Annotated in this window: 82 protein-coding genes and 1 tRNA gene (1 of these 83 running past the window's edge); 66 read left to right on the plus strand and 17 right to left on the minus strand. The window is 43.4% G+C overall.

All coding sequences use genetic code 11. From position 1 onward, the window contains the following. Positions 1 to 109: 109 nt before the first annotated feature. From QVC79_RS05090 to QVC79_RS05170, 17 genes are all read left to right on the plus strand, one after another. A complete protein-coding gene (locus QVC79_RS05090; RefSeq protein WP_270594460.1) occupies positions 110 to 3,631 on the plus strand; it encodes a SusC/RagA family TonB-linked outer membrane protein in 3,522 nt (1,173 codons plus the stop codon). 27 nt (positions 3,632 to 3,658) lie between these two features. After that, a complete protein-coding gene (locus QVC79_RS05095; RefSeq protein ID WP_270594459.1) occupies positions 3,659 to 5,098 on the plus strand; it encodes a RagB/SusD family nutrient uptake outer membrane protein in 1,440 nt (479 codons plus the stop codon). A 28-nt stretch (positions 5,099 to 5,126) separates the two neighbouring features. After that, positions 5,127 to 6,005: a hypothetical protein gene (locus QVC79_RS05100; RefSeq protein WP_270594458.1), complete on the plus strand. Its 879-nt coding sequence runs from the start codon at positions 5,127 to 5,129 to the stop codon at positions 6,003 to 6,005. Between the two features lie 152 nt (positions 6,006 to 6,157). Next, positions 6,158 to 7,096, plus strand: coding sequence for an ABC transporter ATP-binding protein (locus QVC79_RS05105; RefSeq protein WP_270594457.1), 939 nt, complete (start codon positions 6,158 to 6,160; stop codon positions 7,094 to 7,096). A 29-nt stretch (positions 7,097 to 7,125) separates the two neighbouring features. Continuing rightward, on the plus strand, positions 7,126 to 9,435 hold the full coding sequence (locus QVC79_RS05110; protein ID WP_270594456.1) for a Gldg family protein: 2,310 nt from the start codon (positions 7,126 to 7,128) through the stop codon (positions 9,433 to 9,435). Positions 9,436 to 9,606: 171 nt separating this feature from the next. Next, entirely contained in the window at positions 9,607 to 10,167 is a 561-nt protein-coding gene (locus QVC79_RS05115; RefSeq protein ID WP_241241575.1) for an RNA polymerase sigma-70 factor, read from the plus strand. Between the two features lie 96 nt (positions 10,168 to 10,263). After that, complete coding sequence (locus QVC79_RS05120) at positions 10,264 to 11,436, plus strand: FecR family protein (RefSeq protein ID WP_270594455.1); 1,173 nt, start codon at positions 10,264 to 10,266, stop codon at positions 11,434 to 11,436. A gap of 165 nt (positions 11,437 to 11,601) precedes the next feature. Next, positions 11,602 to 14,970: a SusC/RagA family TonB-linked outer membrane protein gene (locus QVC79_RS05125; protein WP_270594453.1), complete on the plus strand. Its 3,369-nt coding sequence runs from the start codon at positions 11,602 to 11,604 to the stop codon at positions 14,968 to 14,970. A gap of 29 nt (positions 14,971 to 14,999) precedes the next feature. Next, positions 15,000 to 16,529, plus strand: coding sequence for a RagB/SusD family nutrient uptake outer membrane protein (locus QVC79_RS05130; protein WP_164719579.1), 1,530 nt, complete (start codon positions 15,000 to 15,002; stop codon positions 16,527 to 16,529). Between the two features lie 17 nt (positions 16,530 to 16,546). After that, positions 16,547 to 17,266, plus strand: a complete 720-nt coding sequence (locus tag QVC79_RS05135; RefSeq protein WP_124316216.1) for a DUF4843 domain-containing protein — start codon at positions 16,547 to 16,549, stop codon at positions 17,264 to 17,266. A gap of 20 nt (positions 17,267 to 17,286) precedes the next feature. Further along, positions 17,287 to 18,882 (plus strand): PKD-like family lipoprotein, encoded by a 1,596-nt coding sequence (locus tag QVC79_RS05140; RefSeq protein WP_270594451.1) that lies wholly within the window; start codon positions 17,287 to 17,289, stop codon positions 18,880 to 18,882. Between the two features lie 76 nt (positions 18,883 to 18,958). Continuing rightward, a complete protein-coding gene (locus tag QVC79_RS05145; RefSeq protein WP_124316218.1) occupies positions 18,959 to 19,885 on the plus strand; it encodes an ABC transporter ATP-binding protein in 927 nt (308 codons plus the stop codon). A 7-nt stretch (positions 19,886 to 19,892) separates the two neighbouring features. Beyond that, the gene (locus tag QVC79_RS05150; RefSeq protein ID WP_270594447.1) at positions 19,893 to 22,208 is read left to right on the plus strand and encodes an ABC transporter permease subunit; all 2,316 of its coding nucleotides are present in this window, start codon (positions 19,893 to 19,895) and stop codon (positions 22,206 to 22,208) included. 39 nt (positions 22,209 to 22,247) lie between these two features. After that, a complete protein-coding gene (locus QVC79_RS05155) occupies positions 22,248 to 23,174 on the plus strand; it encodes an ABC transporter ATP-binding protein (protein ID WP_270594444.1) in 927 nt (308 codons plus the stop codon). A 43-nt stretch (positions 23,175 to 23,217) separates the two neighbouring features. Then, positions 23,218 to 25,515 (plus strand): Gldg family protein, encoded by a 2,298-nt coding sequence (locus QVC79_RS05160; protein ID WP_270594442.1) that lies wholly within the window; start codon positions 23,218 to 23,220, stop codon positions 25,513 to 25,515. A gap of 317 nt (positions 25,516 to 25,832) precedes the next feature. Next, positions 25,833 to 27,533 carry a TldD/PmbA family protein gene (locus tag QVC79_RS05165; RefSeq protein WP_270594440.1) on the plus strand — a complete coding sequence of 567 codons (1,701 nt, stop codon included), beginning with the start codon at positions 25,833 to 25,835 and terminating at the stop codon, positions 27,531 to 27,533. An 87-nt stretch (positions 27,534 to 27,620) separates the two neighbouring features. Further along, positions 27,621 to 29,270: a metallopeptidase TldD-related protein gene (locus QVC79_RS05170; RefSeq protein WP_270594438.1), complete on the plus strand. Its 1,650-nt coding sequence runs from the start codon at positions 27,621 to 27,623 to the stop codon at positions 29,268 to 29,270. A gap of 83 nt (positions 29,271 to 29,353) precedes the next feature. Here the strand turns inward: QVC79_RS05170 and QVC79_RS05175 are convergent, their stop codons facing one another. Next, entirely contained in the window at positions 29,354 to 29,782 is a 429-nt protein-coding gene (locus QVC79_RS05175; protein WP_151412066.1) for an Hsp20/alpha crystallin family protein, read from the minus strand. A gap of 271 nt (positions 29,783 to 30,053) precedes the next feature. Here QVC79_RS05175 and QVC79_RS05180 point away from each other — a divergent pair, with 271 nt between their 5' ends. The 5 genes from QVC79_RS05180 to QVC79_RS05200 all read left to right on the plus strand — a co-directional run bounded on the left by QVC79_RS05180 (position 30,054) and on the right by QVC79_RS05200 (position 34,399). Further along, the gene (locus QVC79_RS05180) at positions 30,054 to 30,932 is read left to right on the plus strand and encodes an energy transducer TonB (RefSeq protein WP_270594436.1); all 879 of its coding nucleotides are present in this window, start codon (positions 30,054 to 30,056) and stop codon (positions 30,930 to 30,932) included. A 157-nt stretch (positions 30,933 to 31,089) separates the two neighbouring features. Next, complete coding sequence (locus QVC79_RS05185; protein ID WP_124316280.1) at positions 31,090 to 32,001, plus strand: DnaJ C-terminal domain-containing protein; 912 nt, start codon at positions 31,090 to 31,092, stop codon at positions 31,999 to 32,001. Positions 32,002 to 32,012: 11 nt separating this feature from the next. After that, positions 32,013 to 32,324: a chaperone modulator CbpM gene (locus QVC79_RS05190; protein ID WP_087419485.1), complete on the plus strand. Its 312-nt coding sequence runs from the start codon at positions 32,013 to 32,015 to the stop codon at positions 32,322 to 32,324. Positions 32,325 to 32,527: 203 nt separating this feature from the next. Further along, positions 32,528 to 33,457 (plus strand): energy transducer TonB, encoded by a 930-nt coding sequence (locus QVC79_RS05195; RefSeq protein WP_270594434.1) that lies wholly within the window; start codon positions 32,528 to 32,530, stop codon positions 33,455 to 33,457. Positions 33,458 to 33,499: 42 nt separating this feature from the next. Further along, positions 33,500 to 34,399 (plus strand): energy transducer TonB, encoded by a 900-nt coding sequence (locus QVC79_RS05200; protein ID WP_270594433.1) that lies wholly within the window; start codon positions 33,500 to 33,502, stop codon positions 34,397 to 34,399. 13 nt (positions 34,400 to 34,412) lie between these two features. Here QVC79_RS05200 and QVC79_RS05205 read toward each other — a convergent pair whose 3' ends face one another. After that, the gene (locus QVC79_RS05205; protein ID WP_270594432.1) at positions 34,413 to 35,333 is read right to left on the minus strand and encodes a DMT family transporter; all 921 of its coding nucleotides are present in this window, start codon (positions 35,331 to 35,333) and stop codon (positions 34,413 to 34,415) included. A 64-nt stretch (positions 35,334 to 35,397) separates the two neighbouring features. Between QVC79_RS05205 and QVC79_RS05210 the strand changes: the two genes are divergently transcribed. The 22 genes from QVC79_RS05210 (at position 35,398) to QVC79_RS05315 (ending at position 69,826) form a co-directional block, all read left to right on the plus strand. Next, a complete protein-coding gene (locus QVC79_RS05210; protein ID WP_124316284.1) occupies positions 35,398 to 36,609 on the plus strand; it encodes a dicarboxylate/amino acid:cation symporter in 1,212 nt (403 codons plus the stop codon). A 433-nt stretch (positions 36,610 to 37,042) separates the two neighbouring features. Then, a complete protein-coding gene (locus tag QVC79_RS05215; RefSeq protein ID WP_124316285.1) occupies positions 37,043 to 37,846 on the plus strand; it encodes a KilA-N domain-containing protein in 804 nt (267 codons plus the stop codon). 41 nt (positions 37,847 to 37,887) lie between these two features. Continuing rightward, the gene (locus tag QVC79_RS05220; RefSeq protein ID WP_270594430.1) at positions 37,888 to 38,487 is read left to right on the plus strand and encodes a TetR/AcrR family transcriptional regulator; all 600 of its coding nucleotides are present in this window, start codon (positions 37,888 to 37,890) and stop codon (positions 38,485 to 38,487) included. Beyond that, the gene (locus tag QVC79_RS05225; protein ID WP_270594429.1) at positions 38,484 to 39,086 is read left to right on the plus strand and encodes a TetR/AcrR family transcriptional regulator; all 603 of its coding nucleotides are present in this window, start codon (positions 38,484 to 38,486) and stop codon (positions 39,084 to 39,086) included. The genes QVC79_RS05220 and QVC79_RS05225 overlap by 4 nt, the downstream gene beginning before the upstream one ends. Before the next feature lie 75 nt (positions 39,087 to 39,161). Next, positions 39,162 to 40,613 carry a TolC family protein gene (locus QVC79_RS05230; protein ID WP_270594426.1) on the plus strand — a complete coding sequence of 484 codons (1,452 nt, stop codon included), beginning with the start codon at positions 39,162 to 39,164 and terminating at the stop codon, positions 40,611 to 40,613. 108 nt (positions 40,614 to 40,721) lie between these two features. Then, positions 40,722 to 41,714: an HlyD family secretion protein gene (locus tag QVC79_RS05235; protein ID WP_270594425.1), complete on the plus strand. Its 993-nt coding sequence runs from the start codon at positions 40,722 to 40,724 to the stop codon at positions 41,712 to 41,714. 99 nt (positions 41,715 to 41,813) lie between these two features. Then, complete coding sequence (locus QVC79_RS05240) at positions 41,814 to 42,986, plus strand: ABC transporter permease (RefSeq protein WP_124316290.1); 1,173 nt, start codon at positions 41,814 to 41,816, stop codon at positions 42,984 to 42,986. A gap of 231 nt (positions 42,987 to 43,217) precedes the next feature. Continuing rightward, on the plus strand, positions 43,218 to 44,393 hold the full coding sequence (locus QVC79_RS05245) for an ABC transporter permease (RefSeq protein ID WP_270594423.1): 1,176 nt from the start codon (positions 43,218 to 43,220) through the stop codon (positions 44,391 to 44,393). An 18-nt stretch (positions 44,394 to 44,411) separates the two neighbouring features. Beyond that, complete coding sequence (locus tag QVC79_RS05250; RefSeq protein WP_270594422.1) at positions 44,412 to 45,476, plus strand: efflux RND transporter periplasmic adaptor subunit; 1,065 nt, start codon at positions 44,412 to 44,414, stop codon at positions 45,474 to 45,476. 2 nt (positions 45,477 to 45,478) lie between these two features. Beyond that, positions 45,479 to 48,607, plus strand: coding sequence for an efflux RND transporter permease subunit (locus QVC79_RS05255; RefSeq protein ID WP_124317467.1), 3,129 nt, complete (start codon positions 45,479 to 45,481; stop codon positions 48,605 to 48,607). Between the two features lie 9 nt (positions 48,608 to 48,616). After that, complete coding sequence (locus QVC79_RS05260; RefSeq protein WP_151412067.1) at positions 48,617 to 50,026, plus strand: TolC family protein; 1,410 nt, start codon at positions 48,617 to 48,619, stop codon at positions 50,024 to 50,026. A 79-nt stretch (positions 50,027 to 50,105) separates the two neighbouring features. After that, positions 50,106 to 50,762 (plus strand): RNA polymerase sigma factor, encoded by a 657-nt coding sequence (locus QVC79_RS05265; protein WP_229782999.1) that lies wholly within the window; start codon positions 50,106 to 50,108, stop codon positions 50,760 to 50,762. Between the two features lie 71 nt (positions 50,763 to 50,833). Then, positions 50,834 to 52,033 (plus strand): FecR domain-containing protein, encoded by a 1,200-nt coding sequence (locus tag QVC79_RS05270; RefSeq protein ID WP_270594420.1) that lies wholly within the window; start codon positions 50,834 to 50,836, stop codon positions 52,031 to 52,033. A gap of 39 nt (positions 52,034 to 52,072) precedes the next feature. Then, positions 52,073 to 55,471 carry a SusC/RagA family TonB-linked outer membrane protein gene (locus tag QVC79_RS05275; protein WP_270594419.1) on the plus strand — a complete coding sequence of 1,133 codons (3,399 nt, stop codon included), beginning with the start codon at positions 52,073 to 52,075 and terminating at the stop codon, positions 55,469 to 55,471. A gap of 19 nt (positions 55,472 to 55,490) precedes the next feature. Beyond that, a complete protein-coding gene (locus QVC79_RS05280; RefSeq protein WP_270594418.1) occupies positions 55,491 to 56,897 on the plus strand; it encodes a RagB/SusD family nutrient uptake outer membrane protein in 1,407 nt (468 codons plus the stop codon). Between the two features lie 30 nt (positions 56,898 to 56,927). Beyond that, positions 56,928 to 57,707: a DUF4843 domain-containing protein gene (locus tag QVC79_RS05285; RefSeq protein WP_270594417.1), complete on the plus strand. Its 780-nt coding sequence runs from the start codon at positions 56,928 to 56,930 to the stop codon at positions 57,705 to 57,707. 11 nt (positions 57,708 to 57,718) lie between these two features. After that, positions 57,719 to 59,278, plus strand: coding sequence for a PKD-like family lipoprotein (locus tag QVC79_RS05290; RefSeq protein WP_270594416.1), 1,560 nt, complete (start codon positions 57,719 to 57,721; stop codon positions 59,276 to 59,278). A gap of 164 nt (positions 59,279 to 59,442) precedes the next feature. Further along, positions 59,443 to 62,934 (plus strand): ABC transporter permease/M1 family aminopeptidase, encoded by a 3,492-nt coding sequence (locus QVC79_RS05295; protein WP_270594415.1) that lies wholly within the window; start codon positions 59,443 to 59,445, stop codon positions 62,932 to 62,934. Between the two features lie 61 nt (positions 62,935 to 62,995). Next, positions 62,996 to 64,075: an efflux RND transporter periplasmic adaptor subunit gene (locus tag QVC79_RS05300; protein ID WP_270594414.1), complete on the plus strand. Its 1,080-nt coding sequence runs from the start codon at positions 62,996 to 62,998 to the stop codon at positions 64,073 to 64,075. A gap of 70 nt (positions 64,076 to 64,145) precedes the next feature. Then, positions 64,146 to 67,268 carry an efflux RND transporter permease subunit gene (locus QVC79_RS05305; RefSeq protein WP_270594412.1) on the plus strand — a complete coding sequence of 1,041 codons (3,123 nt, stop codon included), beginning with the start codon at positions 64,146 to 64,148 and terminating at the stop codon, positions 67,266 to 67,268. Between the two features lie 118 nt (positions 67,269 to 67,386). After that, on the plus strand, positions 67,387 to 68,799 hold the full coding sequence (locus tag QVC79_RS05310; RefSeq protein ID WP_270594409.1) for a TolC family protein: 1,413 nt from the start codon (positions 67,387 to 67,389) through the stop codon (positions 68,797 to 68,799). Positions 68,800 to 69,106: 307 nt separating this feature from the next. Then, positions 69,107 to 69,826: a head GIN domain-containing protein gene (locus QVC79_RS05315; protein WP_270594408.1), complete on the plus strand. Its 720-nt coding sequence runs from the start codon at positions 69,107 to 69,109 to the stop codon at positions 69,824 to 69,826. Between the two features lie 430 nt (positions 69,827 to 70,256). Here QVC79_RS05315 and QVC79_RS05320 read toward each other — a convergent pair whose 3' ends face one another. From QVC79_RS05320 to QVC79_RS05330, 3 genes are all read right to left on the minus strand, one after another. Beyond that, entirely contained in the window at positions 70,257 to 71,621 is a 1,365-nt protein-coding gene (locus tag QVC79_RS05320; RefSeq protein WP_270594407.1) for a S41 family peptidase, read from the minus strand. A 168-nt stretch (positions 71,622 to 71,789) separates the two neighbouring features. Next, the gene (locus QVC79_RS05325; RefSeq protein ID WP_270594405.1) at positions 71,790 to 73,418 is read right to left on the minus strand and encodes a BSAP5a family pore-forming toxin; all 1,629 of its coding nucleotides are present in this window, start codon (positions 73,416 to 73,418) and stop codon (positions 71,790 to 71,792) included. Between the two features lie 5 nt (positions 73,419 to 73,423). Then, positions 73,424 to 73,864 carry a hypothetical protein gene (locus QVC79_RS05330; protein WP_270594404.1) on the minus strand — a complete coding sequence of 147 codons (441 nt, stop codon included), beginning with the start codon at positions 73,862 to 73,864 and terminating at the stop codon, positions 73,424 to 73,426. 306 nt (positions 73,865 to 74,170) lie between these two features. Here QVC79_RS05330 and QVC79_RS05335 point away from each other — a divergent pair, with 306 nt between their 5' ends. The 8 genes from QVC79_RS05335 to QVC79_RS05370 all read left to right on the plus strand — a co-directional run bounded on the left by QVC79_RS05335 (position 74,171) and on the right by QVC79_RS05370 (position 83,438). After that, positions 74,171 to 74,848, plus strand: a complete 678-nt coding sequence (locus QVC79_RS05335) for a GNAT family N-acetyltransferase (RefSeq protein WP_317193312.1) — start codon at positions 74,171 to 74,173, stop codon at positions 74,846 to 74,848. A gap of 16 nt (positions 74,849 to 74,864) precedes the next feature. Further along, positions 74,865 to 76,067 (plus strand): argininosuccinate synthase, encoded by a 1,203-nt coding sequence (locus tag QVC79_RS05340; protein ID WP_270594403.1) that lies wholly within the window; start codon positions 74,865 to 74,867, stop codon positions 76,065 to 76,067. Continuing rightward, positions 76,064 to 77,026, plus strand: coding sequence for an N-acetyl-gamma-glutamyl-phosphate reductase (argC, locus tag QVC79_RS05345; RefSeq protein WP_124317602.1), 963 nt, complete (start codon positions 76,064 to 76,066; stop codon positions 77,024 to 77,026). The genes QVC79_RS05340 and argC overlap by 4 nt, the downstream gene beginning before the upstream one ends. Positions 77,027 to 77,037: 11 nt before the next feature. Next, on the plus strand, positions 77,038 to 78,156 hold the full coding sequence (locus QVC79_RS05350; RefSeq protein ID WP_124317601.1) for an aspartate aminotransferase family protein: 1,119 nt from the start codon (positions 77,038 to 77,040) through the stop codon (positions 78,154 to 78,156). A 3-nt stretch (positions 78,157 to 78,159) separates the two neighbouring features. After that, positions 78,160 to 78,957: an acetylglutamate kinase gene (gene argB, locus QVC79_RS05355; protein ID WP_124317600.1), complete on the plus strand. Its 798-nt coding sequence runs from the start codon at positions 78,160 to 78,162 to the stop codon at positions 78,955 to 78,957. Continuing rightward, positions 78,936 to 79,985, plus strand: coding sequence for a M20 family metallo-hydrolase (locus QVC79_RS05360; protein ID WP_124317599.1), 1,050 nt, complete (start codon positions 78,936 to 78,938; stop codon positions 79,983 to 79,985). Before argB ends, QVC79_RS05360 begins: the two co-directional genes overlap by 22 nt. 289 nt (positions 79,986 to 80,274) lie before the next feature. Beyond that, complete coding sequence (argH, locus tag QVC79_RS05365; protein ID WP_270594401.1) at positions 80,275 to 81,618, plus strand: argininosuccinate lyase; 1,344 nt, start codon at positions 80,275 to 80,277, stop codon at positions 81,616 to 81,618. 485 nt (positions 81,619 to 82,103) lie between these two features. Then, positions 82,104 to 83,438, plus strand: coding sequence for a sigma-54-dependent transcriptional regulator (locus QVC79_RS05370; RefSeq protein ID WP_270546781.1), 1,335 nt, complete (start codon positions 82,104 to 82,106; stop codon positions 83,436 to 83,438). Between the two features lie 14 nt (positions 83,439 to 83,452). Here the strand turns inward: QVC79_RS05370 and QVC79_RS05375 are convergent, their stop codons facing one another. The 12 genes from QVC79_RS05375 to QVC79_RS05430 all read right to left on the minus strand — a co-directional run bounded on the left by QVC79_RS05375 (position 83,453) and on the right by QVC79_RS05430 (position 93,101). Further along, a complete protein-coding gene (locus QVC79_RS05375; protein ID WP_270594400.1) occupies positions 83,453 to 85,933 on the minus strand; it encodes an ATP-binding protein in 2,481 nt (826 codons plus the stop codon). A gap of 86 nt (positions 85,934 to 86,019) precedes the next feature. Next, positions 86,020 to 86,610: a type 1 glutamine amidotransferase family protein gene (locus tag QVC79_RS05380; protein WP_270594399.1), complete on the minus strand. Its 591-nt coding sequence runs from the start codon at positions 86,608 to 86,610 to the stop codon at positions 86,020 to 86,022. Positions 86,611 to 86,614: 4 nt separating this feature from the next. Continuing rightward, positions 86,615 to 87,217 carry an ORF6N domain-containing protein gene (locus QVC79_RS05385; RefSeq protein WP_270594398.1) on the minus strand — a complete coding sequence of 201 codons (603 nt, stop codon included), beginning with the start codon at positions 87,215 to 87,217 and terminating at the stop codon, positions 86,615 to 86,617. A gap of 17 nt (positions 87,218 to 87,234) precedes the next feature. Then, on the minus strand, positions 87,235 to 87,825 hold the full coding sequence (locus QVC79_RS05390) for an ORF6N domain-containing protein (RefSeq protein ID WP_270594397.1): 591 nt from the start codon (positions 87,823 to 87,825) through the stop codon (positions 87,235 to 87,237). Between the two features lie 17 nt (positions 87,826 to 87,842). Next, positions 87,843 to 88,430, minus strand: a complete 588-nt coding sequence (locus QVC79_RS05395) for an ORF6N domain-containing protein (protein WP_270594396.1) — start codon at positions 88,428 to 88,430, stop codon at positions 87,843 to 87,845. Between the two features lie 130 nt (positions 88,431 to 88,560). Next, positions 88,561 to 88,635, minus strand: a tRNA-Arg gene (locus tag QVC79_RS05400). An 80-nt stretch (positions 88,636 to 88,715) separates the two neighbouring features. Next, positions 88,716 to 89,183 carry an ExbD/TolR family protein gene (locus tag QVC79_RS05405; RefSeq protein ID WP_118303269.1) on the minus strand — a complete coding sequence of 156 codons (468 nt, stop codon included), beginning with the start codon at positions 89,181 to 89,183 and terminating at the stop codon, positions 88,716 to 88,718. Next, positions 89,183 to 89,767, minus strand: a complete 585-nt coding sequence (locus QVC79_RS05410) for an ExbD/TolR family protein (protein WP_124316861.1) — start codon at positions 89,765 to 89,767, stop codon at positions 89,183 to 89,185. The genes QVC79_RS05405 and QVC79_RS05410 overlap by 1 nt, the downstream gene beginning before the upstream one ends. A gap of 26 nt (positions 89,768 to 89,793) precedes the next feature. Continuing rightward, positions 89,794 to 90,210, minus strand: a complete 417-nt coding sequence (locus QVC79_RS05415) for a hypothetical protein (RefSeq protein WP_229782998.1) — start codon at positions 90,208 to 90,210, stop codon at positions 89,794 to 89,796. 33 nt (positions 90,211 to 90,243) lie between these two features. Continuing rightward, the gene (locus QVC79_RS05420; RefSeq protein WP_124316862.1) at positions 90,244 to 91,062 is read right to left on the minus strand and encodes a MotA/TolQ/ExbB proton channel family protein; all 819 of its coding nucleotides are present in this window, start codon (positions 91,060 to 91,062) and stop codon (positions 90,244 to 90,246) included. Between the two features lie 128 nt (positions 91,063 to 91,190). Then, positions 91,191 to 92,231, minus strand: coding sequence for an asparaginase (locus QVC79_RS05425; protein ID WP_124316863.1), 1,041 nt, complete (start codon positions 92,229 to 92,231; stop codon positions 91,191 to 91,193). 84 nt (positions 92,232 to 92,315) lie between these two features. Then, on the minus strand, positions 92,316 to 93,101 hold the full coding sequence (locus QVC79_RS05430; protein ID WP_270594394.1) for a TatD family hydrolase: 786 nt from the start codon (positions 93,099 to 93,101) through the stop codon (positions 92,316 to 92,318). A gap of 516 nt (positions 93,102 to 93,617) precedes the next feature. Between QVC79_RS05430 and QVC79_RS05435 the strand changes: the two genes are divergently transcribed. The 14 genes from QVC79_RS05435 to QVC79_RS05500 all read left to right on the plus strand — a co-directional run. Further along, the gene (locus tag QVC79_RS05435) at positions 93,618 to 94,160 is read left to right on the plus strand and encodes an RNA polymerase sigma factor (RefSeq protein WP_270594393.1); all 543 of its coding nucleotides are present in this window, start codon (positions 93,618 to 93,620) and stop codon (positions 94,158 to 94,160) included. A gap of 175 nt (positions 94,161 to 94,335) precedes the next feature. Beyond that, entirely contained in the window at positions 94,336 to 95,544 is a 1,209-nt protein-coding gene (locus tag QVC79_RS05440) for a FecR family protein (protein WP_270594392.1), read from the plus strand. Positions 95,545 to 95,691: 147 nt separating this feature from the next. Further along, positions 95,692 to 99,021, plus strand: a complete 3,330-nt coding sequence (locus QVC79_RS05445; RefSeq protein ID WP_270594391.1) for a SusC/RagA family TonB-linked outer membrane protein — start codon at positions 95,692 to 95,694, stop codon at positions 99,019 to 99,021. A 13-nt stretch (positions 99,022 to 99,034) separates the two neighbouring features. Beyond that, on the plus strand, positions 99,035 to 100,585 hold the full coding sequence (locus tag QVC79_RS05450; protein ID WP_270594390.1) for a RagB/SusD family nutrient uptake outer membrane protein: 1,551 nt from the start codon (positions 99,035 to 99,037) through the stop codon (positions 100,583 to 100,585). Between the two features lie 29 nt (positions 100,586 to 100,614). Beyond that, positions 100,615 to 101,382: a DUF4843 domain-containing protein gene (locus tag QVC79_RS05455; RefSeq protein ID WP_270594389.1), complete on the plus strand. Its 768-nt coding sequence runs from the start codon at positions 100,615 to 100,617 to the stop codon at positions 101,380 to 101,382. Positions 101,383 to 101,401: 19 nt separating this feature from the next. Next, positions 101,402 to 103,060: a PKD-like family lipoprotein gene (locus QVC79_RS05460; RefSeq protein ID WP_270594387.1), complete on the plus strand. Its 1,659-nt coding sequence runs from the start codon at positions 101,402 to 101,404 to the stop codon at positions 103,058 to 103,060. A gap of 23 nt (positions 103,061 to 103,083) precedes the next feature. Then, entirely contained in the window at positions 103,084 to 104,004 is a 921-nt protein-coding gene (locus QVC79_RS05465; protein WP_270594386.1) for an ABC transporter ATP-binding protein, read from the plus strand. 24 nt (positions 104,005 to 104,028) lie between these two features. Beyond that, positions 104,029 to 106,389: a Gldg family protein gene (locus QVC79_RS05470; protein ID WP_270594385.1), complete on the plus strand. Its 2,361-nt coding sequence runs from the start codon at positions 104,029 to 104,031 to the stop codon at positions 106,387 to 106,389. Positions 106,390 to 106,518: 129 nt separating this feature from the next. Next, entirely contained in the window at positions 106,519 to 107,091 is a 573-nt protein-coding gene (locus QVC79_RS05475; protein WP_270594384.1) for an RNA polymerase sigma-70 factor, read from the plus strand. An 80-nt stretch (positions 107,092 to 107,171) separates the two neighbouring features. After that, on the plus strand, positions 107,172 to 108,353 hold the full coding sequence (locus QVC79_RS05480; protein ID WP_270594383.1) for a FecR family protein: 1,182 nt from the start codon (positions 107,172 to 107,174) through the stop codon (positions 108,351 to 108,353). Positions 108,354 to 108,514: 161 nt separating this feature from the next. Beyond that, positions 108,515 to 112,054, plus strand: a complete 3,540-nt coding sequence (locus QVC79_RS05485; RefSeq protein WP_287642443.1) for a SusC/RagA family TonB-linked outer membrane protein — start codon at positions 108,515 to 108,517, stop codon at positions 112,052 to 112,054. Positions 112,055 to 112,077: 23 nt separating this feature from the next. After that, positions 112,078 to 113,547, plus strand: a complete 1,470-nt coding sequence (locus QVC79_RS05490) for a RagB/SusD family nutrient uptake outer membrane protein (protein ID WP_270594381.1) — start codon at positions 112,078 to 112,080, stop codon at positions 113,545 to 113,547. A 17-nt stretch (positions 113,548 to 113,564) separates the two neighbouring features. Beyond that, positions 113,565 to 114,473, plus strand: a complete 909-nt coding sequence (locus QVC79_RS05495) for a hypothetical protein (RefSeq protein WP_270594380.1) — start codon at positions 113,565 to 113,567, stop codon at positions 114,471 to 114,473. Between the two features lie 32 nt (positions 114,474 to 114,505). Then, on the plus strand, positions 114,506 to 115,343 hold the 5' end (the start) of the coding sequence (locus QVC79_RS05500) for a TlpA family protein disulfide reductase (protein WP_270594379.1). The gene runs 1,175 nt beyond the window's last position; 838 of the gene's 2,013 nt are visible here — the first part of the coding sequence; it begins with the start codon at positions 114,506 to 114,508; its stop codon lies beyond the right edge, outside the window.

Below are 115,343 nucleotides of genomic sequence, written 5' to 3' on the forward strand. Positions count from 1 at the left end.
TTCCAAAGTCCTTTGTATAAGGCACAAACGAAAGTTTTCCAGAATTACGAAAAAAAATCCACCTAATGTGTGGGTACGACCACATTGTGTCAAAAAAATGTTACAAGTCATGAAACTAGCTTTACTTTTTGTGGTGTTGTTTTTCACCTCAGCGAGTGCGTTTACCCAACGGGTGAGCCTTTCGGTGAAAGCGGAAACGACGTTGAACGAGGTGCTAAAACAGGTGAAGGATCAAACGGGTGTTCGAATCTTGTACGATGCCGGGAAGATGAAACGTGTGCCGTGTCGGGAGATGAAGATTACCGATATGGAGATTGCGGAGGCATTGAAGCAAATTTTGAAAGATACCCGTTTTGAGTTTTTCGAGGAAGGTGGGGTGTTTATCGTGCGAGAGGCTTCATTACAACAGGCGAAAGTGATTCGTCTTGTAGGAAAGGTGACGGACGAGAAGAAACAACCGTTACCGGGGGTGACTGTTCAGTTGAAAGGATTTTCAGTTGGAACAGCGACAAACGGGGAGGGAAGGTATCAATTGTCTATTCCGAATGCCCCGGAGAAGTTTTCTTTAGTTTTTTCTTTTGTTGGGATGGTTTCACAAGAGATCGTTTATGCTGGGAAAGACACGATCGACGTGGTGATGAAGGAGGACGTGGAGACGTTGGACGACGTGGTTGTCACCGGTTACATGACCTTGGACAAGAGTAAGTACGTGGGAGCGATTAACAAGGTGTATGCAAGGGATATTATGATTCCGGGCGAGAGTACGATTGACCAGATGTTGCAGGGGGTGATTCCGGGAATGGCGGTACGGATAACTTCCGGAATGGTCGGTTCGACTCCTAAGATCAGAATCCGGGGAACATCAACGTTGTTAGGTAGTCAGGACCCGGTATGGGTGGTGGATGGGGTCATCCAGCGAGACCCGCTTCCGATCAGCGAGACGGATGCCTCTCTTTCCAGTGATTTGGATAACCTACGGGATATTGCCGCTAACGCAATTTCTTGGTTGAATCCCTCGGATATAGAGTCGTTGACCGTGTTGAAGGATGCGTCGGCAACTGCCATCTACGGTTCGAAGGCGGCGAACGGTGTGATCGTGATTAACACGAAGAAGGCGCAGTCGGGTTCCGCATCTCTTTCTTATTCGGGGAGTTTTAGTATTGGCCAGCGTCCGCGCTACGGGTTATACAACCAGATGAATTCACGGGAATTGATGGAGTTTTCCAAGGAGATGTACGAGGACCGGGTGCGCTATCCCAGTGCCATATTGCCTATCGGGTATGCCGGGTTGGTTCAGAAGCTGACGAACAAGGAGATTACTCACGAGCAGTTGGAGACGGAGTATAACAAGATGGCAAACAATAACACGGATTGGTTTGATCTTTTGTTTCGTAATTCTTTTAATCACAAGCATAATTTGAGTATTACCGGGGGATCGGAGAAAATAGCCAGTCGAGCTTCTATCGGTATTACCGAGGAAAAAGGCGAGGCCAAGGGAAATGAAGGGAAGACGTTTACCGGTAGTTCGAACACGGTGTTGCAGTTGATCCCGAATTTGAGGATTAGTTTGAACCTGAACGGTAGTTACCGGGAGATGTTCGGTTTTGCTTACGGCGTGAGCCCGTTTAGTTACGCGTATAACACGGCGCGGACGATCCCGCTACGTAACGAGGATGGCACGTTGTACTATCACGAGAAATGGGGAGGTTCCAGTACGGCTATTTCTGGGAAGAGCTGGTACGGGTATAATATCTTGAATGAGATAAATAACACGGGGAACGAGAACCGGTCGAAGATGGTGTCTTCGAGTCTTGATGTTTCGTGGAAGATTTTGCCTTATTTGGAGTATCAAGGGTTGGTTTCTTACACGGTGAGTTCCTCGGAGGTCAAGTCGTATGCCACGGAGTATTCCAACTACATTACCTCTCTTCGGGGATATGAGGTAGGTGAGGTGCCAGCGAATAGTAATGAAGAGAAGATGACGCAGTTACCTTTTGGTGGTTTACTGGTGACAGAAAATGCCACGACGAATACGTGGTCTGTTCGGAATAGTCTGGTATTTAATAAATTATTCAAGGATGTGCATAGCGTGACGTTACAGGTAGGATTTGAAGTTTCTTCCAACACGTCCACGGGTTCGAGAAATACACGTTACGGTTACTTGCGTTACCGGGGAGAGGCTTTCGCGTCGGTCCCGACGACCTATACCACGGTGTATAATGCCGTGGCACAACAGAATCCTCTTTTGAATACCATGAGGACCGCGTCATCCGTGACGAACCGGGAGAATAATTATGTCAGCGAGTTTCTGACGGCGGTATATTCTTTTGATAATCGGTATGTCGTGAATTTTAATGCCCGTTTGGATGCGTCCAATCGTTTCGGACAGGATAAGAACGATCGGTTTGAACCGACTTGGTCTATCGGGGCGAAGTGGAGAGTGGGTAGCGAGTCGTTTGCCCGGAACTGGAATTGGATGGAATCTTTGGATATATCCGGGTCTTACGGTTATCAAGGGAATTCGGTGGAGGAGGTGTCTCCTTACTTGATTGCCAGTGACGGTGGATTGAGTCAATTTTATAACCAGTACACGTTGAATATAAAGTATTTGCCTTACGAGAAATTAGGGTGGGAGAAAACGAAATCTTGGAATGCCAGCGTGGATCTTTCTTTTTTGAAGGGGCGGATGAACGTGGTGTTCAATGCTTACGGGAAAAAGAGTGACGTTATCGCTTCCCGGCAGGTTCCGGGGGAGAACGGGATGTTGAATTCCAGAATTTTCGGAACGGAAATGGATAACAAGGGATACGAGGTGACGGTTAATTTTATTCCAGTTCGCACACAAGATTGGACTTGGTCATTCTCCGTGAACACGGGAAAAGTGACGAATGAGATTTCGGATAATGAACGAGTGAACAAGTTGGAAGATTTCTTGGATGGTTCGGCGGTCTTGAATGGAAAGTCGTATAATTCATTCTATTCTTTCCGATATAAGGAGTTGAGTCAGGAGAATGGTGAACCTTTGTTCCATAACATGGATATTGAGAAGACGAATGATTTCACGGAGTTCTTGGTGCGTAGCGGGAATTTTGATTCCGATTTCACGGGAGGTTTCAACACGCAGGTGAGGTATAAACGCTTGTCGTTTACCATGCAGTTCGCGATGCAGTTCGGCGGGCAGGATCGCTTGCCAGAGTTGTACTCCGGCACGTTGAAAGGTGTTCCGGGGCCGCAGGAGAATGTTTCGCGCCAGTTGAAGAAACGTTGGCGGAAGGCGGGAGATCAGACGAATATCCCGGCGGTGCCGAATTATAATAGTGCAAGTTCGTTTGGCTATGTTATGTTACCCGTGTTGTCGGGAACGAGTTCGATGACTCCTTATGCCATGTACAGCCAGTCGGATTTGCGAGTGGCCGACACGGATTTGATCCGTTGCCGTCAAATATCGCTTACGTATAGCGTGGGTGAAAGTATTTTAAGAGCTCTTCACTTGAAGTACGCGAGTATCAGTTGGAGCATGAGTAACCCGTTTATGATTGCTTTTGATAAAGCATGGAAAGGGTTGGACCCGGAGACGAAGGATTGGCCTGCACGACGGACGACGTCTCTTTCTTTGAACGTGACCTTTTAACGAGTGAAACCGATAAACGATATGAAAATGAAAGAAAGAATTTTATTGATAATATGTGTGTTGGGAATCTTGATGGCGTCTTGTTCCGATTTTTTGGATTCCAAATCGCAGGATGAGGTGATACCTAAAACGACGAAAGATTTTCGTGAATTGTTGTTGGGATCGGGTTATCCTTCTCCCATTAATTCCCATCCCTTGGCTTTGACTGGTTACATGGATGATGATGTTGACACGGATTTGAGAAATAGTATGGCCGGTAGCGATTTGGCTAAAGGGGTTTTTCCGGTTTTCACGTGGCAGAGTGATGCGGAAAGGTACGAGGGATCGATTATGAGCCCGGAACTGGCGTCTACTCCTTATTATTTGATGTATGAGCGGATCAAGGGGTGTAATGCCGTGTTGGATTATATCGACGAGGCTATCGGGACGCAACAGGAGATAAATCATATAAAAGCGGAGGCTTTGTCGGTGAGGGCGTTGTTTTATTTCTGGTTGGTGAATCTTTATGGAGAGCCTTACACGGAGAACCCACAGGCGGCAGGTGTTCCTTTGAAACTCTCTTCTTCGGTGGAAGAGGTTAGCGTGCCCCGTGTAACGGTGGAGCGAGTGTACGAGCGGATTTTAGACGATTTAACGGAAGCGGCGGATTTGTTCGGGACGGAGAGTCGTGTGACCACGGATTTCAGAATTAACCGACCGACGGTGGAGATACTTCTTTCACGGGTGTATCTTTACACGGGAAAATGGAAAGAGGCGGTTGAATCGGCCACGGAAGCGATCCGGATTGGTGGAAAGTTGGCAGATTTGACGGCGATCGAGAAGAATGGTGCTTTTGCTTGTGTCAGGTATTCTTCGCCGGAGGTGACTTGGATGTATGGTGGAGAGGGTATGGGTTTTTATGTTGAGAATGGTTTGAATATGGCAAAAGAGTTGGAGGAAGGTTATGGTGCTAACGATCGACGGGTGGATCTTTATTATGCATATGATGAACTTAGAGGGCATTATTATCTTCAAAAAACGGGGACTTCTGCATCGGGGGACCTTGGGGATGCTCCAAAACAGGCGATACGTCTTTCGGAGGCTTACTTGAACCGGGCAGAGGCTTACGTGTTGTGGGACAATAAGGTGACGGAGGCATTGAAGGATTTGAACGAGTTGCGTCGGAATCGTATCGAGGGGTATTCGGATGTATCGATTAGTGACCCCGTGTTGTTGTTGGAGGAAATTCGCAAGGAACGTCGTTTGGAGTTGGCTAGAGAAGGCCATCGTTGGTTGGATTTGCGTCGTTACGGGATGCCTTCTATTAAGCATACGTGGTTGCCGGGAGAAGGGCTGACTTTGCAGACTTTCGTGTTGAAGGCGAAGGACCCGATGTACACGCTACCATTGCCGGAATCCGTATTGGGTGTGAACCCGGCTTTGACTCAGAATGCTTCGGCGAATACCCCGGAGCGTAAAGCAGAATGATGTATAGGAACGATTAAAAGAATTCATGATGAAAAAAAGATATGTAATAGGTATGTTTATCGGGAGTGTTCTCTTTTGCTCGTGTGCAAAGGACTCGGCACTGGGACCGGATGTTGCACTTGAACGGGATTACGTGTTACCCCAAGGGAAATCCCCGCAGGCAGATGGCCGGATCGTGGATTTGTACGAGAAGTATGGTTCTTATTTCTTGTATGATTTTACCCTGTTGGATTTGAATTGGAATCAGGTGGCTAATTCGACTAGCTATAAGTTGGCGTTGGGTGATCCGGCTTATGCCGGGGATATGCTGGATTTGTTGGATGAGGTGTGGTTGCAGTTTTACCCGGAAGAGTTCCTGAAAAAGAATTTGCCGTACCGGGTTTTTATGGCAGACACGATTTATCAGGTGTTGAGCTATATGGATCGCCCGATGGAGTGCGTGAAAACGGGTGATAATTCGTTGGCTTTCGGTTATATGAATGCGGACACGAAGAAGAAGACGGCTGCCGAGAAGTTGGCGTTGAAGAACACGGTGCAGATGTTGTTTTTTGATTTGTTGCAGGTGCGGAAGGCTGTATCGATACCGGAGGAGTTTTACAAAATCAGCGATTATTCAACGAAAGCAAGCTCTGATCCCAATGATGATGATTACGCACGTAAACGAGGATTCGTGGCAAACCCTCAATACGGGAATGAATGGTGTACCTACGTTAATTGGCAGACAAAGACGTTGTTGCAGTCGGATGATTTGACGTATTTTTTGGCAAGTATTCTTTGCCGGACGTCCACCCAGTGGGCCAGTGATTTGACTTACCCGTTGGTGAAGGAGAAGTATGATATTTTGGTGAATCATTTCAAGAAAGAGTATAATATTGATCTGGCGAAGATAGGTAACAAGACTTACTAGTATCAAGAGTTTATAAAGTCCATAAAGTTTGTAAAGTTTATCAAGTGACGGGAACCCTGTAAACGAGGTTTTTGGAGCTTGTAAACTTTATAAACAGGGGGAGTGTTGTCTTTACATTAAGGGAATAGATGTTTGAATTATAAAATTATTGTATGGAAAAATCAGTTGTAAGAGTAGAAAATCTGTCTCATCGTTACAATGTGCAGTGGGCTATCCGGGATATTAATTTCGAGATAGATCAGCGGGGGGTTGTGGGATTGCTGGGATCGAACGGGGCTGGGAAGTCCACCACGATGAATATTATTTGCGGGGTGTTGAAACAAACGCAGGGGGAGGTTTACGTTGACGGTATCAATTTCCGGGAGAATCCGGTGGAGGCTAAAAGGAATATTGGTTTCTTGCCCCAGAAGCCTCCTTTATATATGGATTTTACCGTGGACGAGTATCTCACGTATTGTGCGGATTTGCGAATGGTGGATAAGATGGATGTGAAAAAGGCGGTTGACGAGGCGAAGGCTCGGTGTGGGATTACTCATTTCAGTAGTCGCTTGGTTCGGAATTTATCGGGAGGGTATCAACAGCGTGTGGGAATCGCGCAGGCGATCGTGCATAATCCCAAGTTCGTGGTGCTGGACGAGCCGACGAATGGACTGGACCCGAACCAGATCGTGGAGGTGCGGCATTTGATTAAAGAGATTGCCGAGGAGCGTTCCGTGCTTTTGTCCACGCATATCCTTTCAGAGGTACAGGCTACCTGTGAAGAAATTAAGATGATAGAACAAGGTCAGCTGGTCTTTTCGGGTACGTTGGATCAGTTTGATAATTATATACAGCCGAACACGATCATGGTAACGTTGGCAAATCCCCCCGCTGAGGCAAGCCTTATTTGGGAGGGAGTGAGTAACGTGGAGAGGGTTACGGATCACCGGTTCCGTTTGCGTTATGACGGATGCCGGGAGACGGCGAGAAGGGTGGCGGAGCAAAGCGTGAACCGGGGCTGGGGATTGGAAGAGTTGGTGGTGGAGAAGAGTTCCATGGACGAGGTGTTTGCTAAATTATCCGGCAAGGCGAATGGTGAAGGGAAAAGATAAGATATAGGTCAAAAGAAATTAAGTATATTATGAGAAGAATATTGAAAATAGCGAAAGCAGAGTTATTTACTTTGTTTTATTCCCCGGTAGCTTGGCTGATCCTTGTGGCCTTTACCGTTCAAGTCGGATTGAAGTTCACGGGGTTGATGGCGGATTTCGTTTACCGGGAAGATATGGGGTTCGGGAATGGATTTTTGACGGCGAATTTGTTGGGGGGTATGTTCGGGTTGTATAACACGGTACAGCAGTATTTGTACCTTTATATGCCTTTACTGACCATGGGGTTGATGAGCCGGGAGTTTAGTAGCGGGTCGATCAAGTTGCTGTATTCTTCACCGGTGACCTCGTCTCAGATTGTCATGGGTAAGTTCTTGGCGATGATGGCTTACGGGTTGGTGTTGTTGGGAACGTTAATCCTGTATATCGGTTATGCGGCTTGCGTGGTGGATAATTTTGCTTTTGCTGAGGCGTTATCCGGTTTGCTGGGGTTGTATTTGTTGTTATGTGCTTACGCGGCTATCGGACTTTTTGTTTCGTGCCTAACTTCCTATCAGGTGGTTGCGGCTATCGGGACGTTGATTATTCTGGCCGTACTGAATTACATGAATCAAGTGTGGCAGGATATAGCGTTTGTTCGGGACATCACGTATTGGTTGTGTCTTTCCGGGCGTACGAACGAGATGATCAGCGGTTTGTTGTGTAGTGAAGATATTTTGTATTTCGTGATCGTGATTTCCATGTTCCTGTTGTTGAGTATCTTGAAATTGCAGTCCACGAGACAGCGGGTTTCTTTTTCCATGGTTTGGGGAAAGTATCTTGGCGTGGTGGTGATTGCGATGTTGTTGGGATTCGTGACGTCTCGTCCCGTGATGATGTGCTATTATGATGCGACGGAGACGAAACGGAATACCTTGACGCCTAACAGTCAGGAGGTCATGAGCAAGTTGGAAGGAGGAATGACGATTACCACGTATGTCAATTTTTTGGATCGGGATTATTATATCGGGATGCCCAATATGGTAAATTCGGATTTGGAGAGGTTTAAGCAGTATTTGCGGTTTAAGCCGGAGATCAAGATGAAGTACGTGTATTATTACGATTCGGTTTCTAATAATCCTTGGTTGGACGTGCGATTTCCGAATACGACGGCAAAGGAGAAAGCAGAGCAATTGGCGGATATGCGTGATTTGAATTTTAAGATGTTTATGGCACCCGAAGAGTTGAAGAAGAAGGTGGATTTGTCGGACGAGGGGAATCGTTTTGTGCGAATCGTAGAACGGGAGAATGGGCAAAAGGCTTTCCTGCGTCTGTTTGATGATATGATGAAGTTCCCGAGTGAGGCGGAGATGGCCGTGACATTTAAACGGTTTACCATGAAATTACCGAAAGTCGGGTTCTTGACCGGACATGGAGAACGTTCGATTGATTCGGACCGGGCGAAGGATTATCTTTTCTTTTCGCAATTGAAGAATTTCCGTTATTCTTTGATTAATCAAGGGTTTGACGTGGAGAATGTTTCTCTTGCCGGAAGTTCGGATATTCCGGATGATATTGAGATCGTGGTGATTGCCGATCTGACAAAGCCTTTGGAGCCGGGGGAACAGGAAAAGTTAGATAGGTATATCGCCCGTGGAGGGAATTTGGTGATTGCCGGAGAGGTGGGAAGACAGGATGTTATGAATCTTCTCGTGGAGCAGTTCGGGGTTCGTTTCTTGCCGGGAGTTTTGGTACAGGTGAAACAGGATATTCAACCGGATTTGATGATCGTGAATGCCACGCCGGAGGCGGGAGAGATGTCTTATTTCTTTCAGGAGATGTTGATCGGCCGGAATGCGAAGATCGTGATGAACGGGGCTGCGGGATTGGCCTACACGGAAGATCGGGGATTTAAGGTGACGGAGATTTTACGGACAGATACGACCGGATGCTGGAACGAGATGGAGACGAGGGATTTCGTGAATGATAGCGTGATTCTTAATACGGTGGCCGGAGAGGTAGAGGCGATGTACCCGGTGGCTTTGGCTCTTTCCCGGAAGGTGGGAGATCGTGAGCAAAGGATTATGATTCTTGGAGATGCGGATTGTATCAGTAATGAAGAGTTTTCTATCCGGAGGAATTTGCGGGTGATGACGGCCAATTATACTTTGGTTACAGGTACGTTCTATTGGCTCTCTGATGAAGAGGCGCCTATTGATGTCCGTCGCCCTATGGGAACGGATAATAAGATACACTTGAGCCGGAAAGCGATGCCTTATTTGAAGACAGCGTGTATGGGAATTGTACCCGCTATATTGCTGATTTGGGGCGTGGTGTTGTGGATGAGGAGAAAGCGGAAATAAGTAGTATGGAATTGTCAAGATGTTGTGTGAACCCCCAAAAGTTCGATAAGAGCTTTTGGGGGTGTTTTGTGTTTCTTTGAATTTATGATATATTTTTTGTTTTTTTTGATTGAAAAATCATAGCTTTGTCATAAAGTAATGTGGGCAAACAATTATTAGAGATACATGGGTATGCAACCAGAAGAGTTTATAGACCAGATAAATAGAAAGCAAATGCCGGCTTTCCGTGAGTTGTTTGGTTCATTCTATCGCTATCTGGTATTATATGCTATGCGTTATGTGAGACAGCAGGAAGTGTCGGAAGATATTGTGCAGGAGGTTTTTATTGCTATTTGGGAGAGTGATAAAAAGTATAATTCATATCATGGATTCCGGGCATTTTTGTATGATTCGGTCAAAAATCGTTGCTTGAATTATTTAAAGCACCAAGAGGTTGAACGGCGGCATGCAGAGATTTTATTGCAGGAGCAGGATGAAGAGGACGAAGATTATCGGTTAATGCGTGAGGAGATGTACCGGGCGTTGCATCGGGCCGTGGATGAATTGCCGGAGCGTTGTCGGCAGGTGTTCAAATTGCATTTGGAAGGTAAGAAAAATGAGGAAATTGCTCAAGTATTGGAACTTTCCGTGGAAACGGTGAAAACACAGAAAAAGAAAGCGATGTATTTTCTGCGTGAACGATTAGGTAAGTCGTATTGTTTGTTAATTGTATTGAATATCATATCTTTATAAGATGTCGTGCATCTTTTTTGATTATTTTTCAAAAAAAGATGAATTTAGGATACCTCGTTTTTGTGTCATGGTTGTATATGATGCAAAAATTATGAAATGAAGAATCATTGTCCCGATAGAATTGTTCACTTGTTACAGTTGTACTTGCTTGGAGATATAACCAAGGAGGAACGGCAGGAATTAGAGAAATGGAGTGAAGAGAAGGCTCGAAATAGAAGATTTTTTGAACAAGTTTGCCAAGAGGATTTATTTTCAAAGGAACGGGTTGTTTATGAAAAGATAGATGATAAAAAGGCATTGTATGCTTTTGAAAAACGTGTGGGAAAAGTTTCTCCGAGAGGTATTGGTCGTTGGTGGAAATATGCGGCCGTGTTATTGTTTCCTATTTTAGTTGTCGGATCATGGAGGTTGATCCATGAAACGGAGCAAGCTCCTGTAGTGACATCGTCTGTTACACGAATTCAACCGGGGTGTTCACAAGCAGTACTTGTTTTGGATGATGGGCGTAAGGTGTTTTTGAAAGAAGAGGAAGAGGGCGTGATTTCGGAAGATAAGGAGATAACGGTTACCGGAGAAAAAGATCGTTTAGTATATACTTCTTCCGTGGAAAAAGGTATGGATGAGCTTCGTTTTAATGAACTTGAAGTTCCTCGTGGCGGGGAATATAAGGTGAAGTTGGCAGATGGAACATTGGTATATCTGAATTCAGCTACTCGAATTAAGTATCCTGTTAAATTTGATGGAAAAGAGCGTAAGGTATATTTATCGGGGGAAGCTTATTTTGAGGTAACGAAAGATGCTGAACGTCCATTTTTGGTAGAAATGGAAGGCGTGGAGGTTCGGGTGTATGGGACTTCTTTTAACGTTAACACTCATCAAGAGGGGAACATTCAAACCGTATTGGTTAAGGGGAGTGTGGGGGTCAAGATTTTGGCATCAGGAGAGGAGAGTATGATAAAGCCTGGACAGATGGCCGAGTTTAAGCAAGGAAGTCGAAAGATTGATGTGAAAGAGGTAAATGTAGCAGTTTATACGGATTGGAAGGACGGTATTTTCCGGTTTGAAAATCAGAGGTTGGAAGATATTCTCACTGTTTTGTCGAACTGGTATGATGTGGATGTTTTTTATCAAACTGTTTCCGTGAAAGAGCTACATTTTTCGGGGTATATGGAACGGTATAAAGATGTCAGTGTAATTTTGGAGGCGATTACCTTATCAACAGGGGTAACGTTTTCTGTTCAAGGAAAGACGATTATTGTATCAAAATAAAAACGGAAAGTATTTGGCGTACTTCCCGTTTGTAATTAAGTACAACAAAAACTATTTGGCGTAGTTTCTTGTTGAGGTATTAATAACTTTAAGTACAAATGTATGAAAAAAAAACGATTGTGCCAGTCTTTTTTTAAAAGACCATGGCGTAAAATTTTAGTAATTATGAAACTGTTTTTTTTACTCACTTGTTGCTTTACGCTTTCGTTGTCAGCCAATAGTTTGGCTCAACAGGAACGCGTGAGCTTGAAAATGAAGAACGTGGGTGTGGAGAAGTTATTTGATGAAGTTCAACGTCAGACGAAGCTTTATTTCTTGTTTAATATAGAGCAAGTAAAGCAATTGGGAAAGATTTCTTTGGACGTGAACAATGAAACTGTGGAATCGGTGTTGATATCTGTTTTTAAGAATTCAGATTTGACATACGTTTTTAACGGAAATATGATTGTTGTGCGACCTAGGGATGTCCAAGAGGATAAGGAAATAAAGAAGATCGTTATAACGGGAAAGGTTTCTGACGAGAAAAAACATCCTCTTCCCGGGGTTACCGTGCAGATGAAGGGCGTTGCTATCGGAACGGCAACGGACCACGACGGGAAATACTCGTTGACGATTCCGAATGCTCCAAAGAAGTTTACGTTGGTGTATTCTTTCGTGGGTATGGTTACCCAAGAGATTACGTATGCCGGGAAGGATACTATTAATGTCGTGATGAAGGAGGATGTGGAGACATTGGAAGATGTGGTGGTGACGGGTTTTAGTAATATCCGTTCATCTAGTTTTACGGGAAATGCCGTTACGGTAAAAAAGGAGGATCTGCTTAAGGTGTCAAAGACGAACGTGATCAAGGCTCTTCAATCATTCGATCCCTCGTTCCGAATTAAGGAGAATAATCGTTGGGGATCAGATCCGAATGCGTTGCCCGAGGTGTATATCCGTGGTGAATCCGGTATTGGAGTGAAGCAGTTGGAAAGTGATGCATTGGCGAAATCCAACTTGGTGGACAATCCGAATTTGCCGACTTTTATTATGGATGGTTTTGAGGTGAATGTTTCCAAATTATATGATATGGATCCGAATCGGATTGAATCAATCACAATCTTGAAAGATGCGTCAGCAACAGCTCTTTATGGTTCTCGTGCAGCTAATGGCGTGGTGGTGATCACGACGGTAACTCCAAAAGCCGGTAAATTGAATGTTGATTATAATTTTGTGGGAGATGTGATTGTTCCGGATTTAACTGATTACAATTTGTTGAATGCTAGAGAGAAATTGGAAGTAGAGCGTTTGGCAGGTTGCTTTGTGGTGGATGAGAACGATTCGTATACGGACCCTTACAATTTGAAAAAGGAGTACAATGAGAAATTGGCGAACGTGACAAAAGGCGTGAATACTTATTGGCTGTCGAAGCCGTTACAAACCGTGTTTAACCACAAGCATAGTGTGTACGTTGACGGTGGTGGTGAGAATGTACGTTTTGGTATAGAGCTGCTATACGCTAATCAAGACGGTGTGATGAAAGGATCTTTGCGTGACCGTGTAAGTGCCGGGTTCTCACTTCAATATACTTACAAGACGTTTATGTTGAAAAACCAACTATCCTACCAGCGGGTTCGGTCGGAGGAATCACCTTATGGCGATTTTTCTGATTATGCAAAGCAGTTGCCTTACGACGAGTATAAGGATGAGAACGGGCAATATGTCAAAACGATGAGATATTGGGGGACAGGCGGTGATATGAATCGCCCGAATCCGTTGTACGAAGCTGGGTTGAAGAATTTCAACAAATCGGATACAGATGAATTTATTAATAATTTTTCGTTGAATTGGAGCATTGTTAGCGGGTTGTTGTTGAAAGGGCAGTTGAGCTTGACGAAAACGATGGGAGAATCCAAGCGTTTTTATGACCCTCTTTCCCAGCAGCCGGAAAATTTGAATCACTTGTCTGTAGGTAATTTGGCTTCTGGAGCTTTGTATTTGACTCACGATGATGGGTTAACTTGGGATTTGAATGCGACTTTGTCGTACAATAAGGTTTTGAATAATCACATGATTAATGCTTTGGCTGGTGTTAACATGCAAGAGACTAAGTCTGATTCTGATAATGCAACTTACTTGGGATTCCCTTCCGGTGATTTGTCATCTCCGGAGTACGCCAAGGAAATGTACAATAAGACGGATTTTTCTGAGAGCACTAGGAGATTACTTGGTTTTATTTTCTCTGCAAATTACTCATTCAAAGATATTTATTTAGCTGACATATCGTTGAGAATTGATGGATCCTCTGCTTTTGGTGCGGATAAACGATTCGCTCCTTTCTGGTCATTGGGTTTAGGTGTGAATCTACACAAATATAAATTCTTCCAAGATCTTGGTTTTATAGACCAATTGAAGATACGTGGTTCTTATGGGCAAACGGGTAAAGCGAATTTCCCGGCTTATGCGGCACGCACAATGTACTTGATCTCGACCGATAATTGGTACAAAACGGGAATCAGTACAAAATTACAGGCTCTAGGAAATAAGAATTTGACATGGGAAACGACTAACTCGTTGGATGTTGGAGGAGAAGTGACGCTTTTTAAAGGATTGTTGTATGTTAAGGGGAGCTACTACAACAAGCGGACAATAGATTTGATTAATGATGTGACTGTGCCGACTTCTACCGGTTTTACTTCTTATCGCGATAATATTGGAGAGATTTCTAATAAAGGCTATGAATTCGATTTGAGGGTGTCCGCATTCAGTCGGAATGATTTGTCGGTTGTGTTTAATGCGAATTTAGCTCACAATGTCAATCGAATCGAGAAGATTTCAGAGAGTTTGAAAGCGTATAATGAACGAGTGAAAAAAATGTTTGAGGAGTCTTATGCTTGGGATGACCCGGAAAAGGCCTTGCAATCACAACCTTTCCTTCAATATGAAGAGGGTGGCTCGTTAAGCTCCATCTGGGGCGTACGTTCTTTGGGTATTAATCCTGCTGATGGACAAGAAGTTTTCTTGAATCGAGAGGGACGTCAGACGAAAAGTTGGAGTGCATCCGATCAGGTGGTGCTGGGTACGTCAGAACCGACTGTACAGGGAATGTTCGGTTTTAACGTGGTTTACAAACAATTCAGTTTATTCGCGAACTTTATGTACGAGGCTGGCGGACAGCGTTATAACCAAACGTTAGTGGATAAGGTTGAGAATGTGAATGTTTATACGGATAACGTGGACGAACGAGTACTTACTGGTAGATGGAAAAAAGCGGGTGATCACGCGAAGTATAAAGCGTTGACTTCTGGGCGTGATGGCATAGAGAGTACTAAGCCGACTTCTAGGTTCGTACAGGATTACAATATGTTGTCGTGGAATTCGTTGGAATTAGGATATGATATGCCTGCCGATTTGACGAAAAAACTGAACTTGAGTATGTGTCGGTTCACGTTGGGTATGACGGATTTGTTGCATCTTTCCAGCGTGAAGCAAGAACGAGGTACCAGCTATCCTTTTGCTCGTACGGTTTCGTTCTCTGTTAAAATTTCATTATGATATGACGCATGACTAAAATTAGATTTGTTATGAATAAAAAGATATTATTTATACTGGTTATGTGGGGAATGCTTTTTTCTTCATGTACCGATTGGTTGGATGTAACTCCCGAAAATTCTATTGAAGAGGCAGACCTTTTCAAGGAGGCTACTGGGTTTCAAAATGCTTTGAATGGTGTGTATGAGCAGATGGCCAGTACTAAATTGTATGGAAAGGAATTATCGTTTGGTATGTTGGATGCTATGGGACGGGTATGGTGTTTGCAGGGTGAGAATTTTTATAATATCAAAAATTACCATTATTATTATCAAGCTGGAACGTTTGCTTACGATGCAAACGATGATATAAAGGAGGCAATTGATGGAGTATGGAGTACGGCTTATACTGCGATTGCCAATTGTAATAACATCATTAGCAATATTGATAAGTTGACGGGAGAGGATTTTCGCACGGGAGAGCCCGAGCGATTGATGATCAAAGGGGAGGCACTGGCTGCTCGTGCTTGGTTGCACTTTGACTTGTTACGGATGTTCGCACCTGCGCCAAGTTCTAATCCCTCAGGATTGTATATTCCTTATGTTAAAGAGTTTCCGTATTATGGAGGGCAGACACCCTTGACGGTGGAGGAGACTATGGAGGCTATTGAGGTGGATTTGAAAGCAGCACAAGAGATGATTATGGCGTATGACACGTTGGATTTGGCACACAGAGCGATGTTAAGTGGCTATAATCGTTTTAAAGGGGATTTTTCAACTGCCGTGTCCGGAAATGATGGTTCTACCGTGGAGATGTTGCCGTTCTATTATTATCGCGGTTATCGAATTAATGCTTTGGCTGTGACCGGATTGATGGCACGTTTTTATAGCTATTGGGGTGGAGACAAACATTCTCTTGCTGCGGCAAATGCACAAAAGGTTGTGGATTTCCTAGTGTATCCCGAGGAGAAAAGACCGGCTTTGGAGTATGTGAGTATTGACGCCCGTTGGAATCCGGATTTCAAATTTTCCGAAGACTTAATTTTTTGCTTGTCTTACCCGACACTGATGACGGATTACACGGAGTTTGCAACTTCTTCTAGTAATGCTTGTTTGACGATCAGTAAATATGATGAAATTTGGAATGATGATTTTGCTGATGCCGGGGACTATCGATTGGTGATGATTTATGATGATCAAGGAGACTATATGCCATTGAAGAATGTACCTTCTAAAACAGGTGATGCGGAGGTACTTGCGAAAATTGAGGATATGGTTCCTATGATTCGTATGAGTGAGATGCACTTTGTGTTGGCAGAGTATTACGCTTCTATCGGTCAATGGGCAAAAGCTGCCGAGTTTATCACTAAGGTACGTGTAGGACGGAATTGTGACGGTTCCGTGGATTTGGGTATCACGGATATGGAAACGTTCAAGGCTCGTTTGTTGGGAGAGGTTCGCCGGGAGTTCTTCGCCGAGGGACAAACTTTCTTTTATTACAAGAAATATGGAGAAAAGCTGATTAAGGATATGAATCTAGATTCATTTGTAGTTCCCACGCCAGATAGTGAAAATATTCATTAATTATTGTAGCAGAAATTATGAAAAATAAAGATATAATGTATACTTTGTTGCTGGGGCTGCTTGCGGCATTGAGTTTAGTGAGTTGCGACAAGCAGGAGATAGAAACATATCATGCGAATCGTTCGTTATTTTTTGAACGTTGGAAACAAACGTCGGCCACTGCTCGGGAACGGATCGATACTGTGGGGTACTCTTTTTCACATTACGTGGGAGAGACAGAGTTGACGCACGAGTTTCAGATCAAGTTGATCGGTGCATTGTTGGAGGAGGACACGGAATACCGGGTGAGCGTGGTGGACTCGTTGACAACTGCTACTGGGGATCAGTATTCGCTTCCGGAAAAACTGATGTTTCATAAGGGGATGGCTTCGGATGTGTTGCCTGTAACGTTGAAAAAAGCTCCGTCGTTGAAAGATAAACAAGTGTACCTAACGTTGCGGTTAGTGGCAAACGAGAATTTTGGTTTGGGTTACACGGGATATTCGGACGTGAAGATTCGATTTAACGATCAAGAAGTAATACCGTTGTGGTGGACACAAGAAGTTACGGATGCATATCTTGGCAAGTATTCTTTCAAGAAGTTGGAGACCATAATTGCTGCTAATGAGGGATTCTCGACATTTGAGGGCCTTAGTGATACCGAAAAACGAAAAATTGCATTGAAAACGAAAGCGTACATCCTCGCCAATAATATCAAAGAAGAAAATGGAGACCCGATGGAGATCCCGATGTATTAATTTGTAAATGGAAAGATGGTATGAAGAAGATATATATAACTTTTTTATTGTTTGTGGTAGCTGTGATGTCCGGTTGCTATGAAGATAAGGGAAATTATGATTACAAAAACATCAATGAATTGGAAATTACTTTCGAAAAACCAACTTATTCGGTGACTTTTGGGGAATCATTGAGTATTACGCCCGATTTCAATCTTGAACTTCCGGAGGAGTCAGACCGCTACACGTATAACTGGTACGTGAACGGGAATACGCGACCGGAGTGGAATCAACGTGATTTTAATTGGGCGGTGGACACTATTTTTAAAGACGGTAAGGTGGTATTGGAGGTGACGGATACCAAATATGGCATCACGTACATGAATCGTGCATCACTTGACGTGGTGGGGATTTTTGAGAATAATTATTCGTGGATGATTTTGTCGGATGTGGAAGGCGAATCACGCTTGTCTTACTTTTCGAATTTGGAGTATGATAGTGATGCTGAAGAGTTTAAAAAAGTGAAGTTCTATGACGATGTTTACGTCATGGCAAATGATGGAAAATTGGGAACAGGTCCTATTGCACTACAGGAGCATTTTCGGGCGCAGGTAGATTATGAGACGATAATCGGTAATGTTTGCGTGTTCCAAGAGAGTGGTGCTGTGGATTTAAGTGGAGAATCATTCGAGAAACAGATTGACATGGTGGAATCGTTTGATGGGGGCGTCTACCCAGCGGGAGCAATTATTTATCCCGGTACGTTCATGGACCGGGTGGATGTACTGGCCGATCAGAAGGGACAGTTGTACTCCCGTTTTCGGGCAGTAGCGACTGTATACAATTCCGAGTATTTCTTGCAGACCCCGCTTTCTTTTGAAGGAGAGACGTTGGAGCAATGTCGGGTGGCCCGTGGATTTTATCGGGCAAATCGTACGGGATATGCCGTAGTGTATGATGGAAAGAACAAGCGGATGCTTTACACGGTGAATAGCGATTATTGGGATGATATTGCTGGAGCCGGCAGATTTGTAGCATTGCCAGCCCGGGGGATTGAGAACACAGAGGAGGATGTGATTGTTCCACTAGATAATATGGAAGGTTACGAGTTGATTAAGATGGGGATGTTTGGATATGGGGCGCTTGAAGATTGGACAAATCAATATGGAATTTATCTATTGTTGAGAGAGGAAAGTACTGATAAGGTATTTTTGGAATTGATTCGTTTGAAGGGATCTTCTGCTCGTCCGGTGCTACAAGAGGTGTTATTACACGAGATAAAAGGGTTGCCAGAGGTGCCGTCAACAGTGACTGTGCCGTTGGATAAGCCGGAGTATGCGTTCTTTGGGGCGGGCAATAATGTCTACTTCCTAGATCTTAAAAACCCGAAGAATTCGGTAGTCTTGTATAAGAGTTTTGGGGCAAAGGTGACAGCAATTAATGCTGAATCAATGTACAACAAACATATGGCTGTGGGGCTTGAGAATGGGGAATTCTACATATTGTTTATTCGTGAAGCCAAAAATGTGGCAGAGGAGAAAAAAGTGCTTTACCCGAAAGGAGCCTATCCGGCAGACCAGAGAGTGGGTCGGATAGTGGATATCCAATATAAGCAATTAGATCATTGGAATTATTAATCAGGGATAAATTAGGATGGGATACTTTTCTTGCAGGTCGTATGTGCCTGCAAGAAATCCCTAATAAAGAGTAAATATGGGAAGTTCGATTGTATCAGTAAAAAATCTGTCTCATCGCTATAGTGTGCAATGGGCGATAAAAGATATTAGTTTTGATATCACTAAGAAGGGGGTGATGGGCTTACTGGGATCTAATGGAGCCGGCAAGTCAACTACAATGAATATTATTTGTGGAGTTTTGAATCAGACAGAAGGGGAAGTTTTTATTAATGGCATTAATTTACGAGAAAATCCTGTAGAGGCTAAAAAGTATATTGGTTTTTTGCCTCAGCAGCCTCCTCTGTATACGGATTTGACAGTGGAGGAGTATTTGCAGAATGCAGCTTTTTTGCGTTTGATGGATAAGTCAGAAGTGAATAAGGCTGTTGATATCGCTTTGGAACGTTGTTCGATTGCGCATTTTCGTAATCGTTTGATCAAGAATCTTTCTGGAGGATATCAACAGCGGGTGGGGATTGCACAGGCCATTGTTCATAATCCAAGTTTTGTGGTGCTGGATGAGCCAACAAATGGACTGGATCCGAATCAAATTGTGGATATTCGTAACCTGATTCGAGAGATTGCGGAAGAACACTCCGTGTTATTGTCTACCCATATATTGTCTGAAGTGCAAGCGATATGTAATGATATAAAAATGATTGATAATGGTCATTTAGTGTTTTCTGGGTCTATGGAAGATTTTGATAATTATATCGCTCCTGATAGTTTTATTATTGAGTTGAATAATTCTCCGGGAAAGGAGGTGCTTGTCCGGTTGGCTCCAAACAAGGGAGTGGAGGCGTTGTCGGAAAACCGTTTTAGAATATTTTTTAACGAGGATAATACGGTTACGGAGAAATATGTTGAAGCGAGCGTAATGAATGATTGGAATTTGAAAGAGCTTGTGGTTGAAAGGTGTAGTTTGGATCAGATTTTTGCACAATTATCCGGAAAAGTAAAATAGCGTGAATATGAAATTAAATAGTAATATAAGACAGACGTTTAGAGTGGCTAAAATAGAACTGAGTTCTATGTTCTATTCTCCTGTAGCTTGGTTGGTGTTGATTATTTTTGCCTTGTTGATAGGGTATGATTATGCAAATGTTTTTGATAGTCAGTTGAGAGCTCAATCTCTGGGTAGCGGATTATGGAATGTGTCGTCTGCGATTTATAATAGTTGGATGACGGGTATTTTAAAACCGATTTTACGTAACCTTTATTTATATATCCCGTTGATCACAATGGGGTTGATGAGCCGTGAGTATCAATCGGGTTCGATCAAGTTGTTATATTCCTCTCCGGTGAAGAACTCTTCAATTATATTTGGAAAGTATTTAGCCATGATGTGTTATGGTGCAGCTTTGATGAGTATTATCGGGTTGAACGTGCTTTTCTCTTGGTTGACAATTGAAAATTTCCAGATTTCCATGCTTTTGGTCGGAATGTTGGGAATCTATCTTTTGATTTTGGCTTATTCAGCGATCGGGTTGTTTATGTCGACACTTACGGCCTATCAAGTGGTAGCGGCAGTGGGTACGCTGGCGGTTTTAGCTGTATTGAATTTTATCGGAGATGTTGGTCAAGGAATTGATTTCGTCCGAGATATTACTTTTTGGTTGTCAATTTATGGACGTTCGATTTCTTTTATTGAGGGATTACTGCCTAGTGCGGATGTGATGTATTTTTTGATTGTAATCGGATTGTTTCTTTCGCTCTCTGTACTGAAATTAAACACGGAGAAGAAGATCATGTCTTTGCGTACGAAAATTCTAAAATATAGTACGATTATCGTAACGGCGTTGTTGTTGGGTTATTTGACTTCTTTGCCAGAGGCAAAGTTGTATTATGACGGGACTTACACGAAGAGTAACACGTTGTCTCCGGAGAGCCAAGAGGTGATGGAGAAATTAACTCAACCACTCACCATTACAACATATGTGAATATTTTAGCTCCAGATTATTTCGCTGGATTACCTTTTAACCGGAATTGGGATTTTGAACGTTTTGAACGTTATGTGCGTTTCAAACCGGATATCAAGATGAAATATGTATATTATTACCATCATGCAAGTAATCCAGATCTTGATGCACAATATCCGAATATGACTGATGAAGAGCGTGCTAAGGCTCTTTGTAAGATTAGTGATTTGAATTTTAAAATGTTTAAATCTCCGGAGGAGATTGATAAGGTTGTTGATTTAAGTGGCGAAGGCTATCAGTTTGTTCGTATTGCAGAACAAAAAGATGGTAAAAAAGCGTTTTTGCGGTTGTTTAATGATAACCAGCGTCATCCGCGAGAGACTGAAATTACGGCTATGTTGAAACGTTTCGTGGCTAAAGCTCCGATGGTAGCCTTTTCTACGGGATACGGTTCACGGAGTATTAATAATTATGGAGGACGTGGTTTCTATTTATTTGCGAAAGATTTATGGTTCCGTTATTCATTGTTAAATCAAGGTTTTGACACGCGAGAGATTGATTTGGATCACGAGAAGGTTTCAGATGATATTTCAGTGCTTGTTATTTCAGATTTGCGAGAACCTTTATCGGAAAAAGCACTGGCTAACGTGAAGGATTTTATGGCAAGAGGAGGGGATATGGTGATTTTAGGGGAGTATGGAAGAAGTGAAAACATGAATGAATTGACGGCTTCTTTAGGAGTTCGTTTCTCGGATGGAGTATTGGCTTGTCCGAACGAGTTAGGTTCTCCTGTTGTTTTGAGAACGACTTACACGGAGGAGGCTGTTGAGAAACATTCAACATTTGCCCGTATGCGTGATTTTGGATATGGTGTATCGGTGCCTTCATCTTTGGCATTGGATTATTCGGATGTGAAGGATTTTGAGGTTTATCCCGTGTTGGAAACGGGTGATAAGGCTTGGGTCGAATATGAAACGAAAGATCTTGTAGATGGTGATTTCATTTGCAATGCTGAAGCCGGAGAGAAGGAAGGTGTTTATGCAACATTGATATATTTGAGACGTAAAGTTGGTGATAAGGAACAACGTATCGTGATTTCTGGTGATAGTGATTTTATCACGAATGAAGAATTTGGATTGTCACGTCCAGGGATGGAGGTGAATAATATTGAGATTATTTCTGGTTCATTCCGTTGGCTTTCAGATGATGTATTCCCGATAGATACGGAACGCATTGCGGCAATAGATAATCATATTGATCTGTCTCCCGGCTGGAGATTTTGGATTAAATTATTTTTTATGGTACTCTTCCCTCTTTCTCTCGCTATTTCGGGTATTTCTATTATATATAGGAGACAACGTAAGTAGAGCTATAGAAGGTATGTTTTCACATTAAAATTTGAATGTATGTTAAATAAAATAGTGGAGGTTAAACATCTATCTCATAAATATAGTGTAGATTGGGCTATTCGAGATATCAATTTTGCGATAAAGGAGAATGGCGTGTTTGGGTTATTGGGTTCTAATGGAGCGGGTAAATCCACAACAATGAATATTATCTGCAACGTGTTAACACAAACGGAGGGGGATGTTTTTATTAATGGTATAAATTTAAGGGAGCGTCCGATTGAGGCGAAGAAGTTTATCGGTTTTTTACCTCAAAAAGCTCCTCTTCACACGGAGATGACGGTAGACGAATATTTATATCATTGTGCGGATATCCGGTTGATGCCTAAAAAGGAGATTCCTGAGGCGATGGAGAGGGCTAAAGCAAAGTGTGGAATAACACATTTTAGCAAACGACAGATTCGAAATCTTTCCGGGGGATACCAACAACGTGTAGGGATTGCGCAGGCGATTATTCATAACCCTTTGTTTGTGATTCTTGATGAACCGACCAATGGGCTTGATCCGAATCAAATTATGGAGGTTAGACGTTTGATCCAAGAAATCGCAGAGGATCGGGCTGTTTTGATTTCAACTCATATATTACCCGAGGTGCAAGCCGTTTGTGACTATATTATGATGATTGAACATGGACAGAAAGTGTTTGAAGGTACGATTAATGCTTTTAACACATATATGTCTCCTAGCGCTTTACTTACGATTATGCACAACGCTCCCTCTTCGGAAGAGTTGATGAAGATAGAGGGCGTCGTGCGGGTGGAGCGGTTGACGAATACCCGTATCCGTTTACATTTTAAGGGGGATGATTCGATTATTAGACGGGTGGTAGAACAGGCGGTTTCGAATCAATGGCATTTACGGGAGATTTCTTTGGAGAAGGAGTCCTTGGATAAGGTGTTTGCCAAATTGTCCGGAAAGGATGCGTGACGGGTGTTAATATAATAATACGTTATTTTAAAAGATTATAAGAATGAGAACGATTATACGGATTACAAAATCAGAGCTTCGAGTTCTGTTTTTCTCTCCTATTGCATGGCTTATCTTGATAGTTTTTAGTTTTCAGGTAGGTATGGCTTACAGTGATACTCTCGCTTTACAACTTAAAAATCAAGAATTGGGTTATCGGATGTTTGCGGTGACTTCCTCTTTGTTTAGTGGATACACGGGAATTCTTTCCAATTTGTTGGAGAATTTATATCTCTATATTCCGTTGTTCACGATGGGGCTGATGAGTCGTGAATTGAGCAGTGGATCTATAAAATTATTGTATTCGTCACCGGTGTCGAATTTGCAGATTATTTTGGGTAAATTCTTAGCCGTCGTAGTTTATGCTTTGCTGTTGTGTGTGATTTTGATGGGGCCGGTTATCAGTACGTGTATTTCTGTGCAGGCTCCGGATGTCCCGTTGATGTTAACCGGAGTGTTGGGTGTTTTCTTGACGGTTTTGGCATATGGAGCTATCGGGTTGTTTATGTCGACAATCACGAAATATCAGGTTGTTGCTGTAGTGGGGACACTTGCTATTCTTGCCATATTGAATTTCATTGGTGGTGTCGGGCAAGAATATGATTTTGTACGGGATATCACCTACTGGTTGGCTATATCTGGGCGCTCGAAAGTATTTATTGACGGGATGATCAGTTCCAAGGATACGTTGTATTTCGTTTTGGTGATTTTCATGTTCTTAGGACTTTCTGTAATTAAGTTACAAGGAGAAAGATTGCGATTAGCCAAGTGGAAAACTTCGTTGAAATACAGTTTCGTGCTGTTGATAGCGTTGGCCTTAGGATACATCTCGTCTTTACCGAAGTTCAGTATTTATTATGATTCAACGGCAACTAAGATGAACACGTTAACCGAGGAAAGCCAGCAGATTCTTGAACAATTGAAAGGAGACTTGACGATTACCACTTACGTGAACTATTTGGATGAGACCTATGATCGAGGTGCTCCAAGAAATAGAATTGATGATATAGCTCAATTTGAGCAATATTTGCGATTCAAACCAGAAACAAAACTTGAATATGTTTATTATTACGCTAAAGGGTATATGCCCTATGCGAAGGCTGCTTATGATACGATGACCCTAGAACAGATCGTGGAGGATAAATGTAGGTATTCTGGATACAATCCTAAACGTTTTCTACCTTTGGATGAGGTATTAAAGAAAGATGATATTTCTGGAGAAAATGGTCGGTTTACCCGGGTGATTACTGCTGCGAATGGGAAAAAGGCAATTTTGCGTATTTATCAAGATAATAGTGTTTATCCTTATGAAGCACAGATCTCTACAGCGTTGAAGACTTTACTTCAGGAAGCTCCCGTGGTTGGTTTTGTTACCGGGCATAAAGAGAGAAGTGGCATGGATTTGGGCGAAAAAGGGTACGGGGCTTTTGCGTCGAATAAGACATTCCGTTATTCATTAATAAATAGTGGATTCGGGATACGTGAAATATCATTAGGGCAACCAGTGCCAGAGGATATTGATATTGTGGTACTAGCAGATATGAGAAGTGATCTAACGGAGGAGGAATCTCGTAATTTTGATACTTATTTGGCACGAGGAGGAAATTTATTTATATTAGGAGAACCTAAGCGTCAGAAATTTATGAATCCAGTTGTTGAAAAATTAGGATTACGTTTTGCGGATGGTATTATAGTGTCTCCTTCAGAGATTCATTTGGATGATATTATTGCTGCGGATATAAAAGAAGGTGCTGCTATCGTTTCAGAAAACTATATCAAGTATTTTCGTCGAGGTTATTCTATCATAACTCCTTCAGCTTGCGCAATCGAAATTGTTGATACGACGAAAGGATTTAAAATAACAGAAGTCTTGGCTAGTGCAAGTAAAGGATCTTGGATCGAGAAGGAAACGACTGATTTTATTAATGAAAAGTCTGTGTTAAACCCAGATGCTGGAGAGGTGGAACGTTCTAATTCAATCATGTTGTATCTAACTCGTTTAGTGAAGAATAAGGAGCAGCGTATTTTTGTGATTGGAGATGCTGATTGTATTAGTACGTTGGAGCTTTCGCAGAATAGGGCCGGTTTTAGAAGTTCGAATTTTACCTTGATAACGGAAACATTCCGTAATATGTCTTACGAAGAATTTCCTGTTGATGCTAATCGAGTAAATCCCCCTGATGATCAAGTTGTGGTTTCTCAAGATGGAGTCTCTACCATAAAAATAGTTATAATGTGGATTGTTCCACTATTACTTGTGGTTGGTTGTGTTATATTATTGTTTAGAAGAAAAAGAAGATAGAGTTTTAATATTATATCAACGTTCGGAAGAATAGGATGTTTTAAGGATTCATTTGTTGATTTGTAAAAATGAACAAATGAATCCTTATGATTTTTTATATTGTTTGAGAGTTGTGGATATATTTTGGTTTGTGAGAGTTTTTTTTAGAGCCGTTTTTTAGAAACTAAATTAACAAAGTTAACAGCTGAAAAGGGAAGAATTAACAAAGAATTAATGTAGATTCATTTTGAATAACAAAATGAGAACTATAATTTTGTTGATGGAAATAGTGCGTGATCTTCAGAGATCAAAAAATTAAATGATTAAAACAATTAGAGATGAAAAAATTAGGATTGATTATTGTTAGTTGTATCTTCTCGCTGTTATCGGTGCATACAACGTATGCGCAGGAACAGGATAAGTTGTTGCAACTATTGAAACAGGAGTTGGCAGCTGATATGCAAGAGCTGCAGAAACAGGAGAATCCTCCCTATCACATGAACTTTAGGGTGATGGATGATCGGACGGTGAATATTTCGAGTTCTTTCGGGGCCACGATGATGTCCGTGGAACAACATTCTCGTTCAATGGTTCCACAAATTCGGGTGGGAGATACTATTTTAGATAATTTTAAATATAATGCAATGGGTGCCCCGGCAGATCAACGTGGTAATGTACGGGTGGCTTATTTGGGATTGGATGATGAAAAAGGTGCTGATGCAACTCGTCAGGCAATCTGGGCTGAAGTAATGAAACGTTATGATTTTGCCGTGGAGGCTTACCAGAGAGCGAAAACTCAAAGTCAGGTGAGTGTTGCTGATGAGGATAAAGCTCCTTCATTCTCTGCGGCTCCGGTGGAGAAATATTACGAGGCACCTCTTCCTGCTGAGAAGTTGACGGTTGACCAAGCTGCTTGGGAAAAACGTTTGAATGAAGTTTCTGCGGTATTTAAAGCATATCCGTTATTACAATCGGGTGATGTTAGTTTGACGTTCCGAGTGCTTCGGAATTATTTTGTAAATACGGAAGGAACTGAAGTTGTGCAGAATAGAACATATGCACGAATCATGATTAGTGCTTCCATGAAGGCAGAAGACGGTATGGAGTTACCGTTGAATATGTCATACTTTGCATACGATCCGAAGGACCTTCCGTCTAATGACCGGATGATTGCTGACGCTAAGGATATGGTAAAAAGATTGACCGTGTTGCGTGATGCTCCGGTTGTTGATCCTTACACGGGACCCGCTATTTTGTCCGGTCCGGCTAGTGGGGTGTTCTTCCACGAGATTTTCGGTCATCGTATTGAAGGTCACCGTTTGAAAGGTGGTGGTGAAACTTTTAAGAAGAAAGTAGGCGAGTTGGTTTTGCCTGCAGACTTTCAAGTGTATTGCGATCCGACTTTGCGTAGTTATGCCGGGGAAGAGTTGAATGGTTTTTATTTGTATGATGATCAGGGAGTGAAAGCTCGCCGGGTTGATGTCGTGAAAGACGGTATTTTGAGAGAGTTCTTGATGAGCCGCGTGCCGTTGGATGGATTCCCGCATAGTAATGGGCATGGACGTACTGCCGGAGGTGGTGATCCTGTATCCCGTCAATCTAATTTGGTGGTGGAGACAACAGCACCTCACACGGAGGCTGAATTGCGTTCCATGTTGATTGAAGAGGCTAAAAAACAAGGAAAAGAATACGGGTACTATTTTAAAGAAGTAACCAGTGGTTTCACGTTGACCGGGGAAGGTGGTAGTTTGAATTCATTTAACGTGACTCCCTTGGAAGTGTACCGAATCTATGTAGACGGACGTCCGGACCAGTTGGTTCGTGGGGTGGATTTGATTGGAACCCCGTTATCCATGTTCTCTAATATTGTATGTGGAGGTGATGCTCCCAGCGTGTTCACGGGAGAGTGTGGTGCGGAATCCGGTTGGGTGCCTGTAACGGCTAGTTCCCCAATGATTCTGGTAAATAAGATCGAGACTCAACGTAGACAGAAGTCAAGAGATTTACCCCCGATCTTACCGGCTCCGCAGAACAAATGAAATGGAGAATTGAAAACTGAAAATGAATAGATCGAAATCATTGAGGCTTGGAGTTCTTCGGTCGTAAATTTTAAATTTAGAATAAAAATGAAATATATATTATCGATTATATTGTTTTTCCTGTTGGCAGGATCATTATCCGCACAGAATGAGCAGGATCAGGTGATCTTTAAGGCTATGCAGGATGAGATGCAACGTAGTAAGGAGCAATTGATGTTGCCGGGTATGCAGAAACCATATTACTTGTCTTATACTTTGGGACGTACACATCAGTTTGAGGTTGTGGGTGCGTTAGGTGGTGTTACTAATTTTTACGAGTCCCCTTGGAGTGCCGTTGGTGGGGTGCAGATGTTTTTGGGAGATTACGATCATAATAATGATATTAATTATGTATGTGCTTCTGTTCAGGCCGGAATGCCGGAACAGGCTGATTATGATGTAATCCGGAGAAATTTCTGGTTAGGATCAGATGCCATGTATAAATGGTCTTTGCAGGCAGGAGCGATGAAGGACGCTTATTTGAAGGCGAACCCGAAGACTGCCGAAGAAACTGCCGTGAAGGATCAACAGAAGGTGGATGCCGTTACCCGGATCGAGGAACCGAAAAATGCTTACACGATTGATAGAGCAAAATTAGAGAATATTGTAGAAGAATTATCTGCTATTTTCAAGGACTATAAGGATATTTATGATTCATCCGTGGCTATTACCGGACAGGAAATGGAAGTGTACAAGTCTACCACGGATGGGGTTGTGCTGAAAGAACCGTTACGTTATGCAAGCTTGGTTGCCTCTGCTTACGTGATGACAGAAGATGGCGTTCGGATTGATGATGCATATTCCGTGCTTGTTGCTCGTCCGGATGATTTGCCTTCTTTGGATGAATTAAAGAAAGGGGTTAAGGCTTTTGCCGATAACTTGATCAAGTTGAAGAATGCGCCAGCAATTACAGAATATTATGCAGGTCCGGTGTTGCTTGAGGATGGTGCTTGTTCATCTGTTTTTATAAGTAACTTCTTGAAACGAGGAGCTCTCTTCGCTTATCGTAAACCCGATACCGACCGGGCTCAACCGATGAAAACGTTAGATGCTCGTTTGGGAATGAAGATTGTAGACAATCGAGTTTCTATCAAAAATTACAGCTCTTTGGATAAGTATAATGGAGTTTCTTTGTTAGGAGCTTATAATATTGATGCAGAGGGTATCGTGCCTGCCAAAGAGATGACATTGGTTGAAAATGGTATTTTCAAAAGCATGTTGAATGGGTGTACCCCGACTTTGTACGCTCCTCAATCAACGGGTAGTTCTCGTTTCTTGTTGTCCAGTAGAAATGGAATGTTTTCCACGGCTCCGGGTACCATTCATATTGAAGTGGAGAAAGGAACGAAACCGGAAAAGATGAAGAGCGCATTGATTAAAGCTGCTAAAGAAGAAGGTTTGAAGTATGCTTATATCGTGCGGAGTTTAGCGGGTAAAGCTTCTCGTATCTATCGGGTAGATTTGGATGGTAAGGAAACTCAAGTCCGTTTCGGTGATGTGAGTGGATTGACATTGATAAATCTGAAACGTATGTTGAATATTTCCAGCAAGGAAAATGTAAGCAATTATATTTTGAACGGTCAATTACTATCTTCTTTAATATACCCGTCTTCAATCTTGGTTGAGAACATCGAGATTAATAAATCAGACGTGAAGAAAGACAAAGAGCAAGTATTGACTTTCCCATTACAACGGTAAGATTATTTTAAGGTATTAGAACACAGGGAATAAAAAAGAAGCGATCGAATTGTTCGATCGCTTCTTTCATTGGTTACCTGTCTTTATTTAATTTCAATGGTTCTCTCTGCTTTTTTAATCTCTTCCTGAGATAGTTTCGGCAAGTCGATGGTTAGAACTCCGTGTTCAACCCCGGCAGCGATTTTCTCTTTATCCACGTCATCCGGTAAGATCATGGTTTGTTGGAATTTCGAGTATGAGAACTCCCGGCGTAAGTAGCGATGTTCTTTTTGCTCCTCTTTACTCTCGCTCTTTTTCTCCATGGAGATTACTAGATTGTTATCCTCGTCTATGCGAACGTTGAAATCTTCTTTTGTCATACCCGGAGCTGCAACTTCAACTTTATAATCTTTTTCGGATTCGATTACGTTGATCGCTGGTGCGGTTGCGTTTGCTCTTGTCATCCACTCGTTATCAAAGAAATCATTAAAGATACTTGGTAACCAATTTTGAGTTCTTCTTACAGGCATCATAATTTTAGTCTCCTATCTTTAAATTCAACATTATCATTTAATTGGATTCAGGTTCTTTGTGAACCTGCATTCGATTATAGTTAATGCAAAGCATGTGCCAATGGATTTTGAGGACTTTTTGTCACTGATATTATGTCAAATTTTCAGTGTTTATGTCAATTAATGACGAGAAAAAAAGCAAGATTAAATATTCAAATTTCTAATAATAATTGTAGCTTTATACCTTATTTTAGCAAGAGGATAGAGTAACTTAATGACAAATAAACATCGTATGAAGAAAAACTACAATTGGGCTAAGGCAACGCTTGTTATGGGTTGTATGCTTGGTTTGGGGTGGCTGGCTACCCCGGTAATGGCACTGGACAGGGACGTGCGGTTAATGGATGAAGATACGACAATTATGGTAGTTGCCGAAGTTCAGCCGGAATTTAACGGGAATTTGAATCAATGGATAGGGGAAAACGTGCAATACCCGGAAGAGGCGTATGCCAACCAAATTGACGGGCGGGTGTTCGTGACTTTTGTGATTGAGAAAGATGGGGTCGTGTCTCACGTGCGAGTGGTTCGTTCTGCCCATCCGCTTTTGGATGCGGAAGCACTTCGGGTGATCTCCGGAATGCCGAAATGGAAACCGGCTATGTCGGGGGGAAAGGCTGTACGTTTTGAAAAGACTTTACCGATCACGTTCAAATATACGCCACAAGAGACCGAGTTGACTTATGAGCAATATTTGAAAAACTTGGAGGAAGAACAGGAAATGCTGAAGAAAGGGGAGAAAATGAGTTTGGAAGATATGGCTCGCCGGGTGAATGCTTTCAAGGAGCAATTGGGAGATGATGCCACGTTGCGTAAATTATTGTTGGAAAAGAGTCAGACGATTAAGGGTGAAATTGATAGTACGGTAAAGGCTCAAACAAAAGTGTTGAAGCTGAAAAAGAATGACGTGAAGGAGTTGACAAAAATCTACGAGGACGAGATTAACACGAAGATTCAACTGATTGAAAGTTTGGGAACAGATCAGTTTATCAGTCATTTTGTTGAATCCGAACTTGAGATGAGAAAGATCGAGATGGACAAGATGCTAAAGATTAAAGACCTTTTGAAAGATCGGTTCAAATTGTATTTTGAGAATTATATCTTACGGCATTGATAATATTTTTATTGTATACTAAAGGGGCTGAATTCAGCCCCTTTTTTTGTTGCCACATTGTCAGTTCGGTCGTAACAATGCGTCAGTTCAGAACGTATATCAAAGGTTGGTACGTAGTTTGTATTGACATATTATAGAATGTATAAATTATAAAAGTATGGCCTATATAGATTACTATAAGATTTTAGGAGTTGATAAAAGTGCTTCGCAGGATGATATCAAGAAGGCTTTTAAGAAACTGGCCAGAAAGTATCATCCGGACTTGAATCCGGACGACCCGAATGCCAAGCAACGTTTTCAAGAGATTAACGAGGCGAACGAGGTATTGGGTGATCCGGAGAAACGGAAGAAGTATGACCAATATGGAGAGAACTGGAAACATGCCGACGAGTTTGAGGCCCAGAAACAGCGTTACCAACAGCAAGGCGGTGGAGGTTTCGGGAGTGGAGTTCATTGGTCATCGGAAGGCGGGTTCTCCGGCATGGGCGGGGATGGCGAGTTTTCGGACTTCTTCGAGTCGTTATTCGGTTCCCGTCGGGGTGGAGGAAGGTCTGCCGCATTCCGAGGACAGGACTACAATGCTGAATTGCATTTGTCATTCCATGATGCCGCACAGACACACAAACAGGTGTTGGCTGTAAATGGTAAAAATATACGTATTACCGTTCCGGCCGGGGTGGCTGACGGGCAAACGATTAAATTGAAAGGACAAGGCGGACCCGGTGTAAACGGGGGACCTGCGGGAGACTTGTATATCACATTCGTGATCGCGGAAGACCCCGTGTTCAAGCGTTTAGGAAACGATCTGTACGTGACGGCTCCTTTAAACCTGTACTCGGCTGTTTTAGGAGGAGAACAGGTGGTGGATACAATGAATGGTAAAGTAAAATTGAAGGTAAAACCCGGAACCCAGAACGGGGCGAAAGTAAGGTTGAAGGGAAAAGGTTTTCCCGTTTACAAGGAAGAAGGAAAGTTCGGTGATCTAATCGTGACTTATTCTGTGGAGATTCCGACAAATTTGACGGAAAAACAGAAGGAGTTATTCCAAGAATTACAAAAACTTAGCTAAAGGGAAGAGTTATGGAAACAGATTTAATTATAGTCAGGGAATACTGTCAGAAAAGTCACGTGGATCCGTTGTTTATCGTGTCTTTGGAAGAAGATGGACTAATTGATATTCAGGTTGTCGATGGTGAACGCTACTTGCTTGGTTCGCAATTACAGGACTTGGAACGATTTGTCCGGTGGCATGAAGATTTGTCTGTCAACACGGAAGGAATCGGTGTTATCCACGAGTTGATGGGACGTATGCACGAAATGCAGCAGGAACTGAAGCAACTGCGTCGAGAAGTCCGATTACTTCGAACGAACTATTTGGAAGAAATACTGTAATGTTTCATGAAACATTACAGTATTTTTTAGTTTACTACTTTTGCGTCTGTTCCCAATAAGAAGAACCAAGAAAATAAGCGATATTTTTCAAGATAATTGTATACGGGTGAAAATGCTGTGTTTTTATTATTTGGAGGAATTATTGTGATTATTCCATTTTATTTGTACTTTTATACAGATTGTATGTTCAAATTGTGCTAGAAATGGAAATAATTGAGATTGCCTCTAAGGTGTGGTATAAATTGTACGTGATTCTATTTTGTTGTATTTTGAATGCAGGGATCTTGAATGCGTCGGGGCGGTCGGATGGCAACACGACGGTTTATGCCGTGGCTGAACCTTATTCGTATGATGAGTTTATTGCCATGTTAGACCGGGAAGGAAAGGTCCCATTGGAAAATATTCAGGAAGAGACGGATCCGGCAATCATACAGATGTACGTGGCACAGAAACAACAATTCCTGAGGGGTGGGGGAAGAGCTTTGAAATTGGCACTTGATAGGATGAGTCCGTCGTATAATGTGAGAGCGTCTGCGGGTTTTGTTCGGGAGTACAAGTTGAATAAAGGACAACAGAAAAAATTGGAGGCCGTGTACAAATGGAAAAGCCTTGAGCAAGATAAACTGATAAAGAGAATGGGTAAGAAGGATCTGATGAAAAGATATGCGGAATTATCACCGTTATTCGCTCATTTGAATATCTTGGAAGAGGCGAAAATAAGGGAATGTATGAATCCCGAACAACACGCGTTGTATTTCCGTGATTTGATGGAAGAAATGAGAATCTCCCACCAGCCCGACGATAACGAGCCTTGTTCCTGTAAATGTTTTTATCATCTGAATGTTTCTTTACTGGGAATCGGGGGGATACAGAACTGGATTGTAAGAGAAGTGAAGTACCCGATAATGGCACAGGAGCGTAATATTCAGGGGAAGGTGGTCGTGGGTTTCCTGATCAATACGGATGGGAGTATCTCCGATGTTCACGTGGTTCGAAGTGTGGACCCGAGCTTGGATGCGGAATCTGTGCGGGTCATGCGCCGGTTGCCCTCTTTCGCTTCGGTGATATGTCCGATCCATAAACGGAAAGTAGCTGTTTATTATACAGCTCCGATAAATTTCCAACTTCAATAGTTTTTTGTAAAATAAAGATAATACTGAATTAAATTGTGTTCTATGGCGTTTGTTATTAGTTGTTTAAGGAAGAAAGGTTTTATGCTTTCGTTATGTTTCTGGGTGCTGTCCGCTAGTGCTTTTGCCCAAGTGTCAATTAGTCGGACGAATTCACTATCGTATGAAAACTATCTTCAAATGCTGGATGAGGAAGCAAAGATTCCTTTGTCGGAGATTCAGGAGGAGGAGAATCCGGAACATTTGAAGGAACGGATGGCATTATATCGTAAAGGCGATAGGGGAACCTATAACTGGCGGTGTATGGGAGTGGAGCGGGCGGATGAATACGCTCCCCTGTATGCGATTGACGTGATCAAGCATGCGGGGTTACAAAAAACGACAGCTAACGTTTTGGAGAGCGTGTTCCGTCATTTTTATGATATGGAAATGAAAATGTTGAAAGAAATCGGGCCCAAGAAATTTGTTCATAAATACATCGTTGCTACCCCGAAATTTGCCCATCTGAATATTCTGAAAGAGGCAAAATTACGTGAGGTGATGGATCGAGACGATCATGTTCGTTATTTTATGAAATATATCTTACCTGCCGTTTCCCGTTCCCCCGGCCAGGTGATCGAGAAGGATGAATTTAAATGCGTGCATTACGTGCGAGCACCCTTGTTCGCTCAAGGGAATTTTGCCGTGTGGATTGGTGAGAATGTGAAATACCCGAAGGATGCACTACAAAATAACTGGCAAGGTCAGGTTGTTGTCAGTTTCACCGTGGAGCTTGACGGGTCTGTTTCAAACGTGCAAGTCGTGAAAGGTGGTGCCTACAGCCTTAATGTGGAGGCTGTCCGGATCGTGAAATCAGCCCCGAAATTTATTCCCGCATGGTGCCCGCTCCACCAGAAGTACGTGAGAAGAAGCATGACCGTACCCATCAGTTTCAAATTGCAATAGAGGTCGGTAACGATCACTTCGCCCCGTTGCCCATATCCGCCCGGGCTTTACTCTGCGTCACGAGATAGACTCCCGTGAACACCAGCAAGGCAGCAACAGGTTTATCCCAAGTTAGCTTATCCTGCCCCATGAGAATGGCGAGGGTGGCGGCTACTAGGGGTTGTGCGTAATTGTACATGCTGATTGTCGTGGGGCGGATGCGTTTCAAGGCGATCGGGATGAACAGGTAAGCGAGGAAGGTGGCGAAAAATACCACGTAGAAAAGGCTGGCCAGAGCGCTTAGAGAAGTTTCTGCCGAGAATAGTTTAGCGTTTACCACGTCGTGCATGCTGAACGGGAGCATGAGGATCGTTGAGAACAGGAACATCCATTTCATCAGGGTGACCGGGGAATAGCGCTGGGCGATCGGTTTCGAAATCACGAGATAAGTCGCGTAACTCACCACGCTAATAAAACAGAGCAGGTTGCCCATCAACGAACCGCCGTGTCCTTGGTTTATCGTGTAGGATTGCCAGATGATCAATAGCGCCCCACAGGCCCCGATCAGTACCCCACCCGCCTTCTTGGAAGTAATCGGTTCTTTTAGAACCAATGCCGAAATAAGCATCACCATCACGGGATTCATCGTGACGATCAATCCGGCATCAATAGGGGAGGTCATTCCAAGTCCTTCAATGAATGTAAGTTGATTAACAGTTGTACCTAAAATGGCACAAAAAAACAGGATTAGTAAATCTTTTTTACTTACTTTCTCGTTTAAGGTAAATAGGGAAACCGCCCAAAAGGCGAGTGCCCCGAATGACATACGTAGGAACGTGAGGCCTACAGGATCAATCCACTCCGGCATTAAGGTTTTGGCGATAGGAATGTTTATTCCAAAGAGGATGTTCGCGGCGAAGATGGCTATGTGGCCATGCCATTTATCTTTTGTCATAGGCTCATGATTCTTATATTGTTATGCGAATGTAAGGTTATTTTTAATATAATTAGATGGGCGTATGAAAAAAAAGAAGATAGGATTATTGCCAAAGATCGTGATCGCGATAGCTTTGGGTATAGCGTGCGGACTTTTCTTCCCCGGTTGGCTGGTAAGAATTTTCTTAACGATAAATGGTTTGTTTAGTAATTTTCTCGGTTTTATCATCCCGTTGTTGATCTTGGGGTTGGTGGCTCCGGGCATTGCCGATTTGGGTAAAGGGGCCGGGAAATTGTTGTTGATAACTGCTTTGCTGGCGTATGGATTTACCCTGTTTTCGGGGTTCTTCACTTACTTTGCCAGTGACTTGAGTTATCCGTGGTTATTGAAAGATGCCGAGTTGCAACCGCTGGAAACGGCGGCGGTGGAACCTTTGTCTCCTTATTTCACGGTGATGATGCCCCCTTTGATGGACGTGATGACTTCTTTGGTTCTGGCTTTCACGCTAGGTCTGGGAATGTCAGTGATTAACGGGGCCACGTTGAAAGGAGCGATGGAGGATTTCAAGGATATTATCAACAAGGTGATCACGGGGGTGATTATTCCTTTGTTGCCGCTTTACATTTTCGGCATCTTCCTGAACATCTCGAATTCCGGACAGGTTTCGGGTGTGTTGGGCGTATTCGTGAAAATCATCGTGATGATATTTTTCTTGACGATCGTTCTGTTGTTTATCCAATTCTTTATCGCCGGGATCGTGTCGAAGAAGAATCCGTTCCGGTTGTTCCGGAATATGTTGCCGGCTTACATGACGGCCTTGGGAACACAGTCTTCTGCTGCGACGATTCCCGTGACGTTGGAGCAAACGATAAAGAATGGTGTCAACCGGGAATTGGCCGCTTTCGTGATCCCGCTTTGTGCCACGATACATTTGTCAGGTAGCACGATGAAAATCGTGGCTTGTGCCATGGCGATCATGTTGATGTCGGGTATGCCGATTTCTTTCGGGGTGATGGCCGGGTTTATTTTCATGCTGGGAATCGCGATGGTAGCGGCCCCGGGGGTACCGGGCGGTGCGATCATGGCGGCTTTGGGGTTATTGCAGTCCATGCTGGGATTTGACGAGACGGCTCAGGGGTTGATGATCGCCTTGTATATTGCGATGGATAGTTTCGGTACGGCTTGTAACGTGACGGGAGATGGTGCGATTGCCGTGATTATGGACCGGATCAACAAGAAAAGTAATCACACGGGGACTCTGGAAGAACTAGAAGAGGTGGTCGTGGTGGAATGATCTGGTATTCAGTCCGATTTAATACATAAAATGAAAATGAATATATGATTACTTCCGGATCACTATCGTGTAAAGCGCTATTAGAACGCTATTAAATCCCTATTAAAACGCTATTATATATAGCGTTTTATAAGTTCTTTTATTGCTTTTTAAAATGATTATATGCAGAATTGATCCGTTAGTAATCATGACTTGTTGCTAAATATATTTATATCGTGGGGATTACATGTTATTAACTGTTGTTTGAAGACAATAGTTTCACGTGGTAGCGTGAATCTAAATGTTAAATTTAAGATATTCAGTTTTTATCTTTATATTTGCACTAGATAGTGGATGCTATTACGTATGTGATTCATAACAGAAGAATTTAAAGCCGGTCTTTTTTAGAGCGAATTCTAGTAAGTTCGTAGCTGATAACTAATAATTTGAATTTATGACAAAGATTAAAGTTCAAAATACAGAAGTGACAGTCATCATTTATGACGATAAGGACTATATTTCCTTGACGGATATGGTACGTAACATCGAAAATGGATTAGCTCTTATCGAGAAATGGCTACGTAACAAAAATACAATAGAGTTTTTAGGTATATGGGAGGAAATGTACAATCCTGATTTTAATTCCCCCGAATTCGAGGGAATTAAAAATGAGGCTGGGTTGAATCGGTTTATTTTATCTGTGAAGCAATGGGTGGAAAAAACCAACTCTAAAGGTCTTATCGCCAAAGCTGGTCGTTATGGTGGAACTTATGCGCATAAGGACATTGCCTTTGAATTTGCTTCTTGGGTTTCTCCACAATTTAAACTTTATCTTTTGAAAGAGTTTCAGCGGTTGAAGGAATTAGAACAAGCTCAACTTGGTTGGACTGCCAAACGTGAACTTTCCAAGATTAACTACCGCATCCATACAGATGCCATTAGGCAGAATCTTATTCCATCAGAGGTAACAATTCAACAGGCAAATATCATTTATGCGAATGAAGCCGATGTCTTAAATGTAGCCATGTTTGGCGTGACAGCTAAAATGTGGCGTGAGCGAAATCCTGAACTTAAAGGAAATATTCGTGATTACGCTTCCATCAATGAACTTATTTGTCTTTCGAATATGGAAAACCTTAATGCTGTTTTCATTGAGCAAGGAATTGCGCAAGGAGAACGGCTTGTTAAGCTGAATCAAGTTGCCATTCAACAAATGCGAATACTGGAGGCTGATGGAAATAGGAAGTTATTGAAATAGTATGATTATTTGTATCTTTGTCTGACACAAAGCGAGCTATTATGACAGAACCTCGGGAAGAAATAGTAAAAAAGGCGTTTCTGCAATTCTTGAACAGGGGATATAAGGCCTGTTCGCTGAAAACATTGGAGCAAGCCACGGGCTTGACCAAGGGCGCTTTTTATTATTACTTCAAGGATAAGAAGGAGATTTTGGAGGCGGGGATGGAACGGTATTTCAGCGTGATGAAGGAGGAGAGTGGGAAGGATGTGGAGCGAGTGGTTTCTCTGCGGGAGTACATTGATCTCGTGATCAAGAATAAAGAGGAGAGTGCCGATGCCTCCCAGAGAGTTTTCGGATGTTTTATACTGGAAGTCTTGTTTTTCCAGCTGGTGCTGGAAGTGGCCCCGATCTTTCCGGAGTTCCGGGAGCGGATATACACGATTTCCAAGAGGCGGTTGGCGAACTGGGAGCGTGCTATCTTGAAGGCTAAGCAAAGCGGGGAAATTCGGGCGACATTGGATACTTCGGTTTTGGCGCGTAACTTGATGTCCGTGTCGAGTAGTATGTTGAATATCGAGTTGGAACAGGCGAATTTCCAGTATATGTTTTCAGATACCCGGATGCAGTTTGAACAATATTATATGTTGATAAAGAAATGAACGGAACGAGAGACACGATTATCGAGACAGCTTTTTTGTTGTTCCTGAAAAAAGGATTCAAGGCGGTTACGCTTACCGACTTGGAGAAGGCCGTGGGGATGACGAAAGGGACGTTTTATTATCATTTCTTGAACAAGGAGGAGGTTTTGAAAGAGGGGGTGACGAGGTATTACCGTATGTTGAATAACCGACGGGCCGAGGAGATGAGTCGGGTACATTCGTTGCGGGAGTTTGTTGACCTGACGATCCACAATTTGGAAAGTATCGGGCATTACGGGGCAAAACGTTTGGATAGTGATATTCCTGAAATTTTGTGTCTCTCGCTGATAGTAGAGGTGATTTCCTTGTACCCGGAATTTAAACAGATGGTGAGTGACACGAAAATCTCGTGGATGTCGAAGTTGGAAGGTGTTATCTTGGAGGCAAAACGGGCGAAAGAGATAAGAGATGACGTGGACACGTCGATTTTGGCAAAGAATTTGCTGAACATAAGCATTGGGTTGATAAATTATATCGTTATGCATCAAGATATTTCTTATGCTTTATCATCGGTGCGTTACCAGTATGAACAACTTTATTCATTAGTAAAAGCTCGATAAAGTTTTTACGGGAGTACATACCGAAAAGTATAAATTTGAAGAGGCTTGAAGTTAGAATATAAAAACGAGAAAGTGATGAATAGGATTACGGAATGTAAATCTGTATTAAGTTTAATTATTGTATTACTGTGCTTTATCTTGCAGTCGAATGCGCAGGGGGTGTTAAGTTTGGAGGATTGTCGGCGGTTGGCGATAGAGAACAATAAGAAACTGAAAATTGCAGATGAAGACGTGAAGGCGAGTGAGGCTCAAAAAGCCGAGGCTTTCACGAAGTATTTGCCTAGTATTGACGCTATGGGCGTGTATTTGCGCAATCAGAAAGAGATTAATTTGTTGTCGGATGATGCCCATTTACCTGTCGGGTCGATTGGCTCGGACGGGAAGTTCACGTTTCGTCCCGATCAGTTGATGGTGGGTTCGGACGGGAAGCCGGTGATGGTGAACGGGCAGTATGTCCCGAAGGATTATGCCCTGTTGCCAAAGGAGGCGATGACCGTGGACGAACGAAACTTAGGAATTGTGCAGGTCGGGCTGACCCAGCCGATTTACATGGGAGGGAAGATCAGGGCTTATAATCAGATTGCCGGGTTGTCGGAGCAGTTGGCGAAGAGTAAGCGGTCGCAGGAGTTGCAGAACGTGATTCTCTCGACGGACGAGGCTTACTGGCAGATCGTTTCTCTGGTGAACCGGAAGAAATTGGCGGATAAGTACGTGGAGACGTTGACGAAGTTCGTGCATGATGTCGAGTTGATGTACACGACGGGGGTAGCAACCAAAGCGGACGTGCTTTCCGTGCGGGTGAAACTGAACGAGGGGGAGATGGTCCAAACGAAGGTGGATAACGGGTTGAGTTTGTCCCGGATGTTGTTGAACCAGATTTGTGGCTTGCCGACGGATACGATCGTGATGTTGAAAGAGGAGGTGGCGGACACGGACGTGGAGGAGGTACCGACGGAGAGCTTGGAACGGGTGTATAGCCGACGTCCGGAGGTGGCGAGTTTACAGCTGGCCACGGATATATATAAAAAGAAGGAGAAGATAGCTTTATCCGAGTATTTGCCGACGATTGCTTTAACGGCGAATTATTTGAGCAGCACGCCTTCTTTCTTTGATGGGGTAAGCACGAAGTTCGACGGCATGTGGAGCGTGGGAGTCGGGATTAAAGCCCCGATATTCCATTGGGGGGCGTCACGCAAGAGTTTGCGCAACGCGAAAGCCCAGACGAACGCGATGAATTACAAGTTGCAGGAGGCGAAGGAGCAGATCGAGTTGCAGGTGAGCCAGTCGGAATTCAAAATGAAGGAGGTGACGAAGAAATTGGCGATGGCCCGTAAGAATCTGGAGCGGGCGGAGGAGAATCTGAAGTTCGCGAATTTGGGTTTCAAGGAGGGTACGATTCCCGTGCTGAACGTGTTAGAAGCCCAAACGGCTTGGTTGACGGCGAATTCGGAGCTGATTGATACTCAGATTGAGGCTCGATTGTGTAAGGTTTATTTGGAGAAGGCATACGGAACGCTGGAATTTTAGATTTATGATTTCGCATTTTTGATTGAGTGATAAATAAAGTGATATTATAGTTTGGATTTGGTATTTGGGGACATTTCATTCTAAATCCTAAATTTTAAATTAATTGTTATGAGTGAAAAGAAAGTAAGCGGGAAGGTATTGATGTTTACAGGGATCGTGATCATCGTATTTTTGGTTGCTATATTCGGGTTTATTTTTTGGGAACCGGTGCCGGAGATGATTCAAGGTGAGGCGGAGGCCACGGAAGTACGGATTTCCGGGAAGGTACCGGGGAGGATTGAGCGTTTTTTAGTGGACGAGGGGGATCAGGTGATGAAGGGAGATACGGTGGCGATTTTGGATAGTCCGGAGGTGATGGCAAAATTTAATCAGGCGCAGGCTGCGGAAGAGGCTGCCCAAGCATTGAGTGATAAGGCTCAGAAGGGGGCTCGCGAGGAACAGAAAACGATGGCCTTCCAAACGTGGAAAAAAGCACAAGCGGCTCTTGACGTGGCAAAGAAGTCTTTTGACCGGGTACAAAAGTTGTTTGAAAATGATGTGGTTTCCGCGCAGAAACGTGATGAGGCCGAGGCTAATTATAAGGCGATGCTAGCCACGGAGCAGGCAGCGAAGGCCCAGTATGAAATGGCGAAGAACGGGGCGGAAAAGGAAGATAAATTGGCGGCCGAGGCTCAGGTAAACCGGGCAAGGGGTGCCGTGGAAGAAGTTAGTTCTTATGTAAAGGAGACATTTTTGATTTCACCGATTTCAGGAGAGATTTCTGAACGTTACCCGAAGGTGGGAGAGTTGGTGGGGACGGGTTCTCCCGTGATGAACGTGCTGGATTTGGAGGATATGTGGGTGGTTTTTAATGTGCGTGAGGATTTGCTGGGCGACTTGAAGATGGGAACTGTGTTCACGGGGTATATTCCCGCTTTGAACAATAAGGAGGTGCAATTGAAAGTGACTCACATGAAGAATATGGGTACTTATGCCGCTTGGAGAGCGACGAAGACAACGGGGCAATATGACGCGAAGACTTTCGAGGTGAAGGCCGTTCCCACGGAGAAGGTGGAGGGGTTGAGACCGGGGATGAGCGTGCTGAAAAGAGCTAAAAACTAAAAGCTAAAAATTAAAAGTTTAAAATTTAGAGTTTAAAGTGAAATCAGGAGTGTTGATTTGTATGGTTGAAATCTAAAATCTAAAATCTAAAATTAAATTATGCGTGAGAATATAAGGGCTTTGGGGGTGTTGATGAAACGGGAGGTCCGGATGTTGGCAGAACGTCGGATCTACTGGTTTGTGATGATCTTCGCACCTTTGTTCTGTTTCCTGTTTTTCATGGATTTGTTGAAAGAGGGGTTGCCGAAAAAGTTGCCTGTGGCCGTGGTGGATGAGGATAATACCACGACTTCCCGTTCTTTGGTGCGTTCGTTGAACACGTTTGCCCAGACGGACGTGGTGATGCGCACGGCGAATTTTAGCGAGGCCCGAGAGGCTTTGCAGCGAGGGGATGTTTACGGGATTTTTTATATCCCGGCGGACTTCCGGCGGGATGCATCGACAGGGGGAGAGCCCGTGTTGTCGTTTTACACGAATGATACTTATTTTCTAGCGGGCTCTTTGTTGTATAAAGATATGCGGATGCAATCAAATTTAGCGAATGGAGCGGTTCAACAAACGTTATTGCTGGCGAAGGGAGAGGGCGGGCCGTTGCTCGCCGCTAAGCTGATGCCGATTGTGCTGGATACGCACCCGTTGAATAACCCGTGGTTGAGTTACGCTGTCTATTTGGCGAATTTCCTTTTACCTGCATTCTTGTGTATGTTCGTGATGTTTACCACGGTGTACAGTATTAGCGAGGAGATTAAGCGGAGGACTTCAAGAGAGTGGTTGGAGGCGGGGAATGGTTCTATTATCGTGGCATTGATGGGGAAACTTGTCCCGCAGGCGTTGATTTTCACGGCGATGGGGATGCTTGCTCTTTCCATGTTGTATGGTTATGCTCATTTCCCGTTAAATAGTGGATTTTTCCCGATGTTTCTGGCTATGGTACTGATGATTCTAGCCTCTCAGTGTTTTGCCCTGTTTGTTACGGGGATGACCCGCCGGAGCAGAATCGCGTTGAGTGCTTGTGCCTTGTGGGGTGTGTTGTCATTTTCGATATGCGGTTTTACCTATCCGGTGCGTTCTATGCCGGAGCTGGCTCAGATCGGGTCGAATTTGTTCCAAATGCGTCACTATTTTTTGATATACGTGGATCAGGCTTTGAATGGTATTCCGATGATATTTTCTTGGCAGAGTTATGCGGCATTGATGGTATATTTATTCTTGCCGATTTTTATCCTGCCGAAGTTGAAGTTGGATTTGTTGGAGTTTAAGTATTTGCCATAAATCGTTGAAAACGATTTATGGGTTGCAGGTTGGAATGAGTTTGAAATTTAAAATTTAGAGTTTAGAATTTAGAATGAAAAAGACTACCCCCTCTAACTCCCCCTTACACAGGGGGAGAAACGGACGCAAGAAATTGCTACAATGTTTTCAATGTAGCGTGTCCTCCCCCTTGAAAAGGGGGAGTTAGAGGGGGTTAATCTAAAATCAAAAATCATTAAATCTAAAATTGAAATGGGTTTTTGGACGGATATATATTATGTTTTTAAACGAGAGTTTTATGCGGTGTTCCGGGATCATGCCGTGTTGACTTTTTTCGTGGCGTTGATGTTGGGGTACCCGGTGGTCTACACGTTTATTTATAGTAATGAGGTGGCGAGGGAAGTGCCTGTGGCGGTGGTGGATCATTCGAAGTCAGCGTTAAGTCGGGAGTTTATCCGGAATTGGGATGCCACGGCGAGTGTGGATGTGGTGGCCCGTTGTGAGGATATGGAGGCGGCGAGGTTATTGATGTATAAAAAAGATATTTACGGGATTCTTGAGATCCCCTCTGATTTTCGTAAGAACGTGGCCCGGGGGGAACAGGCTCACGTGTTTCTTTATTGTGATATGGGGGCTTTGCTGAATTACAAGGCTTTGTTGACGGCTGGGACTGACGTTTCCTTGGCTATGGGGAAGGATATACAGGTGCAGGGGATGGAGTACGCCACGGTGATCACGGAACAGATTGCGTCTTCTCCAGTACAGATTCAGGACGTGAAGTTGTTCAATCCACAGGGAGGTTTCACTTCTTTTTTGATCCCGGCGGTGTTGATTTTGGTGGTGCAGCAGTCGTTATTGTTGGGAGTGGGAACGATTACAGGGACAGAGCGGGATCGACGTCGGAAAGGATTGTTGTTACCTGCGAATAAGCATTTTCGTCATCCGGCACGGGTAGTTTTAGGGAAGGCTTTTGCTTATTTGCCTATTTATTTCGTGATGAGTTATTGGGTATTTTTCATCGTACCTCGTTTGTTCGGGATGACCCAAGTGGGGGAACGGGGGGAGCTGATGTTGTTTTTGTTCCCGTTCTTGCTGGCGTGTACCTTTTTTGCTATTGCCATGTCGTTTTTTAGTCGTGAACGGGAGATGCCTTTCTTGATATTCGTGTTCACGTCTGTTCCGTTGATGTTTATTTCCGGAATTTCTTGGCCGAAGTCAGCAATACCGGAATATTGGGTGTGGTTTGGAAAGTTGTTTCCTTCCTCGTTCGGGATTGACGGTTTCGTGAAAATTAATAATACAGGTGCCACGTTGTCAGAGGTGTTACCTGAATTTTGGGGGTTGTGTATATTGATGGTGTTTTATTTTATTGTGGCATGTTTGTTGTATAAAAGAGAGTGTAAAAAGTTAAAAATTAACATGGTTTAGTGATAAAATTGGAAAATGATGAAAGGTGTTGTATTTTCTTTGCTTGGGTTGATTTTATTGATGTGTGCCTGTGGAAGTTCTAAAACAAAGCAGGAATGCGGTAAGGCTACGGTGCAGGCCGATACGGTGAAAAGTTACCAAGGGGAATTGTCGATTATTTATCCGGGAAAGATCAAGGCGGCTTCAGAGGTAAAGCTGTCATTTCGGGTGGCTGGACCTATTCGGGCTGTGTTGCCGGAAGTGGGGGCTTTCGTGAAGAAGGGGGAGTTGATTGCCGAGATTGATCCGAGGGATTACGAGATTCAACTTTCTGCGACAGAGGCGGAATACAATCAAGTGAAGGAGGAAGCCGGAAGGGTCATCGAATTATATAACCGGGGGAGCGTTCCGGTAAATGATTACGATAAGGCCGTGGCCGGGGTCAAGCAAATTACGGCAAAGTATAATGCCCATAAGAATGCCTTGGCTGATACTCGTCTGACAGCACCTTTCGACGGGTATATTCAGAAAAAATATTACGATTCTCACGAGACGGTGGCAGCCGGTTACCCCGTGGTGTCTATGATTAATAGTAATTATTTTGACGTGGATATCGATATTCCGTCCAGTGATTTTGTACGACAAGATTTGTTCAAGGCGTTTTCTTGTACAATTGACGTGTTCCCGGGACAAGTTTTCCCTTTGGAGTTGATTGAAATTACTCGGAAGGCGAACTTGAATCAGTTGTACCGGATGCGTCTGCGTCTGAAACCCGTGCCGGGAGTGGATATTGCGGCAGGGATGAGCGTGAACGTGACGATCGAGTATAACCCGAACGAGGAGGCGTTGACGGTGGTGCCGTTGTCCGCAATGTTCGAGGAAAACGGGGTGTCTGCCGTGTGGGTATATAGCCCGGAAACTCAACGAGTGACCAAGCGTGTTATCCAGTTGAAAAAGTTACTGAAAACAGGTGAGTTGATCGTTTCCGGAGGGTTGGCTGCCGGGGAGATCGTTGTGTCTGCCGGTGTGCATAGCTTGAAGGAGGGAATGTCAGTAGAATTATTGAAACCAGTTTCTAAAACAAATGTAGGGGGACTGTTGTAATGATCAATTTAGCGGATTATGCATTAAATAATAGGGCGCTGGTAAAGTTTTTTATTGCAGTGCTGGTGATTGGAGGTATTTTTGCCTTTAATTCGATGAGCAAGTTGGAAGACCCGGAAATCAAGGTAAAACAGGCGATGGTGGTTACGGTGTATCCCGGAGCTTCTGCTCATCAGGTGGAGTTGGAAGTAACGGATGTATTGGAGAAGTCGATTCGTTCAATGGGGGCAATCGGTAGTATTGAATCCAAGTCCATGGCGGATATGTCATTGATCACGGTAGAATTGGAGAGTACGGTGAGCCCGGATGAGCTGGAGCAGAAATGGGATATCTTGCGTCGGAAGGTGACGAATGCACAGGCCCAAATGCCGGATGGAGTGCGCCCTTCCGTGGTGATGGATGATTTCGGGGACGTGTATGGAATGTTTTATGCCATAACGACAGACGGGGTGGGAGACGAGCAGTTGCTGGATTATGCCCAGTTGGTGAAACGGGAGTTGCAGGATATTGAGGGGGTGCGTCGGGTTGAAATTTACGGGAATCGGACCCCATGTATCAATATCGAGATGATGCAGGATAAGATGGCGAATTTGGGGGTTCATCCGATGGAGGTGTTGTCCACGTTGAACAGTCAGAATAAAACCGTGTATCCCGGTTATTTCAATAGCGGGGATCAGCGTTTGCGGGTGGCTATTAATGATAGTTACAGGTCGATAGATGATATTAAGAATTTAATTATACAGGGACACGAGGATGATCAGTTGCGTTTGCGGGACATCGCTTCCATTACGGAAGGGTATGAAGATCCGGCCCGTAACGGGATGAAGTATGATGGCAAGCAGGCTTTCGGGTTGGCGATTTCCATGGAAAAAGGTGGGAATATTATAACCTTGGGAGAGAAGGTAGACCAAGAGTTACAGCAGTTGAAAGAATCCCGGATTCCAGTGGGAGTGGATTTTCAGAAAGTATTTTTTCAGCCGGATCGAGTAAGGGAAGCCATTAATGTTTTCATGGTTAATCTGGTAGAATCGGTAGTGATCGTGATTCTTGTGCTGATGCTTACCATGGGATTCCGGAGCGGGGTGATTATCGGAACCGGACTGGTGATTATCGTACTGGGCTCATTCGTGGTGCTTTATCTTTTTGACGGGACCTTGCAACGGGTTTCACTGGGTTCGTTGATTGTTGCCATGGGGATGCTGGTGGATAATGCGATCGTGATTGTTGATGGGATACTGGTTGATTTGGAGCGGGGCGTGAAACGTCCGGCTGCGCTGACAAATATAGCGAAAAAGACGGCCATGCCTTTATTGGGGGCTACATTGATTGCTATCTTGGCGTTTTTCCCGATCTTTATTTCCCCGGATACGACGGGCGAGTACGTGCGGGATTTGTTTATCGTGCTGGCGGTATCCCTGTTGTTGAGTTGGGTGTTGGCGTTGACGCATATCCCGATTCACGCGGATCACTCGTTGAAAGTGAAGCCGAAGAAGGCGAATGAGAATTTGTATGATAGTAAGATATACCGGTTGTTCCGGCAGTTCCTTTCTTTTATGTTGTGGCATAAGTCCATGGCAATCGGGGTGGTCGTGGTTTTATTGGCGATTACCGCATTTTTGTACCGGTATATCCCACAGGGTTTCTTCCCGGATTTGAGTTACACGCAGTTGTATATTGAATTTAAGATGCCGGAAGGTACGCGGGTGGAACGGGTAGAATCGGATTTGGCAAGTATAGAGGATTATTTGTTGAGCCGCCCGGAGGTGACTCATGTGACGACGAGTGTCGGCGGGACGCCTGCCCGTTATAATCTGGTGCGTTCTATCGCGGAACCCACGATGAGTTACGGGGAGTTGATCGTGGATTACACGACCCCGGAAGAGTTGAAAGCGTCGATGACCGAGATTCAGGATTACCTGACAGCTCATTACCCGGATGCTTACGTGCGGATGAAACGTTATAATCTGATGTACAAGAAGTACCCGATCGAGTTGATGTTCACGGGTCCGGACCCGGCCGTGTTGAGAGAGTTGACTGCAAAGGCGGAACAGATTATGCGTGATGAACCTGCAATTACTTTGGTGACGAATGACTGGGAACCGATGACTCCCACGTTGATGGTGGATTACTACCAGCCGATTGCCCGTTCCGTGGGACTTTCCCGTTCGGATGTCGGTTTGTCGATGCTTGCCGCCACGGATGGAATGCCCGTGGGATCTTTCTACGAGGGAGTTCATGCAAAGCCTTTGTACATGAAGAGCGTGAATAGTGAGGGGGAGAAGGTGGAAGCACTTGATAATATTCCCGTTTGGAGTGTGCTGCCTTCGACGGCGGCTTTGAACGAGGAGTCGTTGAAGGGGTTGTTGATGGGAACGATGTCCGGGGAGGATTTGCTGGCTCAAAGTATAGGTTCTATCCCGTTGAATCAAGCCACGAAAGGTATTTCCTTGAAATGGGAAGATCCTGTTGTGCGACGTTATAACGGGCAGCGGGCTATGCGGGCCCAGTGTAATAATGCTTTGGGATACACGGCGGAGAGTGCCCGTTCGCTGATCACGGAGAAGGTGGATACGATTACTTTGCCCGAAGGATATGCTAAACAGTGGTTGGGAGAGCATAAGGCGAGCGGGGAGTCCATGAAATATTTGTTCGGGAATATTCCGTTAGCGGTTATTCTGATGATTGCTATACTGATCATGTTGTTCAAGGATTTCCGCAAGCCGATTATTATTTTCTGTTGTTTACCTTTGGCTGCAATCGGGATCGTGCTGGGTATGTTGATCAGTGGTAAAGAGTTTGGTTTCGTGGCGATTGTCGGTGCATTGGGGTTGGTCGGGATGATGATTAAGAACGGAGTGGTACTACTGGATGAGATCGGGTTACAGATTGCTTCCGGGAAAGATCAGACACAGGCTCTGCTGGATTCTTCTTCTTCTCGTTTCCGTCCGGTGATGATGGCGTCATTGACAACGATATTGGGGATGATTCCGTTGCTGGGTGACGATATGTTTGGCTCGATGGCCGTTACGATTATGGGAGGCTTGTTGGTAGGTACGGTGATCACGTTGGTGTTTATTCCCGTGTTGTACGCGATATTCTTTAAAGAGAAGAAAAGTGATAGTATAAGTTAGAAGATTATTATGAAAGGTCTGTTGATAATATTATTGGTTTTAGGTATTTCTCCGGTAAAAGCGCAGGTTTCTTTGAACTTGGAAAAATGTCGGGAAATGGCTTTAGAAAGTAGCAAGAAGATGTCGATTGCCACGAAACAGGGGGAGAAGGCGGAATTTGAGCGAAAGGCTTATCGTGCGAATTTTTTGCCCAAGCTTTCGGCTACCGGGTTGTATGCTTATATGCAGAAAAAGAGTTCGTTCACGATTGATGGGGGGTATTTACCGACGTTCGTGCCGGATGCAAACGGGGAGTTGGTTTACAATCTTTATATTGACCCGGCGACGAAACTTCCGGTGATGGGAAAGGATGGTTTGCCTCTTTCGGCGCAATATGCTTTTATGCCTGATATTGAGTTGGAGTTAGGGTTACGAGGGGTTTATTCGGCGGGAGCGATGCTGGAACAACCGATTTATATGGGTGGAAAGATTCGTTCAGCCTATCGTATGGCCACGATCGGAAAGGAAATGTCCGAATTGAATAAGCAGTATACCCGTGCGGAGGTGATTACCGAGGCGGACGAGGCTTATTGGCAATACTTGCGTGTCGTGGAGTTGGTGACTTCTGCCCAGAAGTATAAGGCGGTAGTTAATGAGTTAGTGCGGAATTTGACGGATGCTTACGAAACAGGGATGGCTTCCCGAAATGATTTGCTGAAGGCACAGGTAAAGTTGAACGAGGCCGAGTTGATGTTGCAAAAGGCGGAGAACGGGAAGGCTTTGGCAGGGATGAATCTTTGCCGGGTAATCGGGATTGATCTTTATTCGACGATACAGGTGAGTGATTCTTTGTATGATGAGGTGACTCCGGGCGTGTTGAATGCCGGGGAGGGATTACAACAGCGTCCCGAATATAATTTGTTGGAGAAGGATGTGGAATTGAAGGAGAAACAGGTGGCGTTGACCCGTTCTGATTTTTTGCCGGAGGTGGGAGTTTCTGCCTCTTATGGATTTTCGGGGGGAATATCCCTGAACGGGCAGACGGAGGATGTGGCGTCTTTCACGGCTATGGCATCCGTGAAGATTCCGATTTATCACTGGGGTGAGGGCCGGGGAAAGATTAAAGCGATGAAAGCTGAGCAGGAGATGAGTCGATTGAAGAAAGAGGAGATGTCACAAATGATGCTTTTGGAGATTGCACGGGCTCGCTATAATATTGAGGATTGTCATACAAGGGTTATGCTGACCCGTAAATCGTTGAGCCAAGCAGAAGAAAATCTAGGGGTGAGCAAGAATCAGTACGAGGTGGGAATGGAGACGATCACGAACTACATGGAGGCTCAGGCGCAATGGCAAAAGGCGTGGAGTGACTGGATTGACGCAAAGGCGGAATTACGGTTGAGCGAGACGAGGTACTTGAAGGCGACGGGACGGCTATAATTAATAAGGCTTGCTTTTGGGGCAAGCCTTATTAATTATAAGATAAAAGTTAAAAGCTAAAAACTATAAGTTGGGATATGTGTTTGAATTATTTTTTGCAAATAGCGGGAATAATTTTAACTTTACCGTGTCACGTAAAAGGAGTAGTATCGTGCCTGATATAAAAGAAACAACGATAATTCGTCTATTAGAGGCCGGAGATGAGAGATGTATGAAGATGATGTTTGATACTTATTATCAAGCATTGTGTATGTATGTCATGCGTTATTTGATTTCGGTGGAAGATGCGGAAGATATTGTTCAGACGGTGTTTATATCCTTGTGGAATAATAAGCGGGGACAGGTTTTTACAGGATCTTTGAGGTCTTATTTGTTTGGGGCGGTAAGTAAGGCCTCCTTGCAGTTTATGCGGGATAGGGAAAGGATGTATTTCGTGGAGATAGAGTTGCATATTGATGATTTTTTGGAAGAAATGTCTCGTGATCGTGAAGTGGAATTAGAGAAGATGAAAGAATATCTATATGTAGCCATTGAGGATTTACCCGCTAATCCGAAGAAGGTTCTTACTGCGATTGTTTTTAATAATACACCTTATAAGGTGGTTGCCGAGGAGATGGGAATTTCGGTGAACACGGTGAAAACCTATTACGCTAGGGCGCTTCAATCGTTGCGTAAATCTCTTGATGGTAAGACATTTTGTTTTCTTTTCCTCTCGTTCTTTTCTTCTGAAAAATAAATTTTAATTTTTCTTCTTGATTTGTGTCACCCATTTTTAAATTTTGGGAATATGTATGAAAATTATGACACATGGAAGATAAGTCGATATTTGAATTAATTGCAGAATATAGTGCCGGGACGATTTCTCCTGCCGATGCCGAATTACTTCGTGAGAGATTGGAGAGCGATGCGGAGGCTATGCGTTTGTTCCGGGAGATTCGGGAGACCGAGAAGATATTGAAATCCGTGCAGGTGCAAGAAAAAATTGACCTTCAGAAGTCGTGGCTACGTCTTGATAGTTCTTTGGTTGGGCGACCTCGAAAAGGACGGTGGCTGTTCTGGAGAGTGGGTTCCGTGGTTGCTGCTTCCGTGGCGTTATTGCTGATGTTTGTTTTTCCGTTTACCCGACAAGTGGAACAGCCGGGGACGTTGGTATCACAGGTGGGAATTACTCCCGGAGGAGTAAAGGCTATTTTACAGAGTGAGGATGGAAAGATGATAGATTTAACTTCTTCCACGTCCTCTCGTATTGTGACGTCGGATGGTTTGGTGTTAGTGAACGATTCTTTGAAGGGATTAAGGTTTGATCAGAGTAAGTCGGAGAATCAACCGATGAAATATCATACGCTTGCGGTGCCTGTTGGCGGAGAGTATCATTTCACGTTAGCGGATGGAACCCGGGTGTGGGTAAATTCTGCCTCTGAGGTGCGTTTCCCGAATTGTTTCTCCGGGGGAAAAAGAGAAATTTATGTCAAAGGAGAGGTCTATTTGGAGGTGGCTCGTGATGAAAAGCATCCGTTTGTGGTACATGCCGGAGAAAATGAGGTACGTGTGTTGGGAACGAGTTTTAATCTGACTGCTTATCCGGATGAACAGGAGGTGATTACGACATTGGTCGAAGGAAGTGTTGAATTTTGGAATGATCGATCAAGTATTTGTTTGAAACCGGGAGAACAATCTGTGTTGGATTTGGTTACCAATAAGCTTGAAAAACAGAAGGTTGATGTGTCTATTTATACTTCTTGGGTTTCCGGTACGTATGAGTATGAACGGATGCCGTTGTCGGATATTACCCGGCAATTATCCCGGTGGTATGATGTGCAGTTTGTTTACGAATCTACGGAGTTTAGTAATCATCCGTTTACGGGAGTTGTGAAACGTGACCAGTCGTTGGAAGAAGTGTTGTCGATTATTGAAAAAACGACAAATATCAAGTTTAAAATATCAGGGCGAACAATTATTATAAAACGAGCGGAAGATGCAGCGAACATCTCCCGCTCAAGTAATTAATTTCATTGCTTTTTAGCGAAACAATTAAAGTACAATTTTATGAAAAAAAATCGATTAAAAAAACTGCATTTCTTGAAAATAGCAGTTTTGCGACATGGAATTAACAAGAACGTGTTGCTGTTGGGGTTGTTTATGCTGTTTGGTTTGTGGAACTTTGCTTCGGCCCAGACCAAAAGCGTAACATTGGACGTGAAGGATATGCCTTTGCGTGAAGTTTTTAAATTAGTCAAGACACAAACTGGGGCAAATTTTATTTACAGCGAGATCGAGATTCAGAAAGCTTCTAACGTGACGCTCAAGTTCGAGAATTTACCGTTAAAAACAGCTTTGGAAAGAATTTTTAAAGATCAACCTTACACGTTTGAGATTCAAGGTGACATTGTGGTGGTGAAGCCTGCCAATCAAAAGAGTGTGAATCAGGAAAAGCAAAAAATCAGTGTCATCAAGGGAAAGGTGGTCGGCGAAGACGGTCTGCCGATCCCGGGAGTGAATATCTTGCTTAAGGGAACAATGATCGGGGTTCTCTCGGATGCGGATGGTGTCTTTAAAATGGAAGTTCCAGCCATGGATGATATTGTAGTGGTTTTCTCTTTTGTGGGAATGAAAACTCAGGAGATTGCTTATAAAGGAGAGGCGAATTTGCAAGTTGTTATGAAAGATGACGTGACGGAAGTGGATGAGGTTGTTGTGACGGGTATTTTCAAGAAAGCTAAGGAGAGCTATACGGGTGCGGTAACGACAATTACAGCAAAAGATTTAGCCATGGTTGGTAATCGAAATGTGTTGAGTTCTATCCGGAATATCGATCCGAGTTTTAACATCGTGGATGATATTAACATGGGATCAGACCCGAATCGGTTGCCTAATATTACGGTGCGTGGTACGGCTAGTATGGATGTGAGTATGCGAGAATTGCAAACAGAAAATCAGGATGATAAAATATCTCCAAATTTACCCTTGTTTATCATGGATGGCTTTGAAATTTCGTTACAGCAGATGATGGACTTGGACGAGAGCCGGGTGGAAAGTATCACGTTGTTGAAAGATGCGAGTGCAACAGCGATGTATGGAACACGCGGTGCCAATGGCGTGGTCGTGATCACGACGAAACGACCGGAGGCAGGACGTTTGACCATATATTATCGTGGAAGTTTGAATATCGAGGCTCCGGATTTGACTTCCTATAATTTGATGAATGCACGGGAAAAGTTGATGTTTGAAAAGGCTGCCGGACTATATACAACAGAAAATGCCAGTAGTGAACAAAGTCTTATTGACTTGTATAATAGTCGTTTGAAAGAGGTTGAGAGAGGGGTGGACACGTACTGGCTGAAATATCCGGTGCGGACGGGTGTAGGACATCGTCACAGTTTATCATTGGAGGGTGGTTCCGAGGATTTTCGTTATTCTGTGGGATTGGGATATAATAATGTAGCGGGGGCGATGAAAGGATCAGAGCGTAATACGTTTAACGGTAATATGTTCTTTTCTTACCAGTATAAACAATTCCGGTTCCAGAATGATTTGCAGGTGACGTTTAATACGGCTAAGAATTCACCTTACGGTAGTTTCTCCGAGTATGGTCAAGTGAATTCTTATTTTAAGCCTTATGATGATGAGGGAAATCTGTTGATGATTTTGGAGGATTACGTGTATAGTTCAATGGGGACGTTGAATTCTGTCAATTTGGTTTATAACCCGTTGTGGAATGCATATTTACCAAGTATTGATGAGGAGAAGTACACGCAGATACGTAATAATTTTGCCATGGAGTGGACAATCATGCCGGGTTTCGTTTTCAGAGGACGCTTCAGTGTGTCTAAGCAGCATGACCGTTCAGATAAATATATCTCGGCTAAACATACGAAATATTTGGAATATGAGGAGAAGGATGCTCCCCGGAAAGGAGAATATACCTACGGCACGGTGGAATCATTAAAATATGACGCGGAATTGACATTAAATTACACGAAGTTATTTAACGATGTTCATCAGTTGTATGCAGGTTTGTCGTACAACGTGGCAGAAGATAAATCAGAAGAGTATCGTTTCAAGGCGGAGGGAATTGCTAACCCGACGATGGATTTTCTAGGGATGGCTAGTGCTTATGAAAAGGACGGGGCTCCTTATGGAAACGAGAGCTTTGCTCGTCGGTTAGGGGGAATCTTGAATGTCAACTATACGTATGATCGTCGGTATTTTATAGATCTATCGGGTAAAATAGATGGTTCTTCCCGATTTGGAGCTGATAAGCGTCATGCCTTATTCTGGTCGGCCGGTATGGGATGGAACCTTCATAACGAGGCATTTATGAAGAATAATAATATTTTGAATGTTGCCCGGTTACGTTTGTCATACGGTAGTTCGGGGTCGCAGGCTTTCAATCCGTATCAGGCGTTGACGACGTTCAAGGATTACGGTAATATATATTACAAGGGATGGAATGGTGTACACATGATCGCGTTGGGTAATTCGGATTTGGGATGGCAGACAACAAAACAGTTGAATATTGGCATCGAGACGGAATTGTTCGGTGGACGGGTACGTGTGAATGCAGATGTCTATCACAAGCAAACCGATGATTTATTGTCGGATATTACGTTGCCTTCTTCTGCCGGTTTCGACACGTATAAAGCAAATGTCGGTAAGGTTGTGAACAAGGGTGTGGAGCTGGTGTTAAATGCTTATTTGATCCGGAATACACAACGTGAGATTCTATGGTCTGTTGGTGGTACGTTAGCGCATAATAAGAACGAGATTAAAAAGATTTCTAATTCATTGGACTTTTTGAATAATGAATTGATGAAAGAGGAAAACGCTAACCCGAGTTTTCTATATAAGGAGGGGCAGTCTATGAACACGATTTTTGCCGTTCGTTCCATGGGTATCGATCCGAGTAATGGACAGGAGATTTTTGTGAAACAGGATGGACAGTTAACGTATGATTGGGATGCAAAGGATAAGGTAGCTTGTGGTGTTGCAGAGCCGAAGATTTGGGGGAATTTGAATACCATGGTACGGTATAAAGATTTTACATTGAATGTAATTTTTGGTTATCGTTACGGGGGACAACAGTATAATAGCACGTTGGTGAGCAAGGTGGAGAATATTTATCCTTATTATAACACGGATCGTCGGGCTTTATATGATCGTTGGAAAACTCCGGGAGAATCAGCATTGTTTAAAGGTGTACAGGATTTTTCGTCAACGAAGGCCTCTTCACGTTTTGTGATGGATGAGAATACATTGGAATGTCGTTCTATTTCTTTGACTTACGATATGGACGAGGCATGGTGTAAGCGTCATCTGGGACTTAAATATTTGTCTGTTGCCGGATACATGGAGGATGTCTTCCGCTTGTCTTCGATGAAGCAAGAACGCGGATTGGCTTATCCTTTTGCACGGAAGTTTTCTCTGTCTTTGACAGCCCGTTTTTAATTTATAAATGAGAATAACCATGAGAAATATAATTTTGAGCGTGTTTTTGTTCGCCCTTATGGGATGCAATAACTGGTTGGATGTGAATCCTCGCACGGAAATGAAAGAGGATGAGTTGCTGAGTAGTGAGGATGGGTATAAGAGCGCCTTAACCGGTGTTTATATCCAATTGTCTTTAGCTCCGTTGTATGGATGTAATACAAGTTTCTATTTTCCGGAGATGTTGGCTCGTACGTGGACGATTCCTTCGAGTAGCAGATCGCTGGTTGACTATTATTTGGGAAGATGGGATTATAAACAGAAGGATGTGGAAGCGTTAATTGAGAAAATTTGGAAAGGGTATTATACTTGTATCGCGCATTTGAATGAGATTTTGAAGACGTTGGATGATGATCAGGGGCTTTTTCAAAATGGTAATTATGAATTGATTAAAGGGGAAGCTTTAGGATTACGTGGTTTCTTGCATTTGGAATTGCTACGTATGTTTGGTCCTATTCCGGGCGAGGCGGCAGCCAATTTGTCGGCTATCCCTTACGTGGAAGAGTTGACCAAGGATCCGAATAAATTGTTGACATTGACGTATAACGAGGTGATCGCTAAGATTATCAGGGATTTGGATGAGGCAGAACAATATCTGAAGGAAGATCCGATTATGGCAGAAGAAGATCCGACAGACGAATGGCAGAAAAACAGAGGTTATCGATTTAATTATTATGCGGTGAAAGCAGCGAAAGCTCGTTACTATCGGTGGATTGGAAACGCTCCGAAAGCTGCCCAATATGCTCAGGAGGTAATTGATAGCAAGAAATTCACGTTAGCTACCGAGAATGATTATTCTTCTTCAGGAGGGTTGGTGATGTTGAAAGAGCATCTCTTTGGAGTACATAGTCAGAATCACCAGAGTATCATAGAACCTTATTTTAGTGGATCAGATCCTTTGTTAACTCAATCAACTAATTATATACAAACGGCTTATGAAAATATTACGGGAGATATTCGTAATGCTACCAACCGTTATTGGCAGAGCAAACAGAGCCCGGATTACTGGTGGATTACGGTTAACTATTTTTTGAAGTACACGGATGGAAGTGATTTCGAGTCACCTAATACGATTCCCGTATTGCGGTTAGCCGAGATGTACTTAATCCTGACGGAGAGCGCCAGTCAAGAGGTGGCAAAGCCTTATTTTTATCAGTATTTGATTGCTCGTAACGTGACTCTTTCATGGGTAGATGATGTGGCAGATCCTGAGAAGTTGAAAGCCCGTTTGGAGAAGGAGTATAGGAAGGAATTCTGGGGAGAAGGACAGATGTGGTTCTGGTACAAGCGTTGGAATTATGAGAAATTTACTTGGCCTTCATCGTTTACCGTACCGCAAAATGGTTATTTGATTCCGATTCCGCAGAGCCAGACAATGTTTGATTAAATTATTTGTTGAATTGAAAAGATGAATGTGATGAAAAGATATAGGTTATTTATATTGTTGATCGTGGCTATAGGTCTGTTTTTTGGGAGTTGTGATGAAAAGGATGTGATACGTTACGAGGATGATCCGAGGATTTATTTTTACAAGGGAATCGTGTATGATAACGTGGCCAGAACTTCTTATTCGCAGGCTGATAGTGTGAAACGGTCCTTTTTCGTGTTACCGGATACGCAAATGTGGGATACCGTTTGGATAGATATCCGAACTATGGGATTTCCAACAGATTATGAACGTCCGATGAAGATCGTGCAAACGAATGTCGGGGAGCCTTTTGCCGCTGTTGCAGGAAAGCATTATATTGGTTTTGATGATGAACGAGTGGAGGGGCAAGTGTCGATAGCTGCCGGGCAAGTGAAAAGAATGCTACCCGTGATTTTCTATCGGGATCCTTCCTTAGAGAAAGATAGTGTCCGTTTAGAGATTGAAATTCAGCCAAACGAGTATTTTAGCGTGGGAATGGATACGTTGTCGCATTTCATGGTGGAGATGACAGCCAAACCGGCGAAACCGAGATTGTGGAATAGTGTTTTTTCATACATATTTGGTGATTGGGGGGCAAAGAAGATGTGGTTTATTATGCGGTATGTCGGATTCACTGATTTCGAGAATCGCATCGGGGATTATGCTTACGAGACTTATTTACGAGGACGGGCAGCCGAGGCTTTAGCGGAATATAATGCTGATGAGCGAAATGAGGACCGTCCATTGAGGGAGGCTGATGGCACTTTAGTGAAATTTTTGGATAAATAAAGTTTGATGTTATGAGAATGAGAAATAAACTATGGATATTGGGAGTATTGATTTTGATGATCACTATTTCATGTTATGATGATAAGGGAAATTATTCTTATCAGGATCCGGATAGCGTGTTGCCGCTTGAAATTGACGGGTTGCCGAAGGATACTTCTTTTATGTTATTCTCGGAAGTTGAGCTGACACCGAAAATTACGGGAATTGAAAATGAGGATGATTTTCAGTTTACATGGTACACTTATCAATTGTATGCTTCCGGATTCATCCCTCAAAGAGATACATTAGCGAAAACTAAAGACTTGTCTTTTATCATGGAATATCCTGCGGGAAATCAATATCAACTGGTTTTTGAGGCGAAAGAGAAAAAAACGGGACTTGCCATCCAAAAGAAAATTCTCATGCGTGTTACTTCGGAGTATAGTAAAGGATGGTTTATTCTAGAGGATGAGAATGGAATGACAGATATGGATTTTATTCTAGAAGATGGTACGGTACGGGAGAATCTTTTGACAGAAAGATTAGGAGAAAGAATGAAGGGTGAGGCTGTGAAATTAGTATATATGAATGGTAGATACACGGATGAAGAGGTGGCAGAGGATGGGACTGTTACTATTCTGGAAAGTTTGCAAGCTCTGCATATTTTGACAACACAAGATATGAAAACGTTAAATCCGGGAAATTTGTCTGTACTCAAAAATTTTGACGAGGAATTTTATAATGTTCCTTCAGTTGCAGCTCCTCAGAATATGGATGCCTCTGGTGGGGATATCGTTTTAATAAATGCGGGGCGTTTACATTCGCTTTATGGAATGTCTAATAATGTAGGAAAATTTGGTGTTGGTAAGACAGGGCCTGGAGAATTGGCATCCGATATGCTCTTTCATGCTTATGCATATACTTATGCGATGCTTTTTAGTCGGGAGACTAAGAGTTTCGTAATGGGAGGATCAAGTTCGGAAAGCGATAAAGTACAGGAATTCTTGCCGGAAGATGGTGGTAAAGTTGGTGTATCGACTTCTAACATGGATAAGGACTTAATTTGTATGTTGCAACGTACTTGGGCTAGTTCTGTTACCAAAGGTTGGGCATTAATGCGGGGAATTAATGATCCGGAGAAATTTTATCTTGCAGATATTGCTTTTAGTGGGCAATCGTATCCTTTAGTGGATTTTGATGAGATTTCTTCAGAGCGGGGACTTTGCCATGCAGATGTATATGGTGCGCATCAGAATAATTCGATTTATTTTGCGAAAGGTAATGTATTGTCTTATTATCAGAAAAATGCATCGGATTTGGAATCTTTGGAAGCACTCTTTTATGAGTTCCCGGCAGGGGAAACGATTGCTTTTATACAGCAAACGGAATTACTAAAGAAGAATGAAGAGAGCGATGAAGAGGAAAGCGATTTTTCGAATTTGATCGTATTAACGAATAGTGCTACCGGTTGGAAATTGTATCGTTGTCCCTTGGAAGGAGACGGCCTTTCACCTACATTGGTGCCGAATAAACAACCTGTTGTCATTGCCGCTGGTAAAGGATATGCTCGATTTGCATTACCGATGCAATAGTTTGTGTTTGTGTTGTATAGAGGGGTGTGTCAAAAAACTTTTGACACACCCCTCTTTTTATATTTATTCTTTGTTTTTTCGGCATCGTTTGTATTTCTTTCTTATTATTCGTATCATTGTATATTCATGTGTGGCGTTTTATTGATAACTTAATATACAGTGCTATGGACATTCATAACTTAAAAACCGTTGCTTGTTATAATTCGAGATTGTTGTTGAGAAGTTGGATGTTCCGACTGTTTTTGTTATTACTTTTTCTGATTGTTATACTTTATCAGGTCTTGGCGCAGACCAATATTTTTTATGGGGTAAATAGTGGATTGGTGACGTTGTCGTCTTATCTGCCTCATGAAAATGCTTATCTATTTACGGTCTTACAAATTGTACCCTTGATTTTTTTGGCCGGATCTTTTCTTGGGAAAGAGAGGAAGATGGATTCGATGGACACAGTTTACTATCGTCCGGAGAGTAATGCGGATTACGTGGTGGGGATGATGTTGGGATTCACGAAGACTTTTATGACGATGGCGGGGATTTCTCTTGTTATCGGGATGTTGTTGCATATTTTTGCGAGTGAGTCTCCTTTTAATTTCTGGCTTTATCCTTTTTACTGGCTCACGATGATTTTTCCGGCTTTGGTATTTGCCTTGGGTTTCTCTTTCTTCATTCATGCATGGGTTCGTCACCGGGGACTTAGTATTTTGATTCTTTTGGTGGTATTCGGGGTGTTTCTGTTTCAGTTGGGAAAGGTGCGGGAAGGGCTTTTTGATCCCTTCGGGTTGTCTTTACCGAATGCTTTTTCTGAAGTGACGGGACATCCGGGAATGGCCCTTTATCTCATGCAGCGGGTTTGCTGGTTATTTGTGGGGATGGGGTTTGCTGGATTGGCCGTGTTGATGTTTCAGCGTTTGCCGAATCGTCCGGTGAACCGGAAGCGGGTGATGATCGTGGCGGTCGGTTGTTTGGTGTTGGGGGGTCTATTCGGGGGAGTTGTCTACATGGCACGGGAGAACGTGAAGAATATTCGGGAACTTTATGCCGAAACTTATAATAAATATCAAAAATTCCCGAAAGGGAACGTGGTTTCGAATACCTTGGAGGTGGAGCAAAAGGGAAATGTGCTGTCCGGGAAGAGTACCCTTCTTGTCAAAAATCAGGGGGATCAGGAATTATCGGAGATTATTCTTTACCTGAACCCGGCCTTGGTGGTGTCCGCGATAAAAGAAGGTGAGACTGGCGTGGCGTTTGAACGGGAGAATCAAGTGATTCGGATTGCCCGGAAATTGTTACCCAGTGAGGAGGTGGAATTAACCGTGGAGTATTGTGGCGGGATTGATGAGCGGGTGTGTTATTTGGATGTGGATTTTGATAAATTATTTCAATTGCAGTCCATTCCCGGGCATAGTTCTACCGCGGGAAAGCGATTTGCTTTTGTCGGGGATGATTTCACGGTGCTTACCCCGGAATGTCTTTGGTATCCGGTAGCCCGACCGTCGGTGAATCCGGCATCCCCGTATGATGCTTTGCCCGATTTTACTTCCTACTCCTTACAGGTGGCATCAACAGATGGGCGAACGGTTATTGCTCCCGGAAAACGGGAGACGAAAGAAGGACGTGTCTGTTTTACGGGAGATATTCCTTTGCCGGGGATGGGACTTTGTATCGGGAATTTTGAAAAGTATGATCTTGTAGTTGATTCTACATTATATGAACTTTATCTTTTCGCGGGACATGGTAAGCTTTTGCGGGGATTCGAGGAAATTCGTGATTCCATTCCAGCCATCATTCGTGATGCCCGTTATAACGTGGAGGAACAGATGGGGATCACGTATCCTTATTCTCAATTGACTTTGGTGGAGACTCCTGTCTCTTTTTCCGGCTTTGCCCGTCCTAATAAAGGGGGAAGTGAAATGGCCCAGCCCGGTATATTATTTCTGCCGGAACGGGGGATCGGGATGTGGAATGATTATAAGGCGGAGGTCGCTTTTAGAAAGCGAATGATGCCCGAGATGTCGTCTTTTTATAGTTCTACGGAGGATATGCTCAGTAGTGATCTGACTAGATCGTTATCTTCAATGTTTTTGAATGAATATCGTTATAATGTAAACCAAGCAAGATTGTTATTATATTCGGTTGTTTCGCCTTCTCTCTTGTGGCGTAGCGGGGTTGCCAGTACTAGTGTAGGTAATTTGTACACGATTAGTCCCATGTTTTATGAACAGACTATGGCATTACATTCTGCCGAATATCCGGCAATTAATTCCATACTAACAGATGCGTTAAAGAAATCGAACACGTTTTTTATCTCTTATTCTGAGTTGGATCAAGAGGAACGATTTGTCGGACGTAGTGTGGGTGATCTTTTCCGTGATCGGTTGGATAATCCTTACGAGGTGGCGACTCTGTTGCATGAGAGAACTTTGGAACTATTGCGTTTGTTAAGTGTGAGGAATATTCCCATGGAGCAGATTACAGCGTTTTTAGCGACGTTTATTCGGGAGAATCGATTCCGGCAAGTTGAATTTGATGAGATGAACCGGGAGTTTGTTGAAAAGTTTGGGGTTGATTGGATGGACGTTTTGCCCGCGTGGTACGAGAATCGTAAGATACCCGTTTTCTTTGTAAGAGATTTTAAAGTGGAAAATGTTACATCTCAGGAGGATGGAGAAGGTAGTCTTTCTGGTTTCGCTTTCTCGGGAGGTTTTACGATTCCTGATCAAGCAAACAGACGTTCTCGAGTGTCGGTGAATGTCTTTAATGATAGTGATGTTGATGGAGTTGTTTCTTTCGAGGCTCGGGACGTGACATTTTCGGGGATGAATTCTCGTCGGCAGGGTCGAGAGAGGGAGAAAGTGGTTACCCGGAATTTTTTGGTTAAGGCAGGCACCGGCATGCAGATTGCCGTGGTACTGAAAGGTATGACATCAACATTTAATACAAATATTTCAAGTAATCTTCCAACAAAGTTTTTCATTCAGGGACTGACGAATATTTCAAAAACGACGGACACGACCGAGTACGTGAAAGATCTGGATCGTTCTTATTTCATGCCGGCCCCCGGGGAGATTATCGTGGATAACGAGGATGAGAATTTTAAATTGATCTCGCCTTCTTCTCGGAAACGGCTACGAAATCTGATTTCTCCTTTGAGTGAGTCGAGGTATGAGATGGGGTCAAATCTCATGATAAGGGAAGGGGTTGAAGTTGTTCCGAGGCACATGATTAGTTCCGAGGCATACGGGTTGAATAAGCTTACTCATGCTTTCATGTTACAGGGGAGTAAAGCGAAGATGGAATGGACTGCCCGGGTTGAACGTGAGGGCGAGTACGAGATTCTGGCGTATATTCCCCCGAAGGTTTTTGCCCATCGGATGGAAGAGCAGGAGGAAGGTGGCCGGGGAAGTGGAATCTTTACTGTTTCGGCTTTTTCTGTTACAGAATCAGAACCGGAAGAGGTAAAGCAATATTATATTGTGGATGTCGGTGGGGAAAAGCAGGAGGTTTCTGTTGATATTAAAGAGCATGTGGGATGGGTTTCTCTGGGGCTATTCCAGTTGCCTGTCGGGGAATGTAAAATCGTGCTGACGGATCAGGGGGACGAGGATCAGGTGCTTCTCGGTGATGCGATCAAGTGGGTCTATAGGGGGGATAAATGATTTTATAGAAACTTTAACACGGCCTTTTGAGTATATATACTCGATTTAAAAGTTTATATATATGAATAAGACAGTGTTTTCGGTATTGAAGTGGGCTTCTGTTTCGGGAGTTTTACTTGTTGCGATGTCTTGTCGGAGGGCTACTCCGGGCTTGGAGATTTCGCAACTGGTGAAGACGGCAGAGGTGCAGAAGTATGATGGGGAGTGTAGTACGACCTATCCCGGGAAGATCAAGGCGGCTTCAGATGTGCAGTTGGCGTTCCGGGTAGCGGGACCTATTCTACGTTTCAACGCTGAAGTGGGGGAGTTCGTGAAGAAAGGGGAAGTGTTGGCGGAGATTGATCCAAGGGATTACAGATTGCAGTACGAGGCGACTAAAGCGGAGTACACGCAGGTGACGGAGGAATCGGATCGGGTGATCGAGTTGTATCACCGGAAAAGTGTTCCCGTGAATGATTACGACAAGGCCGTGGCGGCAAAGCAGCGGATTGCCTCTTTGTATCACGCGAATCTGAATGCGTTGAACGATACGAAGTTGAAGGCTCCTTTCGACGGGTATGTCCAGAAGAAGTTTTTTGACGCTCACGAGATTGTGAATACCGGGACTCCCGTGTTGTCGATGATTAATAATGATTACTACGAGGTAAATATTGATATTCCGTCCAGTGATTTTATTCGTCGGGAGAGCTTTAAGGAGTTCTATTGCGAGGCGGATGTCTTTCCGGGTGTAAAAATTCCCTTGGAATTACTGGATATAACACAACAAGCAAATTATAATCAACTTTTCCGGGTGCGCTTCCGGATGAAGCCGGATGAGAAATTGAATCTGGCGGCAGGCATGAGTGTCAGCGTGACCATTCGTTTCGAGCCGGGGCAGGAGGGGCTATCTATTATCCCAATCTCTTCTTTATTTCAAAAAGAGGACCAATCATACGTGTGGGTGTATGATACAACCCAAACAACCGTGAGGATGAATCCCGTGAAAGTTGTCGAACTGGATAAAGACGGGCAAGTCATCGTGGAATCGGATCTGGCCTCGGGTACAAGGATTGTTTCTGCCGGGGTGAACGGTTTGAAGGAAGGACAAAAAGTCCGTTTACTACCTCCCGTGTCCTCTTCTAATGTCGGCAAGTTATTATAGATATTGAAAACTAAATTAACCTGCAACTTGCAACCGGTCAACTTGCAACGTTGCAAAGCAACAAAATACAATGAATTTTACGGAATATGCTTTAAAGAATAGAGCTTTTGTCTACTTCTTTGTTTTCGTTTTGGTTGTTGGGGGAATATACTCGTTTTTCACGATGAGTAAGTTGGAGGATCCGGCGATAACCGTGAAGCAGGCTATGGTGGTGACGGCCTATCCGGGAGCTTCTGCCTATCAGGTGGAGTTGGAAGTGACGGATGTATTGGAGAAGGCGATTCGTTCGATGGGGGACTTGGATCATGTTTCCTCTCGTTCGATGGATGACGTGTCGGAGATTATGGTAGAATTGAGTAGTACGGTTCCTTTGGCGGAGTTGCAGCAGAAGTGGGATATTTTACGCCGGAAAGTCATGGGAACGCAAGCTCAGCTACCGGATGGGGTCCAACCTTCCATCGTGATGGATGACTTCGGGGACGTGTACGGGATGTTTTATGCCATGACGTCCGATGGTTTTGACTATCAGGAAATGTCGGATTACGCGGAACTGGTTCGTCGTTCCGTGTTGGATATTGACGGGGTGAGCAGTGTGGACGTGTATGGAGAACGTCAGTCCTGTATAAACGTGGAGTTCCTGGAAGATAAGATGGCCAATATGGGCGTGCATCCGGCAGAAATAATCATGACCTTGAACGGGCAGAATAAAACGGTTTACTCCGGTTATTTCGATAGCGGGGAGAAACGGGTGCGGGTGAACGTGAACGGGGCTTACAAGGAGATCGACGATATTCGTAATCTCTTGATTAAGGGGCACGAACAGGATCAGATCCGCTTGTCGGATGTGGCTCGTGTCACGAAGGGGTACGTGAAACCGGAACGGGAAGGTTTGTTATATGATACTTTGCCGGCAATAGCGATTTCGATTGCCATGGAGGAAGGAGGGAATATTCTTCAATTGGGGAAAAAGGTGGATGCCAAACTGGCCGAGTTGAAAGAAGATATTATTCCGGCGGGGATTGATTTTCAAAAGGTATTCTTTCAACCGACACGGGTGAAAAGTGCCATTAACGTCTTCATGGTGAACCTAATCGAATCGGTGGTTATTGTGATTTTGGTGGTCATGCTTTTCATGGGATTCCGGAGCGGGTATATCATCGGGGCTGGTCTCGTGATCGTCGTGTTGGGATCGTTACTCGTGCTGTACATGATGCACGGGACATTACAACGGGTTTCGCTGGCCTCGTTTATCGTGGCGATGGGAATGCTGGTGGATAATGCGATCGTGATCACGGATGGGATTCTCGTGGACCTGAAGAAAGGAATTCCCAAGCCGGCGGCTTTGGTGAATATCACGAAGAAGACGGCTTGGCCTTTGCTGGGAGCGACCACGATCGGGATTCTTACTTTCTTGCCGATATTTTTATCTCCCGATACCACGGGAGAGTATGTCCGGGACTTGTTTATCGTTTTGGCCGTGTCCTTGTGGTTGAGCTGGATTCTTGCCTTGGCGTATGTCCCGATACAGGCGGACCGGGGTTTAAGGGTAAAGCCGGGAGAGGTGGAAGATGAGACAAAAATGTACGATACCCGGGTGTACAAGGCTTTCCGGAATACGTTGCAGTTTTCCGTGCGTCACCGGGTATGGGTGATTGGTGGGATTGTCCTGTTGCTGGTTGTCAGCATCTACCTGTTCCGGTTCGTGCAACAGGGATTTTTTCCGGATTTGAGCTATAATCAGTTGTATATAGAGTATAAAATGCCTTACGGTACGAATCCCCAGACGGTGAGACGGGATCTGGCCTCTATCGAGGAATATTTGACCAGCCGTCCGGAAATTACGGCCGTTACGACCAGTTTGGGAGGAACTCCTTCCCGGTATAATCTTGTGCGAACGGTGGCAGAACCCGCTTTAAGTTACGGGGAGTTAATCGTGGATTTCACTTCTCCCGAAACCTTAAAGGCGAATATTGATTCATTACAGGTTTACCTTTCGGAGCATTACCCGGAGGCATACGTTCGGATGAAACAATATAATTTGATGTATATGGATTATCCGGTACAATTTATGATTTCCGGTCCGGACCCGGCCGTGTTGAAACGTTTGTGCGGGGAGGTGGAGGAATTGATGAATGAGGATTCCACGACGATGTTAGTGACGAATGACTGGGGGCCGATGACGCCCGTGCTGAACGTGGATTATTATCAGCCGATAGCTCGCGTGGCGAACCTTTCTAGGGAGGATGTCGGGTTGGCTTTACTGGCCACCACGGACGGGTTGCCTGTCGGGTCATATTACGAGGGAGAGCATGATTTGCCGATTTATATTAAAAGTATGGGTAAAGACGGGTTACGTCCGGGGCGATTGAATAATGTTCCGGTATGGAGCCTCGTGCCTTCGACGAATATGTTGAGTCTGGAAACCGTGAAGGAGTTGATGATGGGAATGATTTCGACGGATGAGGTGATGACGGCCGTCGTGGGTTCTATTCCTTTGAACCAAGCAACCAACGGGATCACCGCCTCGTGGGAAGTTCCGGTGGTCAGGCGATATAACGGGCAACGCTCTATATCGGCACAGTGTAATAACGCACCCGGCTACACGGCAAATGACGTGCGAAATAGTTTGCTGCCCAAGATCGAGGAATTGAATATACCGCCCGGTTATTCCACGGAATGGCAGGGAGAGTATCTGGCAAGCACGCAATCCAAGCAGTATTTGTTTAAGAACGTTCCGTTGGGAATTGTTTTGGTGCTGGCTATTCTGATCGCTTTGTTCAAGGATTTTAAAAAGCCGCTGATGATTATTCTCTGTTTGCCCTTGGCGATTATCGGGGTTGTTTTGGGAATGTTGCTGGCGGGTAAGGAATTCGGGTTCGTGGCGATCGTGGGAGCCTTGGGATTGGTCGGTATGATGATTAAAAACGGGGTGGTACTGGTAGATGAAGTGGATATACAGATTCGATCGGGGAAAGATCGTTTTCTGGCTCTTCTGGATGCTTCTTCCTCTCGTTTGCGTCCGGTCTTTCTGGCGTCGATGACCACGATCTTGGGGATGATTCCCTTGATTAATGACGATATGTTTGGGGCCTTGGCCGTGACGATTATGGGCGGGTTGTTTGTCGGTACGGTGATTACTTTGGTGATCTTGCCGGTGTTCTATTCGTTGTTCTTTAAAATCAAAGCCGAATGATTTTGTGATTTAGTGATTGCCGATTAATGGATTGCCACTCATGGGGCAGAATTTCCATAAATCACTGAATCATTTAATCGGCAATCACAGAATTTTCTAAACTCTAAACTTTTACACTATGCGTTTTATTATATTATCAATCGGGTTGTTATTGGCTTTTGCTCCTTTACGAGCCCAGCGGCAGTTGGATTTAAAGGAATGCAGGGAGATGGCTCTTGAATATAGCAAACAATTGGCTATCGCGGAAAAGCAAAAAGAGAAGGCCGTGTGGACCAAGAAAGAATACGGGGCGAATTATTTGCCGAAACTTTCTGCGTCAGGCTTTTATCTGTATCATCAGAAAAAGCAAGAATACAAATTAAGCGGGGGCTATCTGCCGACTTACGTGCCTGATGCTGACGGGAAATTGCAACCCAATGTTGTCATCGGTGCTGACGGGAAACCCGTGATGGGGACGGATGGAAAGCCGGTCTTCCATGAATATGCTTTTCTACCGGATATTCCTCTGACGCTTTCTTTGAGAGGGGTGTATATGGCATCGGTTCAATTGCAACAACCTTTGTTTATGGGAGGGAAAATCCGGGCGGCACATCAGGCGGCTAAATTTGGGGAAGAGCTTGCCGAGGAAAATATTCGGTTGAATCGTTCGGAAGTGCTTGTCGAATTGGAACAGGCTTACTGGCAATGTGTCCGGGTACAGGAATTGGTGTTGGTTGCCCGGAAATACAAGTCGGTGGTGAACGAGTTGGTGAAGAACTTGGAAGATGCCCAGCAGGCAGGGATGGCCCCGTTGAATGATGTGTTGAAAGCTCAGGTGAAATATAATGATGCCTTGTTACAGCTACAACAAGCGGAACATGGAAAGCAGTTGGCTCAAATGAATCTTTGTCGTTTAGTGGGACTGGATTTGAATACCGAGTTGGTACTGACCGATTCACTATCGGCCACGATAACGCCCGGTGTGCTGGCGTTGCCGGACGGGCTGGAACAAAGGCCGGATTATAACATGTTGGAGAAACAGGTGGAGATGAAACGGAAGGAGATAAACGTGACCCGTGCCGATTTCCTGCCTCAAGTGGGTGTTTCCGCGGGTTACGGTTATGGCGGTGGCTTGAAATTGAATGGTGACGATTCTAATTCCGGTTCTTTTAGTGCCATGGCGTCCGTGGCGATACCTATTTTCAACTGGGGAGAGGGACGGAATAAAGTTCGGGTGGCGAAGGCCGAGGAAGAAATGAGTCGCTTGAATAAAGAGCGATTGGGCGAGATGATGCAATTGGAAATAGCTGGAAGTCGCTTTAAACTGAATGATGCCCAAACCCGGATACGTTTAACGGAATCCGCCTTGGAGCAGGCAAAGGAAAATCTGAGAGTGTCCGAGGATCAGTATGAGGTGGGAATGGAAAACTTGACAAACTTGTTGGAGGCTCAGGCCCAATGGCAACAGGCTTGGAGCGAATGGGTGGATGCGAAGGCCGCTTTGAAGTTGTGTGAATCGGAATACCTGAAGGCGATAGGAAAACTCGAATAATTTTAGATTTTAAATTTGGAACTTATATATGAATTTACAGTAAACCAACTCCCTCCCCCCTTCGGGGTACTCCCTCTATAAACAGAGGGAGAGTTGAAATACTCCCTGTCTTCGGGAAGAGTCACCAGCTCCTCCTCTGTTTATAGAGGAGGTGGCACGAAGTGACGGAGGAGTTTGAGAATGAAAACAAGCATTACCTTAATGGACTGGAAAGTTGTATATAATTACCTTAAATTTTAGATTTTAGATTTACACCCGCGAGGTCCACGCTTTTTAATCATGAATTATAAATCGTAAATTGTTAATTATGAAAAGGATTGGTTTGATTTTATTGGGGATGTTGATGGTAGGGGTTGTTTCTGCCGAGGTGAAGAAGATCAAGGGAACGGGGTATCTTGTAGTGCATGATCGTCAGGCGGATCAGCCGTTTACCCGTGTTTTTGTTCAGCAGTCGATCACCTTGTATATATCACAAGGAAAAACGGAAGGGATTACCGTGGAGGCGGATGATAATATTATTCCTTATATAAAAACGGAGATAAAGAACGGGCAATTGAATATCTTCCTTGACCCGGAAGTAATTGTTCGGGGATATACGGCAATGAATGTTTCCGTGTCCATGCCTGTTATCACGGATATAAACGTGGCGACTGCCGGGCGTTTGGAAGGAAGTTCGCCTTTTACCGTGAATAAACTGGAAATCGTGGCATCCGGTGCGGGTAGCGTGAAGTTGGAGGTGAAAGGAAGTGAAGTTGACGTGGAGGCATCCGGTGCCGCGAGACTAGAACTTAAAGGTGAGGTGGAGCAGTTTGATCTGGAAATGTCTTCCGCTGCCACGCTGAAAGCTTGGGAGCTGCGTGTGAAGGATTGTGATGCCGAGATTAGCGGGGCAGCCAAGGCTGAAGTTTCCATTTCCGGGCAGTTGGAGGCAGAGATTTCTTCGGCTGGCATTCTAATCTATGACGGGAATCCGCGGATTACCAAACAAAACGTGACCGGGCGGGGAACTTTAGTAAAAAGAAGATAGTAAGAATATGATTTAGTACTAGATGGTAAGTGAGTATGTGGGGCAAAAAGATAGGTCTGAAAATGCCGTATGTTTGCGAAATACGCGATAATTTGTCCTCGAAAAAATAGTGTCGGGGTAGAGTTTATTTCTAATCATGCTATTTTAATATGATTAAATAGTTATTATATGCTTACCCTCTTGTTAATATATACTATACAAGTGTAATTATTTGTTATTTTGATAGGAGGGGAATAGGGGCGGAATGGGAGGGGAATGGGAGCGGCTCGCTCTGAAATAACAATTTGATCATATATTGATAACATTATTTTACATTAGATGGGACAAAAATTTCTCATCTCACCTCTACATTTTTGAATGTAAAAAGTGAAAAGCGGATAGGGAGCTACCTGCAAATGCAAACTGAATTTTAAGGACTCTCCCGTGTAAATTAGTTTTCTATCCCTAGTAATAGTCTGGACTTTGCCTGCACGAATTTTGGGATAATCCGGCGAGGGGTTCCCGTGTCGAGACTTCTGCTGCTCCGACTATTCATGACTGGGGTGGCAATCGCATCCTGCGTGATGAGTTGAAGGGTGGCAGCCAGCAAGGGTTCTTCTTTATCTCCCAGTTGGTATTGATGGTGAAATTGCTCCAAGATGGGAAACATGGGGGGTATGCCGCCTTTGACGGATTCTCCCCGACTGTTTCTGTATTCCGTGGAGATCAACATGATATTCCAGTTCTGTAAGTCTTTGTCGTTAGGCGTGTAGATGATTCCGCCCATATTTTTCCCCATGGTAATGTCACCAACGACGTTTACTTCCATGTATGGGGATAAGGCACTAATCAACATTTCGGCGGCTGATGCGGTCACTTTACTCGTGATCACCCACAGGCGTTTCAAGTTTAGACGGGAGTCAAGGGGTACCGTCTTGTCAAAATGTTCTTCCAAGCGGGCAGGATCATCGGCGTATTTTTCCTGATATGCTTTATTCCAGCTTTTGTGAATAAGCAGTTCTTCGTTTTCCACGACTTCTTCCGGGGCGAGAAGTGAACATAGTTGTTTCACTGCAAAAATGTACCCGCCTTGATTATATCGTAAATCCAGAATGAATTCGTCAATATTGGCTGATTTTAAGGTTTGGAACACGTGGTTCAGTTGTGCCAACGACGTGTTACCGCGGAACACGAAATCCGTGTAGATCATGTACCCGATTGTTTGGTTCTCCAAGGGAATCAACCCGTAATCAAGTACCGGATCGATCGTGTATGTTTGGGCGGTCAGCTTTTTCGTTTCGTACGGTTCTGATGTTTCGTCGTTTGATAGACCGAGAGAAAGCTGGGAGGCGTAATATAAGTCCGTGTAATTTTCCGTCGTGATCCTTTCCCCGTTCATGTGAGTGATCAGGTCTCCCCGTTTTAGTCCTGCTTTTGCTGCTGGAGAATTTGGGTGAACGAAATTGACATCTGCGAATATGTAGCCCTCTTTCTCCCAGAAAGTCAGGTTGTAGCCAAAACCTTCGTCATACCCGGAGGCATCGGCAATTTCTCCCAAACCTTTGGAACTCGTGATGCGTGACCATTGGTCCTCGGGGTATTTCATGGTAGCGAAATATTCCGCCGGGTTACTATCTGGATCAATGTTTTTGTCCTTGACTTCATCCGCCCAAAAGTATTGGTCAGTCATTTTGTCTTTCGTGAACGTGTTAATCCGGACATACGAGTAAGGGCCCGGAGTAGGGCTTACTCCGCGTGAATCCTCACAACTTGATAGGAATCCTGCTAAAATCGAAAAGAAGAATAGTCTATACATAAGTTTATGTCTGATAGTAAGCCACAATATTACGAATTTTTAATGGATTTCCGTATGTGATTTTGTAAAAAGTAGATTTTTGCAAGGTTGATGGATTAATTTATATTATTATACTCTCTTTTTGTAAGGAAAGAGAGTATAATAATACTTCAATTTAGTGTTGAAGATTTATAATCCGATAATTGTGTATTCTTGTAATTGTTTTTGAGTTATAATCGTGTCAGGTAATGAATTATATAGGTCTCGAATTCCATAAGTATCCAAAATATATTCATCATGAATAGCGAATCCACATTTTTTCTTCTCGTCAGCATATAATAGATACGTGATATTATAATTAGGATGTTTAAATTTTTTCATTTTCTTTTCATCAACATCATGGAATAAGAATTTTCCCTCATCGTATGTTTCGTTTGATATATTCCTTGTTTGTTTGGGAATAGCTAGTATGTCTATTTTGTAATTATCCTTTTTTAAATCTTTTAAGTAGTTCGCTTTTTCAATAAATTCTTCATTAGAATGAATAGCTCGCCAGTCGTTTTCATTTGGGATTTCTCTTGTGTCAGTGAAGAATATTCTGTCTCCATGCCGGGTACTTAAAAACATTTCTATATAATCACAATATGGACCGCGAACTTTCCAAATTACAATTGCTGGTTTGTTATATTTTGTTATAGAGTTATTACCCGTATACGAGTTTATTTTATATTTAAAATTTTCTTCTAAGATAAAGGCTGATATAGGTAAAAGTCCACCTTCATTAATTTCAATAATGTTATGAACTGATGTGTTTTCTAGAGAATTTGCCCAGTTAGATAAATTTATATTAACATTATCAATCGAAGCAGGTGGCGTGAATATGGATAATCCGTGTAAACCACCCCATGTTTTAATTGCAATATTTATGTTTGATATTTCGTTTTCAAGAGAACTTCCCTCTCCTGTGGTGGGTTTGTCAAAATCGATTTCAAGACTTCCATCAACGACTTTATATTTGAAAGATGAAGAAATGTTTTTACTCATGGATTTTTCATTTGCCGATATATTTGTTGCATCTTTACATGTTCCAGTGTAGATAGCACTAGCTTTTCCCCCTGTATTGTAACTTGTTAATACCGTATTCCCGAAATATCCCATAAATTCATATAAAGGTGTGTTATATAATTCATCTAAAAAAGATTCATCTAAGAATTCCCATGATATTATGTCTAAAGCATTTGTTGTTGTAAGTAATTCATACGAAGCATCTTTTAAATACATGTTTAATTCTCCAAAAATGCTTGTGTTTTCGTCTGTGATGCTCGCAGTGAAAATACTTGTCATGGTTTTTTTAGAGCCAAGAGAAAACAGTCCTAAATTAATTTTCCATCCAGATTTTATTGTTTTTGTATGATTGGAGTTTTCTTGATAACGATTGAATGATGAGTAGGAGAAATAATTTGTTTCACTTTTCCTTAATTGTTTATGTAATAGGTACGAAGGGTTCTTTTGAATAAACTCATCTACTTTTACAATTGGATATTTGATGTTTTCTGGATCTCCGCATAACCCATTTTCAATCTTGTATGATTTCCCAAGGTATGATTTTAATTCAAGTGGAGAATTTTTAGATATTGTATTTATTTTATGACTTCTAGATTGAATTGTTTTATTGGAAAGGATTAAAGGTAAGTTTTTATCTCTTTCTTGTAAAATAATGACGTCTTCTTTTAGTTGAGAGGCATACTCTACATTATTTTTTTCACATGATGTATAAAAAAGAAGAAGGGTCACAATACATAGTAAATGTGTTTTCATAATGGTTAATGTGTTTTAGTAATGGTTAATGTGTCAGATAATGAGGATGATGTAATGTTTCTTGTTAGGGTTATAGTTTCTTTTTCGTACCCGATAATCCACCAATTACCTACCATGAAACCACCTTCTATGGAAACTAATTTTTTGTCATGTTGGTATTTTAATGTGGAAGTTGTTAATATTGTGTTCATTAGTTCTTCTGGCACGGGGGTGGAGAGGTGATAAACTCCTTCTTTTGTCGTGTAGAAGGCGATGTTGATGTCTAAATTGTAGCTTTTGTCCTCATTTTGATGATAGACGATATGGCCGTTCCAACTAGTTTGTGTTAAAGATAATGTGTCTAGTCTCTTTTCCCATGAAAGTGGGATGTCTTCCTTGGTTGAATTTTTAGAGCAAGACAATAGAAATAAAAGGGAAGTAATGAGAGGAATAAAAATTTTTTTCATATCTGTTTTGTTGTATTTAATAATAATCGCAAATGTATTTTCTCTTGATGAGTTAAACAATCCTTATTTTATGGGATTTGTGCATATATAGTCATTATTTTAGATGATATAATATGCCTATTTGTAAATAATGTAATGCAACATTTGTATTACTACTGTTTGAATAAAAATGCAATAAATAAGAATTATATGTGATTATTTTGTGTAATATAAGGATATATTGCATATATTTGCACGATGAATAAATAAATATGCACAATGAGTAATCAAAAAGAATTTGAATGATTTAGATTAAATGGTAAAAAGATGAAGATTGAAGTTGTAGTTGCATCCGAGAAACACCTGTCATACGTGACAGCGATAAACGATGCGATTGATCATGCTGCAAAAGCAAGAGGTACTGGTATAGCCAGAAGAACGAACGAGTATATTGCCGATAAAATCCGAAGTGGAAAGGCAATTATCGCTCTGAATCGAGAGGAGTTCGTGGGTTTCTGCTATATTGAATCATGGGGTCACCAGAAATTCGTGGCGAACTCCGGGTTAATCGTGGTACCGGCGTACCGGGGATTGGGAGTAGCAAAACAAATAAAGGAGGCTGCTTTTCATCTGTCGCGAAGGCGATTCCCGCAAGCGAAGCTTTTCGGCTTGACAACTGGTGAACAGGTGATGCGAATCAATACTTCATTGGGTTACGTGCCTGTTACTTTTGCCAAACTCACGGATGACGAGGAGTTTTGGGCCGGATGCAAGTCTTGCGTGAATTATGACATATTGCAACGGACGAACATGACCAAGTGTCTTTGTACCGGGATGATTTATGATCCGGAGGTCGTGGCCAGACAACAGGCGGCGGCTAAAAAGGCGGCTAAGGGGAGGTCATTGCCTTTGTTCAAGCATCTGCGTCATGTTGTGGGGTCCACGTTGGCGGTTTGCGGGTTGCCGGTTTCTCGCTCTGCCATGAAACATACGGCAAATTTGTAACTTGTAATTTATATTCATGAAAAAAGTAGTTTTAGCATATAGCGGGGGATTAGATACCTCTTACTGTGTCAAGTACCTGAGCGAGAAAATGGGGCTTGAGGTTTACACTGCATTGGCGAATACCGGGGAATTTACCCCCGGTGAGCTGGCCGGGATCGAGGAAAAGGCGTATGCCTTGGGGGCGAAGAAACACGTGACGCTGGATGTCACGGGGGAATATTACGAGAAATGTATTAAATACATGATTTTCGGGAATGTTTTGCGTAACAAGACTTACCCGGTATCGGTCAGCTCCGAACGTACTTTCCAAGCGTTGGCTATCGTTCGTTACGCGAAGGAGATCGGGGCGGACGGCTTGGCTCATGGAAGTACGGGGGCCGGGAATGATCAGGTTCGTTTTGATCTTTGTTTTTCCGTGTTTGCCCCGGAAATGGAAATTATAACCCCGACTCGTGATTTGAAACTGAGCCGGGAAGAGGAAATTGCCTATTTGAAATCGAAAGGAGTGGAGCGGGATTGGTCCAAAATGGCTTATTCCATTAACAAAGGACTTTGGGGAACCTCGGTGGGAGGGAAAGAAACATTGAATTCATGGGAATATCTTCCGGGAGAGGCCTATCCTTTTTCTTTGGAGAAGGAGGGTGAAGAGGAGTTGATCTTGTCGTTTGAATGGGGAGAGTTGTGCCGGGTAAACGGTGAATGTTACACGGATAAAATCGAGGCTATCCGCCGGGTGGAGGCTTTGGCCTCTGCTTGGGCAATCGGTCGTGACACCCACGTGGGGGACACGATTGTGGGGATTAAAGGACGTGTCGGTTTCGAGGCGGCTGCTCCGTTGATGATTATTAAAGCCCATGAATTACTGGAAAAACATACACTCACGAAATGGCAGATGTATTGGAAGGAACAACTGGCCAATTGGTACGGGATGTTTTTACACGAGGCCATGTACGGGGAACCTGTTATGCGGAATATCGAGAGTTTCCTAAAAGATACACAACGATACGTTTCGGGTGACGTGCGGGTTCGGATGCGTCCCTATTGTTTCGAATTGTTGGGAGTGCGGTCAGACCATGATCTGATGGATGCCACGTTTGCTTGTTACGGGGAGGAGAACAAGGCTTGGACGGCAGAGGATGTGAAAGGTTTTACCCGGATGTTGTCGATGCCTTTGCGGGTGTATCACGCGGTGAACGAGAAGAGCGAGGAGGGACTATGATCAGAGTGGGTATTGCCGGGGCTGCCGGTTACACCGCGGGGGAATTGATCCGCGTATTAATTTCTCACCCGCAAGTGGAATTACGTTATTTACAAAGTGAATCGCACCGGGGAGAACCTGTCGGACGAGTTCATCGGGATTTGATTTACACGAATTTGAAGTTTTCCGATTTGGATTTGACGGGTATTGATGTTCTTTTCCTGTGCATGGGACACGGGATGTCGGCTCAATTTTTAGAACGGCATCCGGTTCCGGCATCTGTGCGAATCATTGATTTGAGTCATGATTTCCGGTTAAAGTCGAATGCCGGGGATTTTATTTACGGTTTGCCGGAACTGAATCGGGAGCGGATACAAGGAGCTTGGCACGTGGCGAATCCGGGATGTTTCGCGACGGCAATAGAATTGGGGTTGCTACCGTTGGCGAAGAGTGGTTTGCTGCCTGCCCACGTGTCGGTCTTCGGGATTACCGGGGCGACGGGTGCGGGACAGAAACCGACGGAAGAGACGCATTATAGCCATCGGGCGCAGAATCTTTCGGTTTACAAGGCTTTTTCTCACCAGCATTTGGCTGAAATACGGGAAACATTGTCCGGGCAGGATGAAGATGTACAGACGGATATTGCTTTTGTTCCGGTGCGTGGGTGTCATGCCCGGGGGATCATGGTAAATGCGGTTTTCGAGAGTGAACGGGATTTGTCGGAAATCCGATCTGTGTATGCTGCTTGTTACGAGGGACATCCTTTCACGGTGATGAGTGACGAACCTGTTTATTTGAAACAGGTGGTGAACACGAATTATTGTTTTGTCCATATTGAACGGCAGGATCGTAACGTGTTAGTGACTTCCGTGATTGATAACCTGTTAAAGGGGGCATCCGGACAGGCCGTGCAGAATATGAACCTGATGTTCGGATTGGAAGAAACAATGGGTTTGGGTTTGAAAGCCAGTTATTTTTAATTTATTCGAGTATGTTTGATGTTTATAATTTATTGGATATAGAGCCGGTCAAGGCGGAGAAAGCCTATTTCTGGGACCGTGATGGAAATAAATACCTTGATTTTTACGGGGGACACGCCGTTATTTCAATCGGACATTCGCATCCGCATTACGTGGAGTTGGTGACGGGGCAATTGAATCGTATCGGGTTTTATTCAAATGCCGTGAAGAATCATTTGCAGGAGGAGTTGGAGTGGAAATTACGGGAGCTTTCCGGTTGCACGGATTATAATTTGTTCCTTTGTAATAGCGGGGCGGAGGCTAACGAGAATGCTTTGAAACTGTCTTCTTTTGTTACGGGGCGTTCGAAAATACTGGCCATGCACGCTGCCTTTCACGGGCGTACGAGCGGGGCCGTTGCCATCACGGATAACCCGACAATACAGGCACCTTGGAGCCGGGGACATCAAGTGACATTTATCGATTTGAATGACGTGGAGGCTTTGAAACGGGAGTTGTCCGGGGAGGAATATGCGGCTGTCATCGTGGAGGGAATTCAAGGTGTCGGGGGAATCCGGATTCCGACAGGAGAGTTTCTGCGGGCGGCTCGTGAGGTTTGTGATCAGACAGGTACGTTATTGATTTTGGATGAAATCCAGTCGGGCTACGGGCGGAGCGGGAAATTCTTTGCCTATCAGCACGCGGGGATTGAGCCGGACGTGATCACTGTGGCGAAAGGAATGGGCAACGGATTCCCGGTTGCCGGAGTGCTGATTTGCGAGTCGATCAAGGCGGAGAAGGGGATGTTGGGAACGACATTCGGGGGAAATCATTTGGCTTGTGCGGCTGGGATTGCCGTGTTGGATGTGATCAAGGACGAGCAACTGGTGGAAAATGCCGATCGTGTCGGTGGGTATCTGATGGAGCGATTAAAAGTTTTGAACGGGGTGATTGAAGTTCGGGGAAAGGGATTGATGGTTGGGGTGGATATTGATATTCCTCATTCAATTTTCCGTCGTCGTTTGCTGGCGAATCAACACGTGATCACGGGGAATAGCGGGAAGAACACTTTGCGTTTATTGCCCCCGTTGTGTGTTACCCGGGAGGAAGTTGATGAGTTTGTCGCTCGGTTTAAACAAGTAATGAATTAACAGATGAAATGTAAAGTCATAAAAATCGGGGGTGCTTTGATCGAGGATGCGGGACTGCTGAACCGGTTGTGCCGGAAGTTTGCATCGATGACTTCCCCTTTTGTTATCGTGCATGGTGGCGGGACTTTTGCCGGGCAGCTCGCGGAACGATTGGGGATTCCCCGCAAAATGATTGATGGGAGACGGGTGACCGATCGGGAGACTCTGGAAGTCACGGTGATGGTTTATGCCGGGTGGATCAACAAAACGCTGGTTGCTCGTTTGCAGGCTTTGGGAGTGAATGCTTGTGGACTTTCCGGGTGCGACCTGAATCTGGTGAAAGCCGATCGGCGGGAAGGGCAGAGTATTGATTGGGGATATGTGGGGGATGTCCGACTGGTGCGTATGGGGGGGCTCGAATTATTGTTACAAGCCGGGGTGGTGCCTGTTATTTCTCCGATCACGCATGACGGGAAAGGGGTGTTGTTGAATTCGAATGCGGACGGGATCGCGGCGGCGGTGGCGGAGACGCTGGGGATGTGCTATGACGTGGAGTTGATCTATTGTTTTGATAAAAAGGGGGTGTTGACGGATGTCGGGGATGAAGGTTCCGTGATTCCTTGTCTTACCCCGTCTTTGTATGAAAAATATAAGCAAAGCGGGATGATTCATTCCGGCATGATCCCCAAGTTGGATAACGCTTTTAAATCTGTTTCTAACGGGGTGCAGGCGGTTCGGTTGATTCATCCGGATGATTTGGGCCAACCGGATGCGGGAACTAGGATAATATTGGAAAAACAATGGACGCGAGTGGAGCAATAGAACTTTTAAAACAAATTATATCCATCCCTTCTTTCAGTAAGCAAGAAGACAAGGTGGCTGATTTGATTGCCGATGTGTTGAAAAGATATAGGTTCGACGTGCATCGCAAAGGTAATAACGTGTGGAGTCGTTCAAAGAATTTCGATGACGCGAAGCCCACGTTATTACTCGATGCACACTTGGATACCGTGCGTCCTAACGGGATTTGGGACAGTGACCCTTTTACGCCGGTTGTGAAGGAGGGAAAGTTGTTCGGTTTGGGAAGTAATGACACGGGGGGAAGTCTTGTCTCAATGCTGGCGGTTTTTGTTGAATTGGCATCCGGGAGTTTGCCATGTAATCTGATATTCTTGGCATCCGCGGAAGAGGAGAACACGGGGAGTGGCGGGATTCAAAGCGTGTTTCCGGAGCTTGGTCGGGTTGATTTTGCCCTTGTGGGAGAGCCTACGGGAATGTGTCCGGCGATAGCGGAGAAGGGGTTGATGGTGTTGGATGGTTACGCCCGGGGAAAAGCGGGACACGCCGCAAGGGAGGAAGGAGTGAATGCTATTTATGAGGCAATGGAAGATATACATTGGTTTCGTACGTATCGGTTCGAAAAGATTTCGGAATTGTTGGGTCCGGTGAAAATGAGCGTAACGGGGATCGAGGCGGGAACCCTGCATAACATGGTTCCTGCAACTTGTCATTTCATGGTGGATGTACGGGTAAATGAACTTTACACAAACCAGGAAATATTTGATACGATCCGTGATCACGTGAGATGCGATGTGATCCCTCGCTCTTTTTCACTGAACTCATCTTCCGTTTCGCCTTCTCACCCGATGGTGAAACGATGCATCGAGTTGGGGTTATCTCCTTACGGTTCCCCGACGACATCGAATCAGGCGGTGATTCCATGCCCCTCACTGAAAATAGGCCCCGGGAATAGCGCTCGCTCGCACACGGCAAATGAATATATTCGTTTGGAAGAAATACGGGAGGGGATTAAATGGTTTAAATCTATTATTCAATATGTTGAATTATAGTTCTAAACAAGCTAAAAGATAAAAACTAGAGAATGTGTCAAAAGTCATTTTTCAAACTCCCTCCCCCCTTCGGGGTACTCCCTCTATAAACAGAGGGAGAGTTGAAATACTCCCTTTTTTCGGTAAGAGTCACCAACTCCTCCTCTGTTTATAGAGGAGGTGGCACGAAGTGACGGAGGAGTTTCTTGAGGATAAAATACCTTTTGACACACCCTCTAGTTGAAAAGATAAAAGTAGAAAATCAGAAGGCGTTGGCCTTGTGTGGCTGGAATTTAAAATTTAAAATGGAATGAAGCTTTGGGATAAAGGATATGATATAGATGGTTTTACGGAATTATTTACGATAGGGAAAGACCGGGAGCTGGATGTTATGCTGGCGGGGGCCGATGTCATCGGGAATTTGGCTCATTTGAAAATGTTACATACCGTGGGCTTGGTGAACGAGGCGGAATATAAATCTTTGCAGCGGGCATTGGTTGATATTCACGAAATGGTGGAAAGGGGCGAGTTCGTGATAGGAGAGGGAATTGAAGACGTGCATTCTCAGATCGAGTTATTGCTGGTGCGGGAATGTGGGGATGCGGGGAAAAAGATTCACACGGGACGTTCCCGGAATGATCAAGTGTTACTCGATTTGAAGTTATTTACCCGGGAGGCGATATTCGAAACGTTGGAACATATAGAACGTTTGTTTGATTTGTTGATACGACGGGCAGGGGAGAATAAAGATGTGTTGATTCCCGGTTACACGCATTTGCAGGTGGCCATGCCTTCTTCTTTCGGCTTGTGGTTTGGTGCTTATGCCGAATCGCTTGCTGACGATTTGTTGGCGTTGAAGGCGGCTTACGATATGGTGAACACGAATCCTCTTGGTTCCGGGGCGGGGTATGGCTCGTCGATTGCTTTGAATCGGCAAATGACGACTGATTTGCTCGGATTTTCAAGTTTGGCTTATAACGTGGTTTATGCCCAGATGCAGAGGGGAAAGATGGAAAAGAACGTGTTATTCGGGCTGGCTGCCGTGGCGACGACTCTGGGACGTTTGGCTGCCGATGTTTGTCTTTTCGCTTGTAGTAATTTCGGTTTTGTACGTTTGCCGGATAAGTACACAACGGGGTCCAGTATCATGCCGCACAAGAAGAACCCGGATATATTCGAGTTGATCCGGGCGAAATGTAATCACTTGCAATCGCTCCCCATGCAAATGGCTATGATCTGTACGAACCTGACTTCCGGGTATTTTCGGGATATGCAATTGACCAAGGAGTTATTTTTACCCGCTTTTCAAGAGTTGAACGATTCCCTTTTTATGGCTCATCTCGTGTTGCAGGAGATGGATGTGAAACGGGATGTTTTACGAGATCCTCGTTATGCCTATATTTTTTCCGTGGAGGATGTGAATGAACGGGTAATGGCCGGAATCCCGTTTCGGGAGGCTTACCGGGAAATCGGAATGCAAATTCAAGAGGGGAGTTATCGAGATGGGGTACGGGGGATTCATCATACACACGAGGGAAGTATGGGTAACCTTTGTCTGGCGGAGATTAAAGATAAATTCGAACAAAGAGTATCCACTTGGGACATCGCTACGGTTCGTGAGGCGGTAAGAGGTCTGTTAGGGAACAGGTTATAGGGATTTTTTCCACACTTGTTCCACATTTTTCCACATACTTATTTTTCAAGATTATTGTATAAATAGTTGATTATCTTGTGAGTATATCTTTTGTTTGGTGGTGGCATACAATTCTCTATACTATAAGCAAATGGTTGAATGATTAAAATTGATTGGTTATGGGAATTTGTATATTTTTTATCGTAATGGCTATTTCGGGACTTTTGTTACCGCATTTCTTAGCAGAACCTGAAATAAAGTAGAATGAACCTAATCATCTTGATGATAGACAATTATTAATATAAACACGACGGATATACGTCAATATCCGTTAGTAAGAGCGGGAGTTTTATTCGTGTAGTTGGAGGTTTGAGGAGATTTATTACATTTGTTTCAAGCAGGTATCTCTTTTCCAGAGGGTTACCTGCTTTCTTTTCCTAAATTCCGTTAAAAACTTTTTTGTTTAGTCGATTAAGGCTATTTTCGTGTTAGAAATAAATCGACTTATGGCAAAGATTTTAATCGTGGATGACGATACAACATTTTGTATCATGCTGAGAAAATGGTTGGAAAAACGTGGATTTGAGGTAGATACTGCTTTTTCCTACAAGGACGCTGTAAAACAATTGGATAAAGCAGGATTCGATCTCGTGTTGACGGATTTGCGTTTGCCGGATAAGGACGGGATCGATTTGCTGCGGGTGATCAAGGAGAAAACACCGGAAACACAGGTGCTTCTGATGACAGGGTATGCCGATATACAGACCGCGGTCACGGCGATTAAACTGGGGGCTTTTGACTACGTGGCCAAGCCTGTTATCCCGGATGAGATTCTTAAAAAGTTGCAGGAAGCTTTGAAGTTGGAGGCAGAACCCGTTGCCAAGTCTGTTCCTGCAAAAGCGAAAACGACGAGCTTTTCCTATATAAAAGGAGTGAGTGAAGGTGCCGATCGGCAATATGAATATATTCATCTGGTGGGGCCTACCACGATGACGGTTTTGATTAACGGGGAGAGTGGTACGGGTAAAGAGTATATCGCTCGCCTGATTCACTCGATGAGTAACCGGAAGGACGGGCCTTTCGTGGCGGTTGATTGTGGGGCAATACCGAAGGACCTTGCTGCGAGTGAGTTCTTCGGGCATATTAAGGGTTCTTTCACGGGTGCCGTTACCGATAAACAGGGGTATTTCGTGACCGCATCGGGGGGGACTATTTTCTTGGATGAGATTGGTAATTTGCCTTATGACGTGCAAGTTCAGTTGTTGCGCGCACTCGAAGAGCGTAAAGTACATCCCGTGGGCGGAAATGTTGATATTCCTTTTGATGTTCGTATTATTTCAGCCACGAATGAGAATCTCAAAGAGGCCGTCGCGAGTGGTCGTTTCCGGGAGGATTTGTATCATCGTTTGAATGAATTTTCCATTCAAGCATTGCCTCTTCGGGAGAGAAAGGAGGATATTCTGATTTTTGCCAATCATTTCTTGGATAAGGCGAACGAGGAGCTGGGGAAACAAGTGGCCGGGTTTGATGAGGAGGTGATGCGTATTTTTAGAACTTACTCGTGGCCGGGGAATTTGCGGGAAATGCGTAATATCGTGAAACGGGCAACGTTGTTGTGTATGGGGAGTTTGATTTCCAAGACCTGTTTGCCCCCGGAGTTGGAGCAAAAGCCCGTGGAGCCTGAAAAGACATCCACAACGCGGCGGGAGATGGAAATCGAGCTGATCAAGGATGCTATGCAGAAATGCCGGAACAACAAGAGCGAGGCTGCCCGTATGCTCCAGATAGACAGGAAAACATTGTATAATAAATTGAAAAGTTTCGGTCTGGAGGACTTATGAAATATTTTGAGAGATTATTGACGTGTTTCTTTTTCCAGTAATTGGAGAACATTGTTTCCTTCTTGCAGGATCTTTTCAATACTCTCTCTTATTTTATTTTCCTCTGTATCCAAGGGCATTTTTTCTAGGAAAAGCAACGAGGGAATGACATCGTTAATCGCTAGTTGCTTGAACATGGGTAGCATTTTGTGTGCTAACTTGGCAATCTGTTCCGTTTCGTGTGATTCCAGATGTTGGGCCAATAGTTGGAAATTGGTCTTGCAATCCGATATAAAAGACCCGATAATTTGATTGGCGGCATCTTTGTCATTGTCGGCAAAGACCATGATCATGTCTAAATTATAAGGGGTGTTTTTATCAGAGGTTTGTGTTGTCGACTGTTTGGTTTCTATCGCACATCCTAACAGGTCGTTTACCCTGCTATATAGTTGTTCCGGGGTATACGGTTTATTTAGATAAGCTGAAAAGCCGGCTTCTTGATACTCTTTTTCGTGCATATCGTCACGGGCAGACAAGGCAATTGCCGGAATGTTTTTTATTTGTTGGTTTTGGGATTCACGGATTTGTTGCACGAGTTCGAACCCGTCCATTTCTGGCATCTGGATGTCGGATAAAACAATGTTATAATTCCCTTTTTCCAAACGGGATAGCGCCTCTTGGGGGTGCGTACACGTGTCACACTGGATGCCTGCTTTTCGGAGTAATTCTGTCGTGACGGTCAATTGAAGAATGTCATCATCGACGATAAAGGCTTTCATCCCTTCATGCCTAACTGGGGGTGAAGAGGGTGTTTCTGTCGGTTGGGATTCTTGTGCTGTGGCCTTTATCAACGGGAATTTAACCGTGAAGGTACTTCCCTCGCCTTTTTTACTTTCGAGGGTTAATTCACCATTTAGTAAATGGACGAGTTGTAATGTGATTGTTAAGCCAAGACCTGTGCCTTCCGCCCCGTTGTTATGCTGCGGGGTTAGGCGGGTGAATTCTTTAAAGATCAGTTCTTGTTCCTCTTCCGTCATTCCCGGCCCGGAGTCTTTGATTACAATGATAAACTGGTCGTCTTTTGTAGGGGAAATAAAGGCGGATAAAGAAACCTTTCCTTCCCGTGTGTATTTTATGGCGTTCGATAGGATATTCACCACGATTTGGCGAACTTTCATGGAATCCCCGAGGTAAAGTCCGTTCAGGGCGTTGCTAATATCGCTTTTCAATTCCAGACTCTTTTGTGCCGCTAAAGGAAGGAAACTATCCGCCGTCTCCTGTAACAGGCGTCCCGGGTTATATGGGACCGTGTTGATCTCCATTTTATTGGATTCCAATTTGGAGAAATCAAGCATATTGTTGGCAAGATGCAGGATATGTTCGGCTGTCCCCTTCATGTTTTTGAGAAAATAGTGCTGTCGCTCCTCCAGTTGGGTGTTATTTAGTAGTTCAATGTACCCGATGATGGAGCTTAGAGGGGATTTTATGTCGTGAGTGACAGTCAGCATGAGTTTCTCCCGGTTATGTAGTAACCGTTCCGTGTATGTTTTTGCTGCTTCCAGTTCCCGCCTGTATCGTTGACTTTGCGTGATGTCATTGATAATAAGAACGACGAAGAAGACTACCAGCACACAAGCGATGATCGCAATCCAAGATATGGTTCTGGTGAGGTGATGTGTCGTGATTTGCTGTTGTTCCAAGCGAATCATCGTGTTTTCGAGTTCTTCTTTTTCAAGGTCTTTCAGTACTCGCTTGAGGCGTTCCGTGATGTGTTGACCACTTTGGATAACGATCGCCTCTCGCCGGGAGACTTCCGCATCGATCTCTTCCTTTTGCTGCTGGTACTGGCTCCATGAATCCCGAATCACGTTCATTAATGTGTCCGTGTTGTTGTTTGTCGTGACCATACTGAGCGTGTCAACGATGCGATGGAGGGTCGTGTCGACTTTTAGGATGGAATCTCTTTTTGTTCGGAATAATCCTTTTCTTTCCCGGATGATATAGTTACTGTCAATGACTGTAATGATTTTTTCCCGGAGATCGGGGATGATATCTGCCGAATCTTTGAGCGTACCTATTTTTTCGATTGTTTTGTTGTAGAAATCCTCTGGGATGTAATATTTTTTGACGTAATACAAGTCTTTCAGATTCTTGATCCGTTTGCCTAGAAGTGTATTTATCGTGTCTATTCGTAGGTTCTGTTCCGAGCTGATGGATAGATTTTTCAAGGTATCCATGTTGTCCTTGATGTCCTCTATCAATTTCATATAGGTGTCAAAATTCTTTTGTGTTCCTGTTTGGGAAAAGGCAATTCCGGTATTTTCTGCCTCGTATAGTTTGGTGAGTGTGTTACTTATGATGAATAATTTTTGTTGCATGACGATTTCATCATTCCCTTTTTGGGTTAAGGCAATGGTCTGTTTGTAGATAAAGACAATTGCAATTGCTCCTAACAAGAGAATTAGGATATATCCCGTGATGAGTTTGAGTTTGGTAAATTTGAAAGGTCTTTGCATAGCGAACAGATTTATAGCAAATGTATAAAAAAATAGTCAACCAATTAGTAAGGTTGACTATTTTAGAAGTACTGATGTGCTACTCCTTAAAGTTCGTTTTTATAGAATGAATAAGTCTCTTCTATAATTTCCGGTGTTGCGGCATCCAATTGATATAAAATCTCCCGGCAAAATTCCAAAGGGGCATTACCGTTAGCCGTTACTATGTTATTGTCTCTTACGGCTTGATCGTTTATGTAATTAGTTTCACCCGTGTACTGGGTACCTGCATATTGTTTGAGGTAATCCAGCGTGTTACTTGTATGTTTTACGTGGTTGAGGAAACCATACATTCCGAGATACACGGAGGCATTACAGATTCCGGCAACCAGTTTGCTTTCCGCAATTGCTTTTTCCACTAATGATGCGATGGGTTTCGCCTCGGGCAAAAACCAGTTCATGCCGCCGATGAGTATAAGTCCTGCATGATCATCCGGTAGGTCGTTAATATCATAATCCGGCAATACCCTGAATCCACCTATCGAGGTAATGGGTTCTTTGGATAGTGACAACGTTTTCACCTTGTATTTAATCGGACATCCCGGTTTGACACCCATATTTAGGCAGGTGGAGATATAAGCACCTTCCCAGTCTGCAAAATTGTTTAGTAGTACAAAAATTACTTCTTTTTTATCCATTCTTTTAATATTTAGTTTTATCATTTTCTTCGCATCCCGGTAACTTGTACCCGATCCTTTTTCTTTCCTTAAATCCCCGGTCTTTTGTCTGCAGTTCCGCTAAGGTTTGATTTATTAATTCGAGTTGAATCATGGTATCATCATTGATGTCATTTTGATCTACTAGAACCTCTTCCATGTATTGTTTGAGTTCCTTTACTTGTGTTTCGATCCTTTCAACACGGCTTTCTATGGGGTTGGACAGCATTTGCCGGACTGCCACGAAAGCCCGCATTATTCCCCTATTTATTTCTATCGCAGGCTTGGAGTTCAAAACGCTACTAAGCATCGCTACTCCGAGTTCAGTAAAAGCGAAAGGAAGATATTTTATATTGCTTCCACGTCCCTTGTTCAAGGTCGCAAATTGCGTCCTTGAAAGTTCGGTTATTTCTTTTTTTGTAAGCTCAAACATAAAATCATCACCTTCAAACCTGTCTATATTACGCCTCACGGCTTCTTTGAGGCGTTTTGTTTCGACACAGTACATTTCTGCTAGGTCGAAGTCTAACATCACCTTCTGTCCCCTAATCTCGTATATTTTGCTTTGTATCAATTGTAAATTATCCATAATCACGCTCGTGTTGTTTATTTCTTTTCCTCTTCGCATCCCGGCAACTGGTACCCAATCCGTTTCCTTTCCTTAAATCCCCGGTCTTTTGTCTGTAGTTCCGCTAAAGTTTGATTTATTAATTCGAGTTGCATTCGGGTATCGTCGTTAATGTCGTTATAGTCGGAAAACACTTCTTCGATATAGTTTTCTATTGCATCCATTCGTTTTTCGAGTTCATCGATCTTATTTGTTTTGGGGCTGGCGATCATTTGGCGAATATCCACAAAAGCCCGCATTATTGAGATATTTACATTAATGGCTATATCACTATTGAGAATTCCGGATAACATCGCTAACCCTTGTTCCGTGAATGCATAAGGAAATTTGCGAGTTCCTCCCCAATTTGATATTCCATTTTGGAAGATCAAGTTGGCTTTTAATTCATCAAATTCTTCCTTTGTGAGCTGAAACATAAAGTCTGGAGGGAATCTTTTAATGTTTCTTTGAACAGCTTTGTTTAAATTACCTGTTGTGACTTGGTATAACTCTGCCAAATCTCGATCTAACATCACTTTCTGTCCCCTAATCTCGTATATTTTGCTTTGTATTAATTGTAGATTGTCCATAATTGCACTCGTGCTGTTTATTTCTTTTCCTCCTCTTCACATTCCGGTAGTTTGTACCCGATTCTTTTTCTTTCCTTAAATCCTCGGTCTTTTGTCTGCAGTTCCGCTAAGGTTTGATTTATTAATTCGAGTTGCATCCGAGTGTCTTCGTTTATGTCGTTTTGGTCGGTAAAAACCTCCTCGATGTATTCTTTCAGTTCCTTTAATTCGTTTTTTAGTTCACCTATATTATCAACAGGAGAGGTATGTATTAATTGACGCATTGCGACAAAGACTTGCATGATACCCCTATTTATCTCGATGGCAGTTGGTGAATTAAGAACACTGCTAAGCATTGCAACTCCTAATTCTGTGAAAGCAAAAGGGGCATATTTTATGTTGGATCCTCTTCCTTTGTTCAAGATCACAATTTGTGATCTTGAAATTTCTTCTTTGGTAAGTTCAAACATGAAATCTTCTCCTTCAAAACGTGCTGAATTACGTCTGACTGCTTGTTTAAGTACCCTAGTTTCAATGCCATATAGCTCTGCCAGATCGAAATCTAACATTACTTTCTGGCCCCTGACCTCGTATATTTTACTTTGTATGATTTGCAAGTTAGCCATAATTACGCTTATGTTGTTCTATACAAATGTAGGGAAAAACGAGATTAGTTTGTTGTTTTGGCTTATATATTGGCTATATAAAAAATAACCTGCTATAACATTTTGTGTTTTAGCAGGTTATGTAGTAAAGTGGTGATCCCCACGGGACTCGAACCCATATCAAAGGAACCGGAATCCTTCATTCTATCCATTGAACTAGGGGACCATATTATCCGAGTGCAAAGCTAATCAAATTTTTAAAAAAAGGGAGCAATTTGCTCCCTTTTTTAATGTATAATAGATAAACTATTTTACCTTTTTACGAGTAGCGTAGCTTACACGTAAAGAATTCGCTTTACGCAATTCTTGTTTTACGTCGGTTACGATACCCATTTTTGTAAACTGATCAACTTTTAAGTTATTCGTGATCATGTTCCGTTCTTCCTCTTTACGAGTTTCTTGTTCAGCGGCAACGAAACTACTGATTTCACTTACGTTTGCCAGCTTATCATTCAACTGAATACGAGGTTCACTTCCGTAAGTCGCCACGTACTGGTCTTTCGGTTTTCCGATGAAGATATTACTAACCAAAGATTTTTTCTCTAGCTTGCTAATCTCTTTTGCTTCGGGCATACCGTTATCAACCATCACGAGAACTTCTCGCATCGTGGTACTAACCATGAAGAAGAATAATAGCATGAACACGATGTCCGGTAGAGACGCTGTTGAAATTGCAGGGGTCTCTTTTCCGCCTTCTTTTCTAAATTTAGCCATTACTTCTTTCCTCCTTTCCCGATGTTTTTAGGTTCAGCCTCGGATATAGCGGTAGGAACAAGTTTTCTCACAGCGTCCATTTGTTCTTCCGTGAGTTCGCTATATTTCTTACCCCATTTTTCCATGGCTTTCATATCCCTAATTTCATTATATGCTGCTGTCAGTTCATCTTGAACGGCAATATACATTTTGTATGAAGTTCCTCGGTCACTTTGAAGAGAGATAATTCCTCTTGAAACTTCAGCTTGTCCGAAGAAAGGAATTTCCTTAACAACTTTACTCGGTAAATCTTCTCTGTTTTGCGGGTTCAAAATAAACTCTTTAGCCTTTTCCTTCAGGTTCTCAATTTGCATCAGTTCCCCGTTCACGGCCAACAAATCGTTCTTGTTTACCAACACTTGTAATATATTACGTTTGGCAACAGGAGGTGCAATCACCTGATCTGGTGGCGGCATCGGTGGTAACCGTCTGAATAATCCCGAATCCACATCCATCGTTGTTGTCATCAAGAAGAATGTCAACAGCAAAAATGCGATATCCGCGGTGGAGGAGGCATTAATTTCTGGTGTTTTTTTTCTTGCCATAATCTCTTTTTTATCCTTCAGGAAAATTATCTAACGCGTCTAATAATTTCTGTAACAACAATAGCACCAATAGCTCCTATTCCCAAGAAATAAGTTGTGATTAGGATGGTGTCAGTGAATTTTAAAGTTCCCGGAACGTTGTCCGCACCGCTATATCCCGGAATATTCATGATAGTTCCGTCAGACATCGAGTAAGCGATTAACACGAGGAGAATGATCCCTGCAAGGGCAATAAAGCTCTTCATCGCTTCCTTTGGTCTGGTGAATAATCTAGCAACCGGGAATATTAACGCTGCAACAATGGCAACGCCAAATAAAAGATATGACCACCATAGTAGTTGTTCCGTGTATACCGGGGTGGAATATTGTGAGTTTGGAAGTTCGCCTCCAAAATAAAATAACCCCAATAACACGATCGTAACGACGAACATTACGATGGTCATGATGTTTAATATTTTGTTTATTTTCTGCATGGTTTAGTGTTTTTGATTGTATTTGACAAGAATGTCTAATAAAGTTACGGAAGCGTCTTCCATGTCATTAACAATACTTTCAATCTTAGCAATACAGTAGTTGTAGAATACTTGAAGAATCATGGCCACGATCAAACCACCCACGGTCGTGATCAATGCAACCTTGATACCTCCAGCCACCAATGACGGTTGGATATCTCCTGCTGCTTGAATCTTATCGAAGGCGTCGATCATACCGATTACAGTTCCCAAGAATCCTAACATCGGGGCCAATCCAATAAACAAACTAATCCAAGACATTCCTTTTTCCAAAAGTCCCATTTGAACAGAACCGTATGATACAACTGATTTTTCAACCATGTCGATTCCTTGATCATAGCGGCATAACCCTTGATAGAAAATACTTGCAATGGGGCCTCTTGTGTTGCGGCAAACTTCTTTTGCAGCTTCAACTCCACCGTTGTTTAATGCATCTTCAACACTTACAATTAATTTTTTCGTGTTGGTAGAAGCCAAGTTCAAGTAAATGACTCTTTCGATAGCGATAGCCAAACCGAAGATCAAACACAAGATAACGAAACTCATGAAGGCGGCACCTCCCTCGATGAATTTTTGTTTCAAGGCAGCGTGGAAAGAAGTACTTTCGATTTGTGATTCGTCTTCTAACACGGTAGGATCTGTCGTTTCCTCTTCTTCTTGATAAGTTTCTGTCGTTTCAGTGGTCTCTGTTTGAGTTGTTTCATTCTCTTGAGCCATTAGCATAGATGATGCTCCAATAGTAAGCATTCCTAAAACTGCTATTAGTGCAAATAATTTTCTCATGATCAATTTAACTGATTTTTAGTTTATTAATAATTAAAATTTAACTCTATAATATCTATTTAAGCTGTTTCGTTCTTGTTTTACACCGTGTGCCGGTTAAAATCGGGCACCAAGGTATAAAAAAAATGTTAAAATCCAATATATTTGGGGGATATTTCTCCCTTTAAGCCGTTATTTAAATATTTTTTTATTTCGTTAGTGTCTTTATATTTGCCCAGTACATACATCATTTTGCATACAGCGGCTTCCGTGGTAATGTCGTGACCGCTGATGACTCCCGCGTTAAGTAGCTCTCTACTTGTTTCATACTTACCCATCTCGACGCTCCCACCTTGACATTGGGTGACGTTATACACGAAAATTCCCTTGGATAGTACTTCCTTGATCTTGTTAAGAAAAACTTTATTCGTGGGAGCGTTGCCTGACCCGTATGTTTCCAGTATGATTCCTTTTAACCCGGGAATCCCTGTTACTGCGTCAATCACTTCCGGTCTCATACCCGGGAATATTTTCAATATGGCGATATTCGTGTCCACGTCACAGAATGCACTTACGGGTTCCGTTCGCAGGGTGTAATCGATTGCACTGTAATCGTAATGAATATGTATCCCGATGTTTGCCAATGCCGGGTAGTTGAATGACTGGAAGGCATCGAAACTTTCCGCGTTTATTTTTGTCGTCCGGTTTCCTCGGAATAGTTTATCCCCGAACAGGATGCAGACTTCCGGGACAATGGCCTTTTCTTGATCGTAAGCGGCTGCTATTTCAATGGCCGCGATCAGGTTTTCTTTCCCGTCCGTTCTGATTTTCCCGATAGGTAGCTGGGAACCGGTAAAGATCACGGGTTTGGTCAAGTTATTTAACATGAAACTCAAGGCCGCGGCCGAGTAGGCCATGGTGTCCGTTCCATGCAGGACAACAAATCCCCGGTAATCATCGTAATTTTTCAAGATGATTGAACAGAGGTCTTTCCACAATTGTGGTTGGAGATCTGAGGAATCTATGATTTCCGGTAAGGTGTAACTATCTATCGTGAATCCAAATTCTTTGATTTCCGGAACCTCGCAAGCGATCTGGTCAAAATTGAAAGGGCATAACGCCCCAGTTTCGGGGTCGTTTACCATCCCGATTGTACCTCCGGTATATATGATTAACACGGGTTTTGTCATACGCACTAAGTTAAAAACTAAAACATTACAAGCTTTAAGCTCCCTCTGCACTTTTCGTCAGTAAATTACCTGTCTGCATCTTTTCTATGAACAGTTCGCACTACTGACGTGCAAATTAAATAAATTCATTGCATTATTCGTTGTTATTTCCTCGACTTTTTTCGTGTCGATCCCTAGAATTTCAGCAATTTTAGCGGCTATACACGTAATATAACTACTTTCATTGCGTTTACCCCGGTAGGGAACGGGGGCAAGATAGGGAGCATCCGTTTCTAATACAAGGTGTTCTGCCCCGATTCTTCCCACGACTTCTGCCATGGATGATTTTTTGAAGGTAACGACACCACCGATCCCCAGTAGAAAACCTAAGTCTATTGCCCGCCGGGCATCTTCTTCCGTGCCGGGGAAACAGTGGAGTATGCCTTTCATGTTATAGTGTTGTCTTTTTAACACGGTGAATATTTCCATTAGCGAGTCTCTCGAATGGATGATGACGGGCAAATCCATTTCCCGGGCGATGTTTAATTGTCGTTCGAAGACAATAATTTGTTCCTTGTAAAATGTTTTATCCCAGTAAAGATCAATTCCACACTCTCCGATTCCGTGTATTGTTTCTTGGCTTAGTAATTTCTCGAAAAGTTGCATTTCCGTTTTGTAGGATTCGTTTACGGAAGTCGGGTGTACACCCAGCGTGGGGTACATCATGTCCGGGTGGGCTTGCGCCAGTGATAACATCGCTTGCCGGGTCGTGCTGTCAATATCCGGTAGTACAATCTGTCGAACGTTGGCTGCTAACGCCCGTTGAATAACTTCTTCTCTGTCATTGTCGAACTCTTCGGCATAGATGTGTGAGTGAGTATCTATAAACATATTTGTGATATAAGTGTCATTCTTCTCGTTGCGAAAGTAGTGAATTGTTTACGGATTGGCAACTAGGGGTGTTTAGCATCCCTTTTCCCGGGGTTATCCATGTCCGTTACATGGCGGTAGGGCGACTATTGGGAGGCTGTTAGGCGCCATCGCCCGATTGTCGCCCGATGCTCGCCCGATTATCGCCGCCATTTTAACAGATGGAAAACAAAAATAACATACTCGAATATCCCGTCAACCGGGCCTATAACGAGGCTATCCACGCTCAAGAATAGAATTTCGGGCCATTATATCCCCGGTAAAGGCCCGGGATAAGGGATACATCACCTATTCCGGTGCTTCCGGGGTTGCGGCATCCATCTCTTCGAAGTTTCTTAACGATAATCACATTATCTTTATTGTTTTATGTCCGGGAACGAACGGGTATAGAGGTGGACGGCAAGTTTTTTTTGTGGCATGAGTTTGCTGCTTGTCATATTTTTCATTAGGTTTGTGTTTAATAACAAAAGTATTTGTATGGACGTGGAAAACGACAGTTCGTTACGAATAGACGAGCAAGTATTTAAAAATTTGTTTGATAAATTTTATCAAGCCTTGTGCGTTTTTGCGTCCACCTATTTGAAAGATGATGCCTTGTCTGCCGATATTGTTCAGGAAGGGTTCGTGAAATTCTGGAACAAGCGGGAAGGGTTTGATAATTATTTCAAGGTGAAATCTTTCCTTTATACCATGGTGCGAAATGATTGTTTGAACTATATACGTGATCACAAGTTTAGGCGGGAGGATCTTTCCGTGGTTGAATCTCTTGAATTTTACACGGAGACGCTGGTGGAGGAAGAGGCCTATCGAATGTTTTATAATGCCGTGGAATCCTTACCTCACCAAACCCGACAAGTGATTTTGTTGTCCATGGATGGCTTGAAAAATAGCGAGGTTGCCGGACAGCTGGGAATTGCCGAGAGTTCCGTGCATACGTTAAAGAAAATAGCGTACAAGAAATTGCGCGAAATTTTGCGAGAATATTATTATCTGGTTTTTATTTTCCTTCTGAATAAATAGCTGATTTCTAGTGCTGTTTGTTTTTTCTTTCAAAAAAGTGAATTTTTCGTTCCCCATAAATTCCATTTTTCGTGTTGTAATGGTAAAGAGATGAATAGGTCGTAAAAGTTTGGGATACGACGGTATTAAATCTTGATATTGCACGAGGGTTGAATTGCGTGGTAAATGAATTGATATGGAACGAATGGACAAAAATAGTAAGGGATTGATGGATGACCCGTTTTTGCTAGCTTCTTGGATCGCAAAATCGATGGCCGGAGAATTGTCTGATGAAGAATTGCAATTATTGGATGAGTGGCGAATGGCTTCAGAGCGAAACCGTCGGTTGTATGACCGAATCGTCAGTCGGGAAGGGAGGGAATCGAAACAAAAACATTTCACGTCTTTTGATAAAGTATCCGGTTGGCAGGGATACTCGAAAAAATTAAAGAAAACAGAGAAAAAAGCGATACGCTGGCGTGTGTTTTTACGCTACGCGGCAGTTTTGTTGATCCCCTTGGGAGCTGCTGTTTATGGCATTCTTCATTCGGGAGAGGAGACCGTCTCTTTGGCGGATCTGAATGCAATCACACCCGGAGGAACCCGGGCGGAGCTGGTGTTGCCTTCGGGGGAGGTGGTTGATTTGGTTGCGAAATCCGGGGTGATATTGCGTGGAGAAAATACAGTCATTAATAACGAAGGAAAAACTCTTTCTTATAAAAATACAGGAAATCAGGCTCCGATGGACTCTTTGAGATATAACGAGGTGATCGTGCCGAAAGGAGGGGAGTATCAATTAGTGTTGAGTGACGGAACGCTTGTTTATCTGAATTCCATGACGAAGGTGCGTTTCCCGGAACGTTTTTCTGAAAAATGCCGGGAAGTGGAGGTGTGTGGAGAAGCTTTTTTCGAGGTAACTAAGAACAAAGATGTCCCTTTCATCGTGAAGACCGGGGCGTACGAGATTACGGTGTTGGGAACGAAGTTTAACGTCACGGCGTATGCTGATGAACATATGATCACGACAACATTGGTTGAAGGGGCAGTTTCTATCTCTGGCAAGTGTATTGGAGAGGCAAGAACATTACGGCCTAATGAACAGTTGGTGTTGGATCAAATATCTGGAGGCGTGGAAGTTAGGAAAGTGGACGTGAATTATTATACGGCTTGGAAGGATGGTATGTTCCGGTTCCGGGATGTTCGTTTGGAAGAGATCATGCGGGTGGTGGAACGATGGTATGATATGACTGTCGTGTACGAGGATGAGAGTGTCAAGGATTTGCATTTCGGTTTTAACATGAGTCGTCTCGAAACGATAGAGCCCTTGTTGAATATTTTTGAATTGAACGGTAAAATAAAAATAACGAAAGAAGGAAAAGTTCTGAAAATAAAACGAGGTAGATAAAGGCAGGAAATGGTACCAGCATTTCCTGCGGGAATTACTTCGTTAACATTGAGATAATTATTAACTAATAATTGGGAGAGCAAATTTATGGAAAATTTTCTAATGTTTCTCAGGTGCAAACGTGAGAAATTGCAAAAATTATGGCTTATGTCGAAATGGACTTTTTTATTTGTTTTTCTAGGGATAATAAACACGCACGGAACGGTTTATTCCCAGAGCGAGCAACAGGTTACAATCTCTATGAAGAATGCCTATTTGAAGGATATTTTATGGGCGATTCAGCGACAAACCACGTTTGTTTTCATGTATCATGAGGAAGATTTGGATAAGGTGGGAAAAGTGAATGTTGAGGCAAAAGCCTCAACGGTGGAAAAGATTCTGAGTGACTGTTTGAAAGGAACTGGCTTGACGTATGTTTTTCAAAATGAGGTGATCGTGCTGAAACCTTTGGATGATGAGAAGAAGAAAGAAATTCGAATTGCCGGTAAGGTGACGGACGAGGAAAAAGCTCCTTTACCGGGGGTGACAATTATGGTAAAAGGAACGAATCTTGGAACTGCCACGAATGCGGAGGGACGTTACTCGTTGACACTACCGGAGATGAAAGGAATTACCTTGCTTTTCTCTTTCGTGGGTATGGAACCCCGGGAGGTGAAGTATACCGGGAAGGATACCATTGACGTGGTGATGAGAGAAGACAAGGTGAAAATGGATGAGGTGGTTGTCACGGGATATATGAATGTGAGAAAGGAGAGTTTTACTGGAAATGCGACAACCGTGACGAGGGATCAGTTGATGAAAGTGAATAATAAAAATGTAATTGCAGCTTTACAGGCTTTCGATCCGTCGTTCCGGATTAAGGAAAATAATATTTGGGGATCGGACCCGAATGCCTTGCCGGAATTTAACATCCGGGGAGAGTCAAGTATCGCGGTAAATAAGGGATTGGATGTGGAACAACAGAGACGCAATCAAAGAACGAATCTGAAAGATAATCCCAATATGCCTGTATTTATTTTGGATGGTTTTGAGGTTTCTGTGGAGAAAATATATGACATGGATATGAACCGGATCGAGAGTATGACGATTCTTAAAGATGCGGCCGCCACGGCATTATATGGATCTCGGGCAGCGAACGGGGTCGTGGTAGTGACGACTGTCGCTCCGAAACCGGGTGAGATGCAGATTACTTATAATTTTACCGGGGGTGGGGATTTCCCGGATCTTTCTGATTATAATTTGTGTAATGCGTCCGAGATGCTTGAGGTTGAGCGACGGGCCGGGTTGTACACCGACCCAAATTCTCAGGCTACGGCCGATATTGACTACAATGGACGGATGCAGCAAATACTGCGAGGGGTTGATACGTATTGGCTAGGCAAGCCTTTGCGTAACGTGTTTAATCATAAACATAGTTTAAATTTGCAAGGGGGAGAGGAAACCATCCGGTATAGTCTTGATTTGAACTATGATAGTAATAACGGGGTGATGAAGGGATCTTATCGTTCAAGGACGGGAGCAGGGTTGACTTTGGATTATCGTCCGAAACGTTGGTTGCAGATGATGAACTCGATAACCTATAACCGGACAAGTACGGAAGATTCTCCTTATGGAGCTTTCAGTACGTACGCCTCGATGAAACCTTATCTCCCAATTCATGACGAGAACGGGGATTTGTTACAAAATTTGAAGGCCGGAAGTTTTACGGCAGTAAATCCCTTGTACGCTGTTAAGTATTTAGGTAATTATAGTGGTAAAGGAAAGTCTGACGATATCACGAATAATTTGAATATTAATATGTATTTCTGGAATGACTTCCAGTTTAAGGGGCAATTCAGTATCACGAAAACGACAAGTAAGACGGAAACATTTAAAGACCCGAAAGATGCAATTTTTCAGCAAACGGGCATAACGGATGAACAGAAAGGGTCTCTTGACCGGACAACCGGGGACAGTTGGAGTTGGAATGTGAATGCGATGTTGTATTATAACAAAACGGTGGGGAAACATCATTTTATTAATGCAACATTGGGAATGAATGCAAAGGAGGCGGAAAGTGAAACAGTACAGGCAAAATTCGTTGGATTCGGTATTGGAGGGATGAATACCCCGATATTTGCGGCGGATCAACCCGATAAATCACAGGTGTCCGCTTCCCAAAGCCGGTTGATAGGTTTCTTGGGATCTGTAAATTATTCGTACGATGATATTTATCTGTTTGATGCCTCTTTCCGTTTTGATGCCTCGTCACAATTCGGTAAGGATAAACGTTGGGCTCCGTTCTGGTCTGTCGGGGGAGGAATAAATTTCCATAATTACAAATTTTTGAAAGATAATTGGTTGATTAGTACTTTGAAGATAAGAGCTACTTATGGGAGTACGGGTAATGTTAATTTCCCGATTAGCATGGCCACGACAACTTACCAGATAAATACGGATAGTTGGTTTTTCACGGGTGCGGGAGCGCAATTTAACACGTTGGGAAATCCTCGGTTGACGTGGGAGAAAACGAATACCGTGGATGCCGGTTTCACGATCGCTTTGTTGAATGATTTGATTTATCTGGATGCGTCTTATTATTGTAAAAAGACGGAAGATTTGATTGATGAGATCAGCGTGAGACATTCCTCTGGTTTTAAAACTTATAATATAAACTCCGGTGCGATTAAAAATGAAGGATTTGAAATTAGCATGAATGCCACGGTATTTAGAAATAATGACTGGATGGTGACATTGAATGCAAATTTGGGAGCGAATAAGAATAAGATCACGAAATTAGGGGAAGAGACAAAAGCGTATAACGAGAAAATACTAAATGAATGGAATCAAGGTGGTGGTCAATATAGTGATGTGTTGAGTAGTCCCGTTATCCTTTATTATGAAGGAGCCTCAACTTCCGCGATGTATGCGGTACGCTCAGAAGGTATCGACCCGGCAAATGGTAGGGAAAGATTCATCAAGAAGAACGGATTGCCGACGTATACTTGGGATGCAAATGACCAAGTTGTGGTGGGTGATAATAATCCGGATGCTCAAGGATCTGTTGGGTTGAACGTGGCTTATAAGGGGTTCTATCTGAATGCTTCATTCATGTATCAATGGGGGGCTCAATCCTATAATGAAACTTTATTGAATAAAGTTGAGAATGCGGATGTTCGGGGAAGTAACGTGGACCGGAGAGTGCTAACTCAACGTTGGATGAACCCGGGAGATATCGCTCCTTTCTACGATATGGGAAATCAGACTAAAACGCAGGTGACTACTCGGTTCGTGCAGGATTATGATTATTTTAATTTCAGCGGTCTTTCTTTGGGGTATGATTTTAGTCGGGAGTTAATCTCTAAATGGCGGTTAAGAAGTTTGGGCCTTCGCTTTAATATGAATGATATATGTCGTTGGTCGACGGTAAAAGAGGAAAGAGGAACAAGTTATCCTTTCTCTCGCAGTTTTAGTTTCACGTTGAATATAGGAATCTGATAAAAGGAATTATATGAAAAATTATGCAATAGTATTAGCGACAATTTTCATGTTGTTTTTTACCTCTTGCGAGAGCTGGCTGGATATTCAGCAAGAGGGGGAAGTTACTGTTGACCAGTTGTACAGTACGGGCGAAGGGTATCGAACGGCGTTGAACGGCGTGTATCAAGCTATGGGGCGTCCCGCGTTGTATGGGCGTGAATTTTCTTTCGGATTGGTGGATTGTATGTCTCAACAATACGATTTGGCAAACGAATCGTTTTCAACTGATTTATATATCAAGGCATCCGAGTTTAAGTACAATGATGTTAGTTTGGTTGATTTCATTGATAATATATGGACTTCAGGATTTAAGGTGATTGCTAATGCGAATGATTTAATCCAAAATATAGAAAAGGCAAGTCCTGAGCTGTTTGAAGAAGGAGAGTTGGAGCGGAACTTGATTATGGGTGAAGCTTATGCTTGCCGGGCATTGATGCATTTTGATTTGTTACGTTTGTTTGCTCCCGCTCTGATTAACGATGATCAGGGTACTTATGTGCCTTACGTGGATACTTATCCCGAGATTTATGCTACCAGTATGCAGGTAACTCCTTTCTTGGATAAGGTCATCGCTGATTTGGTGAAGGCGAAAACTTTGGTTGCAGATTTCGATACTACTGCGGCGGGGATTATGGCTAGTAAGAATGGAACAGCACGTATGTCTAAGGCTAAGTCTCTTGATGCTAAATTCGGGTATGGTGATTTTTTTGCGGGAAGAGGTTATCGGTTAAGTTATTATTCGATTACGGCTTTGTTGGCTAGGGTGTATCAATATGCCGGGAAAACGACTGATGCGTTAGCGTGTGCCAAAGAAGTTGTGGAGTTTGGAAAATCGTCCGGAACATTGTTTTACAAGGATGATTTTTCGGGTATTACAAATGTCGGGACGAACGTGGAGGCTTTTGAACAAAGGACGGATTTGAAATTGAAATCAAGTTTGATATTCGCCGCTTACAATGAAAAAGCTTATAAGGAGAGCGAGATTCAGCGTTATTTTAGATTGACAACAGTAGATGATAATGGCTCGCCCGTGGCTCCTGATTATTTTAAGATCAAACAAGTGGAGTTGTTTAATAACCGGGGAGTGGAAGAGTGGCAAGCGGATATTCGCTCAAAGAACTTGATTTTCATGCTACAAGATGTTTTGCCTATTTCCGGAAAGTGGTTCGTGAACTCCCGGAATCCGGAAGATAGCGAACATTTGAAGATCTCTCCGGTACTTCGATTAACGGAAATTCAATATATCATGGCCGAGTGTTATGCTCGTGAGGGGAATTATGGAGAGGCTTATCGTATTTTGAATGATGTGCGGGGAGCCCGTAACTTATCTCCATTGGCGGTTCAAGGGAATTGGGAGGAATTCCAGACAGATTTAATCGGTGATGCTCGCAGGGAGTGGATCTCGGAAGGACAATTATTCTTTTTGTATAAGCGTCTTGATGCGGCATTTAACTTGAATGGTACGATGCACAAGTTATCAAGGGGAGAGGCTTCTTTGCCTTTACCTGTAGATCAGAAGTAGAGAATTAAGAATGTTGAAAAATGGAAGTTATGAAAATTCGTTTATTAGCTATATTGATTCCTTTGACGTGTATTTTTTCCGCTTGTAGTGAGAAAGATATAGAAACATTTCACGGGAGACATCAGATTTATTTTGATAAATTTTATATGAATGCTCTCTATCCGGGGACGGAGGAGGCGGATACCACCAGAACATCGTTCTTTTTCTACCCGGAGAATACGTCTTCGATAACGGTTCAATTGGTCGTAAATCTTTCCGGTCGATTGTTGGATGCAGACTTGAATTTTGGATTGAAATTGGTTGAAGAGGGAACAACTGCATTGCCGGGAGAATACAAACTGGAAGAGTCTTATGTTTTTCATCGGAAACCTGTGGAAGAGGGGGCAAAAGAGATTAAGGATACGATAGAGTTGACATTAATTCATAGTGATCGACTGGCGGAATTGGGACCGGAGGGAGTACAGTTGGTTGTGGAATTGGTTCCGTCAACCGAGGTGGATTTGGGACAATACGAACGTCGTCGGGCGGTGATCGTTTGGAGTGAGGTCGAGGCGCAACCTGAGTGGTGGGATTATGAGGTACAATGGAGTTTGTTGGGGGATTATTCTTATGCCAAGTATAAGCTGTTCTTGCAGACGGTGGATACAAACGGGGAACTGAACGGAGAATTAATCAAGGAAAATCCGGCTCGGGCGATCGAATTGGTAACGGAATTTAAAGAATGGCTTTTGGATCATCTGGATGATCCGGATCGTGGAGACGAGTATCGTGAAATTCTGAGTACATTGAAAGTTTAATTGCTAATTAATTGGGATTATGAAATATAGTATTTGGTTTATCGGTTGTCTCGTTATCTTTTCCTTGATAGGATGTTTTGATGACAAGGGGACGTATGATTATAAGGATTTGAATGAACCGATTTGGAATACAGGTGATGGGGAGCCTGTTATAAATGTGACTTGTCGAGCCGGGGAAGTGGCTAAATTCAGGGCCTCACCCTTTTTTGCTTGGAAAGGAGATTCCCTGAAACGAGCCGGAGAAGTGCGTTACGAGTGGAAACTGGATGGTGTGGTCATAGGTGAAGAGGCTGATTTCGATATTGATACCTATGAACTGATGGAAAAGATCGGTATGACCCAATTCTCCAAATCGGGTACAAATGGAACTTTTAGTATTATCGAAAAGGAATCCGGGATTGCTTATATGGTTCGGGCTTATATCACGATAAGTCCCACGAATACGAGTGGAGATTGGGCAATATTGTCTAAAAAAGGAGGGAATGCGAAGTTGTCTTACGTGAAATGTGCCAGAAATCAAGAAACTAGAAAACTTGAGTTCACGCTGTTGGAAGATTTATTTTTCGAAAATTATAATCAGGATATTCCGGGAACGCCTTTGGCATTGGCCATGAGTAATTACTCCACGAATATCGGTTCTTTAGGATCGGTTACGGTAATCACTGATCAAGTTGGTTACGAATTTAATTGCGAAAATATGTTGAAAGTGAGTGAATTACAAGATGATTTTACCTCACTGCCCGCTAATTTTAAACCGATTGATCGCACGGATTGTTACGAGTCCATGACGACTTCAGGGGTACATAGTTTTATTGCGATGGAGGATGGCTCCTTGTATAGGCGGCAAATGTCAATGAATAATTTGGGTGGAGATTTTATGTCTATTCCGCTTGCCGCTGATGAAAAGGGATATAAGATCACTAAATTTGGTCAACCTCGGTGGGGGTTTGGTAATGTCCCCTGTTACGATGAGGCCAATAATCGGATGTTGACAATCCTTTTTTATCGAAGTGGAGAACCGGGGCCTTTCCCCGGATTCCCCGGAGGAACTGAATATTTGTTATCTAAATTAGCGACAACGGAACCTGCGGCGGGTATGCCTACCGAGGGGTGGTGTCCGGTTTGGAGTTTCCCGGAAGGAATAGAGTTCTTGCATGCTTCTTATGCGGGTTCGGTTTCGGGAGGAGGCTGGTTTACTTACTATGATCAAATGAATGTTTTTTACAACGATAAGGATGGAAATACGCGTTGGGGAGTGTATACACTTGATCAGACAACCGGACAGACTGTCAATAATGCTGGAAATAAGGATGTGGCTTTCCCGGGAAATAAGTTGACTAAAGAGTCGGTTATTCTGACGAGTGGCAAGGCTAACGGAACCATGTTGAATTATATCTTATATTCTAATGGTAGTGAAATCAGGTATGTAAATAAACAGGAAAATCGAGATTATCCTTTTGTTACTCTGGAAGATGCCACGGATCGGGTGACGTATATGACTTATACCGTTTATCTCAATTACGAATATTTGATCGTGGGAACCGAGCAAGGGAAGTTACTGTTCTATAATGTGCAGGAGATGAAGGCGAATCCGGAATTACTTGAGGAGTTTGATCTGGGTGAAACAATCATTTCCGCGAAAGAATTAAGTAGTTATTCTTCAGGGGATCGTTATTAAGAAATTGAAAAGTAAATTATTGTATGGAAGAATCAATTGTTAAGGTGGAGCATCTATCTCATCGCTATAGCGTGCAATGGGCGATTCGGGATATTAATTTTGAAATTACAAAGAATGGTATTTATGGGTTACTCGGCTCCAATGGAGCCGGGAAATCCACGACCATGAATATCATGTGCGGGGTGTTAAAACAGACAGAGGGGGATGTTTATATAAAGGGAATCAGTATTAGCAAGAATCCTGTTGAAGCGAAACGACATATCGGCTTTTTGCCGCAAGTGCCGCCGCTACATCCGGATTTGACCGTGGAGGAGTATCTGGAGTATTGCGCGGAATTACGGCATATCCCGGATCGGGAAGTGAAGAAAGCGATACAGGAAGTTATGGTACGTTGTGGCATTAGTCATTTTGCCAAGCGGGTGATTCATAATTTATCGGGTGGTTACCAACAACGTGTGGGAATAGCCCAAGCGATTATTCATAACCCGGAATTGGTGATTTTTGATGAGCCGACGAATGGTCTTGACCCGAATCAGATCGTGGAAATCCGTCACTTGATCAAGGAAATTGCGGAGGAACGAACCGTGATTCTTTCTACCCATATCTTGACGGAGGTGCAAGCTACTTGTGACTATATCCGGATGATTGAACAAGGGAGTATGGTTTTTTCCGGAACTGTGGAAGAATTTGATAACTATATACAACCGAACACGCTGGTTGTTTCTTTGGGAGCCGTTCCTTTGGTGGCGGATATTCAGGCCCTTCCGGGTGTGGTGCGTGTGGATGAATTGGGAGGTCCTAGATTCCGGATTCAGTTCTCGGATGCACGTGAGGCTATGAATAGTATCGTGGAAGCCAGTTATACCCGGGGATGGCAATTGACGGAATTGCAACAGGAAAAGAGTTCGTTGGATACCATTTTTGCCGAGTTGTCCAAGAAATAGTATTAAATTTTATTTGCAGTAAAGATGAGAACGATATTTAAGATAGCGAAAACGGAATTGCGGGATTTATTTTACTCCCCGATTGCTTGGTTGATTTTGATTATATTCACGTTTCAAACCGGAATGTTGTTTTCCGGAACGATCTCGGAGATCGTGCGGTCGCAGAGTATGGGCGGGAGAGGGATGAATCTGACTCTGGCCATATTTGGCGGGCAAAGAGGATTGTTTGTGGCAGTACTGTCTTATCTGTATTTGTATATTCCTCTGTTGACAATGGGATTGATGAGTAGGGAGTTGGGCAGTGGTTCGATCAAGTTACTTTATTCCTCGCCGATTACGAACGCACAGATTATTCTGGGTAAATATTGTGCCATGCTGGTGTATGGGTTGATTCTGGTCGGAGTGTTACTGGTTTATGCGATTTATGGAATATGCACGATCGAGAATGTGGACATTCCGGTTATTCTGGCTGGGCTTTTGGGTGTTTACCTGTTGTTGTGTGCCTACGTGGCGATCGGTCTATTTATGTCTAGCTTGACTTCCTACCAGATCGTGGCGGCCGTGGGTACGTTAGCCGTGCTAGCCGTATTGACTTACGTGAAGGGTATGTGGCAATCGGTACCGTTTGTTCGGGAAATTACTTACTGGTTTGGCATGACAGGACGTTCCGACAACTTTATGTTCGGAATGATTGCTAGTGAGGATGTGCTTTATTTTGTGGTTGTCGTGATGCTCTTCCTGTTAATGACGATTATTCGTTTGCAAGGGAGGCGGCAAAAGGTGGGGTGGTTAATGTCTTTGGGCAAATATGCCGGAGTATGGGGATTGGCTGTTGTCTTGGCATTTATGTCTTCCCGGCCTGTTTTTAAATATTATTATGACGCGACTCACACGAAGGCAAACACGTTGACGCCTAATAGCCAAGAAATTATTAATAAATTGGACGGGGGATTGACGATCACGACTTATGTGAATATTTTGGATCAATATAACTGGCTGGGGTACCCGAAGAATTATAATGATGATATTCGTCGTTTTGAACAATATACCCGTTTTAAGCCGGAGATCAAAATGAAGTACGTGCTTTATTATGATACGGTTAAGAATGATTATCTGGAACGGGCATTCCCGGGGATGAGCTATGAGGAAAAGGCGAAGAAGGTGATAGAAATGGAGAAGTTGAACCCGAAAAAGATTTTGACCCCGGAACAAATTCGTGCGAAAATAGACTTGAGAACCACGGAAGGAAATCGCTGTGTGCGTTTGTTGGAACGTGAATCCGGGGAGAAGACCTTCTTGAGATTGTACGATGATTATCAGATTTTCCCGTCAGAGTCGGAAATTACCGCTGCATTGAAACGAATGGTGATGACGTTGCCTACCATCGGTTTCTTATCCGGTCACGGGGAACGGGAAACAGATCGTCCGGGTGATCGCAATTACTGTATGTTTACTCATTTGCCGATGATGAGACAGGCATTAGTGAATCAGGGATTTGATTATAAAGATGTCACGTTGGATAAAGAGATCCCGGCAGAGATTAATATTTTGGTTATAGCCGAGATGCGTGAACCAATGACGGATGTGGAGAAAGTGAATTTTGATAAATATGTTGCCCGGGGAGGTAATTTGGTGATTATCGGGGAACCCGGACGTCAAGGTGTGATGGCTCCGGTGTTGGAACCGTTCGGGGTGAAACTGGTGGATGGATTTTTGATACAGCCGGAAAAACCGAAGGATCCGGAGCAAGAAAAAGAGAATAATCGTAATCTTGGGCCGTTTGCCGGGTTTGTTGCCCCGAAGAATCCGATTGATTTGATTGTTTCGCAGCCGACGAAAGAGGCTGAAGAATTGTCGTATGCTTTTGGTTTTATGAGGCCTAATTACGTGGCCGTAATGCCTACTGCGGCTGGGTTGGAATACACGACAGATAAGGGGTTTGACGTGATTCCGTTATTTATGTCGGATTCGACTTGCTGGAACGAGTTGGAAAATACGGAGATTGTCGATCAGGAAGTTGTCTTCAACCCGGAGGTCGGAGAGGTTCAGAAATCTTACCCGTTAGTTTTGGCGTTGTCTCGTAAGGTGGGAGAGCGGGAACAAAAAATCATGATTTTTGGGGATGCCGATTGTTTGAGTGATGGTGAGCTTACTCGTACTCGTAGTCCTTTATGGACAGCTAATTACGTGCTTATTCAAGGTGGTTTCTTCTGGCTTTCGGATGGGGAGGTGCCCATTGACGTGAGACGCCCGTACGCTATTGACCGTAAATTGTTTGTGGGGGAAACGGGAGCCGAGATGCTTAATTATGCTTTGCTTGGCGGTTTCCCGGGATTGCTGCTTTTCCTTTCTTTGTTTATCTGGTTAAGGAGAAGAGGACGATAGGAAATAAGTTGTATGAGTATGCCGACCGGGAAATAATGTACCGGTCGGTATTTTTTTTGTAGATGATCATAGGATGATTGGAGCGATTTGTTTATTTATTTCCGAAAACCTATCTTTGTCAAAAATCCTATGGTAGTGAAAATGAATGGTACAGAGCAAGATTTTGTTCATCGTATAAATGTAAAGGAAGAGGCGGCTTTTCACGATTTATTCACGAGATTTCGAAATTATCTCGTGCTGTTTGCCATACGGCGAATCGACCAGTTGGATGCGGCGGAGGATATCGTGCAGGAGACTTTTATTACCGTGTGGGAGAATAAAAAGATATATAATTCCTATCAAGGTTTGAAAGCGTATTTGTACGAGCTGGTACAGAATAAGTGTACCAATTACTTGAAACATAAACAGGTGGAGGATAAATATGTTTCTTACGTGAAAACCACGGGGGAGGAGACGGAGGGGGATTATAACCTGATGCAGGAAGAAATCTATCGGGAATTATATATGGCTATCCGGGAGTTGCCGGAAAAGTGCCAGAAGGTTTTTGAATTGCACTTGGAGGGGAAAAAGAATGATGAGATTGCTGAAATACTGGGAATCTCCGTGTTGACCGTGAAGTCTCACAAGCAAAATGCGATTCATATTCTCAAAGAGAAAATGGGAAATCTCTTCCTTTTATACACCTATATCTACGAGGCGTAATTTTTTTTGAAAAATAATTGGTTTTTATTTGCTACTTTTTGATCCCTTTCTTGTATATGGTGTAAAATAAAGAAGACACCATGGATTTATACGATGAAAACATTGCCCGGTTAATACGACATTCCTTGACAGGAGAACTCTCCGAACAGGAACGGGTGGAGCTGGAGGCATGGTTACGTGATTCGGAAGAGCATCAGGTACTTTTTGAGAAAATCAAGAAAGAAATTCGCATCTCTTCAGAAAGTTCTCTTTTCCGCTCGTTGAATGACGAGGTGGCTTGGCAAAAATTTAAAACTACCACCCGGGAAAGGAAAAGACGTGTCTATGTCAGGAGAATTTTGACATACGCGGCGGTGATCGTGTTGCCGTTGGCGGTTGTTGCGGGTTTTTTGTTTTTGAATCGGGAAAAGGATACGCTTTCAATAGCATCTGAACGTGTGGTTAAAATTACACCCGGGGGGCCGAGGGCGGTATTGATCACGGCCGATCAAACCGTTCACGAGTTAAATGGCGTGCAGGGGCAGCGAGAGATAGAAGTGGAGAAAGGGGTGGTAATCAAGCAAGGAGGTGCTAATTTGGAATATGATTCTTTGGTTGCTTCGGTGCAAGAAGTGGCGTTAGCCATGAACACGTTAAGGGTTCCTCGTGGGGGAGAATTCCGGTTAAAGTTGTCGGATGGGACGAATGTCTATTTGAATTCTGCTTCGGAATTGAAATATCCGGTGCGCTTTGATGAAAAGGAGCGGAAGGTTTATTTGTCGGGAGAGGCCTATTTTGAGGTGACGAAGGATTCGAATCGGCCTTTCTACGTGATAACGGAGGAGGTTCAGGTCCGCGTGTACGGGACGGAGTTTAACGTGAACACGCATCAACCGGGGAAAGTTCATACCGTGTTGGTTGACGGTAAGGTCGGGATCAAAAAAAGAGGAACGACCGGGGAGATCACGATGAAACCGGGGGAATTGGCTAGTTTTGACCGGAATGCGGGAACATTCGAGGTGAAAGAAGTGGATGTGCGGCAGTACGTGGTTTGGAAAGACGGGTATTTTACTTTTGAGAACGAGAGTCTGGAACAGATTCTAAACACGCTTTCACTTTGGTATGATGTTGACGTGTTTTTTCAGTCGGAATCCGCTAAACAACTGGTATTTACCGGGTATATGAAACGGTATAATGATATATCTGAAATTCTGAGCGCGATTACGGATGTTGTAGGAGTAAACTTTACGATAAACGGAAAAACGATAATAGTATCTAAATAAAAAACGGAAAGGGTTGGAGCCTTCCCGTTGAACTTTAATGAGATCAATAGGTCGCTGTTGGAGAGTGACGTATTGAAAGTTTAACTGTTCTAATTTACAAATGTATGGAAAAAAAACAATTATGCCATCGATTTTATCGAAGGTATGTTAAAAAACTTTTGATGCTTATGAAATTGTGTCTCTTGTTTATTTGTGTTTTCACGTTGACACTTTCAGCTAGCTCGTTTGCTCAACAAGAGCGGGTTAGTCTTGACCTGAAGAACGTGTCGGTGAAAGTTTTGTTGGATGAGATTCAAAAACAGACGAATTGGTGTTTCCTCTTTAATCCGGAGCAAACGAAACAATTGGGTAAGTTGTCGTTACGGGTGGAGAATGAAACCGTGGAAGAGGTATTGAATCGTATTTTGAAAGATACGGATTTAACGTTTAAATTTAAAAATGATCTTATCATGATCGTGCCTAAGGATGAGGTGGAGGATGATAAGAGTAAGAAAGATATCCGGATTGTCGGTCAGGTAACAGATAACAAGAAACTTCCGTTACCGGGTGTAACCGTGATCGTTAAAGGTTTGACTATCGGTACGGCGACTGATGGGAATGGGCGATACGCCTTGACTCTTCCCAAGACGGAAAAGTTGTCGTTGCTTTTCTCTTTTGTCGGGATGAAAACCCGGGAGGTGGCATATGCCGGGAAAGATACTATTAACGTGGTTATGCAAGAGGATTTAGAAACTTTGGAGGATGTGATTGTTACTGGTTATGCCACAATTGATCGCGGTAGTTATGTCGGGGCCGTGACGCAAATACGGGCAGAGGACATACAGGTGGCTGGCGAGGCGACCATCGACCAGATGTTGCAGGGATGGGTTCCGGGTATGTCCGTTATAAACAAAACGGGAAAAGTGGGCGGTTCTCCCAAGATTCGTATTCGTGGAACCTCAACCTTGTTGGGAAATCAGGAGCCGCTTTGGGTTGTGGATGGTGTGATTCAATCCGATCCTCTCCCGATTCCGGATGATGCAAGTCCTCTTTCTTCCGAAATGGATGGATTGCGGGAAACGGCCAGCAATGCGATTTCTTGGCTTAATCCTGCAGATATAGAAACGATTACTGTGTTGAAGGATGCGTCTGCCACGGCGATTTACGGGACGAAAGCAACCAACGGGGTTATCGTGATTACGACCAAGAAAGCGAAAGGGGACGGTTTGAATATATCGTACAGTGGTAATTTTAGCGTGGGGATGAAACCTGCTTATCGTATGTATGATATGATGAATTCTCAGGAACACATGAGATTTTCCCAACAATTGTGGGAAGATCGGGATAGTTATAATCAGAATGTTTTACCGATCGGTTATGCCGGTTTAATCCAGAAACTACAAAAGAAAGAGATTACCCGACTGCAATTTGAACAAGAGTACCGGAAAATGGAGAGGATGAATACGGATTGGTTTGATATTTTGTTCCGAAATAGTTTCAGCCATGCCCATAATGTCAGTATCTCTGCTCAAGGGGAAAAAGTTTCAAGTCGTTTTTCCGTGGGAATTAACAGTACTCGGGGTGAGGCAAAAGGAAATGGCATGACCACGTTGACGGCTAGTTCTAATACCACTTTCCGTTTGGATAAGCGGTTGATCATTGATTTGCAATTGAACGGTAGTTATCGGGAAACGGAGGATTTTGCGTTTGGGGTAAGTCCTTACGAGTACGCAATGAATACAGCCCGGGATATTCCTGCTTATCATGAAGATGGAACTCTGTATTATCACGAAAAAGCCGGGGCAACGAGTTTTTCTATCCAGAATAAGTTTTCATATAACTATAACATATTGAATGAACGAGATAATTCCGGTACGGAAACAGATGGTACGAACTTGCAGGCAGCTTTGAATTTGCGGTTGAATTTGTTGAAAGATCTGGAATTTCAGACAACAGCATCTTATGCCCTTGCAACGAATAAAATTAAGTCATGGGCAACGGAAAACACGCATTACATAGCCCAAATTCGCGGTTACGAGGTGGGAGAGATTCTGCCTAATTCGGCGGAACAGTATGCCAGTGTCTTGCCGTTTGGGGGATTATTGCAATCGGAGTATGCCCAGACGAAAAACTATTCTTTTAGAAGTAGTTTAGTGTATAATAAAATGTTTAATGAGGATCATCGCCTCACGTTGAATTTGGGATTTCAAGTCAATTCTGTGACTCAGGAGGGTAATGCGAGTTTGCGGTACGGTTATCTTTACTACCGGGGAGAGAAGTTTGCTACGGTTCCGACAGAAATAACAGCTGCGAACGGGTTGCATAAGAATCCGAGAGATCTTCATGATGAAATGCGGGCTGGAACCACGATTACGACGACGAAAAATAATACGGTTAGTGAGTATTTTACAGCCGTGTATGGTTATAAAGAGCGTTATATTATGAATTTCAATGCCCGTTTGGATGCTTCCAACCGTTTCGGTCAGGATGAAAATAAAAAATTTAATCCCAGTTTATCAATCGGGGTGAAATGGCGGATTGGTAATGAACCGTTTATGGCTTGGGCCTCCTCGTGGTATGATATGTTTGATATTTCGTTTTCTTATGGTTGGAGAGGGAATGCAGTGGTGGCAGTTTCTCCTTATTTGATCGCGAAAGATGGTGGATTGAATAGGTATTTCCAGCAGTACACGCTGAAGATGGTATCGTTACCTTATCCTGATCTTGGTTGGGAGAAGACAGAAGATTGGAATTTGGGAGTCGATTTTTCATTCTTCCAAGGAAGAATGAGTGCCGGGCTTAGCTGGTATAATAAAATCAGTCACGTGTTGGCTTCCCGGGAGGTTCCCATTGAAAATGGTGTTGCCAATGCTTATGTTGATGGTACGACGATGAAAAACAGCGGCTATGAATTGGCTGTCAGTGTTACTCCGGTTAGAACGAAAGACTTCACTTGGTCTCTTTCTTTCAACACAAGTAAGGTGAAAAATACAGTTCGGAATAATCAACGGGAAAATACCCGGGATGACTATCTTAACGGGACCGCGATTGTTAGTGGAGAAAAGTATGGAACTTTTTACGGGTTTGCATTTAACGGGCTAGATCCGGCTAATGGAAGACCGACATTCAAGAATATGGATATAGATGTTACGGAGAATGATTTGGATTATTTGGTGAAAATTGGTTGCTCGGAGCCGGACATTTCCGGTGGTCTCAATACTTCTCTACGATATAAGAGATTGGTATTGCGTGCTAGTTTTGCCATGTCATTCGGGGCTCAGGCCCTTCTTCCGGATTTCTTTGCCACGGCGGGAGCTCCGAGACCGGAACAAAATGCACCCCGTTATTTGTTTAAACGTTGGCGTAAACCGGGAGACGAGAAAATCACGAATATTCCTTCTATCCCTGCCGGAAATCCGAATGAAATAAACATTCAGTTACCTGTTGAAGGGTATGTTGCTATGAGTCCTTACGCGATGTATAACCAATCTGACTTGAGGGTGGCAGACACCGATTTTATCCGGTGCAGGCAAATTTCCTTACAATACGATTTACCTGACGCTTGGGTAAATAAGATTGGGGTTAGACGGGCATCCGTGAACGCCAGTCTTGCTAATCCTTTCTTTATCGCTTTTGACAAGGCATGGGACGGACGTGATCCTGAAACAGCGAATTGGCCTGCACGTCGGACAGTTTCTTGCTCGTTAACTCTTAATTTTTAGTTGAACGGATAATTGTTAGAATGATGAAAAACAAGATATTTATTTTAGGAGCTATCATGGGATCGTTTATGCTGGGTTCTTGTGGAGATTTTTTAGAAGAAGAATCCCAAAGTGAGGTAATCCCGAAAACAACATCTGACTTTTCAGAATTATTGTTGGGTACGGGGTATCCCGATGAGTCGGCTCCGAGCTTTTCTTTCTTGTCCTTGATGGATGATGATTGTGCTCATTTTTTGACTTATGCAAGTCCGTGGAGTCCGGAGGGAACCGTGGAAACGGCAAATGCTATCACCCAATTCCCGATCTATTCATGGCAACCGACTCTTGCCGATTATGATGGTTACGATAGTGAGATCAATGAAACGGCAAGTTCTACCACGTACGCCCAGTTCTATTCAAAAATATTGGGATGTAACGCCGTGCTGGATTATATTGATGAGGCCATAGGAACACAGGACGATCGGGATCGGGTGAAGGCTGAAGCTCTTGCCGTGAGAGCGTTACTGTATTTTCAATTGGTTAATATTTATGGGGAACCCTATAACCATAATAAGGACGCTTTAGGAGTTCCGGTTCGGTTGATTTCCGATTTGACGGAAAAGAACATTGAACGTTCCACCGTGGGGTATATTTATGAAGAGGTGATTCTGAAAGATTTGTTGGAGGCAGCCCGTTTGCTGGACCCTCTTCCGATTATGCGTAAGAATTTCCGGATCAATCAGCCGGCCATTCATATCCTGCTTTCCCGGGTTTATCTGTACATGGAGAATTATAAAGAGTGTATTGCCGAGGTGGAGAAAGCAGAAAAGCAAGGAATTGGATTATTGAATATGGTAAATAATTTGGATGTTATCCTGACAGATAATGGTTATGCCCCGATTTCTTACAATAATCCCGAGGTTGAATGGTTTTTCGGGCCGAGTGCGGTTGCGAATCATTGGGAATATCAGCCGGGAACGGCGCCTGCTTTCCGGGTTATATGGGATCAGGTGAATGACCAACGTTTTTTGGCTTATGCGCTCAAAGCTGTGGGTGATGACAATACGGTATACCTGAAAAAACCAATGAGTAGTTCAGAGTTAGGACAATCTATCCGTTCGGCAGAAGCGTTTTTGAACCGGATGGAAGCTTACGCTCTTTCCGGAGAGGAAGGGTTGGCGTTGGCCGAATTGAATGCATTCCGGAAGACCCGCGTGATCGGTTACACGGATGTAAATCTGAGTGGTCAGGCGCTTCTGGATGAGATCCGGTTGGAACGTCGAAAAGAACTTTGTTTTGAAGGTCATCGTTGGTTTGATTTACGTCGTCAAGGAATGCCGGAAATCAAACACACGTATAAGGCTGAAAAAGGAGGGGCGGTGTATGAATATGTACTGCAACAGGGGGATCCCATGTATACACTACCGTTTCCTAACAGTGTTGTATTGCAAAACAGGGCTCTTGTTCAGAATCCGTCACGGGAGATGGGAGCGAGACAAGGTGAGATTCAATAAACGTAAAATAGAAGATCATGAAAAAGATATTATTAGCTATAGCTTGCCTGTGGGCTGCATGCATTTCTTGTAGCGAAGACACGAAAATCGGTGCGCCGGACGAAATATTGCCGGATTACGTGCTACCGCAGGGAGACGCTTCGAAGGAGGCAAACGATCGGATTCAGCAGATATTCGATACCTATACGTCTTACGTGCTTTATAATTACACGGAGAAAGATGCTTTGTGGACACAAACGGCAGCAGGCGGTGGCGTCCAAATCTATCGGGCTATCATGGGAGAATCTCGCCATGTGGACGCCATGCTTGATTATATTCAGGCTATTTGGCTTCAGTTTTTCCCGGAAGAATTTTTGAAAAAAGGAGGAATGCCCTACCGGGTCTTTCTGGCTGATTCAATTTATTTGGATCGCGGTTGGGGTAAAACTCTTTATAATTATCGCATAAATGGTAATGCGCTCATTATTGGAGGAATGAATGAAGATTTGACCGCTATGGATGCCATAACTAAAAGGACGAGGAAAAACGAACTATTGGGAGCGATGTGGGATTATTATATTGCTCAGGGATTGTTGAATGTTCCGGATGAGTTTTATGAAGATACGGATTACGAGAATGCACCTGCTCTCCCGTTAGATGGTGAAAATTTGGAAGCTTATCGAAAGAGAGGATTTTTACCGACATTTAATAGTTATTCCGGAGCGCAGGAAGAGTGGTATTGGGGGGATTACCCGTGGACTCAAGCGAGAGAAAACGATTTGAAATCTTTTATGTTGCATTTACGGAACCAAACGGATGAGGAAGTAGCTTGGTTCCTGAATAACCCGGAATACGAGTTGATCCAGAAAAAATGGAATATTTTAATTGATTACTACAAGAAAGAATTTGGTATTGATCTTCGGAAAATGGGTAATACGACTTTTTAATAAATCACTGTAAAGATAATTGTTTGTAGAGTATGAAAAAGAAATTTGTTTATGTTCTTTTTGCTTGCCTAGCCATGGTTAACATGGCTTTGGGCCAGCAAAACGAGTCCCGCTTGACCTTAAATCCGGAAGTACCCGTGGCCGGTCAGAGTTTGGAATTGACCTATAATCCGAAAGGAGGACCGTTAGAAGGTAGATCCGATTTGGTCGGGATTGTTTATATGTATAATTTTTATCACTGGGAGATGGGCGATGTGCAATTGAAGCAGGAAGGAGATCTTTGGAAAGGAACTTTCGAGATGCCGGAAAATTGTGCTTTTATCGCTTTTAAATTCCAGTCCACGTTTACCTTGCAACCGGACTCAACGGATAATAATAACGATAACGGGTTTATGTTTATCCCCAAAAATAGTGCGGGTGATTATTTGCCGGGTAGATACCTTGCTTGGGGTGTATTCCGGATGCCTTCGCTGGGATCGGAAACCGGGAATTATTTTTCCGGGAACTACAAGGAGATTTCTAACGAGGCCGCGATGATGTGGACGGATCAGGAGACAAAACATTATCCTCAATATGGTCGCCACTTTTTCGGGACTATGAAATCAGTTTTGAAAAAAATGTATGGGGATAACAGTCGTCCCGGAATAGCACACTTGTTGAAAGTCATGGAAAGCCAACCGGATTTGACCGAGAATGAATACGAGGAAATCAGTAGTACTTACCGGATTGATTTGAAAAATAAAGTGAAAGCGGATAGTATCAATCAGGTGATCCTCAAATTGTTCCCGCACGGGGGCTTGGCTCGTTTTAACCGTTCTTTCGAGTTGAATGCTTTGCCTGAAGAGGAATACTTTGCGGCTGCCGATCAGT

The sequence above is a fragment of the Butyricimonas sp. genome (genome assembly GCF_019423355.1).
GTDB classification, from domain to species: domain Bacteria; phylum Bacteroidota; class Bacteroidia; order Bacteroidales; family Marinifilaceae; genus Butyricimonas; species Butyricimonas faecihominis.

Coding starts and splice junctions, on each gene's coding strand:
- QVC79_RS05310 (WP_270594409.1), top strand. CDS start 67,387: ATGCGTTTTATTATATTATCAATCGGGTTGTTATTGGCTTTTGCTCCT.
- QVC79_RS05425 (WP_124316863.1), bottom strand. CDS start 92,231: ATGACAAAACCCGTGTTAATCATATATACCGGAGGTACAATCGGGATG.
- QVC79_RS05260 (WP_151412067.1), top strand. CDS start 48,617: ATGAAAGGTCTGTTGATAATATTATTGGTTTTAGGTATTTCTCCGGTA.
- QVC79_RS05205 (WP_270594432.1), bottom strand. CDS start 35,333: ATGACAAAAGATAAATGGCATGGCCACATAGCCATCTTCGCCGCGAAC.
- QVC79_RS05090 (WP_270594460.1), top strand. CDS start 110: ATGAAACTAGCTTTACTTTTTGTGGTGTTGTTTTTCACCTCAGCGAGT.
- QVC79_RS05485 (WP_287642443.1), top strand. CDS start 108,515: ATGCTTATGAAATTGTGTCTCTTGTTTATTTGTGTTTTCACGTTGACA.
- QVC79_RS05325 (WP_270594405.1), bottom strand. CDS start 73,418: ATGAAAACACATTTACTATGTATTGTGACCCTTCTTCTTTTTTATACA.
- QVC79_RS05475 (WP_270594384.1), top strand. CDS start 106,519: ATGGTAGTGAAAATGAATGGTACAGAGCAAGATTTTGTTCATCGTATA.
- QVC79_RS05445 (WP_270594391.1), top strand. CDS start 95,692: ATGTCGAAATGGACTTTTTTATTTGTTTTTCTAGGGATAATAAACACG.
- QVC79_RS05175 (WP_151412066.1), bottom strand. CDS start 29,782: ATGATGCCTGTAAGAAGAACTCAAAATTGGTTACCAAGTATCTTTAAT.
- QVC79_RS05160 (WP_270594442.1), top strand. CDS start 23,218: ATGAGAACGATTATACGGATTACAAAATCAGAGCTTCGAGTTCTGTTT.
- QVC79_RS05430 (WP_270594394.1), bottom strand. CDS start 93,101: ATGTTTATAGATACTCACTCACACATCTATGCCGAAGAGTTCGACAAT.
- QVC79_RS05375 (WP_270594400.1), bottom strand. CDS start 85,933: ATGCAAAGACCTTTCAAATTTACCAAACTCAAACTCATCACGGGATAT.
- QVC79_RS05250 (WP_270594422.1), top strand. CDS start 44,412: ATGAAAGGTGTTGTATTTTCTTTGCTTGGGTTGATTTTATTGATGTGT.
- QVC79_RS05450 (WP_270594390.1), top strand. CDS start 99,035: ATGAAAAATTATGCAATAGTATTAGCGACAATTTTCATGTTGTTTTTT.
- QVC79_RS05170 (WP_270594438.1), top strand. CDS start 27,621: ATGAAATATATATTATCGATTATATTGTTTTTCCTGTTGGCAGGATCA.
- QVC79_RS05220 (WP_270594430.1), top strand. CDS start 37,888: ATGACAGAACCTCGGGAAGAAATAGTAAAAAAGGCGTTTCTGCAATTC.
- QVC79_RS05350 (WP_124317601.1), top strand. CDS start 77,038: ATGTTTGATGTTTATAATTTATTGGATATAGAGCCGGTCAAGGCGGAG.
- QVC79_RS05335 (WP_317193312.1), top strand. CDS start 74,171: ATGAAGATTGAAGTTGTAGTTGCATCCGAGAAACACCTGTCATACGTG.
- QVC79_RS05395 (WP_270594396.1), bottom strand. CDS start 88,430: ATGGCTAACTTGCAAATCATACAAAGTAAAATATACGAGGTCAGGGGC.
- QVC79_RS05235 (WP_270594425.1), top strand. CDS start 40,722: ATGAGTGAAAAGAAAGTAAGCGGGAAGGTATTGATGTTTACAGGGATC.
- QVC79_RS05110 (WP_270594456.1), top strand. CDS start 7,126: ATGAGAAGAATATTGAAAATAGCGAAAGCAGAGTTATTTACTTTGTTT.
- QVC79_RS05420 (WP_124316862.1), bottom strand. CDS start 91,062: ATGAGAAAATTATTTGCACTAATAGCAGTTTTAGGAATGCTTACTATT.
- QVC79_RS05095 (WP_270594459.1), top strand. CDS start 3,659: ATGAAAGAAAGAATTTTATTGATAATATGTGTGTTGGGAATCTTGATG.
- QVC79_RS05295 (WP_270594415.1), top strand. CDS start 59,443: ATGGACATTCATAACTTAAAAACCGTTGCTTGTTATAATTCGAGATTG.
- QVC79_RS05135 (WP_124316216.1), top strand. CDS start 16,547: ATGAAAAATAAAGATATAATGTATACTTTGTTGCTGGGGCTGCTTGCG.
- QVC79_RS05280 (WP_270594418.1), top strand. CDS start 55,491: ATGAGAAATATAATTTTGAGCGTGTTTTTGTTCGCCCTTATGGGATGC.
- QVC79_RS05495 (WP_270594380.1), top strand. CDS start 113,565: ATGAAAAAGATATTATTAGCTATAGCTTGCCTGTGGGCTGCATGCATT.
- QVC79_RS05455 (WP_270594389.1), top strand. CDS start 100,615: ATGAAAATTCGTTTATTAGCTATATTGATTCCTTTGACGTGTATTTTT.
- QVC79_RS05240 (WP_124316290.1), top strand. CDS start 41,814: ATGCGTGAGAATATAAGGGCTTTGGGGGTGTTGATGAAACGGGAGGTC.
- QVC79_RS05225 (WP_270594429.1), top strand. CDS start 38,484: ATGAACGGAACGAGAGACACGATTATCGAGACAGCTTTTTTGTTGTTC.
- QVC79_RS05470 (WP_270594385.1), top strand. CDS start 104,029: ATGAGAACGATATTTAAGATAGCGAAAACGGAATTGCGGGATTTATTT.
- QVC79_RS05370 (WP_270546781.1), top strand. CDS start 82,104: ATGGCAAAGATTTTAATCGTGGATGACGATACAACATTTTGTATCATG.
- QVC79_RS05380 (WP_270594399.1), bottom strand. CDS start 86,610: ATGGATAAAAAAGAAGTAATTTTTGTACTACTAAACAATTTTGCAGAC.
- QVC79_RS05290 (WP_270594416.1), top strand. CDS start 57,719: ATGAGAATGAGAAATAAACTATGGATATTGGGAGTATTGATTTTGATG.
- QVC79_RS05270 (WP_270594420.1), top strand. CDS start 50,834: ATGGAAGATAAGTCGATATTTGAATTAATTGCAGAATATAGTGCCGGG.
- QVC79_RS05120 (WP_270594455.1), top strand. CDS start 10,264: ATGAAGAATCATTGTCCCGATAGAATTGTTCACTTGTTACAGTTGTAC.
- QVC79_RS05305 (WP_270594412.1), top strand. CDS start 64,146: ATGAATTTTACGGAATATGCTTTAAAGAATAGAGCTTTTGTCTACTTC.
- QVC79_RS05465 (WP_270594386.1), top strand. CDS start 103,084: ATGGAAGAATCAATTGTTAAGGTGGAGCATCTATCTCATCGCTATAGC.
- QVC79_RS05190 (WP_087419485.1), top strand. CDS start 32,013: ATGGAAACAGATTTAATTATAGTCAGGGAATACTGTCAGAAAAGTCAC.
- QVC79_RS05385 (WP_270594398.1), bottom strand. CDS start 87,217: ATGGATAATTTACAATTGATACAAAGCAAAATATACGAGATTAGGGGA.
- QVC79_RS05150 (WP_270594447.1), top strand. CDS start 19,893: ATGAAATTAAATAGTAATATAAGACAGACGTTTAGAGTGGCTAAAATA.
- QVC79_RS05130 (WP_164719579.1), top strand. CDS start 15,000: ATGAATAAAAAGATATTATTTATACTGGTTATGTGGGGAATGCTTTTT.
- QVC79_RS05415 (WP_229782998.1), bottom strand. CDS start 90,210: ATGACCATCGTAATGTTCGTCGTTACGATCGTGTTATTGGGGTTATTT.
- QVC79_RS05185 (WP_124316280.1), top strand. CDS start 31,090: ATGGCCTATATAGATTACTATAAGATTTTAGGAGTTGATAAAAGTGCT.
- QVC79_RS05320 (WP_270594407.1), bottom strand. CDS start 71,621: ATGTATAGACTATTCTTCTTTTCGATTTTAGCAGGATTCCTATCAAGT.
- QVC79_RS05230 (WP_270594426.1), top strand. CDS start 39,162: ATGAATAGGATTACGGAATGTAAATCTGTATTAAGTTTAATTATTGTA.
- argB (WP_124317600.1), top strand. CDS start 78,160: ATGAAATGTAAAGTCATAAAAATCGGGGGTGCTTTGATCGAGGATGCG.
- QVC79_RS05275 (WP_270594419.1), top strand. CDS start 52,073: ATGAAAAAAAATCGATTAAAAAAACTGCATTTCTTGAAAATAGCAGTT.
- QVC79_RS05300 (WP_270594414.1), top strand. CDS start 62,996: ATGAATAAGACAGTGTTTTCGGTATTGAAGTGGGCTTCTGTTTCGGGA.
- QVC79_RS05315 (WP_270594408.1), top strand. CDS start 69,107: ATGAAAAGGATTGGTTTGATTTTATTGGGGATGTTGATGGTAGGGGTT.
- QVC79_RS05405 (WP_118303269.1), bottom strand. CDS start 89,183: ATGGCTAAATTTAGAAAAGAAGGCGGAAAAGAGACCCCTGCAATTTCA.
- QVC79_RS05245 (WP_270594423.1), top strand. CDS start 43,218: ATGGGTTTTTGGACGGATATATATTATGTTTTTAAACGAGAGTTTTAT.
- QVC79_RS05440 (WP_270594392.1), top strand. CDS start 94,336: ATGGAACGAATGGACAAAAATAGTAAGGGATTGATGGATGACCCGTTT.
- QVC79_RS05200 (WP_270594433.1), top strand. CDS start 33,500: ATGGCGTTTGTTATTAGTTGTTTAAGGAAGAAAGGTTTTATGCTTTCG.
- QVC79_RS05490 (WP_270594381.1), top strand. CDS start 112,078: ATGAAAAACAAGATATTTATTTTAGGAGCTATCATGGGATCGTTTATG.
- QVC79_RS05435 (WP_270594393.1), top strand. CDS start 93,618: ATGGACGTGGAAAACGACAGTTCGTTACGAATAGACGAGCAAGTATTT.
- QVC79_RS05155 (WP_270594444.1), top strand. CDS start 22,248: ATGTTAAATAAAATAGTGGAGGTTAAACATCTATCTCATAAATATAGT.
- QVC79_RS05390 (WP_270594397.1), bottom strand. CDS start 87,825: ATGGACAATCTACAATTAATACAAAGCAAAATATACGAGATTAGGGGA.
- QVC79_RS05140 (WP_270594451.1), top strand. CDS start 17,287: ATGAAGAAGATATATATAACTTTTTTATTGTTTGTGGTAGCTGTGATG.
- QVC79_RS05100 (WP_270594458.1), top strand. CDS start 5,127: ATGAAAAAAAGATATGTAATAGGTATGTTTATCGGGAGTGTTCTCTTT.
- QVC79_RS05105 (WP_270594457.1), top strand. CDS start 6,158: ATGGAAAAATCAGTTGTAAGAGTAGAAAATCTGTCTCATCGTTACAAT.
- QVC79_RS05125 (WP_270594453.1), top strand. CDS start 11,602: ATGAAACTGTTTTTTTTACTCACTTGTTGCTTTACGCTTTCGTTGTCA.
- QVC79_RS05360 (WP_124317599.1), top strand. CDS start 78,936: ATGGACGCGAGTGGAGCAATAGAACTTTTAAAACAAATTATATCCATC.
- QVC79_RS05145 (WP_124316218.1), top strand. CDS start 18,959: ATGGGAAGTTCGATTGTATCAGTAAAAAATCTGTCTCATCGCTATAGT.
- QVC79_RS05480 (WP_270594383.1), top strand. CDS start 107,172: ATGGATTTATACGATGAAAACATTGCCCGGTTAATACGACATTCCTTG.
- QVC79_RS05180 (WP_270594436.1), top strand. CDS start 30,054: ATGAAGAAAAACTACAATTGGGCTAAGGCAACGCTTGTTATGGGTTGT.
- QVC79_RS05340 (WP_270594403.1), top strand. CDS start 74,865: ATGAAAAAAGTAGTTTTAGCATATAGCGGGGGATTAGATACCTCTTAC.
- QVC79_RS05215 (WP_124316285.1), top strand. CDS start 37,043: ATGACAAAGATTAAAGTTCAAAATACAGAAGTGACAGTCATCATTTAT.
- QVC79_RS05165 (WP_270594440.1), top strand. CDS start 25,833: ATGAAAAAATTAGGATTGATTATTGTTAGTTGTATCTTCTCGCTGTTA.
- QVC79_RS05460 (WP_270594387.1), top strand. CDS start 101,402: ATGAAATATAGTATTTGGTTTATCGGTTGTCTCGTTATCTTTTCCTTG.
- QVC79_RS05330 (WP_270594404.1), bottom strand. CDS start 73,864: ATGAAAAAAATTTTTATTCCTCTCATTACTTCCCTTTTATTTCTATTG.
- argH (WP_270594401.1), top strand. CDS start 80,275: ATGAAGCTTTGGGATAAAGGATATGATATAGATGGTTTTACGGAATTA.
- QVC79_RS05115 (WP_241241575.1), top strand. CDS start 9,607: ATGCAACCAGAAGAGTTTATAGACCAGATAAATAGAAAGCAAATGCCG.
- QVC79_RS05195 (WP_270594434.1), top strand. CDS start 32,528: ATGGAAATAATTGAGATTGCCTCTAAGGTGTGGTATAAATTGTACGTG.
- QVC79_RS05410 (WP_124316861.1), bottom strand. CDS start 89,767: ATGGCAAGAAAAAAAACACCAGAAATTAATGCCTCCTCCACCGCGGAT.
- QVC79_RS05210 (WP_124316284.1), top strand. CDS start 35,398: ATGAAAAAAAAGAAGATAGGATTATTGCCAAAGATCGTGATCGCGATA.
- argC (WP_124317602.1), top strand. CDS start 76,064: ATGATCAGAGTGGGTATTGCCGGGGCTGCCGGTTACACCGCGGGGGAA.
- QVC79_RS05285 (WP_270594417.1), top strand. CDS start 56,928: ATGAAAAGATATAGGTTATTTATATTGTTGATCGTGGCTATAGGTCTG.